Here is a 109375-nt window from a genome sequence, read left to right on the forward strand (position 1 = left end):
GCTCGGCGGCGGCTTCGAACTGGCGCTCGCGTGCGACTTCATCGTGGCATCGAGCGAGGCGAGCTTCGCATTTCCCGAGATCACCCTGAACACCATGCCCGGCTGGGGCGGCACGCAACTCGCCGTCGCCAAGATGGGGCTCGCGTGCGCGAAACGCTTCGTGATGAGCGGCAGGCGCTTTTCCGCGCGCGAATGCGAGGCGTTCGGCTTCATCCACGAAATCGCCGCGCCCGCGAAACTGTTCGACGCCGTGCGCGCGCTGGCCGACACCCTCGCCTCCTACGATCCGTTCGCGGCCGAGATGGCGAAGCGCGCGCTGAATCGCGCGAGCGACATGCCCTTGTCCGCCGGACTCGACTTCGAGGCCGCGCAATACGCGGTGAATTTTTCGAGCGAAGGCGCGCGCGCGGGCCTGCGCCACTTCGTGGAACGCAAACGCGCACGCCGCGCCGCGCGAGCCGACACCGCACCGGTCACGCCATGACGACAACCTTCAATCAACCTCACTGGCTCGGCGAAGAGCACACGATGATGCGCGAGGCCGTGCGCCGTTTCGCCGAGAAGGAAATCGCACCGCAATCGGAGACGCTCTGGGAGCAGGAAGCGTTTCCCTACGCGATCTGGCGGCAGGCCGGCGAACTCGGCTTCACGGGCTTGCCGTATCCCGACGAATTCGGCGGCGGTGGCGGTGACTGGCTGTCGTTCGTGATCGTGCTCGAAGAACTCGCGCGCGTGGACTGCGCCGTCGCCAATGCGCTCATGGCGAACTCGACCGTCGCGAGCCTGTTGAACAACTACGGCACGCCGCAGCAGAAAGCGCGTTTCTTGCGCCCCATTCTCGACGGCACGCAGATCGGCGCGATCGGATTGTCCGAGCCCGACGCCGGTTCCGATGCGGCGAATATCGGCACGCGCGCGGTCTTCGACGGCGAACGCTGGATCATCGACGGTGCGAAGACGTTCATCAGCAATTCGGGTACGGAGATTGGCGGGCCGACCGTGATCGCGGCTGTCACCGGCACGCGACCCGACGGCCGCAAGGAGATCTCCAACTTCATCGTGCCGCAAGGAACGCCCGGCTATGGCAAGGGCAGAAAGCTGCGCAAGATCGGCTGGCGCGCATCGATCACGCACGAACTGTTCTTCGAGCAATGCGCGATTCCCGCCGATCAACTGCTGGGCGAACGCGGCGCGGGCTTGCGTCAGACGCTCGCGCAGATCAGCACGGGGCGCATTCTGATCGGCGCGCTCGCGCTCGGCATCCTGCAGGGCTCGCTGGATCGCTCGGTCGCGTACATGAAGGAGCGCCGCGCGTTCGGACGCGCGATCGCCGAGTTCCAGGCGCTGCAATTCAAGATCGCCGACATGGCGGCCGATGCGCACGCCGCGCGTCTGATGCTCTACGACGCCGCCGCGTCGAAAGATGCCGGCGCGCCCTTCGATGTGCAGGCGTCGCAAGCCAAGCTGTTCGCCACCGAGCACGCGATGAAAGCCGCGCATCAGGCATTGCAGATTCACGGCGGCTACGGCGTCATGGCCGAGTTTCCCGTCGCGCGCGCATTCGGCGATGCGAAGGTGCTGGAGATCGTCGAAGGCACGTCGGAAATACAACGCATGATCATCGCGCGCACGCTGCTCGCGTGATCGCGCGCTGAAACCGAGAGGAGAATGTTCATGCTGGAAGGCATCAAGGTGCTGAGTTTCACGCATTTCCTGCAAGGCCCCGCCGCCGTGCAGATGCTCGCCGATGTCGGCGCGAATGTCATCAAGGTCGAACCGCCCGGCGGCGCGTTCGAACGTAGCTGGACCGGCGCGGATGCGTTCATCGAAGGCGTGAGCGTGTTCTTTCTGCTCGGCAACCGCAATCAGCGCAGCATCTCGCTCGATCTGCGCGACGAAGCCGCGCGCGAGATCGTGTGGCGTCTGATACGCGAAGCCGACGTGCTCGTCGAGAACTATCGTCCCGGCGTGCTCGACAAGATGGGCTTCGGCTACGCGCAGGTGCACGAAGTCAATCCGCGTCTCGTGTATTGCTCGTGTACCGGCTACGGTTCGTCCGGGCCTTATCTGAAACGTCCGGGCCAGGATCTGCTCTTGCAGGCGATGAGCGGACTGACCATGCTGTCCGGCGATGCCGAATCGCCGCCCACGCCGGTCGGTTCCGCCATCGTCGATCAGCATGCCGCCGTGCTCGCCGCATTCGGCGTGGTGGCCGCGTTGCAGGCGCGCGAGCGCACGGGCGTCGGCACGCGCATCGAGAGCAATCTGCTCAACGCCGCGCTCGATCTGCAAATCGAGCCGTTCACGTATTACATGAACAAGGGGCCGTTGTGGGCACGCACGCATCCGCCGATGGGCAGCCGTTTTCATCCCGCGCCGTATGGCGTGTACCGGACGCGTGACGGTTATATCGCGATGTCGCTCACGCCGACGCAGAAGCTCGCGAATGCGCTGTCGTGTCCCGCGCTCGCCGAATTCACGCATCCGAAGGACAACGTGCGAAGGCGCGACGAGATCAATCGCCTTGTCTATGACACGCTGAAAACGCGCACGACCGAGGACTGGATGCGCACCTTCGAGGAACACGATATCTGGTTCGCGCCCGTCAACGACTACGAGCAGGTGGAGCAGGACCCGCAAGTCGCCCACAACGAAATGATCCTGTCGTTCGATCACGAGGAAGCGGGACCGGTGCGCGTGCTCGCGCATCCTGTGCGCTACGACGGCGCGGCGCCGCCCTTGCGGCGGCATCCGCCGAAACAGGGACAACATACCCGCGAAGTGCTCGCGGAACTGGGCTACACGCCGCAGGAAATCGACGGCTATGTCGAACGCGGCATCGCATTGACATCGAGGAGAGAAGCATGAGCGCACAACCGAACAACTGGCCGGCGCTCTTGCGCTTCGACGACGTCGAGATCGGCCGTACGCAGGTGAACGTGCACACGGTCACCGAGGCCGAAGTGGACGCGTTCGGGCACCTGTCCGGCGATCTGAACCCGCTGCACATGCAGCACGCCTTCGCCGAATGCTCGCCGTTCGGACGGCGCGTCGTGCATGGCCTGTTGACGGCCGCGCTGGTGTCGGCGGCGCACACCGAACTGACAGGGCCAGGCTTCGTGTATGTCGGACAGGAGCTGCGTTTTCTGGGGCCTGTGTATATCGGCGATACGGTGACGATCGGCGTATGCGTCGTCGAAAAGAAGCCCGCGAAACACATTCTCGTGATGGACACGACCGTGCGCAATCAACAAGGGCACGTCGTGCTGAGCGGACTTTCCGCGCTGAAGGAACTGCGCTTCGATCATGCGCTGATGGCGCGCAGCGCGGCGGCGTGACATCGCCGCGCGGGCCGCATGGTGTAAATGCCAGTTAACCGGCGGGCGCGGGCACGGCTACACTCGTGCAGTCGCCCGCGCAGCGCGGGCATGCAGGCGGGCGCGAAGACACTCGCCGCCGACGGAGGAGACAGTTGGATACCGCATGTTGCTGTCACGTTCCGGTGATCCGGATCGAGGACTACGAATACGGCGCACACGTCAAGACGCCGGACTTTCATCTCGCGCCGATCGAGGCGCTCAAGTCGACGCTGGTCTATCCGCATCGGCACGACTTCTATCACATGATGTGGGTGCTCGCGGGCAGCGGCTCGCATGTGATCGATTCGGTGCGCTACGACGTGCGTCCCAACACGCTCTACTTCATGGCGCCGGGACAGATTCACGATCTGGATCTTTCGGCCGATACGCTCGGCTATTCGCTCAGCTTTTCGTCGGAGTTTTTCGCGTTCCGCGTGCAGAACCGCCATACCGAAACCGAAGTGCCCGTCTATAACTTCGAGCAGCTCGCGCCGTGCGTCAATCTGAGCGACGCGCAGGTGCGCGAACTGGCGCGCGTGATGGACGGCATTCGCCATGAGTATCAGGAGGAACAGGTCGGCTACACCGACGCGATCTGGGCCTACTTGCACGTTTTCCTGATCAAGGTCGCGCGCATGTGCGACGCCGCCGCCATGCGAGATGCCGCCGCGACGCGCAGCGTGCTGCTGTCGCGCCGCTTCAAGAGTCTGCTGGAGAAGCATTTTCGCTCGGTCAACGAGGCGGCCGATTACGCGCGCCTGCTCAACGTCACGGAGCGCGCGCTCAACGAGGCGACGCGTCAGGCGCTCGGCAGCACCGCGCCCAAGCTGATCCGCGAGCGCGTGATGCTGGAGGCCAAACGGCTGCTGCTGCACTCCGAAGTGAATGTCGCGGAGATCGCCGCGATGCTCTCGTTCGACGATCCCGCCTACTTCAGCCGATGCTTTCGCAAGCACACGGGCCGCTCGCCGATCGACTATCGGCGCAGCCTCGACAAGCTGCACATCTGAGCGTCGTCATGTGCCGCTTCGATGCGGAAATGTCCAACAGATCATGCATTTCATCCTAACGCGCTCGCGCGGGCGCTTCTTAGAATCGTCCTGCGAATGACGAACTCAAGGAGACGCCGTGTCGAACGCAATGAACCCGCTGTCACTCAGCGAGAACCAGGCAAAGCTGTTTCGCGAAACACTCGGTAAAACCGCGCAGAAGGTCGCTTCCGACGAGCTGACCTTCGGCGTCGAATTCCCGCAAGTCACCGGTCCCGATGGTCAATGGGTGCGTCTGCCCGCGTCGCTCTCTGCGGGCTACGACGGCGACGCATGGAGCCACGGCAACTGGTTCTGCGGCTTCTGGGTCGGCTTGCTGCTGAGTTCGTATCTGCACACCGGCGAGGCGCGCTTTCTCGAATGGGCGCGTGCCCGCATGCTGCTCGTGCGCCAGCGCGCGCAGGATCCGAACACGCATGACATCGGCTTTATCTTCGATAGCAGCGCGGTGCCGGGGCATCACATCACCGGCGACGCGTGGTTCGCCGATATCGCGCTCGAAGCCGCGGACAAGCTGCGCGCCCGGCTCGTGACCACGCGCGGCGGCGCCTATCTCGCGTCCTGGGGGCCGATCTCCGATCCGCGCGGCCGCAGCGCCTCCGCGATCGACACGATGGCCAATCTGTCGCTGCTCTACTGGGCCGCCAATCACGCCGACGACGGCAGCTACCGGCACGCCGCGGACGCACACGCCGAGATGACCGCGCGCGCCTTCGTGCGCGCCGACGACTCGACCTATCACGCCGTCGAATACGACGTGGAGAGCGGCGCGCGCAAACGCGGCTACACGTTCCAGGGCGCGTTCGACGAATCCGCATGGAGCCGCGGCCAGGCCTGGGCGATCTACGGATATGTGAACTCCGCGCGGGAAACCGGCAAGCGCGGCTATCTGGACCTCGCCGAGCGTCTCGCCGATTACTACCTGCGCCGCCTCGAAGGGCGTCAGGTGCCGCCGTGGGACTTCGATGCGACCGGCCGCGACGCCGAGATCAAGGACACGGCCGCCGCCGCCGTGGTGGCGTCGGCGTTGCTGGAGATGGCACGCGTGCATCCCGATGCGCACGCTGCGGGCAAATGGCAAGGCCACGGCCTCGCGATGCTCGAAGCGCTCTGCCGCGACGAATTCACACGCGACGGCCAGCACGGGCTGCTGCATAACTCGTGTTACTCGAAGCCGCACAATATCGGCGTCGACGGTGCGACCATGTTCGGCGACTTCTACTTCGTCGAGGCGCTATGCCGCGCCGTGCGTCCCGGCAAGCTGCGCCCGCTCGACGACACGCGCATTCCGCTCGCCTGAGGGTGTCACGAAGCCATCGCCGGCAACGCGGCGCGCGCAATCGATAACCCGCGCGCGCCGGATTGCCGATCTGCGTGGGCAACTGCTCCTCACATTGCAAAGCTAGCGCGCATTTTCATCGAGCACGAGAAGATTGTCGTGAGAAAACCCGAGCGCTACCGGCTGCCCGCGCTCCGGCAGGGTCCTGTTGGGATCGTTGAAGACATCGAGCGATACGACCGCGTTGCTGACCCGCGCACGAATGCGCACCACGGCGCCGAGAAAGCTGATCTGCTCGACGGTGGCCGCGAGCGAATTCCGTCCGTTCGACGGCGGCTCCAGGATGATCGCTTCGGGGCGCAGCGCCAGCAATCGTTCCTTGCCGGCATCATCCGGCGGCAGTGGGCGCGACGTCACGAGCTCCTGACCATCGACCGCGATGCGCCCGGCTCCGGGATCAATCACGCGTCCGGCGAGAATGTTCAGCGTCCCGACGAACGATGCGACGAAGCGCGTGCGCGGAAAATTGTAGATGTCGAGCGGCGAGCCGATCTGTTCCACGCGCCCGTCGTTCATCACGACGATGCGGTCGGAGATCGACAACGCCTCTTCCTGATCGTGCGTCACGAAAATCGATGTAATGCCGAGCTCGCGCTGCAGCGCCCGAATGTCCTCGCGCAATGACACGCGGATTTTCGCGTCGAGCGCGGACAGCGGTTCGTCGAGCAACAGCACCTGCGGCTTGCTCGCGAGCGCGCGCGCCAGCGCCACGCGCTGTTGCTGTCCGCCCGACAATTGCCACGGATAACGCGCGGCGAGTTGCGGCAGCTTGATGAGTTCGAGCATCTCGGCGACGCGCGCGTCGATCTCCTTCTGCGAACGCTTCGCGACCTTCAACGCGAAGCCGATGTTCTGCGCCACCGTCATGTTCGGGAAAAGCGCATAGGCCTGAAACACCATGCCGACGGCGCGGTCGCGCGTACGCATGTGCGTGACGTTGCGTCCATTCAGACGGATCGTGCCGCGCGTGGGCGTTTCGAATCCGGCGATCATGCGCAGCACCGTCGTCTTGCCGCAACCCGACGGACCGAGAAACGTGATGAATTCGCCCTGCTCGATCGTCATGTCGAACCGATGCAGCGCGACGTTCGGCCCGAACGTTTTGTGAAGATCGTCGATTTCGAGAAATGGCATAAGTCGCGGCCTCGTCGGCTCAGGTTTTATGGCCGGCCAGTGCGCGCGCCGATCCGAACACCTGGATCAGGCCCATCGATGCCCATGTGACGACGAACGCGATGATCGCCAGCGCCGAGGGCTCGTATGCGCGATTCGCGCCGATCAGTTGCAGATAAGGTCCGAACGCCGGACGGTCCAGCAGGCTCGCGATCGTGAATTCGCCGATCACGACGGCGAACGTCAGGAACGCGCCGGACAGAATGCCCGAGCGCACGTTGGGAAAGATCACGCGGAAAAGGATCGTCGTCCAGCCGGCGCCGAGACATTCGGCGGCTTCGGTCAGCGAGCGGACGTCGACGGCGCGCATGCCCGCATCGACGGCGCGGTACATGTACGGTAACGACAGCGTGACGTAGCCGAAGACGAGCAGCAGATCGGTCGCGCGCTCGTTGCTGGTGAGCGGCAGGATGGAACTGCTGTTATAGATGCGCAGATAACCGAACACGATCACGATGGCCGGTATCACGAGCGGCAGCAAAGTGATGAACTCTACGACGGGCCGCAGCTTCGGCAGACGCAATTGCACCCAGTACGCGGTCGGCACGACGAGCAGCACGCCGATCACGATGGTGAGCAGGCCCATGAGCACCGAGTAGCCGAACGAAGCCTGAAAACGCGGATCGCCGAGAACGACGCGATACGCGTCGAAGCTGTAAGCGTCGCGGCGCATCCGCAGGCTGAATTCGAAGGTGGCGGCGAGCGGAATCACAAAATACATCGTGCCGACGATCATCGCGATCCAGGCGCCCGCGCGCGATTGCGTCTTCATGCGCGTCTTCATGTGCGTCTTCATGCGCGTCTTCATGCGCGTCCCCTTTCGGCCCTCGCGCGCAACCAGATGTAGCCGCCGTTCGACAAGCCGGTGACCACGATCATGCCGAGCGCGAGCGCATAGCCGAGGTTCTGGTTATGCAGCACGTCGCCGCGAATCTGCGCATACAGCAGAATCGGCACGATGTTGAGCGAGCTGCCCGTCAGCGCATACGCCGTGGCCACTGCGCCGAACGCGTTGGCGAAGAGCAGCAGCGCCGCGCCGAGCACGCTCGGCCACAGGACCGGCAAACCGACGTATCGCCAGTAGTGCGCGGCCGTGCCGCCGAGACAGTCGCACGCTTCGCGCCACTCGCGTTTGAGACCGTCGAGCGCGGGCGTGATGATGAGGACCATCAACGGAATCTGGAAGTACAGGTAGGTAATGGTCAGCCCGACGAAGCTGAGGATGCTGAAGCCGGTGGAATACAGATTGACGCCGAGGTATTTGCGCGCCAGCACCGTGACGAGGCCCACGCGTCCCAACGTGCAGATGAATGCGAACGCGAGCGGCACGCCCGCGAAGTTGGACGCGACGCCCGAGAACGTCATGAGCGTCGGACGGATCCACGCCGGCAGGCGGCCATGCACCGCTGCCCAGGCGAGCAACGCGCCGAACAGCGTCCCGCCGGCGGCGGATGCCACGCTCACCTTCACGCTGATCCAGTAGGCATCGAGCACGGCGGGCTGAAACAGTTCGCGAAGATTCGCCAGCGTGAAGCGTCCCTGCGCATCCTGAAACGCGCCGATCATCAGAAAGGCGGTGGGCAACAACAGAAACAGCAGCGCGAACGCAAAGAATGGCGCGACGCCCGCATACGTGAGCCAGCCCGCGCCGCGGCTCGCGCGGGCGGGGCCGGACTGCGGCGCGGGCGCGGCCGGCGTCAGCAGATCCGGGCCCGAAGCGCCTGGCTGCGGAGATGCGCTCATTCCGGCGAACTCGCGGCTACTTCACGTTCGCGCCGACGACCTGATCCCAGCCTTTGGTGACGGCGTCCTTCGTGGCGTTTTGCTGTTCGAGCGTCGGGAACACGGCGTTGCTGTAAGCCGATGCCGGCGGCAGTTTGGCAAGCAGCGCCTGCGGCACTTTCTTCTGCGCGACCAGCTCGTTATAGCGCATCGGATGGCAGTATCCGGCCAGCCAGCCGAGTTGCCCTTCGTCGGAGTAAAGGAATTCCATCCACAATTTCGCGGCGTTCGGATGCGGTGCGTAGGCGCTGATCGCCTGCACATAGACGCCCGCGACGACACCCGTCTTCGGCACGATCACCTGCACTTTCGGATTGCCTTTGAGCGTGTCGCGATCGGCAAGCGCGTTGTAATCCCAGCGCACGATGATCGGCGTCGTCCCCTGCGCGAGCGACGCGGCCTTGCCGATCACCGGCACGAAGTTGCCGCTCTTGTTCAGATCGGCGAAGAACTTGAGGCCCGCCTGGTCGGCCTTCGACGCGTCACCCTTCGTCTGCGAAAGGCCCGCCGCATGGACAGCCTGAATCGCCTGATTGGCCGAACGCGGGTCGCCCGCGAGCGAGACCGCGTTGCGATAGTCGGACTTGAGCAGATCGCCCCAATCGGACGGCGGCTTGTCGATCATGTCCGCGTTGACTTCGAACGCGAGCACGCCGTAGTAGTCGCCGTACCAGTAGCCTTCCGCATCCTTCGACGCAGCCGGGATCGAATCCCACGTCGACACCTTGTAAGGCTGCAACAAGCCTTCCTTCTTCGCGGACGGACCGAACGACAGGCCGACATCGATCACATCCGGCGCTTGCGGACCCTTGTTGCCCTTGTTGGCCTTGATCGCTTCGATCTCGTCGCCCGAGCCCGCATCCGGATTCAGCTCGTTGACGTGGATGCCGTACTTCTTCTGGAACGTGTCGATCAGCGCGCCGTATCCGCACCAGTCGTGCGGCAACGCGATCGTGGTCAACTGTCCTTCCTGCTTCGCGGCGGCCACGAGCGCCTCGGATGGCGCGGCCGATGCGGCGTCGATGCCGCCCGCCGCGAGTCCCGCTGCCGTGGAGATCGAAAGGAGACGGCCCGCCCAGATACGCTTCATCGTCATCGCTGTTCCCGAAAGGAAGGTAGTGCGTTGAAGAGAACCGCCGATTGCTGATGCAGGCTAGTTTCAAATCCTCAAATTTGCAAGCTGCCAAAAAAGTACAACTTTCGCTTATGACGGATGTAAGCTGAACAACAGCGTGCCAGCGCAATTCTCATTGTTGCTTCCACCATCGAGCATTCCCTATGTGGCAGAAAGACCGTCATCAGCGCATACGCGCGCTCCTGTCGATGCTCGGCCGTGTCTCGAACGAGAGGATCATGGCGGAGCTTTCCGTGTCGCGCGAAACGGTGCGCCGCGACTTGCTCGATCTGGAGCAGGCGGGTGCGCTACGGCGCGTGCATGGCGGCGCCGTCCCGTCGAGCGACGAGGCGCCCATCGCCGAACGCGCCCGCGCGAACGTGCGCGCGAAGTCGGCCATCGCGCGGGCGGCAATCGGCATCGTTCACGCCGGGCAAACCGTATTCGTCGATGCCGGAACCACGACCGCCATCCTCGCGGACGAGCTTGCGAAGCTCGCCAATCTCACCATCGTCACGAATTCGGTCGATGTCGCGCTGCGGTTGCGCGGCACATCGGGACCGCATGAGCGCGTGCGCGCGATGAACGAAGTCATCCTGCTCGGCGGCATGCTCAGCGAGCGCGCGGCGGCCACGACGGGCGCGACGACCGTGCTCGACATCCGGCGATACCGCGCCGATCTGGCGATGCTCTCGCCTGTCGGCATCGATCAGCGGCACGGGGCGAGCAACTTCGATCGTGCAGAAGCCGAGATTGCCCGGGCGATGGTCGAGAATGCGGACCGCGTCGCGATCCTCGCCGATCACAGCAAGATCGGCCAGCGCAGCCGCATCACGTTTTGCGCGCCTCGCGACATCGACGTTCTCGTGACCGATCGCAAGTCCGGCGAGGCCGCGGATTTGCGTGCGCTCAAGAAGACAGTGGGCGACCTGGTGCTTGCGTGAGCTGCGTCATTCCTTGACGTGCAGCGTGTCGAGCGAGCGCTTGCGCAGACGCGTGTCATGCAGCGCGCCCGCCGCATCGAGCACGGGATACGCCGTCGAACAGAAGAGCGAGTTCAGCCGTTTCATATTGCCGATGAGATCCAGGTGCAGCGCGCTGGTTTCCACGCTGCGCGAGCTTTGTCCCGCCAGCCGGTCCAGATGCTTGTGCGAGTAGGCGCGCTCCAGATCGCGAAAGCGTTCCTTCTCGGCCAGCAACTGCTCGGCGCATCGCAGATCGTTGTTGAGAAACACCGACAATCCGAGCCGCAGGTTACTGATGAGCCGCGCATGCAGATCGTCGAGTTCGCCCAGGCCCTGTTCCGAGAACGCGAGCCGTTGCGAGATTTTCTTCTCTTCGATATCACTGACGATTCGCTCGATGATGTCTCCCGCATGCTCGAGATTGATCGTCAGCGAAATGATGTCCGTCCAGCGACGGCTTTCCGCCTCGTCGAGCTGCTCGCGCGAGATCAGCGTCAGATAGCTTTTCACTTCCGCGTAGAGCTGGTCGACGTCGTCGTCCATGCGCATGGTTTCGCGGGCGACGGCGAGATCATTGCGTCTCAGCAGATCGGCGACGTTATCGAGCATGACGCGCACGATGTCGCCGATGCGAAGCACTTCACGCGAAGCATTCGCCAGCGCGAGGCTCGGCGTCACGAGGCCTGCCGGATCCAGGTACAGCGGGCGCAACTCGCCGGTCGCGACCGTGCGATCCGGCAGCAAACGCCGGCTGATCGCAGCGACCCGTTCGACGAGGGAGAGACACGCGCAGCAGCGCACGGTGTTGTAGATCACATGGAAACCGACTACGGCTTCGCGCGGATTGGCGATCAGAACCGGCAATCCGCGTGCGAGCAGCGATGCGAAAGGCAGAATGATGATCGCGCCGGCCAGTTTGAATGCGAAGCTGCCAGCGGAAAGACGCCGTGCTGCCGCGTTCTGCGGCAGCGCGTTCAAGAGCGCCAGGAGCCCGCTGCCCAGATTCGCGCCGACGACGAGGCACAAGGCGACCTTCAGCGAGATGACGCCCGACGACGCCAGTGTCGCCGTCAACAGGACTGCGGCGAGGCTCGAATACGAGAGCATCGCGAAGCCCGCGCCCACGAGCGCGTCGAGCATCGTGTCGCCTGTGAGCGCGCCGAACATGACCCTGACGCCGGCGCCCTGCATCATCGGCTGAGCCGCTTCGACGATGAGATGCAGCGCCAGCAGAATCAATCCGAGTCCGATGATGGTTCGGCCCACCTGCCCCGCCCGCGTCTGCTTGCGGGTCAGGAAAAGCGGCACGCCGAACAGGATCAGGATCGGCGAAAGCCATGACAGGTCGAGCGTCAGCACTCGCGCCATCAACGCGGTGCCGACATCCGCGCCGAGCAGAACCGTTAGCCCGGCCGCGAGCGGCACCAGTCCCTGCGCGGCGAACGATGTAATGATGACGGCTGTGGCGTTGCTACTCTGCACGAGGCTCGTCACGCCGATGCCCGCCAGAAACGCGCGCGTCTTGCTGCCGGTGCTACGGCCCAGAATGGCGCGGAGATCGGCGCCGAGCACCCGGAGAATGCCGGTGCGAACGATATGTGAGCCCCAAACCAGGAGGGCGACGCCAGAGAGCAGATTGAGAAGAACCAGCACGGCGAATCGATTTCCTTTGAATGGACGTGACGCTGACGCCAGGCTGTCGAAAATTAGATTGTGACAATAGTGTTACACAGTTCCCACGGCAATTGAGTGAAGTCAATCTTCCATGCAATGCGGCGTTGCGTGCATGCCGCAGCTCGCGCATCCGCTTGGAACCAGCGTCTCGCGGGTTTCGCGTCCGCGGCTAGAATCGGCGCTGGCGCATGGAGACCTCGATGGGATACCTGATCGTATTGAGCGTGGGTTGGATGGCGGGTGTTTTGAGCGGCGTGATCGGCACCGGCTCGTCGATGCTGTTGATGCCCGTGCTCGTGCTCATCTACGGCCCGCAGCAGGCCGTTCCGATCATGGCCATCGCCGCGATCATGGGCAATCTCGGCAAGGTCCTGTCCTGGTGGCGCGAGATCGACTGGAAAGCTTCCATTGCCTATGGCGCGACAGCCGCGCCCGGCGCGATATTAGGGGTTCACACGCTGCTTGCGCTCCCGCCGCACGCGGTCGAGCTAGCGCTTGGTCTCTTCTTTATCGCGATGGTGCCCACGCGCCGATGGCTCGCCCGCCGGGCCATGCGCCTCTCGCTCTTCCAGCTCGCGCTGATTGGCGCACCGGTCGGCTTCCTGACGGGCATCGTCGTTTCGACCGGACCGATCACCGTGCCGGTTTTCATGAACTACGGCCTTGTGAAGGGCGCGTTTCTCGCGACCGAAGCTACCGGTTCGCTGATCGTCTACGGTGCGAAAGTCGCGGCCTTTCAGCAGTTCGGCGCCCTGCCCGCTCAAGTGGTCGCTCAAGGGTTGATTACCGGCGCGGCGATCATGGCAGGCACGTTTTGCGCGCGCGGGATCGTCGCGCGCATGTCCGCTAACACCTTCCGGTTCATCGTCGATGCGCTGATGGTGTCGTCGGGTGTGTCATTGCTATGGGCCGCAGTCCGCTGAAGTGAAGTGCGTCGCTGTGAACCAGCGCCTGCGCCCGATGCAAATCCCATCGCATTCCCGCAAGTCATACGTCTCTCGTGCTCTGCTCCACTGACGCACGCTTCCCTCCCGCCGCGAAGTGACGCCCCGAACAGGCGGATCCATCGATCAGACGGCGTCTGAATCACTCGCATTTACGCGCCGATTCAAAACTTGCGCGCGGCACAGCGCTTGCGCATCAGTGCCGCGCGCATCGACGCCGCAACTCTTCCTGGAGACATCATGAAACTGCTTACTACTCAAGAAGGCCTGCCGCGCCTGTCGTGGGGTTCGATCATCGCGGGCGTCATCCTTTCGATGATCGTCTATCTCATCATGAGCGTGCTCGGCACGGCGATCGGCGCATCGCTCCTGTCGCCGTTGTCGAAGCCCGATACGTTGCACGGCTTCGGTTTCGGCTCGGGCGTATGGGTAATCGTCACGACCGTGCTCGCGGTTTTCGTCGGCTCCTATTACGCCGGACGCTGCGCGCCCGTCCTCGGATGGCTCCACGGTCTGCTGTCATGGGCGGTGATGACGCTGCTCGTCGTGTTCGGCATGACCTCGCTGATTACGGGCGCGGTGAGCACGGCCGGCAGCATCGTCGCAACCACCGCGCAAGTCGGCGCACAAGCCGGCGCGACCGCCGCGAATCAGGCGGGCGGCAACAATCAGCTCATCGACTCCGCGAAGCAGCAAGTGCAGGCGGCGATGGCATCGGCGGCGTCGGCTGCATCCTCTCCGGATGCCGAACAGAACGCGCGCCAGGCCGCCGACACCGCCGCGCGTGGCGTCGCTCGCGCAAGCTGGTTCTCGTTCGCGGCGCTCGTCGTCGGCGCGATCATCGCGATCGTTTCGGGCGGCGCGGGCTTTCGTCATCAGCCGCCGGTCGAGGAAGGCGGCGGCTCCGCGCTGGATCGCAAGAACGCGGCCCCTTGCAATCGCACCGTGCAGGCAGGCGCCCGCCTTTGAGCGCGCCCGGCCGACGACCTGACCACGCTTCAACGGAGACGCCGATGAGCGCCGATGACAAGCCCACGACCCCGAACGCGACGAACGCGGACTCGTCCGGCACGTCCGACGAGCTCCGGCTTTCCGCCGTGCAGGAAGAATTGTCCGTCGACGTGAAGCGGACGGAGACCGGCGCCGTGCGCGTTCGCAAGGTGGTGCATGAAGAGATGCAGCCGGTCAGCATGCGCCTGAGCGCCGAAAAGGTGGAAGTCAGGCGCGTGGCCGTGAATCGTCCGGTCGAGGAACGTGCCGAGCCGCGTCGCGAAGGCGACACGCTCATCATTCCTGTGTACGAATACGTGCCGGTCGTTCGCATGCAGCTCACGTTGAAAGAAGAGGTGCATGTGACGACGCGAGAGACGCAACAGGACGTCGTCCACCAGGTTCTTCTGAACTCCGAAGAATTGGTGGTTGAACGCCGCGAAGGCACGAGCGGCAAGTGGAAGCCCGATCCGGATGCCGGCTAGATTCACCCGCACCCGAGGCGGGAACGGCCGTTGCGCATATGGACCGGCGCACCTCTCGATACCCGAATCACTCCCACGGAGATAATGCAATGAGCCAGACCATCATCGGTGTATTCAATACGCTTCAGGACGCGGAACTTGCTCAGACGCGCCTCGAAACGGAAGGCGTCGCCCGCACGAATATGAACGTGCATGCGAACGATATGAGCGCGTCCACGTCCGTGTCCGGCGATGCGACCGACCGTCCCGCCGGCGAGCATCACGAAGGCGCGATGGCGCGCATCGAGCACTTCTTCAAGAACCTGTTCGGCGATCACGATCAGCCCGAGGAAATCGGCCACTATCACGAAGCGGTCCGTCGCGGCGGCGCGCTGTTGACGGTGGATGTGATCGACGAATCGTCGATCGAACGCGTGCGCGACGCGCTCTATGCAGCCGGCGCCATCGACATCGACACGCGCGTCGAGCAATGGCGCAGCACGGGCTATAGCGGCTATGACCGCAATGCGCCGGCTTATACAGCCGATGAGATCGCCGCTGAACGGCAGGCCTTTCCCGTCGTGAAGGAATCCGTCGAAGTCGGCAAGCGCGAAGTGCAGACGGGCGGCGTGCGCGTCTATTCGCGGGTGACCGAAACGCCGGTGAGCGAATCGGTGAATCTGCGTGAAGAACACGCGAACATCGAGCGTCGGCCGGTGGATCGTCCGGCGACGGTGGCGGATCTGAAGGAAGGCTTCGTCGAGATCAGGGAAACGGCCGAGCAGCCCGTCGTGGCGAAGACGGCGCGCGTGGTCGAGGAAGTGGTCGTCGGCAAGGAAGAAACGAACCGCACCGAAACCATTCACGACACGGTGCGCGGTACCGAAGTGGAAGTCGAGCGGACGGCGGGCAACCGGGACGTAGCCGACGGCGCGGTTCCGCCGGCGAAAAAGACGCCGCTGTAACGCGTAGCGAGATCGGCCGCTCCCTGCGGAGCGGCTGATTGCGCACGTCTGCGTCCGCTACATTCCCGTTCGCTCAGTCGACGAAAGGCAGCTTGCGGTCGCGCGCTTCCGTCAGCATGGAAACGGTGATCTTGCGCACTTCCAGCTTGCTTTGCGTGATATGCGCGCGCAGCAGCATCGCCGCTTCGCCGCACTTGCCGCGATCGATGAAGCGCAGCATTTTCGCGTGCTCGTCGTAAGTTGCGCTAGTGCGATGCGGCTTCAAGAAATCCAGCCGCCGCACGATGCGGATGCGTTCCGTCACTTCGTTATGCACGCGCAGCATCTCGCCGTTGCCGCTTGCGCGCACGAGTCCGCGGTGAAAGTCCTCGTCCAGGCGAAACATCGCGACCGGATCGCTTTCCTGCGCATCGGGCGAAACGCACCACACCGACTTGAGCGCATCCACTTCCGGATGCGGTGGCGCGCTGCTCGCGAGTTTGTCGAGCGATGCGGTCTCCAGCACGATTCGCAAGTCATACAACTGATCGAGCGCCGCGAAGTTGATCTCCGACACCTTCCAGCCACGCCTGAAACCGACTTCGAGATAGCCTTCGCGCAGCAGGCGGAACAGCGCGTCGCGCATCGGCGTACGCGACACCCCGTAGTATTGCGCGATGTCGGTCTCCGAGAAGCGGTCGCCGGGAAACAGGCGAAAGCTGAAGATGTCCTGCTTCAACTGCTGATAAACCTGCTCGGCAAGCGGATTGGCGCTCTGAATGGCGCGCACGGCACTGCGCTCCGTGAGTTTGGGCGAGTTGATTCGATGTCTCCGTGTAATGCCTCTTCAGGGCGTTTCGATCAGGCTCACGTGCGCCGCGACGATGGTCCACCCCGCGAACGCATTCGATGCATGGCCGATGCGCGCCCACGTCTGCATCTGACGTCCGAGCAAAGGCGTGGCATCGCTCGTGAATTCGGTGCTGACCGAAGCGTAATCCGTGCCGAAAGTCGTCACCACCGTTCGATGCAAACGCCGCGAACGCGGCACCGGCGCGCACGTCTCGCGCCAGCGGCGAATTTCATCGCCGCCATGCTGCACTTCGGCGATGCCGTATCGTACCGTTTCCGGCGCGTGCCAGAAGAGCGCGTTCATGGTAGCCACATCGTTATCGACGAGCGCCTTCTCATAGGCGATGAACGCGCGCTCGACTTCAGCCACCGTTTCCGGACGATTCAGTTCCATCAATTCTCCAGCACATCGGCGAGCGTGGCCGTCCATCCGACGATGCCGCCCTGCGAGCGAATCATCTCGATGGTCGCAGTCTTGAACGACGGTATGTAGCTCGCCGTCGCGTCTTCTATCAGCACGCATTCGTAGCCGCGATCGTTCGCTTCGCGCATGCTCGTCTGCACGCATACTTCGGTCGTGACGCCTGCGAACACGAGATGCGTGATGCCGCATCGCGCAAGCTCTTCGCCGAGGCGCGTTGCGTAAAAGGCGCCTTTGCCGGGCTTGTCGATGACGATCTCGCCCGTAATGGGCGCGACCGCATCGACGATGGCGTTGCCCGGTTCGCCGCGAACGAGAATGCGGCCCATCGGTCCCATATCGCCGATGCGCGCTCGTGGCGCGCCGCGCAGCCGCTTCGCATCCGGACAATCGGAGAGATCGGGCGCGTGCGATTCGCGCGTATGCACGACGAGCCAGCCGCGATCGCGCGCATGTTCGATCAGCTGCGCGACGGTCGGCACGATCGACGTCAGCAGCGACACATCGTTGCCGAGCGCTTCGCCGAAGCCGCCCGGCTCCACGAAGTCGCGCTGCATGTCGATGACGATCAACGCCGTATGCGCTACATCGAACGTGAACGGAGACGGTCGGGCGCGGGTCAGGGTAGGCATGGCGTCAGCCCTCGTATCGGCGTTCGGGTTTCGAAAAACCGCATGACGTCCCGTCTTTCACGACGACTTCGTCCTCCCACGGCAGACGATATTCGCCACGCACCATGTCCTGCATGAACGTGTACGGACAATCCTGCGCGCCGCCCTTCACGGCGACATAGCCGCGATGTCCGAACTGATAGATGTTGTTTTCGACGCCCCAGTGAATGCGGGCTTCGCGCACGAGATCGGGGCGCATTTCACAGGTGATGATCTCATCCGGGCGATGACTGCCATCGACCAACACCGTGCCGTCGAAATCGCAGAACATGCCTTCGCCCATCGAGTCGAACGTGCCGTCGCTGCCGCACAGACACACGCTCGCGGTCTGCGCGAGATTCTGGAATGCGTTCGACTGATTGGTGATTTGCCAGGCATGGCGAATGGGCGCGGTATAGCCCGCCGTGCGCAAGATGATTTCCGCGCCCTTGTAAGCGGCTTCGCGCGCCATCTCCGGAAACATGCCGTCATGACAGATGATGAGCGAGAGCTTCGCGCCCTTCGGCCCGATGCACACCGGCACGCCGAGATTGCCCGGCTCCCACGGCTCGACCGGCACCCACGGATGCATCTTGCGATAGTAGAGTTGCACCTCGCCCCGATCGTCGATGATGATCCCGCTGTTATAGGGATTGCCGCCTGGATTGCGCTCCATGATGGAGAAGCATCCCCAGATGCGATGCTCGATGCACGCCGCCCTGAACGCGGCCACTTCGGGACCGTCGAGCGAGCACATGATGGCATCGTTCGTATCCATCGACAGGCCGTGCAGCATGTATTCGGGAAACACGACCAGATCCATCGACGGATTGTTGCGGCGCGCCTTGCCGATCAGTTCGACGATGCGCCGTGTCTGCGCGGCCAGTTGCTCCGGGGTGGCGACAGCCGGATTCTGCAACTGCACGAGACCCACGACGATGCCTTGCGGCGACTTGTTCAATCCACCGAGACCGCTCGAACTCATTCTTCCTTGCTCCTTTATGCGTGAACGGCGAGCGGCTCCGACGCAGCGCGCGTGGCGCTTTCGACATGACCCGCCATGTGTCTTCCCAACGCGACGCGATCCGCGCCGCTCGCAGCCGTTTCGTGTACCAGCCGCCCTTCCGCGATCACCGCGATGCGATCCGCCAGTTCCAGCAGTTCATCGAGGTCTTCGCTGACGAGCAGCACTGCGGCGCCTGCATCGCGTGCGGCGAGAATGCGCGCGTGGATGTCCGCGACCGATGCGAAGTCGAGTCCGAATACGGGATTCGCGACGATCAGCACATCCACCGCTTGCCCGAGCTCGCGCGCGAGCACGGCGCGCTGCACGTTGCCGCCCGACAACGTGCCGATGGCGCGCGCCGGCACCGGCGGTTTCACGTTGAACTCGGCGATGAGACGTTCGGCGCGTTCGCGCATCGCACGGCGATCGAGACGCCAGCCGTGACGCTTCATCGGCGCACGGTCGAAGTCGCGCAAGGCGAGGTTGTCCGCGATGCTCATGTTCGCGACGCACGCATTGCGCAGCGGTTCTTCGGGGAGCGCAAATACGCGTAGCCGCGTCATCTCTTCACGCGTCGCGCGGTATGGCTCGCCATGCATGTGCATTTCACCGCTTTGCACGCGGCGCTGGCCGACGAGCGCTTCGATCAGTTCCTTCTGCCCGTTGCCCGATACGCCCGCGATGCCGAGTATCTCGCCCGACTTCACGCTGAGCGAAACATCGCGCACCGCCCGATGTCCACGATCATCGACGACGTTGAGACTGGACAGCGCGAGACGCACGGGCGAAGCCGCATCGAGCGGCTTGCGTCCGGGCTGCATTCCGGCGAGTTCGGGATCGTCCTGCTTCGCGGATTCACCGCCCATCATCCACGCGGCGAGCTTGTCGCGGCTCGTATCCGCGACCGCGCTCGTCCCGACGAGCCTGCCCTTGCGCAACACGGTCACGTCGTCGGCATACGCCATCACTTCGCGGAACTTGTGCGTGATCATCAACACGGTCAGCTCGCCGCGCGTGGCGAGATCGCGCATCAGGCCGAGCACTTCGTCTGCTTCCTGCGGCGTGAGCACGGACGTGGGTTCATCGAGAATGAGGAAACGCTGCTGCAAATAAAGCTGTTTCAGAATCTCGAGCTTCTGCTTTTCTCCTGCGGCGAGACCGGCGACGGGCGCATCGAGAGGCAGACGAAAGGGCATCGAACGCATGAAGGCATCGAGCGCGGCACGTTCCTTCGGCCAGTCGATCTTCCACGGCAATCGCCCGCGCGCGAGCAGCAAATTCTCTTCGACCGACAAGCCCGCCGCCAGCGTGAAATGCTGATACACCATGCCGATGCCGAGCGCCTGAGCATCGCGCGGCGACGCGATTCTCACCTGCCGCGCATCCGCGATGATCTCGCCGTGATCGAGCACGCCATAACCGACGAGCCCTTTCACGAGCGTACTCTTGCCCGCGCCGTTTTCGCCGAGCAGCGCATGCACGGTGCCCGCGCGCACTTTGAGCGTCACGTCGTCGAGCGCGGTGAAAGCGCCGAAACGCTTCGTCGCGCCGAGCACTTCCACGCTCATCGCTTTGGTCGGTGCGTTCATGGTCAGCGTCCCAGCGTCGCGAGCAAAGCCTTCGAATCCGATACCGTGCCGAATACGCCGCCCTGCATCAGCACCATGTTGAGCGCGGCGTCGTGATTGCCCTGATCGGTCGCGCCGCAACAATCCGCGAGAATGGTGCATTCGAAGCCGCGATCGTTCGCTTCGCGCATCGTCGTGTGAACGCAGACATCGGTCGTGATGCCCGTGAGCACCAGATTCACGATGCCGCGCGTGCGCAATACCATTTCGAGGTCGGTTGCGCAGAACGAGCCTTTGCCTGGCTTGTCGATGACGATCTCGCCTTCGATCGGCTTCAGTTCATCGATGATTTCCCAGCCCGGTTCGCCGCGCACGAGTATCTTGCCGCAGGGTCCTTCATCGCCGATGCCGATGCCGTTCGTGCCCGCGCGACGGCTTCTCCATCGCTTGTTGGCGGGCAAATCCGACAGATCGGGCCGGTGCCCTTCGCGCGTATGAATGATCGTGAAGCCTTGCTCGCGCATCAGCGTGAGCACGTTCCTGATCGGTTCGATGGGCGCGCGCGTCATCGAGAGGTCATAGCCCATCTTGTCGACATAACCGCCGATGCCGCAAAAGTCGGTCTGCATGTCGATGATGACGAGCGCGGTGTTCTCCGGCCGCAGATTGCCGTCGTAGGGCCACGGATAGGGACGTGCTTCGATGAAGCGGCTCATGTGTTCGACTCCATGAAAATAGGGTTCAACGCGTGAGACTCAGTTCGCCGGGCGCACCCGCGAGCGTGCGGTCGGGACGGCAATTGACGATCATGATGACGAGGGTGAGGACGTAAGGCGCCGCATTGAAAAGGTAGTAACCGCTCGTCACGCCGATGGCCTGCAACGCGGGTCCGAGCGCGCCCGCTGCGCCGAAGATCAGCGCGGCCCACAGGCATCGCAACGGCTGCCAGCGCGCGAAGATGACGAGCGCGACGGCCATCAGGCCTTGTCCGCTCGACAAGCCTTCGTTCCAGCTTCCGGGGTACACCAGCGACAGATACGCGCCGCCTACGCCCGCGAAGAAGCCGCCGACCGTCGTCGCGAGAATGCGAACGCGCGTGATCGGATAACCCATCGCGCGGGCGCTTTCCGCGTTCTCGCCGACGAGACGCAAAGCCATGCCCCAACGCGTATGTCGCAAGCCCCATTGCAACGCGAACGCCAGCGCGACGCCGATGATGAAGAGCGGATTGACATGCAACGCGTTATGCAACTGCGGCGACGAAGCCCAAGCACCGAGATCGATCGATGACAACATCGGCGCTTGCGGCTCGATGAACGGCTTGCCGAGATAGAACGCGAGGCCGGTGCCGACCAGCATCAGCGCGATGCCGAACGCGATGTCCGACACGCGCGGCAACGAGCACACGAGACCGTGCAGGCAGCCGAGCAGCAACCCCGCGCAGCCGGCCGCGAGCACGCCGAGCCACGGCGAGCCGGACAGATACGCGGCCGCATAACCGGTCATCGCGCCGGATACGAGAATGCCTTCGAGGCCGAGATTGACGCGCCCGCCCTTCTCCGTCAGACATTCGCCGATGCTCACGAACAAATACGGCGTGCTCACGCGAATGGCGCCCGCGAACAACGACAGCAGCAGTACCGCGACGGGTGAATGTGCGTCAAACATGAGTGCCCTCCAGTCGAACCGACGAGCGCGCGACGGTCATCGCCTGCAGCCTGATGCGCCACGCCGCGAGACGACCGCCCATCGCTTCCCACGCGAGCAGGTTGGCAAAGAGCAGACCTTGCAGGACGAGCGTGGTGGCATCGGGCAGACCCAGGCGGCGTTGCAGAAGCGAACCGCTCGCTTCGATACCGCCGACGAGCACCGCGCACAGAATGATCGCCAACGGGTTCTGACGCGCCGCGAACGCCACGAGAATCCCCGCATAGCCGTAACCCGCCAGCAGCGATGCGTTCGCGCTGCCCTGCACCGCCGCGACTTCGAACATGCCCGCGAGACCGGCCGCCGCGCCGCCCATCGCGCAGGCCGCGATCGCGAGCTTGTTCACCGGCAGCCCGACGAGCTTCGCCGCATGGTTGTTGCCGCCCGCGATGCGCATCGCGAAGCCTTTGGTGCTGTGGCGCACGAAGACCCATGCCGCGACGCACGCGAGCGCGCCCCAGAACAAGCCCCAATGCACGTCGAGACCCGGCAACGAACCGATCGAGAACGCGTCGGGAACGGGCAGCGTCGAAGGCTTGTTGAGACTCGCGGGATCGCGCAACGGTCCTTCGACGAGATGCTTGAACAATGCAATCGCGATATACGACATCAACAGACTGCTGATCGTCTCGTTGACGCCGCGCAGTTGCCGCATTGCGCCGACCGCGCCGATCCACACGCCGCCCGCGATCATGCCGGCGAGCGCCATCAACGGAGCGACGACGAACCACGGCATCGCGGCAGGCACGACCGTCGCCACGACCGCCGATGCGAGTCCGCCGAGCGCGAGCGCGCCTTCGCCACCGATCACGATCAGCCCGACCTGCGCAGGCAACGCGACGCACAACGCGGTGAGCATCAGCGGCGCGGCGCGCAGCAACGTGCTCTGCCACGCGAACGACGAGCCGAATGCGCCTTGCGCGATCAGCACGAGCGCATCGTCGGCGGGCTGGCCCTGCACGAGCAGGAATAGCGAGAACAGCACCAGCGTGCCGATGAGCGCGCACAACGTCGGCAAAGCGGGCAATGCGCCCAGCGCCACGCGCGGTAACAGAGGATAGGAACGCATGCCGGCTCCGCGAAGGAATGAATCAGATCTGCCCGACGACGCCCGCGACGAGATAGTTCATGCTTTCCAGCTTGATATCCGTCTGCGCGTAAGCCGTGCCCGATGCGATGGCACTGCCGCCCTTGTTGTCCTTCATCGGGCCTTTGAAGATCACGTAATCGCCCGCGGCCATCTTCGTCTTGATGGCGTCGGCATTGGACTTCGCATCGGCCGTGACTTTCGCGCCGTAGGGCGACATCTTCACGAAGCCTTCCTTCAGGCCGCCGCGCAGAATGTTGGGCTGCGGCTTGCTGGTCTGCGCATCCGTGACGAGTTCCTTGAAAGGCGTCGCCCAGTCCCATTCCGCGCCCGTCAGATAACCCTTCGGCGCAAGCGCGGCCTGACTCGCGTGATAGCCGCAACTCATCGCGCCGCGCTTCTCCGCCGTTTCGATGACGACCTTCGGACCGTCGACGTGACAGGTCAGCACATCGCATCCCTGATCGACGAGACTGTTGGCCGCTTCGGCTTCCTTGACCGGCATCGACCAGTCGCCGGTGAAGATGACGTGCGTGGTGATAGACGGATCCACCGATTGCGCGCCGAGCGTGAACGCATTGATATTGCGCAGCACTTGTGGAATCGGCTTGGCGGCGACGAAACCGAGCTTCTTGCTCTTGCTCACGTGTCCAGCGACGACGCCGTTGAGGTACTGACATTCATCGATATAGCCGAAGTAGCTCGCGATATTCGGCGGATTGCCCTGCTTCCACAAACCGCCGCAATGCGCGAAGCGGACCTTCGGATACTTCGCGGCCATCTTCAGCACATGCGGATCGAAATAGCCGAACGAAGTCGCGAAGATGAGCGTCGCGCCGTCCTGTTCGATCATCGCTTCCATCGTCTTTTGCACGGCCACGGTCTCGGGCACGTTCTCTTCCTCGACCACCTTCACGCCCGGCATCTTCTTGATGATCGCGGCGGCCTGAGCCTGCGCCTGGTTATAGCCGTAATCGCCCTTCGCGCCGACATAGATCACGCCGACGGTGAGATTGCTTGCGCCGAAGGCGAGATCGAAGGGCAGCGCGCTGCCGAGCGCGAGCGCGCCCGCGCCTTGGATGAACTGGCGGCGATTGGTCATGATGTAGCTTCCTGTTTGAGTTGATCGCTGGATGAAGAGACGAGGCTGTGCCGATACGCGCGCCAGCCGCCGAAGGAAGTGATGTCGCGTGCGCCGCTGTCCGGCGCGACGGCGGCCGGTTCGCAGATGAAGCCTTTGACGATGCGGCCATCGGCGGTCGTGACCGTGCCGATACCGAGCGGCGCGGGAATCGCCGCGACGAATGCGCCGAAGGTCCGCATAGGCATCTCCCATATCTCGATGGCGATCGCGGCACCCTCGTTTTCGGTGCGCACGAGTCCGGGCTTCGGCGGCTGTGTATTGGCTAATGCGTAGAGCGTGTAGTGCGGCGACGTCATCGTTTCTTCGATGAACCGCGCGCCCGCCTGCTTCATCTGCCATTCGAGCGGCATGCCGCGCAGATGTGCGCCGACTATGGCGAGCTCGATGCTTGGCTCCTGGATCGGCAGCGGATCGATGCTGGCATCGGAAAGTGCCTGAATCTTCGCGCCCAATGCCGCGAGTCTCCGATCCGCGCCCGCTGGCCCGATGAGCGTGATGCCCGCGGGCAAGCCATCGGCGCGCGGCGGTCCCGGCACGGCGAGCGCGCACAGGTCGAGCAGATTGACGAAGTTCGTATAGACGCCGAGACGGCTGTTCACTTCGACCGGGTTCGCCTGCACTTGCGCGATGGTCGGATGCGTCGGCGTCGTGGGAACGATCAGGATATCGAAACGTTCGAACAACGCTTCCGCCTCACGCTTCAGCAGCGTGAGTTCGTATTGCGCGTTGAATGCGTCGGCGGCGGAGAATGCGTCGGCCTTGCCGATCACTTTCGCTACGGTCGGATCGATGTCATCGCGGTTCGTGACGAAGAAATCGCCCAGCGCCGCGCGGCGTTCCGCGACCCACGGACCGTCGTACAGCAACGCGGCCGCGCGTTGCATCGGCGCGAAGGGAAACGTCGCGGGTTCGAGTTGCAGACGATCCAGCGTCGCCGCGAAGGCGTCGGCCGCGTGCGTGTCGCCGAAGAATTCCAGCGTGTCGGGAATTGCGACGCGCGGCGCATCCGGCAGCAAGCCGAGCGCTGCGACGCGGCGCGAATAACCGTCGAGCGCATCGAAAGTGGCCATCTGCTGCAGCACGATCCAGGCATCGGCGACGTCGTGCGCGAAGATCGATAGCGTATCGAGACTCTTGCACGCGGGCACGACCCCGCGCTTGCTGACGAGCCCCAGCGACGGCTTCAATCCGACGATGCCGTTGAAACCCGCCGGCACGCGGCCCGAACCGGCGGTATCGGTGCCGAGCGAAAACGCGACGATGCCCTGCGCCACCGTCACCGCCGAACCGGAACTCGATCCGCCCGACACATATTCCGGATGACTAACTTGTTGCACGGCGCCATGCGGCGAGCGCGTGCCGACGAGCCCGGTCGCGAACTGATCGAGATTCGTCTTGCCGATGAGCATCGCGCCCGCATCGATCAAGCGCTGCACGGCGAACGCCGTTTCGCCGGGCGTATAGGCGAACGCCGGACATGCGGCGGTCGTCGGCAAGCCCGCAATGTCGATGTTGTCCTTCACTGCGAACGGCACGCCGAATAAAGGCTTGCGCTCGAAGATCGCGGGTCCGGCTTCGGCGAGCTCGCGTGCAAGCGACGCTGCCGTCGTTTGCAGATCCGCTGCCGGAACGACGAGCGTCCATGCTTCCGGGCGATCACTCGCTTCGATGCGAGCAAGCGTCGCTACGGCGATTCGCTGCGGGTCGGTATCGCCGCGCGCGTACGCATCGAGAAGTGCGCGAACGGTGAGCGGTGCGTGATCGTCGGCAGATGCGGTCGCGTTCATGAGTTCAATCTTGAATACAAGTTGAACGCACAATGCACCGTCCGTGCCAGTGACAGATTCCGCTGTTAAATCAACGATTTGGCATCAGCGTCGCGACTTGCGGCGACCGGGCGTGATCCACGCCGGTTCAGCAATGACCCAGCCGTGGTGCGATAAATCCCGCTGACGGTGCAGCGGTCCACGGCTCCGGTGCCGACAGAGTCCGCGTTACTGCGTGTCGCCGATTTCCGGCGCGATGGCCGCATGGTTGACGATCGCGACCATCGATATCCCGCCGATCATGTTCCCGAGAAGCGTCGGCAGCAGGAACACGCCGAAGTAATCGCCGATGCTCGCGGCGTGCGTCATCACGGCATACGCGGCCTCGGCCGAACTGGCGATGACGTGCGTCAGCTTGCTCACGCCGACGGTGTAAGTCACGAGCAGGATGGTGAGCAGGCGCGCGGACCGCGCGCTCGGCAAGAGCCAGACCATCAGCGCGATCAGCCAGCCGGCGAAGACGGCGCGTACCAGTGTGACGCCGAAGCCGGCGCTGAAAGGCGCACGCGCGACCTCCGCGAGCGCCGCGTTGACGTCGGGATCGAACACGTCCTTGAACTGCAGAAGCGCGGCGAATACTGCGGTGCCGACGAGATTGGATAACAACACGATAGACCATAGGCGCAGCGTTTTACCCACTGTGCGCAAGTCACGCCGCGTGAGCACGGGCAGCACCGCTGTCAGCGTGCTTTCGGTGAAAAGCTGCTGACGCCCGAGGATGACGAACACGAAGCCGATCGTATATCCCAGGCTTGCAATCAGATGCTGCGATTTGGATGCAGGCAGCTCGCTTTGCAAGATCGCCTGAACGAGAAAGGAGAAACCCATCGAAAGACCGGCCGCGAGCCCGGACCATATGAGCGCCGAGGCCGTGCGCTCCATCGCGGTTTCGCCCTCTTCGCGCACGATTTCGTGGATGACGAGCGCATGCGGCGTCGAATGATCCGCGGCTTGCTCGCGCTGATCGTGGTCGAGGTGGGGCGACTCGGCGCCTGCTTGCGATTCGGACATTGACTCTTCTCCTGAGGCCGCTGCTGCGTGCGTCGTGCACGATGCGATGCGTGCTTACAGCAGATTCGATGCCTGTCGGGCATAGGGCCTGCTGCTGCGACCTCGTTCACCCGAAACAACCGATCCAACCGATACAAGACCGACGATGAAAACCGAGACCTTTTCCCTTGGCGGCTACGACGTCGAGGTATCGACGAAACAAACGCCAACCGGCGACTGGACACCCGAGCTGCGCGTCACCCGCAACGGACGGCCGGTGGCTCTGCCTCAAGTCGAGACGGTCGAACCCAACTGGCTGACGAGCGCGGAAGCGCTGCGCGGCGGCGTCGAACAGGCGCGCCGGCTGATCGATCGATATCTCGCCGGCCACGACAATCAGCACACCGGCGGCGCAATCGGCCATCCGGCGAAGCCCGGCGTCCAGGACAAATGATCTGAATCGCGGCGGCGACGTGCCTGCTTCGAGCGCGACCCGCGATCGTCGCGCGTGTGGCCCTTCGATTGCTCGGCGAGCTTATCCGTCATCCGCAAGCAATCGGGCTTGCAGCGAACGGCCCGCAAGGACCGCAAAATGAAGATCGCACAAGTTGCACCGCTCTATGAAAGCGTTCCCCCCAAAGCCTATGGCGCGACCGAACGCGTCGTTTCCGCGCTGACGGAACAACTCGTCGCGTGGGGTCACGACGTCACATTGTTCGCTGCGGGCGACTCCAAGACCCAGGCGCGCCTTCGCGCGACACATCCGGTGGGACTCTGGCGTGACGAACGCGTGTGGGATACGACGAGCCATCATCTGCGTCAGCTCGACGCCGTCGTGCGCCGCTCCGCGCAGTTCGACCTCGTTCACTTCCACGGCGAGCCGTTTCATCTGCCATTGCAGCGGTATATGTCGTGTCCGTCGCTTACGACCGTGCACGGCCGACTGCTCGTGCCCGATCACGGTCCGCTCTACGAGGCTTATCCCGATGCGCCGCTCGTTTCCATCTCGGACAGCCAGCGCAAGGACACACCGCACGCCAACTGGATCGGCACCGTGCATCATGGCCTGCCGCTCGATGCCATGCGCTTCTCTCCGAACGGCGGCGACTATCTGCTTTTCGTGGGCCGCATGATGCCCGAGAAGGGAATCGAGCGCGCCGTCGAGATCGCGCGGCGCGCGGGGCTGCCACTCAAGATCGCCGCGGCCGTGCATCCCGGCGAACGCGCGTGGTTCAGGGAAGAGATTTATCCGATGCTGGAGGCCTCGCAATCGTTCGTCGAATATCTCGGCGAAGTGGGCGGCGAGACGCGCCTCGAACTCTTCTCCCACGCGCGTGCGTTGATGTTTCCGATCGGCTGGGAGGAGCCCTTCGGCCTCGTGCTCATCGAGGCGATGGCTTCCGGCACGCCCGCGATCGCTTTCCGGCGCGGTGCGGTGCCGGAGATCGTCGAGCATGGCGTGACGGGTTTCATCGTCGACGATGTCGAACAGGCCGTGCGTGCAGTGCAGGAACTCGGCACCATTCGTCGCAACGATTGCCGGCGCAGCTTCGAGCGGCGCTTCAGCGCCGAGCGCATGACGCGCGATTACCTCGCGATTTATCGCACGCTGCTCGCGGATCCAGCGCGCGGCGGCGAGGAATGGGCACCCGGCGACCCGATGCAGGCATGACGATTGCCGTTTCCGGTTGCATTCACTCGCATAACTGGCCATGCGCATCGCTCAGGTTTCCACTCTTTATGAGAGCGTGCCGCCGCGACGTTACGGCGGCATAGAGCGCGTCGTGTCCTGGCTCACGGAAGAACTCGCGAAGATGGGACACGACGTCACGCTCTTTGCAAGCGCCGACTCGCGCACACGCGCGAAGCTCGTCGCGAGTTCGGACTGCGCCGTGAGACTGCTCGAAAACACCGCCGATCCGCAAGCCTTCCACTTCGCGATGCTCGAGGACGTCGTGCGCGCGTCCGGCGATTTCGACATCGTGCATTTTCATACGGACTACATGAGCTTTCCGTACGCGCGCCGGCTCGATGCCGCGCACGTTACGACGCTTCACTGGCGGCTCGACGTGCCCGGCCTCGACGCGCTTTACCGGCGTTTCGCCGATGTGCCGCTCGTGTCCATCTCCGATGCGCAGCGCGAGCCGATGCCGTGGGCCGGCTGGACCGCGACCGTGCATCACGGCATGCCCGCGGCGTTGCTGCCGTTTCAGGCGCGGGCGGAACAGCATCTCGCGTTCGTCGGACGTATCGCGCCATCGAAGGGACCGGACGCGGCCATCCGCATCGCGCGGCGGGCGAACGTGCCGCTCAGGATCGCGGCGAAGATCGACGAAGCGGATCGCCCCTACTTCATTCGCGATGTCGAACCGCTCATCGAGGCGCCGCACGTCGAATTCGTCGGCGAACTCGACGATCACGGCAAGCGCGGACTGCTCGGCCATGCCCGCGCGATGCTCTTTCCGATCGCCTGGCCGGAGCCCTTCGGCATCGCGATGATCGAAGCGCTGGCGTGCGGCACGCCGGTCATCGCGTTCGGGCGCGGTTCGGTGCCGGAGATCATCGAGCATGGCGTGAGCGGGTTCATCGTGCGCGACGAGGACGAGGCGGTCGAAGCCGTCGCGCGATTGCCGGAGATCGACCGGCGCGCATGCCGCGCGCGCTTCGAGCAGTTTTTCACGGCGGAGCGCATGGCGCGTGCTTATGTCGAGGTCTACGAGCGGCTCGTGCGCGAGCGCACCGCGCGGCTCACATTGACGGAGGTTTGAATGCGCTGCATGGTGGTTGCAAGCGATTACGACGGCACGCTGGCGCAGCATGGCCGCGTCGATGAAGCGACGTGGCGCGCCGTCGACCGGCTGCGCGAATCCGGCCGCCATATGGTGCTCGTCACCGGCCGCGAACTCGACGATCTGCTGAGTCTGTGCGACGGCATCGACCGGTTTTCGTATGTGGTCGCGGAGAACGGCGGCGTGCTCTATCACCCGGCGACGCGCGAGCGCACGCTTCTCGCGCCGCCGCCGCCCGCCGCGTTCGTCGAAGCGATGCGGCAACACGGCGTGAAGCACCTGAGCGTGAGCGAGACGCTCGTCGCCACATCGCGCCCGTACGACGAACAGGCGCACGAAGCGATCCGCGAACTCGGCCTCGATCTGCACGTCGTGTTCAACGGCGACGCGGTGATGATTCTCGCGCCCGGCATCAGCAAGGCGACGGGGCTCGACGCCGCCCTCGATGCGATGGCGTTCTCGCCGCGCAATGCCGTCGGCGTCGGCGATGCGCAGAACGATCATCCGCTGCTGGACGCGTGCGAGTTCGGCGCCGCGGTCGGCAACGCGCTCGATGTGCTGAAGGCGCACGCGGATATCTGTCTCCAAGGCGTCGCCGGGGCGGGCGTCGCGGAACTCATCGACAAGATTCTGGCCGACGACCTCGCACACCTGAGCCGACGCGACGCGCGGCACAACCTGCTGATCGGGCATCGCACCGTAAGCGGCGATGGCGGCGATGAAGACACCGCCGAAACGCTCGAACAGCAAGGCACCGTCGCGCTGCTCGCCGGGCAGTCGGGCGGCGGCAAGTCGACCTTGTTGACCGGACTCATGGAGCGTCTGTGCGCGGCGGGATATCAGTTCTGCGCGCTCGATCCGGAAGGCGATTTCGACAATCTCGAAAAGACGCTCGCCATCGGCAATGCGGAGCACGCGCCCAAAGGCGACGACATCATGAAGTTGCTGCGCCAGCCGCGCCAGCCTGTCGTCGCGAATCTGATGCACGTTGCGTTCGCCGAGCGGCCTTCGTACTGCGCGGAACTGCTCGCCGAGCTGCAATCGACGCGCGCGCTCAACGGGCGGCCGCACTGGATATTGTTCGACGAGGCGCATCAGCTTTTCCCGAACGCCGCGAACGCCGCCGACGAAACCCTGCCGGAGCAACTCGGCCCGGCCATTTTCGCGACGGTGCATCCGAACGCGATCTCGCAGCGCGTGCTCGAACGCGTCAACGTGTTCATCGGCGCAGGTCCCGGCGCCTGGGAAGCGCTCGAGGAGTTCGCGCGCGCCGCGGGCATCGCGATGCCGCGCCGGCTATCGGACGCGCCCGAAGTCGGTCAGGCGCTCGTCTGGCGGCGCGAGCCGCTCAGCGGCGACGCCTGGGGCGATCCGCGCATCGTTCGCGTGGAGCCGGCCAAAACGCAGCGTCGCCGTCATGTGCGCAAATATGCGGCGGGCATGCTTATCCCCGAGCGCAGTTTCTACTTTCGCGGGCCGGAGAATCGGCTCAAGCTGCGCGCGCACAACCTCACGCTTTTCCTCGAACTGGCCGATGGCGTCGATGAAGACACATGGCTCTTTCATCTGCGGCGCGGCGACTATTCGACATGGTTCCGCGATGTAATCGGCGACGCCGAACTCGCCGACGAAACCGCCGCCGTCGAGCGCGAACATCGGGATTCCGCCGAGGAGAGCCTCGCTGCGATCACCCGTCTCGTGCAGGTGCGCTATACGCAGCCCGAGAATCCGGTGTTGCCGAACGTGCTCGCGCCCGGCGCGAAAGGCGGCGAACGAACGCCGCCATGAGAACCGGCTTGCAAGCGTCGCTCCCTTCGAGCGCGCGACCGCATCGCACGATCAGTCTTCTTCGAAGAGATGCCGGTACTGATGCGGCTGCGAGCGCAGATACTGCTTCGGCGCGCGCACCTGTGCGCCCAGCTCCGCCGCGGCGTGCCACGGCCAGCGCGGGTCGTACAGGGCCGTGCGCGCGAGCGCGATCATGTCGGCATCGCCGGTTCCGACGATGGCCTCCGCCTGTTCGATGCCCGTGATCAGCCCGACCGCGATGACCGGCATCCCGACCGCCTGCTTCACGGCGCGCGCGAGCGGCACCTGATAGCTCGGCCCGACCGGAATCTTCTGCGCCGGATGAAGCCCGCCGCTCGATACGTGAACGGCATCGCAGCCGCGCGCTTCGAGCGCTTTGGCGAATGCGACGGTCTGCTCGATGTCCCAGCCGCCTTCGACCCAATCGGTGCCGGACACGCGGATCGTCACCGGCCGCTCGGCGGGAAATGCGGCGCGCACGGCGTCGAACACTTCGAGCGGAAAACGCATGCGGTTCTCGAGCGAACCGCCGTATTCATCGTCGCGCCGGTTCGACAACGGCGACAAGAACTGATGCAGCAAGTAGCCATGCGCCGCGTGGATCTGAACGAGATCGATGCCGAGACGCGCCGCGCGCGTGGCGGCCGCCGTGAACGCATCGCGGATGCGCGCGAGTCCGGCCGCATCGAGCGCGACCGGCGGCGCTTCACCGTCCTCATAGGCGACGCTCGAAGGCGCTTCGGTCTGCCAGCCATGCGCGTGATCGGCTGAAATCTGGGCGCCGCCTTCCCACGGCACATCGGTCGATGCCTTGCGTCCCGCGTGACTCAACTGGATCGCGACCGGCATGTCCGACCATCGCCGGATGCCGTCGAGCGTGCGCTTCAGCGCCGCTTCGGTTTCGTCGTTCCAGAGGCCGACATCCGCATATGTGATGCGTCCCTCCGGCAGCACGGCCGTTGCTTCGATGGTGAGCAAGGCCGCGCCGGACAGCGCGAGCTGACCGAGATGAATCAGATGCCAGTCGTTCATGCAGCCGTCTTCGGCGGAGTACTGGCACATCGGCGCGATCACGATGCGATTGGCGAGGGTCAGATTGCGCAAGCGCGCAGGTTGGAACAGTGCAGGCTGTGACATGGACAGGTTCCTTGGCGGTTGTTACGTCGCGAGGGGCGCGACCCATGCCGTCGTCGCCAGCAATGGCTATTCCGTGCGACATTCAAGCCGGGCGCGCGGACATCACAGCAGCGTCGACAACAAAGGCAGCAGAACGGGCACGACGAACGCGGTAAACACGCCGTTCAGCCCCATGCCGAGGCCGGCGAACGCGCCCATCTCTTCGCTGACCTGAAAGGCGCGCGCCGTGCCGATGCCATGCGACGCCACGCCGAGCGCGAAGCCGCGCGCCTCGACGTCGGAAACGCGCAGCACATTGAGGATACCCCGCGCGGTGACGGCGCCGAACACGCCCGTCGTGATGACGAGCACCGCCGTCAGCGAAGGCACGCCGCCGATCTCCTTCGCCACGGCCATCGCGATGGGCGTCGTCGCGGACTTCGGCGCGAGCGATGCAATCGACTGACGCGACGCCCCGAGCAAGGCCGCCACGGACACGGCGGATACGATCGCGGTCAGCGAGCCGGCGGCGAGACTCACGAGAATCGGCCACGCGAGCCGCTTCAGATTCGCCCACTGCCGATAAAGCGGCAACGCCAGCGCGACCGTGGCCGGCCCGAGCAGAAAATGCACGAACTGCGCGCCGTCGAAATACGTTTCGTAGGCCGTGCCGCTCGTCTTGAGCACCACGACGACGATGGCCACCGAAATCAGCACCGGATTGGCGAGCGGATTGAAGCGGCACGCCGCGTAGATGCGCTGCGCGATGAGGTACGCGAGCAGCGTGATGGTAAGGCCGAGCAGCGGCGTGGCCGCCAGATAGACCCAGATCGCTCCGAAGTGCGGCACCGGGATCATGTGCGGTCTCCGTGTTCATGGGCGACGCGGCGGCGGCCGCGCAGCATCGCACGCATGACGAGCGCGGTGACGGCGATCGCGAGTGTGGTACTGACTGCAACGGAGAACACGACGGCAAGCACGTCGCCGCGCAGCGCATGCGCCGAAACCATGATGCCGACGCCCGCCGGCACGAACAGCAAAGACAGGTGCCGGAGCAGTTCGAGCGCCGTGGGTTCGAGCGTGGCCGCGGCGGCCGGACGCAATGCGCAGTATCCGGCGAGCAGAAGCATGCCGATGACCGGCCCGGGCACCGGCAGGCTGAAGAGATAGGAAAGCCCTTCTCCGAGACACTGGAAAACGAGCAATGTAGCAATTGCGGCGAGCATGGGAAAAACTCCTGGTGCGTGCGATGTTCATGCCTTCTTTCGGCAGCGGACGAAGCGTACCCGAGATGCTCGGGAAGCGCGTGACTCGCCCGCACATCGGGCACGGGCTGGTCGATCCATCTGCCCCGCTCGATGCGACTTTGTGCAAAAAAAAGGCCCGCCTGAAAACGGCGGGCTGAAGCCACGGAAGATAACGCGCCATTCAAGGCGCGCTTAAAGTATCGCGCTTTATTTTCATGTCGCAACAGTACGAAGGGCATCCTAACTATTCGTCGTCATGCCACGAACATGCGCGGCATGACGATTGCGAGTCATCGGGCAGCGCGAAGCGCGATTGCTTCGCTCATCCGTTCACATCGATCCGGGAGACACCATGGCTCAACCGACCGAACACCTGCTCGACTGGCTTCGCGACGCGCACGCGATGGAACAGCAAGCCGAGCAAATGCTGCGCGCGCAGTCCGGGCGCCTCGAGCACTATCCGCAACTGAAGGCGCGTATCGATCAGCATCTGGAAGAAACGCTGGACCAGCAGAAGATCGTCGCCGCGTGCATCGAGCGGCTCGGCGGCAGCACATCGACGGTCAAGGATCTTGCCGCCAAGATGATGGCCTTCGCGCAAGCGGCGGGCGGCATGACCATGACCGACGAAGTCGTGAAAGGCGCCATCATGAGCTATGTGTTCGAGAACATGGAGATCGCGTCCTACACCTCGCTGATTGCGGCAGCGACGCGCCGCGGCGATGCCGAAACCCGGGCCGCGTGCGAACGGATCCTGCCTCAGGAGCAGGCAATGGCGCAATGGCTGCTCGAACACATCCCTTCCATCTCGACCGAATATCTCGACCGCTCGGCATCCGGTCAGGAAGCGAAGAAATAAGCCTTGCAGAAGGCTTCGACATGTTCGTTCATCCAGTCGTCATACCTAGCCGGAACACACCATGAGCCAGTATCCCGCGACCGACAACCAGCAAGCGAAGGGCCACTCGCTTGCCCGTGGACTCGCATTCTTCAGTCTCGCATTGGGAACCGCCCAACTGCTTGCGCCCCGTACCGTCGCACGCATGTCCGGCCTGCGCGTCAGCCCTGGCCTCGTCAGGCTGTATGGGCTGAGAGAGATTGCCTGCGGCATCGGCATACTTTCGTCGCGCGATCCGTCTCCGTATCTGATGGCGCGCATCGGCGGCGACGCGCTCGATCTGATGACCGTGGCGACGGCGCCACGCGAACGCCGGCAAGGCGCGCACACGCGTGCGCTCGGCGCCTTGCTCAACGTCGCGGGCGTCACCGCGCTCGATGCGCGCGCGGTGACTTCGCTGTCCGATGACCGGACGCGGCAGCGCAGCGAACGCTCGGAGCATTACGCCCAGCTTTATCTTGACCGCACGGGCTTTCCGCGTCCGGCGGACGAGATGCGCGGCGCAGCGCGAAGCGATGGCAACGGCGCCTGAGTGCGGAGTCGGCAATGCATGCGCTCGTCACGCTGATGGAATAACGCTTGCTCGATCTCACTACCTTCAGCCAATCGAGCGATCACGATGACCCACTTCTCCATGCCTGCATCGCAGTACACAGCGCGTCTGCCGCTGCTTCAATGGTTGTCGGCTCCCGACGAGGATGCCGACGACGATCTCGACGACGTCCTCGACGAAACCGGCGAGATCACCAACCGCAGCAATGGCAAGAGCGGCACCGATACCACGGCGGAACCCGATCCCAAGCCGGACAACCATCAGGCATCGACGAGGCAATCATGACCGACGAACAGACGCCGCAGCATATCGAAGGGCAGCCGGTGCCGGAACACACCGAGAACATCCCGGCGAACCCGAAGGAGCCGGCGCCGCGCGGCCCCAACGAGGATCGCGCGCCGGACGCCGGTCCCGCTACCAAGCCGGGAACACCGCCGGGCACGCAAAGCGAAGGCGACCGCCTGAAGTCACCCGACTGACATCGGCGCTGCCGGTCGAACGCAGCGCCATTTGACTCGATAAGTCCATGAGGAGCACGCCATGAACCGAACCATCACGATCAGGGCCATGTTGATCGCCGCAGTGACGGCGTCCGTCTGCTTGACGTCGGGCTGCAACCGCAATACGAGCGGCGGAAGCACCGCGGCAAGCGACAGCGCAGGGTCATCCGCGCCGGCTGCCGCCAGCTTCCCGGCGACCGCCGCCAGCGACGCACCCGCGGGTGCGAGCCAGTAAGCGAACAGGTACGACTGGCGAGGCGGCGTCGCGCCGCGCATTGCCAGATCGGCTTCGCCCGCGCCGGGGTTGACCGGCTTCGCCGTCGGTCGGATGCGGTGCGGGTAAGTCGTCGATTGCTGCGCAATTGAATCGGCATCCGAAACATTCACATCGCGAGAACGTCGCCGCCCTCTTCCAGTCGATTACCCGATACCCTATTCTCCCGGTGCCATCGACATATCGGGCGTACCCGCCGACGTCGAGCGCGCTTTGGCATCCGTCGGTGGAGCATGGGAGTTCTCCAATCTTGTTCAAATTCAAGTAAGTTTTACGGCGTCGGCCACAAATCTAGCGACGTATCAGTCAATACGAACGCTCGCCAAACAAAGACGCACGGCTTCAAGAAAATCGTGCGAGCAAACAAAAGAATCCATGACGCCGTATCTATCCGGCCCTTAAACACGTCGACGACCGCCGCGCCAACGGTAAGTTTGACGTCGTACGAACATCTGAATAGACTTCGCCTTCGCGCCCCGCCCCGAAGTCCCATGATTGCCCATCAGGAAACCTCTGTCCCGGACAGCACTGCGCTCGATATCCCCGTTCCGCCACGCGACTTTGGCGTGACCCGGCGCATGCTGCTCGCGGTGCTTGCAGCATCAATCATCACACCATTGCTTTTTCTCGCCACGTACGGTTATTTCGGTTTTCAAACCAGAATCGCGGATTCGACTGAAGGAATCGACAGACTCTCGCGAGTTGCCGAGGAGCAGGCCGTAAAAGTCCTCGACGTGAATCAGGAGGTATCGCTTCGAATAATGGCCTTTCTCGGTGACGACGGGGATGTCGCACTTCGCGCGCGACAGCAATCTGTTCATCGCTTTCTGAGGCAAACCGCCGAGCGGGTGCCATCGGTTTTCTCGATTGCTGTCTTTGGCCGGAAAGGAAATTTGCTTGCCAGCAGCAGCACCTATCCGGTCGGCCTTCAATCGATTGGAGACCGCTCGGATATCTGGTCTGCACGCCATGCCGCTTCTGCGGCAGTTGGCATGCTGCGGCCCGAACAAATATCCGACCCGGCTCGGGACGTTTTCGATGTGACGTTCCCTCGATACGACTCGAGTGGCCAGTATCTCGGTGTCTTGGCCATATCCCTTCGACGCGATTATTTCTCGTCGTTCTACGACCGGCTGACCGCACATGACCGGGCTTTGACGGTGGGCCTTTTCCGAAGCGACGGTACTACGCTCGTTCGATTTCCCGAGCCAAAAGCGCGACGCGCACCGACAAGCAGTCAACCCTTGCTGGAAGCTATTCAGGCTAATCGGCAAAGCGGACGTCTCAAGGGTTTCTCGACGCTCGACGGCGTCGAGAAGCTCCTGGTGTATCGAGAGGTCGGCTCATACCCGCTTTACGTGACCTCCGGAATCCCGGTCTCGACGGTTACATACAGATGGTTGCGACACGACGGTCTTATCGCCATCGCGACGCTGGTTCCATGCGTAGGCATCTGGTTTCTGGTCGTGTTCAGTTTGAGCCGTCTGAAACGTGAACGAACGGCGTGGGACAGATGGAAAGCCGAGTTCGGGATGCGCGTTTCCGCGGAAGCAACAAGCCGTCAGATGAAGCGTATGGGCGCACTCGGCAATCTCGTGGCAAACGTCGCGCATGACTTCAACAATCTCCTCATGGTGGTCAAGGCGAACATGGAACTGGCCCGTCGCAAGCACTTCAACGGACTGGAGAAAGAAGTCATCGCAGTGGAACGGGCTTCCGCTTCGGCGGAGGTCCTGGCAAGGCGGCTACTCAGCGTCGCTCGCAAGCAACCGCTGCGTGAGGAGTTCGTGGATGTCAAAGATTGGCTCGAACGGGAAGCCTCTCTGATTCAGATGTCGCTCAATGAGCGCATCCGCTTTCACATCAGGTCTTCTGACGAAATCTGGCCAATCTACGTTGACCAAACCGAACTTCAATCGGCGCTGATAAACCTTGCGGTGAATGCCAGGGATGCAATGCCCGGCGGCGGCGACTTTACCATTCGCACCAGGAACATCACGCTCGATACTTCGAAAGGAAGCCTGAAGCCCGGTGACTATGTTGTCATCGCTTGTTCCGATACCGGCGTCGGCATGCCGGCATCAGTGATGCAACGCGCATTCGAGCCGCTTTTTACGACCAAAGCCGCGAACGCTGGCACGGGGCTCGGCCTTGCGCAGGTCATCGCAATGTGCGAGCAGGCGCGCGGAACAGCACGCATCGAGAGCGAGGAAGGTAAAGGAACGACCGTGTCGCTCATTCTTCCCCGTGGCTCCGGGCAGGCCGAAGCCAAAGCCAAAGCGACGACCGTGTCTCCCTCACCACCCGTCACGGTGACGGAGGCGACCAAGGGTTCCATTTTGCTGGTCGAAGACAACGAGGAAGTGGCCGCGGGACTTTCGGCCGTACTGGAGGTGTTCGGCTGGCAATCCCGACACGAACTCACCGGAGATGCAGCGCTAGGTCTGCTGGAGGACGGCGCGAAGTTCGATCTCATTCTCTCCGACATTCAAATGCCTGGGCTCAACAACGGAATCGATGTTGCGGAAAAAGTGCGGCGGAAATGGCCGAAGCAGGCTATTGCGCTGATGACCGGCTATGCCGATGAGTTCGAACGAGCAAAAAACGCCGGTGTAACGATTCTTTCCAAGCCCTTCAACATCGACGACCTTCAGGCTTTGCTGCAGAGCGTAGCACCCGCGATCAGGTGATTCGTCACTCTCGCCCATCGCCGCCAACGCGATGAACATCGTCGCTGCCGCAGCAAATGGAAGCGGAGTCATCCGCTTCGCCGACTTAAGCCGTCACCGCCGTGCGCTGACGACTGACAAGCTGATTGTCCTTGCCTTCGACGAGGCGAGTCAGCGCGATATCGAACTGAATTTCCTTGTAAGCGTCCGCCTTTAGACCGAGCGCAAAGCCGCCCTTCTTTTCGACGACATGAGGAATCAATTCCTCGCGCGTGGCATACGCGAAGTCATCCCAGATGAGCGGATCGCCCTCGATGTTGATCTGCGTGGTCAGCTTGCGGAAGTTATCGCTCGTCACGAAGAAATGAACGTGTGCAGGACGATTGCCATGCCGTGCAAGCGCGTTCAGCAATTGTTGCGTCGAACCGTGAGCCGGGCATCCATAGCCTACGGGCATGAGCGTGCGGAACTCGTACTTGCCGTCTTGTCCTGTTCTCACCGCGCCACGCAAGTTGAAGTCACTCTGTGCGCCGGTCGGATCGAAATGCGAGTAGAAGCCTTTGGAGTTTGCATGCCAGCACTCCACGACGGCATCCGCGACAGGCTTGCCGTCGGGACCGGTTACGGTGCCGCGAATGACAAGCGGCCCGGCGTCATCGTCCGGATTGAGGTCGATCTTCGCCACACCATCGCGCAACGGTGCGCCCGCCACATACAGCGGACCTTCGATGGTGCGCGGTGTGCCGCCGTGAATGTCCGCGTGACGGTCCTGCGCATCCATGCGAATGTCGAGAAACTTCTCGAGACCGAGACCCGCCGCGAGCAAGGCCGCTTCCCCGTCGCGACCGAGCCGGTTGAAGTAGTTCACGCCTGCCCAGATTTCATCGGGCGTCATATCGAGGTCGTCGATGGCCTTGAACAGGTCGCTTAGCAGCCGATGCGTGATCTGCTTCGCACGTGCATTGCCGTTATCGCTGTTGAGATTGGCGGCGGCCGAAAGCAGGCCCTGAACTTCCTTCGTATCGAATACTTTGACGCTCACGATGTTGTCTCCATAGGTATGGGGGTACGACACAGGTCTTCCGTTCCGCGGTACCACGCGCGGACTCACGCGTCGTCTCGACGACAAATTAGGCCGCACCCGCATATCCGTCAAATAGATCAAATGTGGTTGATGCCATCCGTGAAATGGATGACATCCCGGCGCGAATGTCGGCTGGCTTCAAAACTTGTGGCGGATGCCCACGCGGACCGTGCTTTGACGATCGCTCGTCGACGGCGTGAGGTTGTTGATCGCCGCAACCGCCGCTGTGCCGGTGGAATCGATGCCGGATGCCTTCTGGTACACGCCGATCAGATAGACATCGGTGCGCTTAGACAGGAAGTAATCGGCGCCGAGCGCGCCTTGGTAATACTTGGCGCCGGGATTGTTGCCGGTGGCCGAATCGACGTCACCGCCCTTCGTGTAGTCGAATGCCGCGCCGAGCAGGAGCGCCGGCGTGAGCTGATACCTGAAGTTGACTTCGACGTTATTGAAGTTCGCATTGCCGGAATAGCCGCGCGGATTGGGACCGGAGTTCGCGGTATCGCCGAGGTTCTTGAACTGCACGTTGGAATACGTTGCACCCACCGTGGCCGCGCCGAATGCATAAGCAGCGCCTGCCGCGACCACCTGATAGGTACGAGCCGATGCATAGCCGCTATAGACGGGCGAAGAGATGAAGTTCGCGCTCGCAGCGGGCGGCGTGCTTGCGCCGTTGTCGCCGAAGAAGCCGACGTTCGGATTGCGCGCGTTCAGGTAACCGACGCCCAACGTCAGCGGGCCGTTCGCATAGCCCGCACCGAGCGACCACAATTGGTTGCGCGAGACCGCACCCGCGACGCCGCCCAGACTGTAGACGCCGCCGAAGGTAACGCCGTAGTAAGCCTTACTGACGAACTTGATCGCGTTGTTCACGCGATACGCGTTGTTGAGGTTATCCAGATCGCCTGGATGCGCGCCGATATATCCCGCCCACTGGGTACCGGACTCGAACGGGCCCACATAATCCACGACCGAATCGTATTGCCGGCCGAGCAACACGGTGCCGTAAGCACTGGACAAGCCCACGTACGCCTGCCGGCCGAACGTCAGACCTTGCGTGCTGCCGCGGTTCTTCTGCGCAAGCGAGCCGTTATTCAGGTCGAAGCCGTTCTCGAGTACGAACAGCGCAGCAAGCCCGCCGCCAAGCTCTTCCCTGCCTCTCAATCCCCAGCGGCTGGCCTGCATGACGCCGCTCGACAGGTTGTAGAGATTGTGGCCGCCGGCGTTCGATGTCCAGTTGAAGCCATCGTCGACGATGCCGTACAGCGTCACCGCACTTTGTGCGTGCGCCGTGCCTGCAACTGCAAGCAGCGCCAGAGAAGTTCCCAAGGCGAGTTTCATACGTGCGTGTTCCATGCGAGTCGTTCTGTTGATTGACGCAATGAAGGCTCATTGCGGTGATGAATGCGATGCGCCACGCAGTCTGCGGCCGCTCGTTTCACGCGGCAAATAAGCCAAAAGCATGACCGGCGATAAGCGCGATCGATATGTCATGCGAGGCAAGGGCTATTCCGTACGACATGCAACGGCACATGCACCAGATTCATGTCGCGCATTTTTGTCTCGAATTTGACCGCGATTATCGAGGCTCATATCGTGGGCCCATCGCATCGCATCGATACGACTCGCACCGCTTCTTGAGCATCAGGGAAGCGGGAACCATCACCTCATGTCTTCCCCAACCATGAACCCTGAAGCTCTGAATTCCGACCTGAGCGCGCTCGCTCAAACCCGATCGGCTCGTCGCCCAAGCAACGTGCGCCGTGCAGTCACGACGGCAGTGCTCGGCCAGATCCTCGAGTGGTATGACTTCTTTCTGTACGGCACCGCCGCCGCGCTCGTCTTCGGCAAGCTGTTCTTTCCGGTCGGCACCGATCCGCTCACGGGCACCATCGCCGCATTCGGCGGCTTCACGGTCGGCTTCATCGCGCGACCCATCGGCGGCGTGCTATGCGGACATATCGGCGACCGTTACGGCCGCAAGGTCGTGATGATGCTGACCCTTCTCACGATGGGCACCGCCACGGTCCTGATGGGCGTTTTGCCGACCTATCAGCAGGTCGGCATTGCGGCGCCCGCGATGCTCGTTCTGTTGCGCATTCTTCAGGGACTGGCCGCCGGCGGCGAATGGAGCGGCAGTATCCTGCTGATCCACGAGAACGCGCCGCAATCGAAGCGCGGCGCGCTCGCGGCGTGGAGCCCGTGTGGCGCGGCACTCGGCTTCGTCCTGTCCACCGGTGCGTTCCTGCTGGTGCAGAACTTGCCGGCGGGCGAATTTCAGAGCTGGGGATGGCGCCTTCCGTTTCTCGCGAGCGCCGCACTCGTTCTTCTCGGCTTGTGGATGCGCCGCTCCGTCGGAGAAAGTGCCGCATTCGCCGAAGTCAAGGCGACGCGTTACGAAAGCCGGATGCCTGTCATCGAAGTGCTGCGCCAATGTCCGCGCGAAGTGCTGACCGTGTTCGGCCTGCGCTTCGGCGAGGGCGCGGCGTCCTACCTCTTCTTCGCATTTTCGATCGCCTACGGGCAGTTTCTGGGCATCAAGTCGAGTTGGGTTCTGAGCGGCCTGTGCATTTCGATGCTGCTGATGATCCCCGTTTCGCTCTTCTTCGGCTGGGTGACCGACAAGGTCGGACGCAAGCCGGTGTATCTCGCCGGCGCAATCGCCATCGTGCTGGTCGCGTGGCCGTACTTCGCGCTGCTCGGCTCGGGCGAGTACTGGAAGGTGGTTGCGGCGCTCGTCCTCGCGAACAGCATCACGCTCGGCATTCTCGAAGGCGCGCAGCCCGCGTTCATCAGCGAGATGTTGCCGGTGCACCTGCGTTTCTCGGGACTCGGCATTGGCCGGGAAGTCTCTTCCGTACTCGGCGGCGGCCTCTCGCCGATGATCGCCACCGCGTTGCTCGCCCACTATCACAGCGCCGTGCCGGTCGCCATTTATCTGGGCGTACTCGGCCTGATCACCGTCGTCGCCACGCTGCTCGCACGCGAGACGTATCCCAAAGCGATGCGCGCCGCTGCACGCCGTCAGCCCGAATGACATCGACACACATCGACCGAGAGGTATCACCTATGCAAGCCCTTCGAAGCGAAGCCATCATCGATTCGCAAAACGACTATCCCGAGTACGCCGGACCGCTGCACCTCGATACGCTGATCGAGGAAGTCGAGCGCCGCCGCGACGAGTTCGACGCCCTGTCCCACGTGCCGCGCGATATGGTCGGCAAGATGAAGCGCGCGGGGATTTTCCGCGCGAGCACGCCCAAACGTTTCGGCGGCGATGCGCTGCCGCCCGCGCGCTTCCTCGAGATGCTCGAACGTATCGCGATCGCGGACGGATCGGCCGCCTGGGTCGCGGCGTTCGGCTCCGCGAACACGTACCTGGCTTCACTGCCTGTGGAGACCCAGGCGCGAATCTATGCGGCCGGTCCCGATCAGGTCTTCGCGGGCGGCTTGTATCCGCTGCAAAAGGCCGAGCGCGCGCCCGGCGGATTCCTCGTGTCGGGACAGTGGCGCTTTGCGAGCGGCTGCAAGGGCGCGGACTGGATCGGCGTGGGAATCGGCGGGGCACCGGCCGGCACCGACGACAAGAACGCCGGCAAGCCTTTTACTGCGGTTTTCCCGGCGAGCGAAGTGGAGATCGTCGATAACTGGAACGTGGTCGGCATGCAGGGCACGGGCAGCCATGATCTGCGCCTGAAGGACAAATACGTCGAGGAACAATGGACCTTCGTGCGCGGCGGCACGCCGCTGATCGATGAACCGCTGTACCGGTATCCCGCCGTCGCGTATCAGGCGCAGGTGCATGCGGCAGTGAACATCGGCCTGGCGCGCGCGGCGCTCGACCTGCTGGCGGGGATGCCCGGCGTGACGAAAACCACGACCGGTGCGCCGCGTCTCGCCGATCGCGCCTACTATCGTTCCGGGCTCGCGCAGGCGGAAGCACAACTGCGCAGCGCGCGGGCGTTCTTCTTCGAGTGCGCGGAAGCATCGTGGCGCACGGTGCTCGCGGGCGACCCGGTGTTGCCTGCCGAAGCAAACTTGCTGCGTCTGTCGGCGACGCACGCCGCCCACACCTGCGCCGATATCGTGATGCAGGCGTACAAGATGGCGGGCATCGGCGCGATCTACCGCGAGAACCGGATGCAGCGTCTGGTACGCGATTCGATCGTCGTCACGCAACACGCCTTTCTCGGCGAAGGCAATTACGACGCATCGGGCGCGATCTTCGTCGGCATTCCGCCCGTTACGCCGTATCCCTGAACCCGCGAATCCTGAAAGGACATCTGCCATGACACACGATCAAGCGCGCACACAGTTTCGCAACGCGATGGCCTCGCTCGGCGCCGCCGTCAACGTCATTACCACCGACGGCCCGCACGGACGCTGCGGTATCACGGCAAGCGCCGTGTGCTCCGTGACCGATACGCCACCCACGATGCTCGTCTGCATCAATCAGTCGAGCTACGTTCACGATGTGCTGCTCGGTAACGGCCGGGCGTGCATCAACGTGCTGGGCGCGCACGCGCAGGAACTGGCGCGCGTGTTCGCGGGCATGGACGGAGGCTCGATGGACGAACGCTTTGCGCGCTGCGGTTCGCGGCCTGGCGCATTGCAACTTCCCGTGCTCGACGATGCAATCGCGAGTCTCGAAGGCCGTATCGTCGACGACAAGCAGGTCGGTTCGCATTCAGTGCTTTTCGTACAGGTAGAACACATCGGCTCGCGCGAAGACGGCGATGGGCTTGTGTACTTCGGCCGGCAGTTTCATCGGCTCGCGCGCGCGGCTGCTTCCTGCGAGGCGGCGTAAGCATGCAAATCTGCCTGTTTCTGATCGGTGCGGGCGGACAGCGCCCGCTGGTCGATATTGCGCCATTGCAGCGCATCGACGGCTTGCGCAGTCTGGTCGTGCACGAGCCGATATCGCAACACGTCGATCCGCGCATTCCGCCCGCGGCCGATGCGCCATCGTGCGTGCTTCAACTGTATTTCGATGAACTCGCCGCGCTCGAAGCTGCCGCGAGACTCGATGGCCCGATCCATCGCGCGCTTCGAGAACCTTTGATCGCCGGGCGCTTCATGCAGCAAGTCATGGCCGTGCGCGCGCTGGCCTCGCACGCGCCATCCACCCAAGCGCGCATTCAGCGCTGCACCTATCTCGTCGCGTACGAAGGGCCGGCCGAGGACTTCGACACATGGCTCGCGCATTACCTGCGGCATCACGCGCCGTTGATGTCCACCTTGCCGCGATTGCGCGAGCTGGAGATCTACACGCGCATCGATTGCACCATCGGCCTGCCTTGCACGCGCGCGAATGCGATGCAGCGCAACAAGGTCGTCTTCGACGATGCGTCCGCGCTCGCCGACGCACTCGCCTCGCCGGTGCGCGAATCGATGCGGCGCGATTTCCATACCTTGCCGCCCTATCGCGGAGCCACGCCGCATTTTGCAATGCACAGCACATACGGTAATCTCGCCACACATTGATGGCCGCATGGCGCGACCAGCGCTCGTTCGTGAGTCAACCGTGTATGACGAAGCTCAACTCCGGTATCGCCGATCTCAATCTGCTGCGCGTGTTCCTCGCCATCTGGGATTTGCGCAGCCTGACCGCCGCCGGCGAACGTCTCGAACTGACGCAGCCCGCGGTCAGTCATGCGCTACGGCGCTTGCGCACGATCTTCGGTGATCCGCTTTTCGTGCGCACGCCCGCCGGCATGGTGCCGACCGATGCCGCGCATCGGCTGTATCCGCCGCTCGCGCAGGCGTTGTCGATCATCAACGAGGCGGTCCAGCAACTCGCCAGCTTCGATCCCGCGACCGCCCGGCGCGTGTTTCGCATTTCGATGTCGGACATGTCGGAATTCTTTTTTCTGCCGCCGCTCGTCGCGCTGCTCGACCGCGAGGCGCGCGGCATTCGAATCGAAGCGGTCAATGTTCCGGTGGAATCCGTAAGCAGCGCCATGCGCGCCGGAGAAATCGATCTTGCGCTCGGCTATGTACCGGGTCTCGACGCGGGATGCGTGAGCGAGACGCTATTCGTCGACGAGCATGTATGCGTCGTGCGCGCCAATCATCCGTTACGCAAGTCGCGGCCGACACGCGACGACCTGACCGCCTTGCGCTACGTCTACGCGAGCACCAACGCGACGGGCCATCGCATGGTCGAGCAATGGCTCGACGAGCTGAATTTCAAGCGCGATGTCGCGGTCCGGCTGCCGCATTTCGTCGTGGCGCCCGAAATCGTGATGAACACGGACCTTGCCGTGCTCTTCCCCAAGAGCATCGCGCTGCGCTTCAATCGTAGTAAGGCCTTTCGCATTCTGCCATTGCCTTTTGCGCTGCCGCCCATCGAGATTCAGGTGCACTCGCACACGCAATTCACGAGCGATCCGGGCGTAGCGTGGCTGCGCAATACGATCCATTCGATGTTTCGCCAGCTGGACGCGTGACGCTCATTTGCTGGGCTGATATCACGCGTTCTTTTCGGCGAATTTGACCGGGGTGAGTGTCGCCACGACACTGTTTGTCATGCGAAGCCTCAAGAAGGCTGCAGCCCTTCTCATTCAATGCGAGCAGACATGGCAACAGTTCATACCTCGACCGCCGAAACCAGCGCAGCAATGCCGGATCGCACGCTCAGACGTATCGTCATTGCGTCGGTCGCGGGCAACGCGATGGAGTGGTACGACTTCTTCGTCTACGGAACGGCGGCCGCACTCGTGTTCGGCAGTTTGTTTTTTCCGGCCAATGCGGACCCGCTGATCGGCACGCTCGGCGCGTTCGCGGCATTCGCGATGGGCTTCGTCGCACGGCCGCTCGGCGGTATCGTGTTCGGCCATATCGGCGACCGTTATGGACGGCGCGCGTCGCTCGTCTGGACATTGCTCATCATGGGCTTCGCGACGTTCGGCATCGGCCTGTTGCCGACTTACGATCACGTCGGTCTGTGGGCGCCTGTTGCGCTCGTCGCACTTCGCCTGCTGCAAGGCATCGCGTCCGGCGGCGAATGGGGCGGCGGCGTACTGATGATCAGCGAGAACGCGCCGCCTGAAAAGCGTGGCTATTACGCGGCGTGGAGTCAGCTCGGCGTCGGCGGCGGTTTCGTTCTTTCCTCGGCGGCGTTTCTCGCGGTGCAGGCCTTGCCGCACGATCAGTTCATCTCGTGGGGATGGCGCCTGCCGTTTCTCGCGAGCATCGTGATCTTCGCGCTCGGCGTCTACATTCGTCATAGCCTGCCTGAGAGTCGCGACTTCGAGAACGCGGAAGAAGCGGGCAAGACGTCGCATATGCCGGTGCTCGAAGCGATCAAGCGTCATCCGAAGGAAATACTGATGGCGATGGGCCTGCGCGTCGCGGAGAACGGCGGCGCGTACATTTTTCTCGCGTTTTCGCTGGTGTACGGGAAGTTCATCGGCATTCCGAATTCGACGATGCTCACCGGCGTCATGCTCGCGATGGTCGTCGAAATGATCGCGATGCTGCTGTGGGGCAAGCTCTCCGATCGCATCGGACGCAAGCCCGTGTATATGATCGGCGCCGCATCGCTCGCGGCGATGGCCTTCCCGTTCTTCTGGCTGCTGGACACGCATTCGACACCGCTCATCTGGCTTGCGCTGGTGCTTGGCACGGCCGTCTGTCACGGCGCGATGATCGGCACCTTGCCTGCGCTCGTCGGCGAATTGTTCAGCACCGAAGTGCGCTACTCGGGCGTTGCGCTCGGGCATGAAGTGGCTTCGATTTTCGCTGGCGGTCTGTCGCCGCTCCTCGCGACCGCGTTGCTTTCGCACTATCACGCGTCCTGGCCCGTCGCGGTGTTTCTCATCGCGCTCAGTCTCGTGACGGTCGTCACGCTGCGCTTCACGCACGAAACGCGTCATCAGTCACATTGATGCGATACACGATTTTTAGCCTATTTTTCTTATTCGGCGTGCGGCTCTAAGATCGATGCATGGTTGTGGGAAACACATCGAAAGGAAGGCGATCATGCAAGCTCAAACCGTGAAAGTCCGAGTCGACGCGTTGCGCGAGGAAGCGCACGGCGTGCGCTCGTTCAGCGTCTCGCGAATCGACGGCGCGCCCTTCGAACCCTATGAGCCCGGCGCGCATATCGATGTGACCGGCCCCTCGGGTGTCACGCGTCAGTACTCGCTCTGCGGCGATCCGGCATGTCTCCGGACGCAGATCTTCGCGGTCAAGAAGGAAGCGCAATCGCGCGGCGGTTCACGCTCGCTTCACGAGGAAGTGACCGTGGGCTCCGAGCTTTCCGTCGGCGCGCCGCGCAGTCTGTTCCAGCTTCACGCGGCCGCAAGCGAGCACATTCTGATCGGCGCGGGCATCGGCATCACGCCCTTGCTGTCGATGGCTTATCGCCTCGTCGCGAGCAATGCGCGCTTCACGCTGCATTACTTCGCGCGCAGCGAGGCGCATGCGGCATTCATGACCTTGCTGACGCGTGCCCCGTTCAACGCGTACGTGAAGCTGCATTTCGGCGTCGAGCGGCACGAGCAGCGCGACAAGCTCGACGAATGTATCCGCGATGCCGGTCCGAACGCACACGTCTACACATGCGGGCCGAGCGCCTTCATGGATGCCGTGGTCGAGACGGCGCAAGCTCGCCTGCCCGCGGATGCGATCCATCTGGAGCGCTTCAAAGCCGAGCCGATTGCCACGGCCGAAGCCTCGTTGGACAGCTTCGAGGTGCAACTCGCAAGCAGCGGACAAACGGTTCGCGTGGACAAGAGCACGTCGATCGTCGATGCGCTCGCCTCCATCGGCATAGAAGTCGATACCTCGTGCGGCGAAGGCGTTTGCGGTACGTGCATGGTGGATGTCGTGAGCGGCGAGCCCGAGCATCGCGATCACTGTTTGAGCAAAGCGGAACGCGCAAGCAACAGCGTGATTTGCTGCTGCGTGTCGCGTTCCCGTTCGCCCGTGCTGGTGCTCGATCTCTGAGCGAAATCACATCGTCTTGAAGCTCGCGAGGGTGTCGGTCATCAGGGCGCGCATCCACGCGTTGCCTTCGTCGTCGTGAAAGTGTTCGTGCCAGTGCATCGTCACGGCCACTCTCGGCAACGGTACAGGCAGCGCGTAAATGTTGAACGCCTCGCCTCTGTTGAGGATATGCGCGAGCTTTTCCGGCAGCGTGGCGAACAGATCCGTTGCAGCCAGCACGCCGGGCACCGCCACGAAATGCGGCAACGCCAGCGCGATATTGCGTCCGACGCCTCGTCCGCGCAGCGCATCGTCGAGCGCGTCATGGCTGTGTTCGAGCGAGCGAACCTGAACGTGCGACGCGGCAAGGAACTGCGCGAGCTTCAGCTTGGTGCCTTCGGGCACATCGTCGCGCTTGCGGGTCATGCATACATACGACTCCTCGAAGAGCACGCAATGGCGCGTGCGCGGCAATAGCGACGGCAAGTTGCCGATCGCGAAATCCAGCCGGCTCGCGCGCAACGCTTCTTCGATTTCTTCGACCGGCAACGGCTCGACCACCAGCTTCGCGCGCGGCGCGGCATCGTGCAACGCGGCGCAGATCGCCGGCAGATACGCCATCTCCCCCGCATCCGAGAGCGACAGGCGAAAGGTACGCGTGCTCGTCGCCGGATCGAAACGCTCGGCGTAACGCAACGCCTGCCGCACGGTGTCGAGCGCGCGCCCGACGATCTCGGCCAATTCCAGCGCGACGGGCGTGGGCTGCATGCCCGTGCGCGTGCGGATGAATAGCGCGTCGTCGAACAAGGTGCGTAATCGCCCGAGCGAATAGCTGACCGCCGGTTGAGAGAGCGCGAGACGCTCGCCTGCGCGCGTCAGGCTGCGCTCTTCCACGATAGCCTGGAAAACGCGCAGCAGATTCAGATCGATATGGTCGATGGATGTCATGACGGGCCGTCCGAGATATAGGCCGCACTGATTGAACGACCTGTTTTTAATCGATTTGACGCATGATCCTCGAAAAGCGAGACTGATGTCAACGAGAGGATTTGCCGAGCGCCCAGCCAAGCTCGCGTCAGTCGTTCGATCAGCCACTCAACTTCTCCGAGGAATACGATGAGTACGCCGACCTATCAGACCATCGACGCCAGCGCGCTCGCCAGGCGCGCGGAGTCCGATCGCATTGCGCCTTCGCTTTACTACGATCCGGAGTTGTTCGAGGCCGAACTCGAACGCATCTTCTACAAGACGTGGGTGTGGGTTGCGCATGACAGCGAGTTGCCGAAGCCCGGCGACTTCGTGACGACGACCATCGGCCGTCAGCCGGTCATCGTCGTGCGCGACAAGACCGGAACCGTGAACGTGTTGCAGAACCGTTGCCGTCATCGGGGCGCGACCGTCTGCGAAGACCACAAGGGCAACGCCAAGGGTTTCACATGCCCGTATCACAGCTGGTCCTATGCGCTCGACGGCACGCTGCGCGCCCTGCCCTACGGCGATGGTTATGAAGGCGTGTGCGAGAAAGGCGATCTGCCGCTCAAGAAGCTGCGCGTGGGCGTTTATCAAGGGCTGATTTTCGCGAGCTTCGATGAATCGATCGAACCGCTCGAGGACTTCCTCGGCGGCGCCAAACCGTGGATCGATCTTTTCATGAAGCAGGGCGCGGGCTACCCCATCAAGGCGAATGGCGAGCACAAGTTCAGGTTCAAGGGCAACTGGAAGATCCAGCTCGAGAACACGACGGACCTGTATCACTTTCCCGTCGTCCATAAGTCATGGATGAAGTCCATCGACGATGAAACGGCCGCCGTCATCACGAGCTTCATGACGAGCGACAAGGCGTTCTGCCGATCGCTCGGCAATGGTCACAGCCTTGCCGTGCTGATGCCGGAATTCGTCGATCTCGATCAGGACGACGGCGCGCCGCTGCCCGAACGTTTCAATGAACTCGCCGCGCAACTCGCAGAGAAACACACGCCCGAAGAAGTGCGTCGCATCGTGCGTTCGCTGATGGGCGTCGGCTTCAACCTCAATCTGTTTCCGAACCTCGCGCTTTCGATGGCGTTCTTCCGCGTGCTGCGCCCGATTTCCGCGGTGGAAACGGAAATCCGCCATGTCGCGCTGGGAATGGACGGCGGCCCCGAGGAAGCCAATCGCGCGCGCTTGCGCATGCACGAGCACTTCCAGGGCCCGTTGGGCTTCGGCAGCCCTGACGACGCCGAAGCGTGGGAGCGCGTGCAGCGCGGCTCATACGCCGGCCCTGACGTACCTATCCTCGTGAACCGCGGCCTCAACCGCGAAACGACCGCACCGAACGGTGAGAAGACCGCGCATTCGACCGACGAAACCGGCATGCGCGAAGCCTACAGACAATGGCGCGCGATGATGGAGCAAGCATGATGGACGAACGCAACGCACTCTTCACGGACCAGACCTTGGCGCGCGCGATCGCATTCATCTGGCGGGAAGCGGAACTGCTCGACCGCCGGGACTATCGCGCCTGGCTGGATCTGTGGGACCCAAAAGGCCATTACGTCGTGCCCATCGATCCGCGGACGACCGACTACGCGTCCACGCTCAACTACGCATACGATGACCATCACATGCGCGAGTTGCGCGTGCAGCGTATGACGTCCGGCTTTTCGGCGTCGGCCTCCGATGCGGCGCGCACGGTACGCACGGTGTCGCGCTTCACGCTCTCTGGCGACAGCGCGGACCTCGTCGAGGTCAAGTCCTCGCAGATCGTGATTGCCTACAAGCGCGGTCTGTCCACGATCTTTGCTGCCGACCTGACGCACAAGATCGATATGTCGAGCGGCGAGCCGCGTCTGTCGGAGAAGGTGATCCGCCTGATCGACTCGACCGAGGCGCTGAGCGCCATCGGCTTTCTGCTTTGAAGTCATGCGCGCGTCGTGTCGATGTCGGTCGTCCGGCATTGCTTTCAGCGATGCGCGCGCTATCCAATTCGCTACGTTCATGCCAACACTCGAAGTCTATTTGCCTCAAGGTCACGCCGACGAACGCAAGGCATCGCTCATTCAAGGGCTCACGCAAGCGACCGTCGACGCGATCGGTGCGCCGGCCGAATCCGTGCGCATTCTGCTGTCGGAGTTGCCCGCATCCAATAGCGGCCTCGGCGGCAAAGTCAGCGCGGCGGGATTGCCCGTCATCATCGCGATCCTGATTGCTGGCCGCACGCAGACGCAGAAAGAAGCGCTGATCGCGCATCTGTCGGAGACCGGCGCTTCCGTGCTGAATGTGCCCTTGCAGTCCACGCGCGTGTTGATCAAAGACATTCCGAATACCGATTTCGGCCTGGGCGGAAAGACCGCTCGCGCCTTGGGCCGATAAGAATACGTGAAGCCATGACGGACAAAATCATCGAGAGCCTGCAGGCGCGCTTGCGCGTGCTCGAAGCGCAGAACGCGGTGCGCAAGACCATCGCCCGATACATGGCGCTCTGCGATGTGCCGGCACGCGCGCTCGAAGGTGAATCGCTGACGGCACTCTTCAGCGATGACGCCGTGTGGGAAGGCATCGGTCCACAGTATGCGGACAAGTTCGGCCGCTTGGCGGGGCCGAACGCTATCGTCGCGATGCTGCAACGCTACCTGCCGCCCACGCCGCACTTCGCGACCAACGTTCACTTCCTGACGAGCGAGCATATCGAAGTGAACGGCGATACGGCGAAGGGCCGCTGGATCATGTTGCAGGCATCCGGATATGTCGATGCACACGCCGAGCTCATCTCGGCGCGGCTCGATGTGGATTTCACTCCGTCGCCTCACGATGAAGACGTTTGGCTGATTCGCCACTTCCGCACCGAACGCCTTTTCGACGCGCCCTGGCAACTCAACCCCGCGCGAGGAGTCCGTGCATGAGCGCCTTTTTGCAGCAATTCGATCTCGCGACGCATGCCGCCGCCGATGCACCGACCATCGCGATCAAGGACAGTATCGACATAGCCGGCTATCCGACGACGGCGGCCAGCCGCGCACTCGCCGATGCGCCGCCCGCACCGCGCCACGCGCAAGTCGTGCAGCGGCTGCTCGATGCGGGCTGGCGCATTACAGGCAAGGCGAACATGCACGAACTGGCGTTCGGCATGACAGGCCTCAACGACTTCAGCGGCACGCCCGTCAATCCCCAAGATCCGGCGCGCATTCCCGGCGGATCGTCGAGCGGCTCGGCATCGGCGGTGGGGCTCGGGCTCGTCGATGCCGCCCTCGGCACCGATACCGGCGGCTCCGTGCGTTGCCCCGCGGCATGCTGCGGGGTGATCGGCCTGAAGCCGACTTTCGGGCGCGTGTCGCGTGAAGGTGTCGCGCCGCGCCAGACGTCGCTCGACTGTGTCGGCCCGTTTGCACGGGCGATGAACACGGTCATCGACGTAATGCTCGCAATCGATCCGTCATTTCAGGGCGGCCGTGCGCGCCGCGACGTGACAGCGATACGCGTCGCGTTGCCCGATGTGCAAGCCGAAGGTCGGATCCGCGACGCGGTGGCGAGCGCGGTCGCGCGCAGCGGACTCGCGTCGCGCGCCGTGCAGCTCGAATCCATTCAGGATGCGTTCACGGCCGGTCTCGCCGTCATCAACGCCGAGACTTGGCGCGCGTTCGGTCATCTCGTCGGCAGCGGAAAGCTTGGCCCGGATATCCTGGCGCGGTTGAGCGCCGCCGCGAACACGCCGGTATCCGAGCTCGATGCAGCCGAGCGCATACGTCGCGACTTCACGGACGAGGTCGATCGCGTGCTGGCGGACGCCGACGTCCTCATTCTTCCGACCATGCCATCGCTGCCGATCACGATCGAGGCCGCGCGCGCGGGCACTCCGGTGATCGCAATGTCGTCGCTTATCCGGCCTTTCAACCTGAGCGGACATCCGGCGCTTACGTTACCGGTTCCGGTTGAAGGGGCGTCGCTCAAGGCGGGATTGCAGATTGTCGGCCGCAAAGGCGATGACGAGACGGTGTGCGCGGTGGCCGCATACATCGAAGCGATGCTCGCTCCGCATGCGTAACGAGCCGACGAGCCGTGCGCCTCTCAACGCAAGTTCGAGTCGAGCGGGAGACGCACGGTGAAAGTCGCGCCCTGCCCGCGTCCGGCGCTCGCAACATCGACCGTTCCGCCGTGCAGGCTGAGGATGTTCTTGACGAGCCACAGTCCGAGCCCCAGGCCGCCGACGCGTCCGCTCGACTGCGGCGCGATCTGCTGAAAGCGGTCGAAGACGTCCGGCAGCGCATCGGGTGCAATGCCGCGCCCCGTGTCCTGAACGGTCAGCACCGCCTGCCCGTCCGATGTGCTCACGGAAATGGACACGCTGCCCGCGTCCGTGAATTTCACCGCGTTCGTGAGCAGATTCCAGACGACTTGCTCGAGGCGGCTTTCATCCGCCATGACGATGCACGGCTCGACGTGCGGCGTCTGCAATCGCAGGCCCTTGTGCTCCGCGGTCTTGCGGATGTCTTCGACGACGTTGAGCGCGAGCGCACCGATATCCACCGGCTGCAGATGAACCGAGAGCTTGCCGGTAACGACCGCGCCGCTATCGAGCAGATCGTCGACCATATGCGACAGCTGGCGGCCGTTGCGGCGGATCGCTTCGCCCGCCCGCGCGACGTGTGAAGGATCGGCGACGACCTGCAGCAGTTCCGCCCACGAGACGATCGCGTTCAAAGGCGAGCGCAACTCGTGACTGACGGCCGCGATGAAATGATCCATTGTCTTGGCGAGCGCTTCGCTGCGCTCGCGCCCCGAACGTTCCTCGCCGGCCGTCGCGGACAGCTCGAGCTCACGTTCCTTGCGCGACGTGATGTCGAGCGTGAAGCCCATCACCGACTGCATGGTGCCGTCGTCCGCGAACTGCCCTGTGCCGCGAATCAGGACCCAGCGCCGGCCACGCGCTCCATCGATGCATCGTTCGCACTCGAAGCTTCGTTTGGCTTGCAGCGCCTGCCAGTGCTCCGCAACCGGATCGGGCTGCTCGATGAACAGCTTTTGCCGATCCAGCCCGGCGATGTCCGGCAAGCCGAGATCTTCGACGCATTGTTCGCTGCAATGCACCGCGCCCGTTCCGACGTCGAGCTCCCATGCGCCCACGCCAGCGAAAGCCAACGCCCGTTCGAACCGAACGCGATGATCGTGCAGGCGCTGCTCGGCTTCTCTCGCAAGAATCTGCCGGAGCCGCGCGTGCGAGCGCAGTCGCGCTTTCTCTCGCCGTTCCGTGCGCGTCGCCAGCGTGTGCATCGTGACGTCATCGAAGCGCAGCAGGATGAGCGGCGGTTCATCGGCGGTCGCGGGAAGATGCGAGACGTGGATCTGCCAGTACCGCGACGGCTGTTCGTGCGTGGCGGCGGCGCGATCCGGCGTGTCCAGGCTGAAAGCGGGCGAGAGGCGGCGCTGACCCGGGTGCAGATTCGCCACGAGCGCGCGGATCAGATGTTCGCATTGCCCCAAAGCCGCTTCGGTCTCGCCGAACATCGCAAGCCATGCCCGGTTCGCGAACACGACTCTCAGGCCCTGATCGAGCATGAGATACGGCTCGATCAAGCGGTCGAAGATCGCCCGGTCGGCCGTGCCGACAGCGCTCGCTTCCGCCGAACGGGAAGTCGAGTCGGTCATCGGAAGAGCCGTGGTGATGTTGCCAGAGGACGCTTCGTCACGATCGATCCTCTCCTTGTCCAAATCCCTGCGTGAGTTCGGCAACGGTCTTCAGGAACTGGTCCATCGAGGCCGGTTTTCTGAGCAAGGCGTTCCAGAGAACGATGCCGCTTGGCCGAGCCACATGGGCGGACGTATGCAGCACGATGGGAATCGCCGCCCATTCCGGCCGCTCGCGAACGGCCCGGCACAATGCCTCTCCGTCCATGCCGGGCATCATCAGGTCTGTGATGAGCAGGTCGGGCACCGAGCGTTGCATCGCGGCAATGGCCTCTCGTCCATCGCGCGCGCGCTCCACCTCGTAGCCGGAATATTCGAGCGCGAAGCTCCACGCTTCGAGCAGATCAGGTTCGTCATCAACGAGAAGGACACGCGTCATGGACCGCTCACAGCCATACAAAAACGGTTGGAATCCCGGCGCGGGACTGAGTCAAATCCTCAGTATCCTGCTTGTTCGTCACTACGGCTGGCCGCGCAATCCGGCGCCGCCTCTTTCAACATGCAATGTCACCAGTTCGATCAGACGATACGGCGGATAAGGCTTTTGCAGTATTGCCGCGAACAACGCCCGATCGGCCGGATCGATCGCGTGCGGGGCGGCGCTGCACAGGACGATCGGAATCCGCCGGAAGTCATCGTCGCCGCTGAGCGCTCGCGCAAGGTCCACGCCTGAACTGACGGGCATCATGAAATCCGTCACCACGAGCGACGGTCTGATGCGCTGAATCGTCTGCAACCCGTCCGCGCCGTTCGAAGCAGCATGCACGACGTGCCCCAAGTCCTGCAGCAGGAACTTCAGGAAATCGGTAACGAGAGGTTCATCGTCCACGACGACAAGATTAGCCATGCGCGCAGCCTGGCTATCGTCCGCTCGCGTCGTCGCCCATTGCGCCTCGCGCCGTGGACATCGTTCCCGTGACGTGCAGCCCATCGCCGAGTCCGGAAATCTGCACTTCCGCGGTCGATGTATCGAAGAGGCTGTCGCGCACCTTGAGCACCGTGATGCTGCGTCGCAAAGGACCACCCGCCGCCTGATGGCGCATCTCGATCACATTGTCGATCTGCGACAGGATTTCCGGCGATGGATTGGTGCGCCACGGCCCCGACAGCTCCTTCGTTTCCCAGGTGCACACCGTCGTCACGCCGATCGCGCGCAGCTCGTTGCTCAACGCGGCGAAGAATTCGACCATGCGATGCGGATCGACGGTCGCGCGTTCGAAACCGGCGAGGCCGTCGATGAACAGACGTTCTGCGCGCGTCGTGCGAACCGCGTCGAGCAGCTCGTAGGCGAGCTTGTCGAGAAGATTTTCGGTGAGCGGGCGCCACAACATGCACAGCGCCTTCTTTTCGACGAGCGTTTGCAGATCGAGACCCAGTGCCTTCGCTTTCGCGTACAGCCGCTCCGGCGTTTCATAGAAACCGAAATGCACGGCAGGCCGCTCGACGGTCGCGCAGTTGAGATAGCCGATTCCGAAGGTCGTCTTCCCGCTGCCGGCTGGCCCCACCACGACGGACATCGAGGCGGCAGGCAAACCGCCGCCGAGCCGTTCGTCGAGCCCGCCCGTACCCGTGGCGACCTTCGTCAACCCGACGGTCTCTTGCGTGGACGGTCGAGCGAGAGCGGCTTCGAGGCGAGGGAATACGGCGATGCCGCGCTCCGAAATTTCATAGAGATGCAAGCCGCTCAGCGCACGGCTGCCGCGCGATTTCGCAACGCGAATGTGCCGTACGGTGCGCGACCCGAACAGGTTCTCCTCGAGGTGCAGCACGCCATCGACCATCGTGTGTTCGGGACTGGATTCGTCGATCCGGGCACTGGTCAGGAAGAGAACCGTGCAACCGGTGAACGCAGCATGACCTTGCAATTCCGCGACGAAGGTCTTGATGTCCAGATTGGTTTCGCTGCTTTCGCGGGCATTGAGCAATCCGTCGAGCACGAGAATGCTGGCCTGCGTGCGCGCGAGCTCGGAGCGCAGCAATGCGACCAGCGCATCGAGTCCCTTCTCGCGAAGCGTGCGAAAAAGACTGAGGTAAGTCAGATCCTTGCCGAGGCGGCTCGCATCGTAGAAACTCAGCGCCGATAGCGACTGGAACAGCCGGTCGTGCGATTCCGCGAGCAGCGTGATGTAGAGAACCTTGTGTCCCTGACGGGCTTGCGCAAAGGCAATCTGATTGGCGAGGATGGTTTTTCCCGCTCCCGGCCGTCCCTGCACGATATAAGACGAGCCCGCTATCAGTCCGCCGTCGCAGATATCGTCAAGTCCCGGAACTTCGCTGCGTAGCCGCGCGAGTTTGTCCATTGCGTCGATCCATTATGTTGGGTGGCAAGCCGGGCATCGCTACCCATTTGCCGCCGCCGTTCCGTACCTGTCGGTTCCGATCCCGCCACTTCAGGTCGGCAGTGTACTCGAAATGACAGGGCAAGACGACGCTCCGGCGTTCCCGTCTCGCAGGCTCGACGTCGAGCGCGTCAGTCTTCTGCGTCGATCATGTCGTTGATTTTCAGCACGAGTTCTTCGATCGCAAACGGCTTCGTCAGCAGGTGCGCGCCCTCTTCGACCCTGCCGTTGCCGAACACCGATTTCTCCGCATATCCCGTCATGAAAAGGACCGGCAAGGCAGGTCGCCTGAACCGCGCCCGGTCCACCATCTCCTTCCCGTTCATGCCCGGCATGCCGATGTCGCTGACCAGGATGTCGATCTCCGCGTTCGAATTGAGGATGTCGAGCCCGGACGGACCGTCGCTGGCTTCGATGACATTGAAACCCGCATCCTTCAGCACTTCGGTGCAGCCCAGGCGAATATCGGCTTCGTCATCGACGACGAGCACCGTGCGCTGCTTCCCGACAGCAGGCAGGACGATCGTCGCCGGCAAATCTTCCGCTTCCGGTGTCGAATCCGTCAGTCGCGGCAGATAGATGCTCACCGTCGTGCCCTTGCCGACCTGCGACTCGATCGACACTTTGCCCCCCGACTGACGCGAAAATCCGTACACCATGGACAAGCCCAGGCCCGTGCCCTGCCCCAAGGGCTTCGTGGTGAAGAACGGATCGAACGCCTTGTCGATGATTTCCGCTCCCATGCCGTATCCCGTGTCGGCGACCGCGATCACGACGTAATCGCCATCGCTCAAACCGTGCAGGCGCGCAAGGCGTCCCTTGAAGGAGACGTTGTTCGTGCGGATCGTCAGCGTGCCGCCCGCGGGCATGGCGTCGCGTGCGTTGATGCACAGGTTGAGCACGGCGTTCTCCAGTTGCACCGGGTCGCTCAACGTCGTGTGCAGGGTTTCTTCGAGCCGCGCATTCACTTCGACGGACGGTCCCAAGGTGCGCCTTATCAGATCGAGCATGCCGTCGATCAGGCGGTTCGGCGAGATCGCCTTGGGGTCGAGCGTTTGTCTGCGTGCGAAGGCAAGCAGCCGATGCGTCAGCGCGCCGGCTCGCTGCGTCGCATCGTGCGCGCTTTGGACGAAGCGTTCGATGTCGGCGAAACGGCCCTGGCGCATGCGCAGCTTGGTCAACTCCATGTTGGTGTTGATGACCTGCAGCAGGTTGTTGAAGTCGTGCGCGATGCCGCCCGTGAGCTGACCGATCGCCTCCATCTTTTGTGCTTGCCGAAGCGTTTCTTCGGCCGTCATCAGCTCTTCGGTGCGCTCGGCGACCCGCCGTTCCAGAAGCTGCGCGGCGTCCTTGAGCTCGTCGAGATGCCGTTTCGTCTGAAGCTGCCGTGCGCGCGCGCGAATCAGACCGCGCGCCACGCTTTGAAGCACTTCCGCGGTCAACGGGCGTGCGAGCAACGTGACATTGCCGAGCGCTTCGAAGAGACGCCAGCGTTGCACCGTGCTCGGACGATCGCCCGGCACGGTCAGAATGCAGATAGGAATGTCCGACCACGGCGGCTGTTTTTCGAGGCAGTCGGCAAAATCGCCCGACGGCGCCAGCTCGGAAAGCGACTCTTCGGTCAACAGCAGCCCCGCGATGCTCATGCCGTCGTTTTGCCGAAGCTGTTTGCAGATATCGGCCAATGTGCCGATTTCGAGCGCATCGATGCCGCCGGCGCGCAGCGTCTCGACGATGATCCGCGCATCCTGTCCGACCGGCGCGAGCACCTGCACCGTCGTCGGCGCTTCGTCACGCATCATGACGCGTCAGCCGGTTGGTCGCCCTCGCCGATCAATTCTTCGCGGGCACCTTCGTAGGTCGGAACGCCGGTGAAAATGCCGCGCAAGGTTTCGAGCGGTGGCCCGACTTCCACGCCAATCGACGAAAGCTGATATTCGTGGATCGCGTTGTCGTGCAGGCCCGTTCGCTGTTTGATGACCGAAAGCGCGCGCCGCAAACGGCCCGCGGCTTCGAAAAAGCGCAGAAGCAACACGGTGTCGCTGAGGAAACTGAGGTCGATCGGGTTCTGGACATCGCCGACCACGCCCTGTTGAGCGAGCACGATGATCGTCACGACGCCGCGCCGATTCAGATAGGTGAGCAACTCATGCAGATGCAGCACGAGCGAACGCTCTTCCGGCATCGTGCTCAGATACGAATTGATGCTATCGATGACGACCACGCGAGCGTTGCGGTCTTCGACATCGCGGCGCACGGCCCACACGAATTCGCCCGGCGAGAGACGCGACGGGTTCATCCGCCGCCATGAGAATCGCTCGCTCGCCATGGCCTCGTCCGCGCTCAGGCCCAGGCTGTGGCCGCGTCGCAGGAATGTCTCGTAGGTCTCGTCGAACGAGAAGTAGGACGCAAACTCGCCGTTGTTCGCGCTCGACAGCGCATAGCTCAAGGCGATCGACGATTTTCCCGCACCCGATGGACCGATCATCATCGTGGTCGTCCCGCGATCGAGTCCGTGGCCGAGAATGCGATCGAGGTCCGCGAAGCCGCTTTCGAGCGGCGCTCCGCCGGGAAGACTCGCATGTTCGTCGGCGATCAGGCTCGGAAACACGAGCACTTCTCCCGGCACGAGCATGTAGTCATGCCATCCGCTCTGGAAGTTCATGCCGCGCATTTTTGCGACCCGCAGCCGCCTGCGCGCGGCGCCGTAGTCGCGCTCGATCAGTTGGAGCGTGATAACGCCATGGACAAAACTATGAAGTTCTCCGTCCTCTCCGCTCAGAAGGTCGTCGAGAAGGATGGCGGTGACCTCCCTTCCCTGCATGAAGCGCTTGAGTTCGAGCATCTGCCGCCGGTAGGCGAGCTTGTTTTGCGCGAGCATGTGCAACTCCGACACGCTGTCGATGACGACCCTCTCGGCGCCTGTCTCCTCCACGCGGCGGATGATCCGTTCGATGGTCCTGTCGAACTCGACCTCCGACGGAAAGAGCACCGTTTGCTGACGCGATGCGTTGGCCTCGTCCGGTATCAGTTCGAAGATATCGATACCGGACATGTCCCAGCCATGCGTGGCTGCCGCGCTTCGAAGCTCCTGCTCCGACTCCGAAAAGGTGACATACAGGCACTTCGCAGCTTTCTCGACGCCCGCAATGAGGAAGCGCATGCCGATGGTGGTCTTTCCAGTGCCGGGCGCCCCTTCGACGAGATGCAGCCGATGCGTCGGCAGCCCGCCGCGCAGAACGACATCGAGTTCGGGGATTCCTGTCTTCGTGAGCGGCAGTGGAACGATCTCTGGCATAACCGACCTTTGAGTGGTGTTTTTTACCTCCTAGCAATTTTTCGGCCTTGAAGAGTTTTGGTCGCCAAGTCAGCTTGCTTTGCGAAAAGCACGCTGAAACGGCAATTTCGCGCGCTCAGGACTGGACTGTCCAGTCTTCGGTCGGCGCGGGCAGAGAGCGAAACGCGGGCTTCGCGAAGAAATATCCCTGCATCAGCGTGACGCCCTGCGCGAAGAAGAAGTCCCGCTCGCCACGGGTTTCGATGCCTTCGGCGATCACGCGGATGCCGAGATCGCCGCACATGGACAACACGCCCCGCACGATGCTCTGCCGCACCGAATCCGTGTCGATTCCGCGCACCAGTTCCATGTCGAGTTTGATGAAATCTGGCTGGAATTCGGCGAGCAGCGTGAGCCCGGAGTAGCCGGCGCCGAAATCGTCGATGGCGGTCTGAAAGCCGAAGCGTCTGTACGCACGAAATATCTCGACCAGATGCGAGCGGCTGATGACGCTCTCGCCCTCTACGGTCTCGAAGATGATGCGATCGGTCGCGAACTTGAATTTCTCGGCCGCCTCGAACGTGCTGCGGATACACGCTTCAGGCTGATAAACCGCGTTCGGCATGAAATTGATCGACAGGAATCCGCTCATGTCGAGCGACGCGGCCTGTTCGATCGCCACGGTGCGGCAGCGTTGATCGAAATGGTAGCGATTGGCTTCGTCGACCCGCGCGAGCACCGATCCCGCCGATTCGCCGTTCGGGCCGCGCACCAGCGCCTCATGGGCATACGCGACGCCATTGCGCGTATCGACGATAGGCTGGAACGCGAAGGCCAGATCGATGACGTCGCTATCGGGGACGCGGCAACCCGTGCACTTGTGCGACGCATCGCCGTGCGCGAGCTGGATGGCTGGCTTATCTTTCATGAATTTTTCGGATCGCGCACGCGGCGCACGTTTTGACTAGTCTTTATCGACACGAATCGACATGGGCTTTACACCCCGGACGAGAAACCGTGCGCTGCACAGTCGCGCGCCATGTCGCGGCGCGCTCCCGCTTTACTCAGTTCTTCCACCCGCCGAACTGCGCGATGTCGACCACCGGCAGCCGCTTGCGCGGCGCTTGCTCCCGTTCGGCCAACGCGTCGGACAGCACGCCTACATCGCCATGATGCGCAACCGAGATCACGGCGAGCGGCGTGTAGCGCTCCGCGATGCCGAACGCGTCCCGCAAGGCCTTCGCGTCGAAGCCGCTCATCGAATGGGCGGCGAGGCCGCGCGCATGCGCCTCGAGCAGCAGCGCCAGCGCCGCGGCGCCGGTATCGTAGCTCGCGTTCGGATTGACCTCGCCCTTGGCGTTGAGCGTATCCGCGAGCACCGCGATCAGCACTTGCGCGTTCCGGTTCCACGTATGGTTGAACGGAACCAGCGTGGCGAAGGCGTCCTCGAATGCGGCAGCGTTCCGGGTCTTCTCGAACACGAGAAAGCGCCAGGGCTGCACGTTATACGCCGATGGCGCCCAGCGCGCCGCTTCGAGCAGCGCAAGCACATCGGCGTGCGCGACGGGCTGTTCGCCATAGGCGCGCGGACTCCATCGTCCGGCGAGCAAAGGATGAATGTCGATATCGGTCGGTGCGGGTCGGTGCGTCATGGATTCTGGCGATCGAAATAAAAAAGGGCTTCCAGCATAAGCGGTGCGGCGCGAACGCGATATGACTTCCCGTGCTGATTAAATCGGCGCCGACGATAAGCCGCCTTCCCGCGCCGCGGGCATGTACACGCATATCCTTAGCTCGATTCGTGCTTTCCGCTTGGCGATCCGGGCGACTATCATGGTCAGTCTTAGCCGCCCGCTGAATAGTCGCTGCGCGCTGTTCCGCCTTATCCGGAGTTGTTATCTTGTCCCGTATCGAACCCATTCGCCGGCCGCTCGTGGTCGGCATCGGCGGCACTACGCGCCCTGCCTCGTCCACCGAACGCGCGCTGGGCTTCGCGCTCAAAGGCGCGGAAGAATCCGGCGCTCGCGTGCGCCTGTTCGGCGGCGCATTTCTGCACAGCCTGCCCCACTACGCGCCCGAAACGCGCGATCTCACCGACGCCCAGCGCGAACTGATCGAAGCCGTGCGCGACGCCGATGCGCTCGTCATCGCGACGCCCGGTTATCACGGCGGTATCTCCGGGCTCGTGAAGAACGCGCTCGACACACTCGAAGAACTGCGCAACGACGAGCGCCCTTATCTCGACGGCCGCGCGGTCGGCAGCATCGTCACCGCTTATGGCTGGCAGGCGGCGGGCACGGTGCTGACCTCGCTGCGCTCGATCGTGCATGCGCTGCGCGGCTGGCCGACGCCCTTCGGCGCCGCCGTCAACACGCTGGAAACGCGCTTCGAAAGCGCCGACCATTGTTCCGATCCGAAGGTCGTCGAGCAGTTGTTTACCGTCGGACAGCAGGCGTCGAACTTCGCACTCGCGTTCGCTTCGCACCGGCCGGATGCGTGGCATGCAGTGACTCGCGAAGTCGCGCTCGCACAGCGCTGAGGCAGGCAAGACGTCGAAAGCATACGGTCGATCCGTGCGCTTCGACGATGGACGATGCTTGGTATCCCGACGCACGTTCCGCGCGATGCCGAGCGCATCAGCCGCGCGCGAAGAAACGGTTGGCCGGCCTCGGCAAGCCGAGATGCTCACGCAGTGTCGAACCCTCGTAAGCGCGACGGAAAATGCCGCGCCGCTGCAACTCCGGCACCACCTTGGCGACGAAATCATCCAGGCCCGCGGGCAGATACGGGAACATCACGTTGAAGCCGTCGCTGCCTTCCTCGACGAGCCACTGTTCCATTTCGTCGGCGATATCCGTCGCGGTGCCGACCATCTGCAAGCCGGAATAGCCGCCGACACGCTGCGCCAGTTGCCGCACGGTGAGCCCCTCCGCGCGCGCCATGTCGATGACGCGTTCGCGCGCACTTCTGCTCGCGTTGGTTTCGGGAATCTCGGGCAACGGGCCGTCCGGATCGAACGACGAGACATCGTGGCCGAGCGCGATCGACAGCGACGCGAAACCGCTGTCGTCATGCACGAAAGTGTCGAGCAATGCGCGCTTTTCCTGCGCTTCGTCACGCGAGTCGCCCACTACGACGAACGCGCCCGGCAGTATCTTCAGATGCTCGCGCGCGCGGCCTGCGCGCTCCATCCGGCCTTTGACATCGGCATAAAAGCGCTTGCCCGCGGCGAGATTCGGCTGCGCGGTGAAGACGGCATCGGCGGTTTCGGCGGCGAGCTGCCTGCCCGCTTCGGACGATCCCGCCTGCACCACGACCGGCCAGCCCTGCACCGGCCGCGCGATGTTCAGCGGCCCGCGCACCGACAGATATTCGCCCTTGTGATCGAGCACGTGCAGCTTCGCGGGATCGAAGAAGAGGCCGCTTTGCGTGTCCTGCACGAAGGCGTCGTCGGCCCAGCTATCCCAGAGACCGGTAACGACATCGTAGAACTCGTGCGCGCGCCGATAGCGCTCGTCGTGCTCCATGTGTTCGTCGCGGCCGAAATTCAGCGCGGCATCCGGGTTCGACGTGGTGACGAGATTCCAGCCCGCGCGCCCTTCGCTCAGATGATCGAGCGATGCGAACCGCCGCGCGATGTGATACGGATCGTCGAACGTCGTCGATGCAGTAGCGATCAGGCCGATGCGCTCGGTCACCGAAGCGAGTGCGGACAGCAGTGTGAACGGCTCGAACGATGTCGCCGTGTGGCTGCGCTTGAGCGCGTTGACCGGCATGTTCAGCACGGCAAGATGATCGGCCATGAAGAACGCATCGAAGCATGCTTTCTCCAGCGTCTGAACGAACCGCTTCAGATGTCGAAAGTTGAAGTTCGCATCGGGATACGCGCCGGGATAGCGCCACGCGCCGGTGTGCAGGCTCACCGGACGCATGAATGCGCCGAGATGGAGTTGTCGGGACTGTGGCATCGCGTCGATGAATGAAGGAGTGGCGAACCGCGTCAACTTACTCCAACTCGCGCAAACACGCTCGATCGCGCTGACCATTTGCAAATCATGCGACGGGACATATCCATAGCGCCCGATATTATTTGCCGCGCACGCGCCGCGCCTCTAGCATCGGCTTCTTTCAACCAGCCTGCCTGTCCATTCGTGAAGATCAAGCATTCATTCAAGACTGTCCTGTTCCCGGTCCTGCTCGCGTGCGCCGTCGTGAGCGCGCAGCCGTCGTTCGCGGCGAACCAGACCGTGCGGGTCGGCATCATGTCCGGCGAGGACGAGGATGTCTGGCGCACCGTCGCGGCCAACGCCGCGAAGCGAGGCATCACGGTCAAGGTCACGACCTTCTCCGACTATACGCAGCCCAACGAGGCGCTCGCGCAGCACGATCTCGACGCCAACTCGTTCCAGCACAAGCCTTATCTCGATGCGCAGATCCAGGCGCGCCATTACGACATCGTGCCGGTCGGCTTCACCTATGTGCAGCCGATCGGCCTCTACTCGCGCAAGGTGAAGTCGGTGGACGCGCTGCCGCAGAACGCGTCGATCGGCGTGCCGAACGACCCGAGCAACGAAGGCCGCGCCCTGCTGCTCCTGCAGGCGAACGGCGTCATCAAGCTGCGCGAGAAGGTCGGCCTGCTGCCGACCGCTCGTGACATTGCGAGCAACCCGAAGCATGTGCAGATCAAGGAACTGGACGCGGGTATCGTCGGCCGCGCGATCGGCGATGTCGACGCCGCGGTCGTCAATACCGATTGGGCGATCAAGGCGGGCATCCAGATTCCGCAGGAGCGCATCGCGCAGGAAAAGGTGACGAACAATCCGTATCGCAACTTCATCGCGGTGAACGCGAAAGATGCGCAGGCGCCGTGGGTCAAGGCACTGGTCGAGAGCTATCAGCAGGCGAATGTCGCGTCGTCGATTCTTTCCGTGTATCACGGGGCGACGTTGCCGGCGTGGGAAGACGCGCCGCAGCATTGAACGCGACGGCGAAGCATCGCCGATCATCGGGACGCGGGGCCTGTTTTCGGAAGGAAACAGGCCCCGGCTTCATAGTGTCGCCGGATCGCGGCCCGCAAAGAACTGTTCGTCCGGCACCACATTCAACGCGATGGTCAGCCGGTTCGCATAGTTGAAGAACGCCGATATCTCCAGCACTTCGGTCACCGCCTGCTGCGTGAAGCCGATCGAGCGCAGCCATTGCAGATGCTCATCGCGAATGCTGCCCGGCTCGCGCGTGAGGCGCTCCGCGATCTCCGCGAGCGCCGCCTCCTTCACGGACAGCCGCACATGGCGAAAGCCCTGCGCGATGCGCTGCGCACGCACGGTATCGCCCGAGACGGCCGCCAGCGCCTGCGTGTGATTGAAAACGCAATAGCTGCATTCGTTCACGGCCGACGTGACCACCGCGATCAACTCGCGCTCGGCTGCCGTGAGATGGCTGCGGTGCGGATCGAATAGATGCTCGTAGAACGTGACGAGCCGGTACGCGGTATCGGGGTTGACGGAAAGCGCCGCAAGCCAGTTGGGCACGAAGCCATACTGACGGCGAAACTTCGCGTGGATCGCCGCGACGTGCGGCGGCAAGCGGGCCTCGTCGGGCAAGCCGAAACGGGAAACCGGTTCGCGTATTGCATCGGCATCCGAATTCAGCTGATCGGCGAACGGATCTGAAGGTGCAAGAGTGGACATCGTATGGAGTCTCCTGGCGCTATGTTCGGGCATCCAAATTAACGCACTCGCCGACGAGCGGTGTGACTGATTTTTCATAAGCTAATCGGTGTTTGGACACATCGCGCTCGCCGAATTGCAAATCGCAAATCGATATTGGATCGCACGAAAGATCGCTGCGCATAATGAGCCGCAGCTTCTCTTCACTCCTTCCAGGCGAGGCATGTGACATGGCAGAAGTTCTGAGCACTGAGACGCACGTCATCGGACGGCTTGATGTTCCGACGCACGATGCGCTGAGCGACGATCTCCGGCAACTGGTCGAGCAGCACGGCGGCGACAACTGGATTCGGGCGCTGTCCCTGAATGCCGATACCGCGCGCCGCTTCACGCAGTACTTCGAGAAACTTTTCAGCGCGACGGGCGGACGACTGCCGCTCGACGAGCGCGAGCTGATCGCGGTGATCGTGTCGCGCACGAACGGCTGCGGGCTGTGCGCAATCCATCACGCGCATGCGCTCGGCGAGGCGCTCGGCGACCGCGTGCAGGCCCGGCGCATTGCGCTCGACTATCACCTCGCGGATCTGTCCGCGCGGCAACTGGCGCTCGCCGAAATCGCCGAGACCATCACGACATCGCCGCGCGCGATTACCCGTAAGGACTTCGACCGCCTGCGCGCGCTCGGCCTCGACGACGCCGATATCCTCGAAGCGATCGAAACCGCGTCGTGGTTCAACCATACGAACCGCATCTTCATCGCGGCCGGCGTCGTGCCCGACGAGAAGTATTTCTCGGCGCTCGCGTAATGCCGATCCCGCATCCGCACACAGGAGAGTTTCGATGAGCGCCGTACTCGAACCCGTCATCGCGTCGCCCGCGCCGGGTGATGCCTCGCATCTGCTGTCCGACGCGCTGCTCGATGCGATCGGCCAGCGCGCCGCCGGTTATGACCGCGAGAATCGCTTCTTCTCCGACGACCTGCGCGATCTTCACGAAGCCGGTTTCCTGCGCGCCACGGTGCCGATCGAATTCGGCGGACTCGGCCTCACGCTGCCGCAACTGCTGCGCGAGCAGGTGCGGCTCGCGGCCCGCGCGCCATCGACGGCGCTTGCGCTGAACATGCATCTGTACTGGGTCGGCGCGGCGCTGCATCTGTATCGGCGCGGCGACGAGTCCGCGCAATGGATTCTCGAGGAAGCGGGCGCGGGCAAGGTGTTCGCGGCAGGCCATGGCGAGCCGGGCAACGATCTCGGTCTCGCGTGGTCGTCGGTGAAGGCGACGCCGTTGCCGGACGGCGGCTATCGCTTCGACGGCCGCAAGATCTTCACCTCGCTCGCGCCCGCATGGGACTGGCTCGGCGTGCATGGCATCGACGACTCCGATCCGCAGGCGCCGAAGATCGTGCATGCATTCATCCGGCGTGACGCGGCGGGACATCGCACGGTGCAGACCTGGGATGCGCTCGGCCTGCGCGCGACGCGCAGCGACGATACCTGGCTCGAAGGCGCCATCGCGCCGCGCGACAAGGTGATCCGCGTGCTGCCCGCGGGCATTCCCGACGATCCTTTCGTCGATGGCATTCTCGGCGCGGTGCTGCCCGGTCTCGGCGCGGTCTATTACGGCATCGCGAAGCGCGCGTTCGACATCGCGGTGGAATCGGCGAAGCGGCGTGCATCGCCGGCCATCGGCGGCAAGACTTATGCGTACAAGCCGCTGACGCAGCAGGCGGTCGCGCAGGCGGCCATCGAGCTTGCGAGCATCGAGGCGCTCGTCGAGCGCGCGGCCGAGCGCTGGTGGACGGGTTACGGCGAAAGCGAACCGTGGATCGCGCACTTGCTTGCGGCGAAACAGCATGCCGTCGATGGCGCGTTGCGCGTGGTGAACCTCGCGCTGAAGATCGCAGGCGCGGCTTCGCTGTCGCGTCATAGCGAGCTGGAACGGCTGTATCGCGATGTGCGCGCGGGCGCGTTTCATCCGCCGAACGCGGATGCGGCGCATGAAGTCATCGGTCAGGCTTGGCTCGGGGTGCTCGGTCAGGCGTGAGCGTCGCGGCGCATGGTTGACTTTTCCATGCGTTGCGCGCTTGAACTTCTGCATTCAGGCTTGCGCTTCGCGAATCATAGTGCTTACCGCGCAACCTCCACTGCAGACGCACGCGCGCCTTCCTCACCGCTTTGCGAAAGCGCCTGCGTCACCGAAGCACCGGGGGCGACGTCGTGCGTGAGCCATACGTTGCCGCCGATCACCGCGCCGCGTCCGAGCGTCACGCGTCCGAGGATCGTCGCGCCTGCATAGATGACGACATCGTCCTCGACGATCGGATGACGCGCGAGGCCCTTCTCCAGATGACCTTCCGCGTCGCGCGGAAAGCGTTTCGCTCCGAGCGTCACCGCCTGATAGACGCGCACGCGATTGCCGATGACCGCCGTCTCGCCGATCACCACGCCCGTGCCGTGATCGATGAAAAAGCCCGAGCCGATGCGCGCGCCCGGATGAATGTCGATGCCCGTTTCCCCATGCGCGAGTTCCGCGACGATGCGCGCGAGCAGCGGCAACCCGAGCCGGTAGAGCTCGTGCGCGACGCGATGGTGAATCATCACGAGAATGCCGGGATAGCAGAGCAGCACTTCATCGACGCTGCCCGCCGCCGGGTCGCCCTGATAGGCTGCGAGGATGTCGCTGTCGAGCAGACTGCGAATGCGCGGCAGGGTTTTCGCGAACGCGCGTATCGCATCGCTCGCGCGCGTTTCGACGGCGTGATCGTCGCGCGGCAGATGACGCGCCTTGTATTGCAGTTCGAGCTTCGCCTGCACGAGCAGCCCTTGCAGCGCGAAGTCGAGCGCGTGGCCGACGTAGAAGTTTTCGCTTTCCTGTCGCAGGTCGGGCGGTCCGAGCCGCATCGGAAAGAGCGCGCCTTTCAGTGCGCCGATGATGTCGCCAAGCGCCTCGCGTGCGGGAAGCTCGCGCCCGCCCGGTTCGAGCGAGCGCTTCTGGGCTTCGCGCCACTGCTGGCGGACTGTCTGAAGCGATTGGACGATGTCGTCGATGTCGAATACAGCCACAGTGCAGTCCTTTCTATGTAATGGGTCAGCTCGCGTGGGCGCGCGATGCGCGAGCGGTAAATTCGTCGCGCGCGCTCATCGATGGGAGCGAGCGGTCGACGCGCCGCCTGCATCGCAGCGAAACAGCGGCGGTTCGACCGGCGGCTGAAACATGTCGACCGCATTGCCCATGTTGAAGTAGCCCGCCTGCGCGAATAACGCGATGTGTTCGAGCCGCTCCGCGCGGCTCGCCTCTCCGTCGCCGCGCGTAGAAGTGCGCGGCGGTTCGCACCCGCACGCATTCATCGCGCGTCTGGCTTCACGCAGAAAGCGGCGCTCGCGCGACCGTTCGAAACGGTTGGACAGCATGTGCCAGCAAGACGTCAGGATATGCGCCATGACTCGCTACCTTCGAATGACGATGACATCAATCTAGGCCCGCGCGACGCGTTTCACAAACGAGCTTTTCTGCGTTGCATTGCAGGCATCGTGCGGACCCGGCTGCGCTCTGCGGAGCGGCGCGAGAGCAGTGCGTGCGCGAGCGCTTGCAGCGCACCGCATAGCATCAGATAGACGAAGCCGACGAACAGGAAGATCTGCGCCGGATAGACCATCAACCGGTTGTTGAGCTGATTGGCGAGGAACGTGAATTCCGGCACGCCGACGATATAGGCAAGCGACGTATCCTTGATGAGCGAGACCCATTGATTGACGAACGACGGCATCATCACGCGCACGGCCTGCGGCAGCACGACTTCGCGCAGCGCCTGCCAGCGCGTGAGTCCGAGCGACATCGCCGCCTGCCACTGCCCGTTGCCGATCGACACGATGCCCGCATGGACCGAATGCGACAGATACGCGCCGCCGATCAGCGCGAGCGCGCATACGACGGTCGCGAGGCCCGGCACATTGACGTGCAGCAGAATCGGCATCAGAAAGAAGGTCCAGAAAATCAGCATCAGCACGGGAATCGCGCGAAAGAACGCAACGAGCGCGGTCAGCAGGATCTGCGCGACGCCGCGTGTCATCGAAAGCGCGATGCCGCCCGCGAGCCCGATGATCGCCGCAAGAATCGCGGAGGAAATGGAAAGCGCGAGCGTCAGCGCAACGCCGCCGAGCGGTCCGGAAGGAAACGCGCCCAGCAGGAGATAGCGCAGCGACGCGAACCAGTCGACCTCGTTCATGCGTGGACTCGCCGCAACGCGCGCACGCCGGTGCGCTGCCACACGACCAGCGCCGCTTCGATGACCGCGATGGTCAGCACATAGAACACCGTGGCCGTGCCGAATGCCTGAAATGTCCTGAAGGACTCGGTATCGACCTGACGCGACATGTACGAAAGCTCCGCGACGCCTACCGCCATCGTCAGCGACGAGTTCTTCACCACGTTCATGTATTGCCCGGCGAGCGGCGGCGTCGCGATGCGCAGCGCCTGCGGCAGGATCACGTAGCGCAGCGCGGCATAGCGGCTCATGCCGAGCGCGGCCGCCGCCTGCTCTTGCGCCGCACTCACGCCACGCATACCCGCACGAAACTCCTCGCCGATGAACGCCGTCGTGTAGCAGGTCAATCCGATCCAGCCCGCGAACAGCTCGAAACTCGGCCAACGCAAAACGAACGGCCCGAACGTCGCGGCATGCGGCGTGTTGAGCCACGTCATCCATTCGGACGGCAGCAACGCGGCCGCCCCGAAATACCAGAACAGCAACTGGACGAGCAGCGGCGAATTGCGAAAGACGAAGACATACGATGCCGCGACGCGTGCGAGCGCCGCATTGCCCGACGTGCGCGCGACGGCCAGCGCGAAGCCGAGCAGCGTCGCGCAGATCGCCGCGCAGGCGGACAACATCAGCGTGACGGCGAATCCCTGCTCCAGCCACGCGAGATATTTCGGATCGAGCCAGCTATGCATGATCGACGGCGATCAACCGTTCTTCTGCGGATCGCCGATCTTGAAGAGGCGCGGCAGCGGCGCGGCGCTCTTCGGGCCGAACCACTTGTCGTAGATGCGCGTCGCTTCGCCGTCCGTTTCGAGTTTGGTGAGCGTGCCGTTCACGGCGTCGAGCAGGCGCGTCTCGCCCTTCGGCACGCCGACGCCTTCGTAATCGTTGGAGATCGTGAAGGCCGGAATTTCGTAGCTGGCCTTGTCCGGCACGCGCGCGAGCAACGCAACCAGCTTCGGTCCGTCCTGCGTGATCGCCTGCACGTTGCCCGTGCGCAGCGCGGCGAAAGCGAACGGCGTGTCGTCATAGGCGACGATGGTCGCGTTCGGGAATTTCGCCCGCACCTGCTGTTCGTTCGTCGTTCCCTTGTCCGCGCCGATGCGCAGGCTGTTGATCTGATCGGGCGATTTCAGCACGCCCTTCTTCGCGATGAACTGCGTGCCCGATGCGAAGTACGGCGTGCTGAAATCGACTTCCTTTTTGCGCTCGTCGGTGATCGTGAAGTTGGCGAAGACGAGATCGACCTTGCCCGACTTCAGAAACGCGATGCGGTTGGCCGGATTGGTCGGCTGCACTTCCAGCTTGACGCCCAGGCTCTTCGCCACCGCGCGCGCATAGTCGACATCGAGACCGACGATCTGATTGTCCTTCGGATCGACGAAGCCGAACGGCGGATTGCTGTCGAACGCCGCGACGCGCAGCACGCCGGCTTTCTTGATGTCGTCGAGCCTGTCCGCATGCGCGGCATTCGAAGCCACTGCCAGCAGTGCAGCGAGCACCGCGCCCCAGGTCCTGATTTTCATTGGCGAGTTCCTTGTTCGTTGCGCCGGTGTGCGTCGCCGGGCGGCGGCACGATGGCGAGGCTGGCACTCTATCGGTGCCGCCGCTTCGACGGAACGAAGTTTTTGTCACGAAGAAAGCAGGCGTGGAGATTTGGCGCGACGCCCGCATTGCCGTCGCGTGCACATGCTTATGACTTCCGTTGCCATAGCGATATGTGCATCGCTACGTTGGTCCGAATGGGCGCTCGTCTTAGCATCGGAAGCTTTCGCCAACCAGAGCTTCCGCCATGTCGAAAACAAAAACCACCGATCGCCGCGCTTTTCTCTCCCTGACCGCGCGGGCCGCGACGGGCGCCGCCGCGCTCGCGGTCACGCCGGCATCGTTCGCCCAGCAAGCCGCGCAAGCGCAGCCGCGCGTGTTGCGCATCGGCAATCAGAAAGGCTATCTGAACCTGCTCAAGGGACGTGCAACGCTGGAGAAGCGTCTGGCTCCGCTCAACGTATCCGTGAGCTGGACGGAGTTCTCCGCGGGTCCGGTGCAGCTCGAAGCGCTCAATGTCGGCTCGATCGATTTCGGCGACGTGGGCGAAGCGCCGCCGATCTTCGCGCAGGCGGCCGGCGCGCCGCTCGCCTACGTCGCCGCCACGCCGACGCGGCCGCATTCCGAAGCCGTGCTGGTGCCGGCGCAATCGTCCGTCAAAACGGTGGCGGATTTGAAAGGCAAGCACATCGCGTTGAACAAGGGCAGCAATGTCCATTACTTCCTCGTGAAGCTGCTGCGCCAACATGGCCTTCAGTATCGCGACGTCGAACTCGCCTATCTCGCGCCCGCCGACGCGCGCGCCGCCTTCGAGCGCGGCTCGATCGATGCGTGGGTCATCTGGGACCCGTACTTCGCCGCCGCGCAGCAGTCGCTGAATGCGCGCGTCGTGGCGGACGCGAGCGGCGTCGTGGGCAACCGCGCCTACTATTTTTCGTCGCAAGGCTATGTGGCGAAGAATGCCGACGTGATCCGGATCGTCATCGAGGAGATCAAGGCCGTCGATCAATGGGGCAAGCAGCATCCGGACGAACTCGCGAGCGAACTCGCGCGGCTTTGGGGCCTGCCCAAACCTGTCGTCGATCTCGCGGTGAGCCGGCAGGTCTTCGGTACGGAAGCCATCACGCGGGCGATCATCGCGGAGCAGCAGCAGATCGCCGACACCTTCGTCGAGCTCGGGCTGGTGCCGAAACATGTCGACGTGCTGAGGGCCGCGCCGCCCGGTCTTGCTTGACGGCCGTCGATGCCTCGCGCGCCGCGCCTGAAAGGCGCGGCATCGTGTAGCGATCCGCGCAAGACGTCAGAACACGCGCCCTTCGGTCAGATGCGTCGTCACGCCGTTGAGCGCGTAATCGCCGATCACGCGCGCCTTATGCATCAGCGGATTGTGGCTGAAGATCGTGCGCAGATTGCGCCAGTGGCGATCGAAGTTATGCGCGCGCGCCGTCGCCGATGCGCCGCCCGCTTCGAACATGCGCTCCGCCGCGCTCAACGCGAGCTTGCTGACGACGATCTGCGTGCGCGCCGTCGCGAGCGCGCCTTCCAGCACGAGCGCGTCGGCGCCGGCATCGCCGTTGCGAATTGCTTGCGACGATCGTTCGAGCACGCGCGCGTTGTCGCGCACGAGCGCATCGATCGCGTGACTGTTCGCGCTCAATTCGCCCACGACCTGCTGAATGAACGCATCCTCGCGCGCCGACGGCGCCGCGCTATGCAGCACGGGGCGTCCGTGTTTCAGCACATAGCGCTCCGCATCCGCGACGACGTTGCGTACGATGCCCGCCGCCACCGCCACCAGATGCAACTGACGCAGCGCGCCACCGTGACGGCCCGTGAGCGTCGTCTGCACGCGCGGCGTGACTTCGTCCGCGTACACGATCAGATCGTCGAACTCGAGACTGCCGCTCGCGGTCATGCGCTGCCCCATGCCGTCCCAGTCGTCGAGCACGCGCAGCCCCTCGCGTTGAACCGGCACGATGGCTATGGCGGCCTCGCCGTGTTCGTCCTGCACGTTCAGGCGCGCGTAGTCGGAGAACGCGGTGCCCGTCGCGTAGTACTTGCGGCCGCTCAGACGAAAGTGATCGCCTTCGCGCCGAAGTTGCGTCGTGATTTCGCCGGGGCGCGACGTGCCCGCTTCGGTCGATGCGCCGCCGAAGATCGCGCCTTCCGCCACGCGCTTGATCTGCAATGCATTGAACGGCGTGCGCGGCGCAAGCAGCAGCGCTTCGGTCTGGTCGAAGTGAATGCGCAACGCGTGCGCGACGTTGCTTTCGTGCGCGGCAAGCGTTGCGATCACGTCGAAGACGTCTTCGAGCGAGCCGCCGAGTCCGCCCCATTCGAGCGGAAAGCGCAACGTCCCGAGGCCCGATCGACGAAACAGCGCAAAGGCATCGAACGGCAGTTCGCGGCGCGCCTCGCGCGCGGCCGCATCTTCGCCGATGGCCTGTGCCAGTTCAGGCAGCGCGGCGAGCGCGGCTTCGAGTTTCTGATTTTTATTCGACATATGACGTGACGTTCCTATGGTATTGATGCGTGCTCTACGCGGCCTGCGCGTCGAATCGTTTGCCGGGAATCGCTTCGAGCAGCGTGCGCGTGTACGCATGCTTCGGCGCGCGCCATATCTCGCGATGATCGCCGCTTTCGACGATGCGCCCGCCATGCATCACATGGACGCGGTCGGCGATATAGCGCACCACCGAGAGATCGTGCGAGATGAAGAGATAAGCGAGCCCGAGGTCGTGTTTCAGCTCGACGAGCAGATTGAGTATCTGCGCCTGAATGGACACATCGAGCGCGGAGACGGGTTCGTCGCAGATCAGCAGCGCGGGCTCGAGCACGAGCGCGCGCGCAATGCCGATGCGCTGCCGCTGACCGCCCGAAAACTCGTGCGGATAGCGATCAAGCGCGGCGCTCGGCAAACCGACGCGATCGAGCATCGCGCTTGCGCGTCGGCGGCGTTCGCGGGCATCCGCGATGCCGTTCACGATCATCACCGTATCGAGGATGTCGCCGACGCTGCGGCGTGGATTCAGCGACGCATACGGGTCTTGAAACACCATCTGCACCTGCGCCCGCAGCGGGCGCAACGCGCGTTCGCTCAGGGGCGCGAGATCGACGCCGCGCAGGCGGATCGCGCCACCCGACGCCGGCACGAGACGCAGGATCGCTTTCGAAAGGGTCGACTTGCCGCAGCCGGATTCGCCGACGAGACCCACGGTTTCGCCGCGCGCGATATCGAAGGACACGTCGTCGACGGCGCGCAACGCGCCCCTGCCATGCCGATGCACATAATCGACCGTCAGATGTTGCACCGAGAGCAGCGGCGCGTCGTTGTCGAATCGCGTTTCCGGCGCGCTGACGGGCGCAAGCGGCGTCACGTTGAACGCGGGCTTGTCATCGGCGCCTTGCACGTGACGAATCTCCGGCAGCTTCCAGTCGCGGTAATGCAACTCCGTCGCCACGTTCAGCGATGCGCCCAGCAGCCCGCGCGTGTACGCATGCCGCGGCCGCTCGAAGAGTTGACGCACCGGCGCTTCCTCGACCTTTTCGCCCGCGAGCATCACGGCGACGCGATCCGCATGTTCGGCGACGACGCCGAGATCGTGCGTGATGAGCAGCAGCGACATCGACAGATCGCGCCGCAATTCGGCAAGCAGTTCGAGAATGCGCGCCTGAATCGTGACGTCGAGCGCGGTGGTCGGTTCATCCGCGATCAGCAGACGCGGACGGCATGCGACGGCCATCGCGATCATCACGCGCTGGCGCTGCCCGCCCGACAGCTCGTGCGGATAGTCGAAGACGCGTCGATGCGGCTCCGGAATACGCACGAGATCGAGCAGTTCGACGGCGCGCTTCATCGCCGCTGGCTTCGACAGCGCTTCGTGCCGTCGCAAGGTCTCGACGATCTGCGCGCCGACCGTGAGCACCGGATTGAGCGATGTCATCGGCTCCTGAAAGATCATCGAGATGTCGCGGCCGCGCACATCGCGCATTTCACGCGGGCTCAGCGCGAGCACGTCGCGTCCGTCGAAGCGGACGCTGCCCGTCACGCGGCCCGGCTCCGGCACGAGCCGCATGAGCGACAGCGCGGTCGCCGATTTGCCGCAGCCGGACTCGCCGACGAGCGCGAGCGTCTCGCCTTCGGCTATGTCCAGATCGATGCCGCGCACCGCGCGATGCGCGCCGAAACTCACGCGCAGATCGCGCACTTCAAGAAGATTCGCCACGGACAGGTCTCGGGTCAGGAACGTTCGCGCATGCGCGGGTTGAGTGCGTCGTTGAGGCCGTCGCCGAGCAGATTGAGCGCGAGCACCGCGAGCACGATCGCCGCGCCCGGCACGGCGGTCAGATACCACGCGGTGCGCAAGGAATCGCGCCCCGCGCCGATCATGCCGCCCCATGTGACGACGTTCGGGTCGCCCATGCCCAGAAACGACAGCGAAGACTCGATCAGGATCGCGCTCGCGACCATCACCGATGCGGTCACGATCACCGGCGGCAGTGCGTTCGGCAAGATCTCGCCGAAGATGATGCGCGCGTCGGAAAAGCCCTGACTGCGCGCGGCGAGCACGAAGTCCGACGAACGCAGCGTGCGGAACTCGGCGCGCACGATACGCGCGACCGTCGGCCACGAAGCGATGCCGATGGCCAGCGCGATCACCGTCACGTTCGGCCGCCCTATCGCGACGATCACGATCACGAGCAGAAACGACGGCACGGTTTGAAACAGCTCGGTGACGCGCACGAGAAGATCGTCGATGACGCCGCCGAAGAAGCCGCCGATCGCGCCGACGAGCGTGCCGATGACGAGCCCGATCGCCGCCGCCGATGCGCCGATCACCAGCGACACGCGTGTGCCGTGCGCGATGCCGGCGGCGACATCGCGGCCGAGCGAATCGGTGCCGAGGCGATACAGCGGGTCGCTGCCCGGCCATTCGAAGGGCGCGGCGACCATATCGAGCGGATCGCCGGGAAAAAGATACGGCGCACTCAGCGCAAGCGCGATGAACGCAGTCAGCAGCACGATGCCCGCGAGCGCGGACGGATTGCGCAGCAGCGCGCGCCACACGCCGCGCGAGGCGCGAGCGTAAGGCGCACGTTGAGCGCGCCGCGCGCCGAATAGCGCACCGGCGAGCTGGCGCCGCCACGCCGAGCCGTGGCCGGATGAAGCGAGTTCGGTGGAATCGGAAGCCATGCGTTTTCAGGTTCGATGAGTCAGACGATGCGTGGATCGAGCCACGCCTGCAGCAGATCGACCGTCACGTTGGCGACGATCACGAGCAGCGACGAAAGCAGCAACACGCCGAGCAGCACGCTGAAATCGCGCGCCATGACGGCATCGAGCGCAAGACGCCCGAGGCCCGGCCAACTGAACACGGTTTCCGTGACGGCCGCGCCGCCGAGCAGCGTGCCGAAGTGAATGCCGACCATCGTCGTGAGCGGCATCAGCGCGTTGCGCAGCACATGACGCACGGTGACGCGCAGCGGATGCAGCCCCTTCGCGTGCGCGGTACGCACGAAGTCCTGGCGCTTCACTTCGAGCATCGCGGCGCGCGTGAGACGCGCGTAGATGGCGACGAAGAAAGTCGCGAGCGTCACGGCCGGCAGCAGCACATGTTTCGCGACATCGGCGGCATACGCGAAGCCGTGCAAGGACGCGCCGACGGTGATATCGCCGCCGCTCGGCAGCCAGCCGAGATGCACCGAGAACAGCACGATGGCGAGCAGGCCGATCCAGAAGCCGGGCGTCGAATACAGCACGAGCGCGAGCACGGACAGCACGCGATCCGGCCACTTGCCCGCCCAATGCGCCATGACCGCGCCGAGCACGATGCCCGCGACGATCGCGAGGGCGAGCGCCGTGCCCATCAGCAGCAAGGTGTTCGGCAGCCGCGACAGAATCAGCTGCATGACGGGCGCGTCGTAACGCGGCGAATAGCCGAGACTGCCGTGCGCGAGATGCGACAGATACGCGCCGAGCTGATGCAGCACCGGCTGATCGAGGCCGAACTTCGCGCGCAATGCCTGCAGCGTTTCGGCGGTCGCGGAGCCCGCTTCGCCCGCGAGCACATCGGCGGCGTCGCCGGGCATCAGCTTCAGCAGGAAGAAGTTCAGGACCACGATGGCGAGCATCGTCGGCAGGGCCTGCCATGCGGTGCGCCGCGCGATGGCGGCGAAGCGCGTGCGTCGGTTCATCGGCGTCCGTCCTCAGGCGCTCAGCCACACATCGGCGAGATTGCCTTCCAGCCCCTGCGCCGACACCGTGTGATTGCGCACGCGCCGGTTCGCGAGCGTGACCAAGCGCGGCGCAACGAGATTCAGGATCGGCAGGTCGCGATACACGATTTGCTGAAACTGCTGATAGAGCGCCACGCGCTTCTTCTCATCCGTTTCGATCGATGCCGATTCGAGCAGCGTATCGACTTCCGCATTGCTGTAGTGCGGCGCGTTCGAGAACGGCACGCCGGGCCGGATGTTCTTCGACCAGTAGAGACGCTGCACGCCCACGCTCGGATCGAACAACGTATTCACGCCGATGCTCGTGAAGTCGAACTGACGGTCCGCATACACGCGCTTGAGGAACGAAGGCAGATCCTGCGAACGCACGGTCACGTCGATGCCCACACGCGCGAGCGCCGACTTCACGTAATCGGCCTGACGCCGGTACATGTCGCCATAAGGCAGGAAATCGTGCGTCAACTGGAAGCGCGGGCCGCCGTTCTTGCGCGGATAACCCGCGGCATCGAGCAGCTTTTCCGCGTTCGCGATATCGAATGCGTAAGGCGCGAGCTTCCCGTCGTGATACGGCGAGGCGGGCGTGATCGGCGTCGGAGAAATGTCGGCGTAACCGTAGGCGATCGTCTTCTGCACGATCTGCGGATTGATCGCATGGGCGATCGCCTGACGCACGCGCACGTCCTTCAGGATCGGATGCGCGAGATTGAAATCGATCTCCGAGAGCGGTTCCAGAAAGCGATAACCGCGCGTTTCCACGGCGAGCTGCGGCAATTGCGTGAGACGCGGCAGATCCGAAAGCGGCACCGGATTCTCGCCGCCGAGATCGAGCGCGCCGGTTTCGAACGCGGCGGAGCGCGCGGCGGCATCGGGAATCACTTTGAACACGAGCGAATCGATATACGGCTTGCCCGCGTCCCAGTAATCCGGATTGCGCTCGTAGACGATGCTCGCGCCCCGCGTCCACGACTTGAAGCGGAACGGCCCGGTGCCGATGGGCGCGTTGTTATGCGGGTTCGTCAGCGGATCGCCGTTCGCGTAGAGATGCTTCGGCACGATCGGCGATTCGCCCGCCGACAGCGCCTTCAGCAGATACGGCGCGGGCTTCGACAATTCGATGATCGCGGTGCGCGCATCGGGCGTCGATACGCGCGTCACGTTGGCGAAGGTGCTGCGCCCGCGCGGATGGATCGACTTCAACAAGTCGATGGAAAACGCCACATCCGCCGATGTGAAAGGCTCGCCGTCGTGCCACTTCACGTTCTGGCGCAGCGTGAACGTGTACTTGAGACCGTCCGGGCTCACGTTCCACGCGGTCGCGAGCTGCGCCTTCGGCTTCAGATCGAAGTCATAGGCGAGCAGGCCTTCGAGCACCTTCGAACTCGCGACGAGCGCGGGGCCCGTCGTCTGGAAGATCGATACGAGCACGGGCGGCTCGGGATTGATCAACATGTTGAGCGTGCCGCCACGCCTGGGTGCCGCTTCCTGCGCGAAGGCGAGCGAAGACAGGCCGGCGGACGCGAGCGCCGCGCCTGATGAGACCAGAAAATCGCGTCGGTTGAAGCCTGCCATGTGATGCCATTCCTCTCTGTTCGTTGTTCGACGGCCGAATATGACGCGCCGCGGCGATCACGATAAAACGGCAGCGCGCGCGCGTGAACGAACGGTTATGCATATGGAAAGCATGGCGACGCGAAAAGCATGTGACGTCGGGTGCAATGCCGAGAGGCGTGTTCACACTATCGAAGTGTTTCCACGATGAGGGCGAAGTTGATAAAGCCGATGAACATCAGAATGACTTTGTCGAAGCACGAGAAAATCCGACGAAAGCCCTTCAACCGACGGAACAGCCGCGCCACTTCGTTGCGACGTTCGTACATTATCCGGTCGTACTACCAAGGCTCGACGCGCGTGCTTAACGGAGCAATACGTTGAAGTTTGTAGATTCGAAGATTTTTTTACCAGCATCCCGTTGAACTTTTCCAACGAGTTCGTATGCTGACGTCACTACTTCAACCGAGTGGCGTCTTTCCAAAAGCCTGAAAACATATGCCAAAAAGCAAGAATAACCAAACAGGTAGCAGGGCCCAATCATGATGCGCCGGTTTGCTGTGGTCGGCGATAAGCTAAGTAACAACGGTGAGATTTGCGATTACAAAGGGCCCTTTTTCACGTTGAGCGGCCATCAAGCCGCGCTTATCAACGGTGCCGCATATTGTCCCGTCTGCAAGACAACCGGCTATATCGCGAAGGAAGGCGGTCCGCGCCGCATGACGTTAGGTGCAAGCGAGATAGCGCTAGAAAATGATGTCGTCATATGCGACTGTCCGGACCATCCGCGCATCTTCGCAAGACTCGCGGGGGAAGCTTGGTACGAAGATCTTGTCGAGAGTCTCGGGGCCATCCGTCATTGCGCGACTGGAAGTGACAACATCGCTGCCGCGCCTTTGGCGTCCGTGTTCGATGAAGCGTACGTTCTTCGCAGCAAGATGAACGGCAAGCCACTCTCTAACGTGGCGTATCGCCTGATTGGCGAAAGCGGAACGCTCATCGAGGGCGTGACCGACGCAGCCGGCAGGACGCAACGCATCAGGACCAATGCGGCCGAGCGTGTGACGGTCGCGGTGGAGGATGTGAAGTAATGGCAAAGGAGTTCTTCGAAGTTCATTCGTCGATGACTAACACGGTCGAGGGTTCGTCCGTGGATGTGTATGTCAACACGGAGCGCATTTGCCCGAATATGACGAATGCGGAATTCAGAAAGATGTTCGCTGCGGCGCAGGACGAAGCAGTTCAGAAGATTGAAATGCGCCTGGCTGCGTTAGATGTCTGGAGCGCCAGCGAAAAGGCTCGTGTATGGCGATGGTTCGGCCGCAACGACGAGGCCACTCATAGGCGGCTTCGAGATGGACTCACGAAAGTCCTTGAGGTAGTGCGCGGCTTCGGGCCCGAAAACGTAGTGCGAAGTGGGAGCGAAGCAGACCATGCAACAGGCTGCCTTCCGAACTCACGCACGGATGGCGTTGCGGCGCACGTATGCGCCCCGGATACCGCCACGCACACAATGGCAATCGATCTGAACTTTTGCACGATGCGGCCGTGGAGCGGCACAGGTGACTCGCAGGCATCAACTATCATTCATGAGGCGACTCATTTTCTCGACACGATGGCAACGGGCGACCCTCAGTACACGATAACTTTCAGGCTAAAGGAATGGGGGCAGGCGCATCCGGATCTTGCAATAGTGAATGCTGACAGCGTGGCGGGGTACTGTGTCTTTTCTGAAAATTAAGCTCCTGATTCCGGCGCTCTTGCTCGCGTGGTTCGGTTCAGCACTGGCCTGTGATGGCCCACAGAATCAACGTGGAGAAAATATCGATGTTCTCTTCGCGCGAAATTCTGCGTCGCTCAGTGTCAAGGAATTGGCACGGCTCTCGGCATGGTCCGCAGAAATGCGAAAGTTTGAATACGCGGACGTTATTCAAGTGGTCGGCCTCGCGGAATCAATCGAGGTTATGCCGAGGAAGCTGGCAGAACAGCGTGCCCAAAAGGTGTGGAGCGCCATGCAGCAGTTCGGCTTACAAAGTTCGCATTTGTGGGTAACTGGGCGCGTTTATACCGTGCGTGAGCCACGAAGGTTTTCCGAGCCGGGTGGGCAGCGGGTGGAAATCACGTTCGGTCCCGGATGCCCGAACAACTGTTGCACGCGCTAGAGGCGATCGCTACGCCACGCGCACCGCTCCCCCACCACCCGCCTAATGCATGTCGAGCACCGCGCCCTCGGGCACCGACAACCCCAGATGGCTGCGCAAGGTCTTGCCCTCATACGCGCGACGGAAAATGCCGCGCCGCTGAAGTATCGGCACGACGCCTTCCGTGAAGGCTTCGAGACCATCGGGCAGCACGTCGGGCATCAGATTGAAGCCGTCGGCGGCGCCGTTCCTGAACCAGTGCTCGATGTCATCCGCGACTTGCTCGGGCGTGCCGACGATCACGCGATGTCCGCCGCCGCCCGCCAGCGCACGGATGAGCTCGCGCACCGTGTAGCCATGCGTGCGCGCCTGCGCGAGCGTCGCGTTGAAGAACGTGTGATTGCCGTTGCCGCCATTGGGCAGCGGCAAGTCGTCGGGCAAACGCCTGTCGAGCGAAAGCGAATCGACGGGCACGCCGAGCGTGCCAGCGATGCGGTTCAGGCTGTACTGCACCGGAATCAGATCGACGAGTTCGTCACGGCGTCGCAGCGCCTCGCTTTCCGTCGAACCGATGATCGTCGTCAGTCCCGCGAGCACTTTCACCGCGTTCGCGCCGCGTCCGTAACGCGCCGCGCGCGCGTTGAGATCTTCGCGATATGCACGCGATTCATCGAACGATTGCGAGGCCGAAAACACCGCTTCCGCGTGACGCGCGGCAAGCTCGCGTCCGTCGCCCGATGCGCCCGCCTGCACCAGAACCGGATGACCCTGTGCCGAGCGCGGCAGATTCAGCGCGCCGCGCACGCTGAAGAATCGCCCACGATGATCGGCCGGATGCACCTTGTCGAGATCGACGAAGCGCCCGCTCGATTTGTCCGCGATGAATGCGTCGTCATCCCAGCTATTCCACAGCGTCTTGACGAGCGCCGCGAACTCGTCCGCGCGTGCATAGCGCGTTGCATGGGCGGGGACCGTGTCGTGACCGAAGTTGCGCGCAGACGGCAGGTCCGCGGTCGTCACGATGTTCCAGCCCGCGCGCCCGCCGCTGATCAGATCGAGCGTCGCGAATCGGCGTGCGATGTTATACGGCTCGTTGTAACTCGTCGATGCCGTCGCGATCAGCCCAAGATGCGTGGTCGCGGCTGCAATGCTCGTGAGGAGCATTGTCGGTTCGAGCGCCGTGATGGGGCGCATGTCGAGCTGATCGGAGATCGCGGCGCTATCGGCGAGAAAGATTGCATCGAGACACGCGCGTTCCGCCAGCTGCGCCAGGCGCACATAGTGGCTCACGTCGAGGAATACGTTCGGATCCGAATCCGGCAGACGCCATGCCGACGGCACGAATCCGGAATGAAGCGCGTTGATGTTCAGATGCAGTTGGCGCGGGGCATCGCCGCTCATGGAAAGCTCCACAGAAAGGGATAACTCTCCATCTTGTACGGGCGACGCGAACGACGCCACGAACGAATTCGACGAAGCATATGAAAAGCGGCGCTAAACGGATAAGGCTTGCGTAGCGCGCGCGTCGATCCTTACCTGATCTGCAACACCGCCTGGCGCACATCGATGCGGCGCGGAATCACCTTCGTATCGAAAGCCAGATTCGCCGAGTCCTGCTGCGCGCTAAGGACGTCGTCGGGAATCGGATAGCTCGCGCCCCACTCCAGGCGGGAGATCGCCCGGTTCCATACGGCGAGCGGCACGCCCGTATTGGCGGACAGAAAGCGCGCCGTATCCTGCGGATGCGCGAGGCTGTCGTTCGTCTGACGTGCAAGCTGATCGAACAGCAGACGCAGCGCGGCGGGATACTTTTGCGCGAAGTCGCGCGTCGCGATATAGAAGCCGTATTGCGGCACCGACAGATCCCCGATGGTGAGAATGGTCCGCGCGCCGGTGGTCAGTTCGGTGTCCGCGTAACGCGGATCGGGCACGGCCCACGCATCGATGAAGCCGCGCTCGAACGCCGAGCGCGCATCGCCATAGGACAGGTACGTGAACTGCGCGGCGTTCGGGTCCATGTGGGCATCCTGCATCGCCTTCAGCACGAACAGGTGCCCTTGCGAGCCCTTGGCGAAGGCGATCTTTCTGCCCTTCAGATCGCGCAGGTCCTTCACGGGCGAATCCTTCGGCACGACGATCGCATAGCTTTTGACGAGTCTCGGCGCATACGCCACATACACGACCGATGGCGCCGCGCCCGCCTGCGCCATGATCGGCGGCGTCGAGCCGACCGTGCCTACATCGACGTCGCCCGCATTGATGGCTTCGACGAGCGGCGCGCCATACACGAACTCGTGCCACGAAACCTTGACGTGATGCGAAGCGAAAGCCTGCTCCAGCTTGCCCGATGCCCGCAGCGCGACGAGACCGTCGCCCTTCTGGATTCCGATGTTGATCTGCGCGGGATAGCCCTCGTCAGCGTGCGCGGCAAACGCGGCGGCGAAGCAACCGGCGGCGATGATGGATTTCAGGAATCGGATCGGCATCAAGACTTGAAATAAGGATTGGCGGGACGTGCGAGACCGTAGTGACCGCGCAGCGTGGCGGCTTCGTACTCGCGCCGGAACAGGCCGCGCCTTTGCAGAATCGGCACGACATGCTCGGTGAAGTGCTCGAGCTGCGCGGGCAGTACGGGCGGCATCACGTTGAAGCCATCGGCGGCACGGCTTTCGGTCCAGTCGGCAATGACATCTGCAATCTGTTCGGGCGTGCCGGACAGCGTGAAATGCCCGCGCGCCGCCGCGAGCTTCCTCAACAGGCTGCGCAAGGTCGGACGCTCGCGCGCCACCAGTTGCGTGATGACGGCCGCGCGGCTTTGCGCGGCCTGCACCGTCGACGGGTCCGGAAAGTCATCGACGGACAGCGGCTGATCGAGCGGCAGCGTCGAGAAATCGTAGCCGCCGAAGCGGTTCGACAGGCGGCCGAGTCCCACGCTGACATCGGTGATCGAGTCGAGTTCGTCGAGCAGAGCGCTGGCTTCCGCTTCGGTCGAACCGATCGCCGCGCTGATGCCCGGCAGGATCACGATGTCCTGCTCCGAGCGGCCCGCGGCCCTCGCGCCCGCCTTGAGCTCGGCATAAAAGTCGATCGCGGATTGCTTCGTCAGATGCGCGGTGAAGACGGCTTCCGCATGGCGCGCGGCGAACGCCTTGCCCGTCGCCGACGAGCCCGCCTGCACCAGCACCGGATGCCCCTGTGGCGGGCGCGGCAGATTCAGCGGCCCCGCCACGCGATGAAACTTCCCGCGATAGCCGATCTTGCGCACGCGCGCCGGATCGAGAAAGCGTCCGCTCGACGCGTCATCGATGATGGCGTCATCAGCCCAGCTATCCCACAGTTGCGTGACGACTTCGAGAAACTCGTGCGCGCGTGCGTAGCGCTCAGCATGCTCGATCTGCTGCTCGTAGCCGAAGTTCGGCCCCGCGCCGCCGACCCACGAGGTCACGATGTTCCAGCCGATGCGCCCGCGCGAAATGTGATCCAGCGAAGCGAACTGACGCGCGAGATTGAACGGCTCGGTGTACGTGGTCGATGCCGTCGCGATCAGCCCGATGCGCGAAGTCGCCTGCGAAAGCGCCGCGAGCGTGGTGATCGGTTCGAGCGCGCCGGACGCGACGAATTGCGCGCCATCGCCGAGCGCGAGGGCATCGGCGAAAAACACGGAATCGAACAGGCTTTGCTCCGCCCTGACGGCGAGATCGCGAAAATAGTCGATATCGGTCAGCGCCTGGCGCGTCGCGCCGGAATGACGCCAGCCTGCTTCATGATGGCCGCGTCCGTGAACGAAGAGATTCAGATGTATAGGTCGGGGCATGAGCGAATAGTCTCGTTTGCCGGATCAGTCATGCACTTTGGGAAAACCGTGGCGCTCGGCGAGCAACGCGAGAATGCGGCGCGTATCGGTGACGAAGCGTTTCTCGCCGACGGTTTGCGCGTCGGACGGCGCGGGGTACGCATCGCCCAGCACCAGCACCGGCAGACTTTGATGCGCCTCGCTCAGTGCTTCGACCGCGGCCTTGCGGGGACGCTCGAAGGGCACGCGGCGGATATCGAGGCGCGCGTTGCGCGCCGGATCGCTTGCGAGCAGACCTTCGATCGGCGCACCGTCCGGGCAGATGAACACTTCGCCCGGGCGCTTCGGATCGGTGAAGCCCGGTTCCAGCAGAATGAGTAGATCGCGTTGGGTCATGGTCGGCGTCATGCGTGGTTGAGAGCCGTCACAGCGTAACCATCCCGCGCGGAGATTGGAACGAATTGGATCTGCTAACCAAATCTGCGGCGCGCATGACGAAAGACGGATCGCGGGCGCCTTCCGGACCGACAGCTCATGCGGCTATCCGATGCTTCGTCGACGTTATCCGCGCTTCTTGCGCGCGCTGCGCTGATCGATCCACAGCCGCGCCCAGCGTGCCGCATAGGCGATCGCATGATCGCGCTCGAAGAAGTAATCGAGCGCATCGAAAGTGAAGCTTGCACCGTGCGCGTACCGGCGATGTTCGATCGTCAGGTTGGCCGCATACAAGCCGCTCGGCATGGCCTGAGCGGAGGGTGCAACCTCATAACCTTTGTATTGCATGGAGCGAGTCCTCGCGGCAAATTCAGGCAACATTGCCCGAACCGCTTCATGCTAGGGGCCGACGAACGCATGGCCAACCAATCCTTTTACGTTTGCAAATCACCGGCCGCATCGATTCGTCATTACGTCATGCTACGCAGCTCAAAGGCGTCCCGGTCGCGGGTCCGGAACGAATCCATCGCGATTCGGCATGCGGATGGCGGCAAGCGAATGCGCATCGAGGCGGGCGTCGTCGGGAACGATGCCGTTCTGATTCAGGATCCACGCGCTCACGGCATACACCTCGTCCGCGCTCAGCGATTGCGGCGCGTTATAGGGCATCGCGCGGCGAATGTAATCGAACAGTGTCGTCGCGTATGGCCAGTAGCTTCCGACCGTGCGCACCGGCTTCTCGCTCGCGAGCGTGCCACGCCCGCCGATCAGCCGGTCGCCCAGCACGCCCTCGCCTTTCGCGCCGTGACACGAGGCGCACTTGGCCGCGAAGATCCGCGCACCGGTCACCACGTCGCCGCTGCCCGCGGGCAGGCCGCGACCGTCAGGCGCGACATCGATGTTCCACGCGGCGATGTCCGCCGCGCTCACGGGCGTGCCGATCGTGCCGATCGTGCCGATCGTGCCGACAGCCGCGCGATGCGTTGCATCGTCCAACCCGGCCTGCGACGCGCGCCCGTCTAGCCACGGCCCCGAGCAGGCGGTAAGACACAGCGCCGTCAGACCCACGATCAGCGGGCGCACGGCGCGAAGTTGTCGAGTTGATTCCCTATGCATTTTTCACGCTGCCATCGGCGTCGACGCGCCATTGCTGAATGCCGTTGTAGTGGTAGTTCGAGTTCAGCCCGCGCGCGGCGACGAGCGCCTCGCGCGTCGGCTGGATGTATCCGGTCGAATCCGTTGCCCGCGAGAGGATCGTGGCCGGTTCACCGTTCCACACCCATCCCGCATGAAAGCGCGTGAGCGCGCGATCGCCGGGCGTGCCATCGAGCCGCGCCGCTTGCCATGAGCGGCCACCATCGACGGATACTTCGACCTGACGGATCGCACCGCGTCCCGACCAGGCGAGCCCCACGATCGGGTAGTAACCGTGAGTCGTCAACTTGTGCCCGGGCGATGGCCGCGTGATGACCGATTTCGCATCCATCTCGAACACGAACTGGCGCGCGCGACCATCGGCCAGCAAGTTCGTGTATTTCGACGTTTCCTCTCGCGTTTCGAGCGGCGCGTCGACGAACTTCAGCCTGCGCAGCCACTTCACGTTGGTGTTGCCTTCGAAGCCGGGGACCAGAAGCCGCAGCGGATAGCCGTTCTCCGGCCGCAGCCGCTCGCCGTTCTGCGCATACACGACGAACGCGCGATCCAGCACGCGATCGAGCGGCAGGCTGCGCGTCATCGCAGCTGCATCGGCGCCCTCCGCGAGAATCCAGCGCGGCGCGTGGCCGTCGTTCGCAGCGAGCCCGCCGGCCGCCTCGATCAACGTCGAAAGCCGCACGCCGGTCCACTCGCAGCACGACAGAAGCCCGTGCGTGAGCTGAACGGGCAGCCCGCTCGGCCCTTTCCATTCGCTCGCGGTGTTGCCCGAACATTCGAGAAAGTGCACGCGCGACTCGGAAGGCAGCCGCAGCAAATCGTCCATCGTGAAGAGCTTCGGCTCGCGCACGAGGCCATGAATCACGAGCCGGTGCTGGTCCGGGTCGATATCCGGCACGCCGGCGTGATGGCGTTCGTAGACAAGCCCGTTCGGTGTGATCGCGCCGTGCAGATCGGCGAGCGGCGTCAGCGACGAAGCCGCTCCCGGCACCGGCCACGCACGCGCCGCGCGACGCACGACCTCGGATTCGCGCGGGGATGGCAGGCCATAGGGATGATCGAGAATCGGCGCGCCAGGCATGCGCGTCCACGGCTCGACGCTGAGCGGCTGCAAGCGTCCGGACGCCGCATTCGCGTGAGGCGCCACGACTGCCGACAGCGCGAGGCCGCCCAGCATCCGGCGTCGCGGCGACGCGGGAGCGTGTTGCTCCGGCTTCGCGGGATCGCCGGGCCGTGTGGCGGAAAACGATGAGAAACGCGGGATTTTCGGCATGCTCGATGAGTCGGGCAGAGAAGACAGGCAGTCGGGCGCCCGATTATAGGTCGCGGTTTCGGGATGCCCAATCGCGATTGCGACTATGCAAATGACAAGGGTTGCTTAAGCGCCATCGTCTAACGCGTTCCTGCGAATGCGATGACATCATGAGTCGCTCACGCCGACGACGGCGCGCAGGATCACCGGCTGCCCGCCGCGCAACGACACGGCGCCGAACACCGAGCGCGCGTGCACGCCGGCATCGCCCAGAACCTCGACCAGCAGATCCGATGCGCCGTCGAGCACCTTCGCGTGGTCTTCGAAGGCGGCGTCGGCGTTCACGAAGCCCTGCACGTCGAGCACCTGCTTCACGCGTTCGAGCGAGCCGAGTTCATCGCGCAGCACGAGCAGCAGTTCCAGTGCCGCCTCGCGTGCGAACGAAACGCCGTCTTCGAGCGTGAGCGTGTCACCCAGCCTGCCTTTGGACGGCTTACCGTCGATGGCGGCGCCCGCCGACTTGCCCGACACGAACACGAGATCGCCCCAGCGGGTGGCATTGCGATAGTTCGCCTTCGGGTTGCTCGAAGTGCGTTCGGGGTCGATCAGACGGTCGAGTCTTTCGTCGGCGCTCATGGTGCTCCTGTCGGTATGAATGCGTGACATCACGCGCAGCCGCTTATGTTATGCAGCAACGGCCCGCGCGCTAACCAACGAAGCCTCATATCGATATGACCGGCCTCGCGCGGCGCGAAGTGTTCGTTGCGCGCCTGCTCGCGATTTCTGCATCGCTTCTCCGATGTAATCCGGAATCCAAATCAGACGCTCCGACCATTACAAACGAAAAATCCTTTGTTGGACTTCGGTAAGCACGACCGTAGTATCCGGCTTCCTCGAACTCATGGTTAATACCTAAGGAAGCGAATGAAACGAGTCGCACTCGCCGGCGCCGCTGGCTTACTGGCCGCCCTTCCGGGCATCGTTCAGGCACAGAGTTCCGTCACCTTGTACGGGATCATCGACGCCGGCCTCGCCTATACGAACAATCAGCGTGGCGCATCCAACGTGCAGGCGACGAGCGGCAAGCTCAACGGCAGCCGCTGGGGCCTCAAAGGCATCGAAGATCTGGGCGGCGGCTACAAGGCGCTGTTTACGCTCGAGAGCGGCTATCGCGTCAACGACGGCACACTCGCTCAAGGCGGACGCGAATTCGGGCGGCAAGCTTATGTGGGCGTGGCGAAGACGGGCATCGGCACGCTGACGCTCGGGCGTCAGTACGATCCGAACACGGATCTCGTCGCGCTCTTCGCGGGGCCGGGATTCTGGTCGCCCGCCACGCACGTCGGCGATAACGACAATCTGAATCAGACCTTCCGCATCAACAATGCCGTGAAGTTCAAGAGCGATACCTTCGCGGGCGTGACTGTCGATGCGCTCTACGGGTTCAGCAATCAGGCGAGCAACGGCGCGGGCGCGGGCTTCGGCAACAACCGCGCTTGGGGCGTATCGGCGAGCTACGCCAGCGGGCCGTTGCAACTCGGCGCGGGCTATTTGCTGCTCGATCATCCGAATGTCGCGTCGAACACGAGCGGCGCGGTCGGCGGTGCATCGACCACGTCCGGCGACGACTACAGCGGCGCCTTCTTCTATGGCCTGAACGGCGGCGTCGCGCGGCAGCAAGTGGCGGTCGCGGGCGGCAACTATGCGATCGGATCGGTCGCGACAGTCGGCTTCGCATGGAGCCACACGCAGCTCGACTACAACGATGGCTCGTCGCGCAAGTTCAACAACTACGATGTGAACGGCCGCTACAACATTACGCCGGCGACGACGCTGATCGGCGTGTACACCTTCACCGATGGCCGCGCCAACAGTCTGCCCGGCACCGGCGGCGCGACACTCAAGCCGCGCTGGCATCAGTTCACGCTCGGCGTCGACTATGTATTGTCGAAGCGCACCGACCTCTATGTCTCCGGCGTCTATCAGCTCGCGGCGGGCGATGCCTCGACGCGCGTCGGCAACGGCTATCAGAAGATCGCGGCTATCGCCGACGCGGGCACGCCGTCGTCGACGAACCGGCAAGTGGCGGCGTTCGGCGGCGTGCGCGTGCGCTTCTGAGCTGCGAAGAACCGCATCGAACCGGTGAAAATCCCGCGGCGAAAGCGCGGAACGACACCCTCGATACGCTGCGCTCACACCGTTTCCCTACGCGCTTACACGAATCGGGCGCATCCGGAAGACACGCTCGAAGCCTCGTGCTTCGAGCGTCGCCGAGCGCATTCGCGCGACGCGCAATCGCGGTTCTTTCAAATCTCTGAAGGCGACAAGCAAAGCAGAAATCGATCTTTGGCGGCCTTGAGCCGGTTGCTAAGATCGCCGCTCGCTTTCAACGGACCGCCATAACGACAATGACCTTGCACCGCTCGATCGCTACCCGCCGCGCCGCCGTTGCGCTCGCCGTCGCCAGCCTCTTCGCGCTGGCATCGTGCGGCTCTTCCAGCGACAGCTCGCCGACGACCGCGCCGGTCGCCGCCGCCAAACGGCCGAACATCCTGTACATCATGGCCGACGATCTCGGCTACTCGGATATCCACGCGTTCGGCGGCGAAATCAACACGCCGAATCTCGATGCGCTCGTCGCATCGGGCCGCATCCTCACGAACCATCACACCGGCACGGTCTGCGCGATCACGCGCGCCATGCTGATCTCAGGCACCGACCACCATCTCGTCGGCGAAGGCACGATGGGCACGCCAACCGACGAACGCAAAGGCCTGCCGGGATACGAAGGCTATCTGAACGACCGGGCGCTCTCGGTCGCGCAGTTGCTGAAGGATGGCGGTTATCACACGTACATGGCGGGCAAGTGGCACATCGGCTCGGGAATCGTAGGCAGCACCACAGGCGGCGGGCAAACGCCGGATCAGTGGGGCTTCGAGCATAGCTATGCGCTGCTCGGCGGCGCCGCGACGAATCACTTCGCGCACGAACCCGCAGGCTCGAAAAACTACACGGAAGACGGTCAATACGTTCAGCCGGGACAGCCCGGCCAGCCAGGCGGCGCAGGCGGCAGTCCGAGCGTCTTCTATTCGACCGACTTCTATACGCAGCGCTTGATCTCCTACATCGATTCGAACAAGGGCGACGGCAAGCCCTTCTTCGCCTACGCAGCCTACACGTCGCCGCACTGGCCTTTGCAGGTGCCCGAGCCTTACTTGCACAACTATGCGGGCAAGTACGACGCAGGTTACGACGTCATCCGCAATGCGCGGATTGCCCGGCAGAAGGCGCTCGGCATCATTCCCGCCGATTTCAATCCGTATCAGGGCGCGCCGGAAACGCTGACCTCGTCGCCCGCCACGGCGAACAATGGCACCGCGAACGCGAAATACATCAGCGCCGTGCACAACGCCGCGCAAGGCTACAGCGACTATGGTCCCGGCACGGTCAACAAGTCGTGGAACAGCCTGTCCGCCGCCGAGAAGAAGGCGCAAGCGCGCTACATGGAAATCTATGCCGGCATGGTCGAGAATCTCGATCACAACATCGGCCTGCTGATCCAGCATCTGAAAGACATCGGCGAATACGACAACACGTTCATCCTGTTTCAGTCCGATAACGGCGCGGAAGGCTGGCCGATCGACTCGGGCGCGGATCCGACCGCGACCGATACCGCGAACGCATCCGATGCGGTCTATTCGACGCTCGGCACCGACAACGGTCAGCAGAACGCGCGGCGTCTGCAATACGGCCTGCGCTGGGCCGAAGTCAGCGCGACGCCGTTCCGCTTCACCAAGGGCTACGCGGGCGAAGGCGGCGTATCGACACCGCTCATCGCACATTTGCCCGGACAGACGGCGCAGTTGCCCAGCTTGCGCGCCTTCACGCACGTCACCGACAACACCGCGACCTTCCTCGCCGTCGCACAGATCACGCCGCCGACGCAGCCCGCGCCGGCTTCGATCAATACGCTTACGGGCGTCGATTCGAACAAGGGCAAGGTGGTCTATAACAACCGCTACGTCTATCCGGTCACCGGACAGTCGCTGCTCCCGATTCTCAAGGGCGACGGCACCGCGGAAGTGCACACCGCCGCGTTCGGTGACGAAGCCTATGGACGCGGCTATCTGCGCAGCTCCGATGGCCGCTGGAAGGCGCTTTGGACCGAGCCGCCGACCGGTCCCGCCGACGGTCACTGGCAGCTCTTCGACCTGCAGGCCGATCGCGGCGAGAACAACGACGTATCGGCGCAGAATCCGTCCGTCATCGACAGTCTCGTGCAGCAGTGGAACAGCTACATGAGCACGGTGGGCGGCGTCGAACCGCTGCGGCCGCGCGGCTACTACTGAGCGCGCGATGAGTCGTCGATGGACATCCGTTGCAGGCGCCGGCGCCGTGACGCTCGCGTTGTTCGGCGCGGGCTTCGGCGGGGCGCTCGCCGTGAACGCGGAGCACGGCTTCGATCCGCGCAATCTCGCGCGCACGCTGGCGCCGCTCGGCTCCGAGCAGCAATGCGAACGCTATTCGGGCATTCCCGCCAAGTGGCGCGACGATCCGCGCGCGGGCATGGTGCACCTGCGCGGCGGCGAATTCGTCTTCGGCAGCACACTGGGTTATGACGACGAGCGCCCGGTGGGCGATGGCAAGACGAAGGTCGGAGCCTTCTGGATCGACCAGACCGATGTAACCAACGCGCAGTTCGCCGCTTTCGTCGACGCGACGGGCTATGTGACCGAAGCCGAGCGTCAGGGCGGCGCTGTCGTGTTCCATGTCCCGACGCGCGAAGAAATGAACGCACGCGATCTCGCGTGGTGGTCGTGGGTGAAAGGTGCGTCGTGGAAGCATCCCACGGGATCGTCGAGCACATGGAAAGGGCACGAAAATCGTCCGGTGACGATGGTGACGCTCGCCGACGCCCTCGCCTACGCGCACTGGCTCGGCCGCGATCTGCCGAGCGAGGCCGAGTGGGAATACGCGGGCAAGGCCGGGCGGGAAGGCGCGCAGCTCGACGCCGCTCCGCGCGATGCGCGCGGCAAGCCATCGGCGAATTACTGGCAAGGCGTGTTTCCCGTGCTCGACTCCGCCGAAGACGGCCATGCGGGTTTGGCGCCGGTCGGTTGCTATGCGGCGAACGATTTCAGGCTGTACGACATGATCGGCAACGCATGGGAATGGACGAAGGATCCTTACACCGGTCCGCGTCAGCCGCATTCGAACGGCGACACGGCGGCGGTGATCCCAGCGCGCAAGCACGACACGGCCATGGTCATCAAGGGCGGCTCGTTCCTGTGCGCGCAGGATTATTGCGTGCGCTACCGGGCGTCGTCGCGCGAGCAGCAGGAAGCGGATTTGCCCGCGTCGCATATCGGCTTTCGCACCGTGCTGAGGGACGGCTGATGCGCGCGCGATTCGTTTTCGCGGGGGCGGTTCTGGCAGCCTCCTTCGTGACGACGGCGCATGCCGCGGAGCAGACGGTTCGCATCGGCGTGATGCCGGGCGAGGAAGCGACGATCGTCGCGCATGTGCGTGAAGTCGCCGCGAAGCAGGGCTTGCCGCTCGCCGTCGTGACTTTCGACGATGCCGCGCGCATCGACGCCGCGCTCGCAAACGGTACCATCGATGCCGCCAGTTTCGAGGACGAAGCCAGCCTCGCCGCCCGCAGCGCGCGCAACGGCTACGCGATCGAAAGCGTCGCCGCGACCGTGACCTTGCCGATGGCGCTCTACTCGCGCAAGCTCGCATCGATCGCCTACTTGCCGCGCGGCGCGACCGTCGCCGTTCCGGCCGATGCCGCCGGCACCGCGCGCGCATTGATCCTCCTGCAGAACTATGCGCTCATCACGCTGAAGGACGGCGCGGGCCTTCATCCGACGCTCGGGGATATCGCCGGCAATCGCTTCGGTCTGAAGATCCGCCGGGTGGAACGTGCGAAGCTCTACGAAGCGCTCGACACGGCGAGCTTCGTCGCGATGAACGCCGACGACGCCGCGCGCAACAAGCTGAAGCCGGGCCGCGACAGCATCGGCATCGAAGATGCGCGCTCGCCTTATCAGCATGTTCTCGCCGTGCGTACGCGCGACGCGAAGGCCGCCTGGGTCGGGCGACTCGTTCGTGTCTTTCATTCCGACGACGTCGCGCATTTCATCCTCACGCAGTATCAGGATTCCGTGCGCCGGCCTTGGTGAATAGCTACACGTTCGACTGCACCGCGTGCGGCAAATGCTGCAACAGTCCGCCGGCGATGTCGCTACGCGAACTGTTCGAACACCGCGACGTATTCGTCGGCTGCATCGCGCTCGGACGCATGCCGCGAGGCGCAGACACGCCACTGCACGCGTTTCCCGTCGATGAGGCCAGTGCCATCACCATCACGACGCTTGCGCTCGATTACCCGTCGCTCGGCCGCTGTCCCGCGCTTGCGCATGACGGGTTGTGCGGCCTTCATGCAAAGGGCAAGCCGGATCAGTGCATCGCGGTGCCGCTCGACCCGCTCGTGCCCGATCACCTGCAACATGCGGTGCTTGCGCAGCGCTCGCATGGCGCGGGATGGATCGGCGCGCAATGCATCCGCCCGGGCGAGCATCCGGGTGCGTTGCTCCTCAAGGCTGGCGAGATCGTGGATGAAGAGGCCAAGGCGGCCGTGCAACGCAGACGGCACGCGCTAGGCATCGAGCGCGAGCTATGGGCCGCGCCGTTGTTCGATGTCCTGAGACGCGATTTCGCCGATCCGCGCCGCGCGCTCGCGATGCTTCCTTCCGACGGTTATCGCACCATTGCGAGCGTGCCGGCGCTCATGGGTATCGGCACGTTATCGACGGCGCTCGCGCGCGCGTGCATCGCCTATATCGATGCGCAGACGGCGCTGATACACCGGAACGTCGCGCAGGCCGTGCAACGCCGCCGCCTCGACGACCGGCCGACGACGCAGACACTGCGCGGTTTCTCCGATGCACTTCAGCATGCACGCGCGCATCTCCGCGCGCTGCCCGAACGCACCGCAGCCTCGCCGCTCGCGAAAGACGCCGAGGCGTGGTTTCTCTTCTGAGGCTCGGCGAATGCGCCGTTCGTGCCGACGGGCAGCATACGAATCCGCCTTTTTGCTACGCAGCAATCGGACCGTCCAACGTGCGTCTAAAGAAATTGAGTCAATGCTCTATTTCAACGTATCTCATGCCGATCGCCCCCAGCCCGCAGCCGATTTCCGGATTTCATCCTGTCGTAAGGTTTACCCCGATTTAAACGCAAACCAACAAAATGGACATTCTGGCTGCTGCATGTAATCGAAGCGCAACCCAATTGACGTCATTCTGAAGCGCCAGCTCTGCGGCTGGCGTCGTGCATGCCGAGAGGAGAGCGATTTGGTCCTTGAACTGGAGCGGGTCAGTGTCGTTTCTGGCGGGCAGCCGTATCTGTACGGCGTGGATTTGCGCCTTGTCCCAGGCGCCATCAACGTGCTTCTCGGACCCACGCAGGCCGGCAAAACCACGCTGATGCGCGTGATGGCGGGTCTCGACAGGCCGAACGACGGCCGGGTGCTCGTCGACGGCCAGAACGTGACAGGCGTCAGCGTGCGCCAGCGCAATCTCGCGATGGTCTATCAGCAGTTCATCAACTACCCCGCGATGACGGTGTTCGAGAACATCGCCTCGCCTTTGCGTCTGCAAAAAACCGACCCTGCCGAAATCCGCCGGCGCGTGCACGAAGTCGCGGCCCGACTGCATATCGACCATTTGCTGGAGCGGCGGCCAGGCGAACTGTCGGGCGGACAGCAGCAGCGCTGCGCGCTCGCGCGTGCACTCGTGAAGCGCACGTCGCTGGTGCTGCTCGACGAACCGCTCGTCAATCTCGATTACAAGCTGCGCGAGGAATTGCGCCTCGAACTGGCCACGCTTTTCGCCGACGGCAAGACGACGGTCGTCTACGCGACCACCGAACCGCTCGAAGCGCTGCTGCTGGGCGGCCATACGGCAATCGTCGATAAAGGCCGGGTTCTGCAGTTCGGTCCCACGCTCGATGTCTATAACGCACCGGTCAACGTCGCGGCCGCAGCCGTCTTCAACGACCCGCCGATGAACATGCTGACGAGCGACTGCGGCAACGGCCGCGCGCGTCTGCCGATCGGCGTCGAGGTTCCGGTCCGGCACGGTCTCGCCGCGAACGGCGCATGCCGCATCGGCATCCGGCCGGGGCACGTGCGTCTCGAGGCGAAGGCCGCTCATGCGATCGCCGTTGCGTGCCGGCTCGAACTCGCTGAACTGAGCGGCTCGGAAACATATCTGCACTTGCGCACGCTGACCGGCGCGGTCGACCTGGTTGCGCAATTGCAGGGCGTGCATCAGATCGAGCTCGGCACGCAGCTCGATGTGTTCATCGACCCTGACGAACTGTTCGTGTTCGGCGCGGATACCCAACTGGTGTCCAGCCCGGAGGCAGCTCATGGCGTGCATTGAGTTCCAGAATCTCGGGCACGCGTACGGACCGGCCCCCGCGACGCTCGACGACTACGCGCTTCAACCCATGAGCATGGTCTGGGATGACGGCGGCGCTTACGCGTTGCTCGGGCCATCGGGTTGCGGCAAGACCACGCTGCTGAATATCGTGTCGGGGCTCGTCAAGCCGTCGGAGGGAAAGGTGCTGTTCGACGGACGCGACGTGACTGCGCTCGGCGCACGCGAGCGCAACATCGCGCAAGTGTTCCAGTTCCCCGTGGTCTACGACACGATGACCGTGTTCGACAACCTCGCGTTTCCGCTGCGCAATCGGATGATGTCGACCGCCGAGGTCACGAAGCGCGTGCACGAAGTCGCGGAAATCCTCGATATGACGCGCGACCTGCCGCTCAAGGCGAGCAATCTGGCCGCCGACGCCAAGCAGAAAATATCGCTCGGGCGCGGCCTCGTGCGCAAGGACGTGGCGGCGATTCTCTTCGACGAACCGCTCACCGTGATCGATCCCGCGATGAAGTGGATGCTGCGCCGGCAGTTGAAGAAGATCCATCAGCAACTCAAGCTCACGCTTATCTATGTGACGCACGATCAGGTAGAAGCGCTGACTTTCGCGGATGAAGTCGTGGTCATGACGAATGGCCGCGTCGTTCAGAAAGGCGGAGCCGATGCGCTTTTTCTGCGGCCGGATCACGCTTTTGTCGGCTATTTCATCGGCAGTCCGGGCATGAATCTCTGTCCGATCGAGCTCGACGCAGACGGCGCAAAAATCGGCTCGCAGCGCCTGCCGCTCGACGCGGGCACGCTCGCGACGCTACGGGCCGCGCATCAGCAGACAAACGGCGCGCTCAAGCTGGGGATTCGCCCGGAATTCGTACGGCTTTCGCATGAAGGCGGAGCGGGTGCGCTCAACGCGCGGGTGCTTCGCGCACAGCAACTCGGCAACTATCAACTGGTGTCCGCGCAATGCGACGGCCATGTGTTCAATGCGAGGCTCGAACCGCATGTACGGATTGTCGACGGACCTGCCTGGCTGCATCTGGTTGCGCCTGAGACCGTATTCTTCTGCAACGACGAACGAATCGAAACACGCATCTCCGAAGAGGCCGCGCGATGAAGCCCGTCAATCAGAAAGCGTGGTTGCTGGTCGTTCCGGTGTTCATCTGCGTCGCGTTCTCCGCGATCCTGCCGCTGATGACCGTGGTCAACTATTCGGTGCAGGACATCATCGGCCCGACGCAGCATGTGTTCGTCGGTACGGAGTGGTTTCGCAACACCATGACCGATCCGGATTTGCGCCAGGCACTCGGCAGACAGGTCATTTTCTCTGCGTGCGTTTTGCTGTTCGAGATTCCATTGGGCGTGGGCCTCGCACTGTCGATGCCGGCTTCGGGATGGCGCGCATCGGCGACGCTCGTCGTGCTCGCCATGCCGTTGCTGATTCCATGGAACGTGGTGGGCACGATCTGGCAAATCTTCGGGCGCCCCGATATCGGACTGCTCGGCTACTGGCTCAATAGTCTCGGCTTCGACTACAACTACACGGCGAGTCCCACCGCCGCATGGCTCACGGTGCTGGTGATGGACATCTGGCACTGGACGCCGCTCGTCGCGCTGCTGTGCTATGCGGGCTTGCGCGCGATTCCGGACGCCTTCTATCAGGCCGCGGAGATAGATGGCGCGAGCCGCTTTGCGGTATTCCGCTACATCGAGTTGCCGAAGATGCGCGGCGTGCTGATGATCGCCGTGCTGCTGCGCTTCATGGACAGCTTCATGATCTACACCGAGCCGTTCGTGCTGACAGGCGGCGGACCCGGCGATTCCACGACCTTCCTCAGTCAGTACCTGACGCAAAAAGCGGTCGGCCAGTTCGACCTCGGCCCGGCCGCGGCTTTTTCGCTGATCTATTTCCTGATCATTCTGCTGTTGTGCTTCATTCTCTATAACTGGATGAATCGCGTCGGCAGAGGCGGCCCCGCTGCGCAAGGAGACGACCATGCAGGATAAGCGCCGCTGGATGCGGACGTTGGTGCTCGTCGTCTATATGCTGTTCGCGCTGATTCCGCTTTACTGGATGTTGTCGATCTCCCTGCGCACGAACGAGGAGACCATGTCGACGTTCGCCACGCTGCCGCAGCACGTCACGTTCGACAACTACAAGGTGATCTTCACCGATCCCTCGTGGTACTGGGGCTACATCAATTCGATCATCTACGTGCTGATGAACACGGTGATGTCCGTGCTGGTCGCGCTGCCTGCCGCGTATGCGTTCTCGCGTTATCGCTTTCTCGGCGACAAGCACATGTTCTTCTGGCTGCTCACCAACCGCATGACGCCGCCCGCCGTGTTCCTGCTGCCGTTTTTCCAGCTCTATTCGAGCATCGGCCTGACCGACACGTACATTGCCGTCGCACTCGCGCACATGCTCTTCAACGTGCCGCTTGCCGTATGGATTCTCGAAGGCTTCATGTCGGGCGTCTCGCGCGAGATCGACGAAACCGCGTATATCGACGGCTATACGTTTCCCGCCTTCTTCGTGAAGATCTTTCTGCCGCTCATCAAGTCGGGCGTCGGTGTCACGGCTTTCTTCTGCTTCATGTTCAGCTGGGTCGAACTGCTGCTCGCGCGCACGCTGACTTCGGTCAACGCGAAACCTATCGCTGCCGTGATGACGCGCACCGTGTCGGCGGCCGGCATGGATTGGGGCGTGCTGTCGGCTGCGGGCGTGCTGACGATCGTTCCCGGCGCGCTCGTGATCTACTTCGTGCGCAACTACATCGCGAAGGGCTTCGCGATGGGGAGAGTGTGATGTTCACGTGGATGTACTGGACGCCCGAGGTGGCGATTTTTTTCGGCTGCATCGTCGTGATGCTGGGCGGCATGACGGTATGGGAACTGTGCTCGCCGACTCATGAACGCAAGGGTTTTCTGCCTATCGCGACGACTCGCGGCGATCGCCTTTTCATCGGCCTGTTGACTGCCGCTTATGTGAATCTCGCGTGGCTTGCGATCAGCGCGGAGGGCTCGAGTTCGTGGCCGGGCTTCATAGCCTCGGTGCTGGTGCTGCTCGCGATCATGTGGAAAGGCTAGCAAGCCGACGCATGCAGCGATGACTGACAACTGCCGGTTCCGCTGATGCCCCCAGCGGGCGCCGACAAGATCGAAGGGGCACGGAAGACACAGGAGAAGACCATGCATCAGAGGAGACGGATCGTCGCGCTGGCAGTGGCAAGTATCGTGTCGGGTGCCTTCGCGAACCAGGCTCTGGCGGGAACGCCCGAGGCGCAGAAATGGGTGGACAGCGAGTTTCAACCCAGCACGCTGTCGAAACAGCAGCAGATGGACGAGATGAAATGGTTCATCGATACCGCGGCGAAACTCAAGTCGCAGGGCGTCAAAGAGATTCATGTCGTGTCGGAAACCATCGACACGCACACCTACGAATCGAAAACGCTAGCGAAAGCGTTCAGCGAAATCACCGGCATTCAGGTGAAGCACGACATCATTCAGGAAGGGGACGTCGTCGAGAAATTGCAGACCTCGATGCAATCCGGCCAAAGCATTTACGACGGCTGGATTTCGGACTCGGACCTGATCGGCACGCACTATCGCTATGGCGTGATCGTTCCGCTATCCGATTACATGGCGGGCGAAGGTAAGGAATACACGAACCCTGGTCTTGACCTGAAAGACTTCATCGGCACGAGCTTCACGACCGCGCCGGACAAGAAGCTCTATCAGCTTCCCGACCAGCAGTTCGCGAACCTTTACTGGTTCCGCGCGGACTGGTTCGCACGCAAGGACTTGCAGGACAAGTTCAAGGCGAAATATGGCTACGAACTCGGCGTGCCGGTCAACTGGTCCGCGTATGAAGACATCGCCGAGTTCTTTACGAACGACGTGAAAACCATCGACGGAGAAAAGGTCTACGGCCATATGGATTACGGCAAGAAAGACCCGTCGCTCGGCTGGCGCTTCACGGACGCGTGGCTTTCCATGGCGGGCGAAGCCGACAAGGGCATTCCGAACGGCATGCCCGTCGACGAATGGGGCATCCGCGTGACGCCTGATGGCTGTCATCCGGTAGGCGCGTCGGTATCGCGCGGCGGCGGCACTAATAGCCCGGCAGCGGTCTACGCGACGACCAAATACATCGACTGGCTCAAGAAATATGCGCCACCGGAAGCGTCGGGCATGACCTTCAGCGAAGCGGGCCCGGTGCCCGCGCAGGGACGCATCGCGCAACAGGTGTTCTGGTACACCGCGTTCACGGCGTCGATGCTCAAGCCGGGCAACGTCACGAATGCGGATGGCACGCCGAAGTGGCGCATGGCGCCCTCCCCGCACGGCGCCTACTGGAAGGAGGGCATGCAAAACGGGTATCAGGACGTCGGCTCATGGACCTTCTTCAAGTCGACGCCGCCGAATCAGCGCGCTGCCGCGTGGCTATACGCGCAGTTCGTGACGTCGAAGAGCGTGTCGCTCAAGAAGTCGATTGTCGGCCTCACGTTCATTCGCGACTCCGACATTCATAGCGACTACTTCACGAAGAACGCGGATAAATACGGCGGCTTGATCGAGTTCTATCGCAGCCCGGCGCGCGTCGCGTGGACGCCGACCGGCAACAACGTGCCCGACTATCCGAAGATGGCGCAACTCTGGTGGAAGAACGTCGGCACTGCTGTCGCCGGTGAGAAGACGCCGCAGGCTGCGATGGATAACCTGGCGAAGGAAATGGACCAGGTGTTGTCCCGTTTGCAGCGGGCGGGGATGAAGGTTTGCGCGCCGGAGCTGAATGCGCAGAGCGATCCGTCGAAGTGGCTGTCCGACCAGCACGCGCCGTGGAAGGCGCTTGCCAATGAGAAGCCGAAGGGGGAAACGGTGAAGTATGAGCAACTGCTGTCGGCGTGGAAGGCGGGTAAGGTGCGGTAGGGGTTTTGGTTTTTGGATTGGCGGCACTTGGTTGTGCCGCCTTTTTTGTGGGTTGCTGGACGGGCGCGGTGGGGCTGGAAGCGGCAGCGACGATTCGATGCGGATGCAATCTCTGACGGCCCTTGATGACCATCAGCCGAAATTCGCGGAATACCGCCTCGTTGTTCTGCTACGACCGTGGTCCGAAGGGCTGAAGCCAACCCGAACCAGCCGTTCCTGACGACGCCGCTTCAATGGCGGCTTGAGAGGGGCTAAGCGGTCATCCGACCAACTGCCATTCGCGTCCCCTGAGTTCATATCTGCGTCAGTGTCCTAAGGACCGCGTCACTCCTTTTGCCAGCCATGAAACGACTTCGTCGACCATCGGATGGTGACGTTCGGTATTCCATACCAAAGCTGCGGTTACGACCATGACCTTCTCTTTAAGAGGCCTCACCACGACATTCTCTGGTGCCAGCTTTCGCATGGTCGCTGGTACCAGCGCTACGCCCTGCCCGCACCCGACATATGCGATCTGCGAGGTGACCGAGCGCACCTCACGAGTGACGTGTGGGGTCAATCCATGTGAACGGCAGACCGACGTCAGCAGGTCGAAGTAGACCGGGCTGACTTGTCGGGAGGACATCACAAGTTGTTCATTCGCCAGCGACTGCAATCGCACCCTGGACAAGGCGGCCAGCGGATGATCCCTCGGAAGCGCTACAGCCAGCCTGTCCTCAGCTAGCGGCAGGGTGGCGATTCCGTTTCCCACCTCGCCATCGACACGGACAAATGCCAAGTCGATCTCGCCCGCTTCCAGTGCGGGGATGGCATCGACGCTATCGATTTCGCGAACGAAGACGGTCAGATGCGGGTGAGCGCGCTTGAGCGCTTCCAGCACGGGTGGCACCGTTTCCAGCATGGCGGAAGTGATAGCACCGACGTGCAGCACGCCGGACTGGCCGGCAGCTACTTCACGGACTACGCGTTCCAGTCGTTCCACCTGCTCCGCGAATTGCCGGACGGCGGGCAATATCGCCGCGCCCGCGGGGCTCAACTGCGTGCCTTGACGCGATCGATAAAAAAGCTGCAGTTTAAGCGACTGCTCAAGAACCTTGATCTGCTCCGTCAGCGGCGGCTGCGACATGTTTAGCCGTTTTGCCGCCCGCCCATAATGCTGCTCCTCCGCGACGGCGAGAAACATCCATAACTGCCTGATCAGCCTGAAATCGATCGTATTGCTCATGCTAGTTCGTTGTCTAAGGGAAGCGAAGTGAATCTCCCATTGTGCCTGTTCTGCAAACAGTATCACTGAGATACGAAATACGAAATTTACATATCAACTTTACAGCGCGAGGATTGCCACACTTCCCTAAGGAACCACCTCGATGAACCCGAAATCCATTCTTGATCGCCTCGCGGCGCTGGACACCAACACGGTTTCCGACGCACTGGACTTTCTCGGTCTGCCCGGTGCGACGTACGGACTGCGTCCGTTGTGGAATTGCCCTAAGATCGTCGGTCGGGCGAGCACCATCCAGCTCGGACCGAAAGCCGATGCCAAGCCGACCGTGCATCTGATTTCGCCGGTCATCGACGCCGTGATCACGGACGACCGCGTACTGGTAATCGCCGGCGGAGCTGAGGGCGTCTCCTGCTGGGGCGACATCCTGGCCAATGCCGCCACCGCAAAGCAGGTCCGCGGATCTGTCATCGACGGCCTGAGCCGCGACATCGACGGCAGTGAGTCGATCGGCTATCCCGTTTTCGGTCGCGGCGTGACGATGATCAGCGCGCGCAACCGCGTGATCCAGATTGATTCGGGTAAGCCTGTCCAGATGGCGGGCGTCACCGTAAGCGAAGATGACTACGTGCTCGCCGACCGCTGCGGCACCGTATTCGTTGCGGCTGCTCGCATCGAGGAAGTGCTGGATCTTGGCGAGCGTATCGCAAGCCGCCAGGATGGCATGGTGGCGGCCGTGCGCGCTGGCCGCCCGGTTGCCGAAGTCATGCACAACAAGGAATTCGAAGCCATCGCTGTGCGGTGATCAGACATCGTTTTTGTGGAATTTCTGAAATGACGAACCCGAAGAAGGCGGGCGCAGAAGATCAGGAACTGGTCGCGCTTTTCGCTGGACTGGATACTCCAGGCGTTTCCGATGCCATGGACAAGCTCGGTCTGCATGGTCAGGCGCTCGGCATCATGCCGCTGGCGAACTATGCGAAGGCCGTGGTGGGGCCTGCATACACTGTCAAATACGTACCCGCAAGCAATCCGCCCGGCACGGTCGGCGACTTCATCGACGACGTGGCGGAAGGCGATGTCATCGTGCTCGACAACGACGGCCGCACGGACTGCACGGTCTGGGGCGACATCATGACCCAGTACGCGGGGCTGCGCGGCATCGCGGGCACGGTAATCGCGGGCGTCTGCCGCGATGTCAACAAGGCGCTCGGCGACAACTATCCGCTGTTCACGGCAGGCCGCTTCATGCGCACCGGCAAGGACCGCGTGCAGGTCGAGTCGGTGAACTTGCCGATCGGGATTGGCACAGCTCGCGTCGCGTCGCGTGACATTGTAGTGGCTGACGCGAATGGCGTTGTCATCGTACCGCGCGGCCGCGCACGCGAAGTCGCGCAGATCGCCCGCGAGATAGAGGAAGTCGAATCGCACATCCGCAAACAGATAGCCCATGGCAAGTCGTTGGGCGATGCGCGTGCCGCACTCGGCTATCACACGCTGCAAACCAAAGGCTAACCATGACCATCGTTCAATCCTACGATCAGCCTCTGCTGGAGCAAGCCCGCAGACTGGGTACGTCCACGCTATTCGAAGCATCAGGTCTTTCCACAAGTGCAGTCGATCCGGCCATCCGCACGGCGTGGCCTGGCGCGTCGGTCGCGGGTGCGGCGTATCCGCTCGAATGCTCGCCCGGCGACAACCTCTCGATCCATATCGCAATGGAGAGAGTACCGCGCGGCAGCGTGCTTGTCATATCGACCGGGGGCTTTGTTGCCGGCTACTGGGGCGAGGTGCTGACGGTCGCGGCGGAAGCAGCCGGCGTCGTCGGTCTGGTTATCGATGGCGGTGTTCGTGACGTCGCGGCTCTGACCGCGCGACGCTTCCCGGTGTTCACTCGCGGCGTCTGCATGCGCGGCACGGTCAAGGCGAGTTCGCCATCGGTCGGGCAGCCGATCAACATCGCGGGAACACCCGTGGCGGCTGGCGATCTGGTTGTCGCGGACGATGACGGCGTGCTCGTGATCCCCGCTGCACACGTTGGAGAGACTCTGTCGCAGGGGCAAGCTCGTGCAGACAAGGAAGCGAAGATGATGGACGCGCTACGTGAAGGCCGCAGCACGCTGGAATTGATGGGACTCACGAACTGGAGGGAGCAGCAATGACCGCGCCGACTGAAGGTCTGAATCGTTTCCTTGCCGCTGCACGCCCGTCGGCGACCTACAAAGTCATGGATCGCGTCGCAGCACGGCGGGCGAGCGGCGCTACTGTGATCTCTTTGAGCGCCGGCGAGCCAGACTTCAACACGCCCGAGCATGTTTGCGACGCGGGCGTCGCAGCAATCCGCGCGGGCCATACGCGTTACACGCAGGTGGCTGGACTGCGCGCGCTGCGCGAAGCGATTGCCACTAAGTTCCAGCGCGAAAACGGTCTCGACGTCGACTGGCGCCATACGCTCGTCTGCAGCGGCGGCAAGCAGGTAATCTTCAATGCGCTGGCCGCGACGCTTAACGAAGGCGATGAAGTCATCGTACCGGCGCCGTACTGGGTGAGCTACCCGGAAATCGTGCAACTGTGCGGCGCGCAGTCCGTGCTCGTTTCGTGCGAGGCCGACAGCGGCTTCAAACTCACGGCCGATGCATTGCAGGCCGCGATCACGCCGCGCACGCGCTGGCTGATCCTGAACTCGCCGTCGAATCCGACCGGCGCGGTCTACAGCCGCGCCGAACTGCAGGCGCTGGCCGAAGTGCTGCTCGCGCATCCGCAGGTGCTGGTACTGTCCGACGACATCTATGAGCATCTGATTTTTGACAACCTCGAATTCTTCACTATTGCCCAGGTCGAGCCCCGGTTGCACGAGCGTGTCCTGACGATGAACGGTGTGTCGAAGGCGTACGCGATGACGGGCTGGCGCATCGGCTTTGGCACCGGCCCCGGATGGCTTATCGAAGCGATGGAGAAGTTGCAGGGCCAGCAGACGTCCGGAGCGTCGACGATTTCGCAATACGCGGCGTTAGCCGCACTGACAGGGCCGCAGAACTCCATCGAGCATTCGCGCGTGGCATTCCAGCGCCGGCGCGATCTGGTAGTCGACCAGATCAACCGCGCTCCTGGCTTGCACTGCGCAGTGCCGCAAGGCGCGTTCTACGTGTTCGCATCCTGCAAAGGCCTGATCGGCAAGACCACGCCGTCGGGAGTCCGTCTGGATAGCGACGAAGCCGTGGTCAACGCGCTGCTCGACGAGATGGGCGTTGCGACCGTGCATGGGAGTGCATTCGGTCACGGACCTTACTTCCGCATTGCGTATGCGCTCGATGACGAGTCGCTCTTGCGCGCGTGTACAGCCATTCGGGACTTCTGCCGGACACTGACAAACTGTAAGCGGTAATTCCTCCGCATCTGGCGAACCCACCTGAGGAGGGTCAAGCTTGTGTCCGCAACTACAACTTGCGGACGCAAACATGACCCCAGACGATCTTGATTTCCTTCCTCTCAAAGTCACGCATATCGATGAAGGCGGCCGGCGCTGCTTTGATCCAGAGGACAAGCGCCGGCTGATCGAGGCGTGCCGAAGACCAGGCGCGTCTGTGTCCGGGCTGGCCCTCAAGGCTGGCGTGAACGCCAACCAGTTGCGCAAATGGGTCCAGCGCGAGCGCGGACCAGAGTGCCGCCGCACGGAGAAGCCTCTTGACGTCCGCGTGCCGGCGTTCGTACCGGTCGTAGAGCTCGCGCCTTCCGGGGCGGCGACGTCCGAAGCCTTGCCAGCCTCAACGCGACGCGAAGCAATGCGGCCCTCGCACCGCACGCCGTTGCCCTCACGCCTGGTGGCGCAGTTGCCCAACGGGGTGAGTCTTGAACTTGAATGTGGCCAACAGGATACGGCGCTGCTCACAGCAATGATCGACGCGTTGAGGAGTCGCTGATGCTGCGCTTCGCCGATGACCTGAGGGTCTACCTCTACCGCGAGCCGATCGACTTCCGTTGTGGCATCAATACCCTTGCCGCCCTGGTTGAGGACTCGATGCAGATGGACCCGCTCGCCCACGCCGTGTATGCGTTCCACAACCGCAAATGCGATCGCATCAAGCTCCTGCTGTACGATCGCACCGGATTCTGGCTGCTGCTGCGTCGGCTTGAGGAAGACCGTTTCGTGTGGCCGCGACGACATCAGGAGGTGATCGAACTGACGACCCAGCAGCTTCACTGGCTGCTCGATGGTATCGACATCGACGCGCTTTGCCGTCATCCTGTGCGCCATTACCAGCACGCCAGCTAGCCCGGTGCGTTGCACGTAAACAACGGGAGGTGCGCCTTTTACGAATTTAGGTAAACCTACGACGCGCCGCGCTTCGCTACCCTGGAGCGCATGAAGAATGCACCCGACCTCAAGCACGTACCTACGGGCGTTCAGGGCTATATCCACGCCCTCGAGGCGCGTGTAGCCGACGACGCGAAACACATCGACGAACTGAACCAGCGCGTAGAGCAACTTGAGGAACAGGTCCGCCTGCTGCAGGCCGAGCGTTACGCACCGAAAAGCGAAAAACGCAAGGATCGCGTGTTTGATGAAGCCGAGCAGATGGCACGGACCGAACCCTGCGACGAGGACGATGAGGGAGCCCAGCCCGCGCTGCCCGTCACCGGATTGCCCCCGGCCAGCCAGCCTGAACGACGCAAGGCCGGACGCAAGCCATTGCCCGCCTACCTGACGCGTGAACCAATCGAATACGATCTGCCGGAAGACCAGCGCGGCTGTCCCTGTTGCGGCAATCTGATGCATCGCATCGGCGAGGACGTCAGCGAACAGCTGCACGTCGAGGTCAAATGGACGGTCCGTAAAAACATACGTTCCAAATGGGCCTGTCGGCATTGCGAGCGGCACGCCGAACATACTCCGGTCGTGCTTGCGCCGATGCCGGTTCAGCCAATCCCGGGCAGCCATGCGGACGCATCGGTGATCGCGACGGTCGCGACCGCGAAGTACGTCGACGGCATGCCGTTGTACCGGATGCAGGAGGCGCTCGCACGCTGGCAGATTCCGGTGAGTCGCGGCACGCTCGCCCATTGGGTCATTCGCCCCAGCGAACTGCACTACGGCCGCCTGTACGACGCGCTGCAAAAAACGTTGCTGTCGCAACCGCTGATCCACGGTGATGAAACAACCGTGCAGGTACTCAAAGAGCCCGGCAAGTCCGCGTCGAGCAAGAGTTACATGTGGTGCTACCGCAGCGCGCAGGACTGCGCTGAGCCCGTGGTGTTGTTCGAGTATCAGCCGGGACGCGGTCAGGAGCATCCGAAGAAGTTTCTGGGCGACTACAGCGGCATGCTGATGAGCGACGGCTACAGTGCCTGGCGCACGCTCAAAAAGGCAACGCACTTCGGATGCATGGCGCACGCGCGCAGGCTGTTCGTCAAGGCGGACAAAGCGGCTACGAAAAAGACGGACTCTGGCAAGCAGAAGATGCCGAACGCTCGCGTGGCGAAGGCGCTTGAGTACTTCCAGGCCCTATACCGCGTTGAGGCACTGGCCAAAGGCGATCTGCCCGCCGGCCA

At 63.4% G+C, this 109375-nt stretch carries 110 protein-coding genes and 1 pseudogene (1 of these 111 only partly in view); 58 read left to right on the forward strand and 53 right to left on the reverse strand.

Features of this window, described 5'->3' with window-relative positions; all coding sequences use genetic code 11:
- The 6 genes from NCT05_RS31160 to NCT05_RS31185 all read left to right on the forward strand — a co-directional run.
- Positions 1–484, forward strand: partial view of an enoyl-CoA hydratase/isomerase family protein gene (locus NCT05_RS31160; RefSeq protein ID WP_008346647.1) — the 3' portion only. Its footprint begins 329 nt before the window's first position; 484 of the gene's 813 nt are visible here — the last part of the coding sequence; the start codon falls outside the window, past its left edge; its stop codon occupies positions 482–484.
- Positions 481–1644 (forward strand): acyl-CoA dehydrogenase family protein, encoded by a 1164-nt coding sequence (locus NCT05_RS31165; RefSeq protein ID WP_175981674.1) that lies wholly within the window; start codon positions 481–483, stop codon positions 1642–1644. The genes NCT05_RS31160 and NCT05_RS31165 overlap by 4 nt, the downstream gene beginning before the upstream one ends.
- Before the next feature lie 30 nt (positions 1645–1674).
- The gene (locus NCT05_RS31170; RefSeq protein WP_033535816.1) at positions 1675–2868 is read left to right on the forward strand and encodes a CaiB/BaiF CoA transferase family protein; all 1194 of its coding nucleotides are present in this window, start codon (positions 1675–1677) and stop codon (positions 2866–2868) included.
- Entirely contained in the window at positions 2865–3338 is a 474-nt protein-coding gene (locus NCT05_RS31175; RefSeq protein ID WP_175981670.1) for a MaoC family dehydratase, read from the forward strand. Before NCT05_RS31170 ends, NCT05_RS31175 begins: the two co-directional genes overlap by 4 nt.
- A gap of 134 nt (positions 3339–3472) precedes the next feature.
- Positions 3473–4369 (forward strand): helix-turn-helix domain-containing protein, encoded by an 897-nt coding sequence (locus tag NCT05_RS31180; protein WP_175981668.1) that lies wholly within the window; start codon positions 3473–3475, stop codon positions 4367–4369.
- A gap of 118 nt (positions 4370–4487) precedes the next feature.
- Positions 4488–5708 (forward strand): glycoside hydrolase family 88 protein, encoded by a 1221-nt coding sequence (locus NCT05_RS31185; RefSeq protein WP_250503957.1) that lies wholly within the window; start codon positions 4488–4490, stop codon positions 5706–5708.
- Positions 5709–5810: 102 nt separating this feature from the next.
- Here the strand turns inward: NCT05_RS31185 and NCT05_RS31190 are convergent, their stop codons facing one another.
- The 4 genes from NCT05_RS31190 to NCT05_RS31205 are packed head-to-tail and all read right to left on the reverse strand — an operon-like array spanning position 5811 to position 9798.
- The gene (locus tag NCT05_RS31190) at positions 5811–6881 is read right to left on the reverse strand and encodes an ABC transporter ATP-binding protein (RefSeq protein WP_250503958.1); all 1071 of its coding nucleotides are present in this window, start codon (positions 6879–6881) and stop codon (positions 5811–5813) included.
- A gap of 19 nt (positions 6882–6900) precedes the next feature.
- Positions 6901–7692, reverse strand: coding sequence for an ABC transporter permease (locus NCT05_RS31195; RefSeq protein ID WP_008346658.1), 792 nt, complete (start codon positions 7690–7692; stop codon positions 6901–6903).
- Between the two features lie 32 nt (positions 7693–7724).
- Positions 7725–8663 carry an ABC transporter permease gene (locus NCT05_RS31200; RefSeq protein ID WP_250503959.1) on the reverse strand — a complete coding sequence of 313 codons (939 nt, stop codon included), beginning with the start codon at positions 8661–8663 and terminating at the stop codon, positions 7725–7727.
- Between the two features lie 16 nt (positions 8664–8679).
- Complete coding sequence (locus tag NCT05_RS31205; RefSeq protein ID WP_175981664.1) at positions 8680–9798, reverse strand: ABC transporter substrate-binding protein; 1119 nt, start codon at positions 9796–9798, stop codon at positions 8680–8682.
- Positions 9799–9980: 182 nt separating this feature from the next.
- Here NCT05_RS31205 and NCT05_RS31210 point away from each other — a divergent pair, with 182 nt between their 5' ends.
- Positions 9981–10760 carry a DeoR/GlpR family DNA-binding transcription regulator gene (locus NCT05_RS31210; protein ID WP_008346661.1) on the forward strand — a complete coding sequence of 260 codons (780 nt, stop codon included), beginning with the start codon at positions 9981–9983 and terminating at the stop codon, positions 10758–10760.
- A gap of 6 nt (positions 10761–10766) precedes the next feature.
- Here NCT05_RS31210 and NCT05_RS31215 read toward each other — a convergent pair whose 3' ends face one another.
- Positions 10767–12434: a Na/Pi cotransporter family protein gene (locus tag NCT05_RS31215; RefSeq protein WP_250503960.1), complete on the reverse strand. Its 1668-nt coding sequence runs from the start codon at positions 12432–12434 to the stop codon at positions 10767–10769.
- 221 nt (positions 12435–12655) lie between these two features.
- On the opposite strand from NCT05_RS31215, the gene NCT05_RS31220 reads away from it, so the two are divergent.
- The 4 genes from NCT05_RS31220 to NCT05_RS31235 all read left to right on the forward strand — a co-directional run bounded on the left by NCT05_RS31220 (position 12656) and on the right by NCT05_RS31235 (position 15818).
- Positions 12656–13378 (forward strand): sulfite exporter TauE/SafE family protein, encoded by a 723-nt coding sequence (locus NCT05_RS31220; RefSeq protein ID WP_008346663.1) that lies wholly within the window; start codon positions 12656–12658, stop codon positions 13376–13378.
- 261 nt (positions 13379–13639) lie between these two features.
- Positions 13640–14368: a YrzE family protein gene (locus tag NCT05_RS31225; RefSeq protein WP_250503961.1), complete on the forward strand. Its 729-nt coding sequence runs from the start codon at positions 13640–13642 to the stop codon at positions 14366–14368.
- A gap of 44 nt (positions 14369–14412) precedes the next feature.
- Complete coding sequence (locus tag NCT05_RS31230; protein WP_175981660.1) at positions 14413–14874, forward strand: YsnF/AvaK domain-containing protein; 462 nt, start codon at positions 14413–14415, stop codon at positions 14872–14874.
- Between the two features lie 89 nt (positions 14875–14963).
- On the forward strand, positions 14964–15818 hold the full coding sequence (locus NCT05_RS31235) for a YsnF/AvaK domain-containing protein (protein WP_008346666.1): 855 nt from the start codon (positions 14964–14966) through the stop codon (positions 15816–15818).
- A gap of 73 nt (positions 15819–15891) precedes the next feature.
- Here the strand turns inward: NCT05_RS31235 and NCT05_RS31240 are convergent, their stop codons facing one another.
- The 11 genes from NCT05_RS31240 to NCT05_RS31290 all read right to left on the reverse strand — a co-directional run bounded on the left by NCT05_RS31240 (position 15892) and on the right by NCT05_RS31290 (position 27069).
- Positions 15892–16587 carry a GntR family transcriptional regulator gene (locus NCT05_RS31240; protein WP_250503962.1) on the reverse strand — a complete coding sequence of 232 codons (696 nt, stop codon included), beginning with the start codon at positions 16585–16587 and terminating at the stop codon, positions 15892–15894.
- A 57-nt stretch (positions 16588–16644) separates the two neighbouring features.
- The gene (hpxZ, locus tag NCT05_RS31245) at positions 16645–17043 is read right to left on the reverse strand and encodes an oxalurate catabolism protein HpxZ (RefSeq protein ID WP_250441454.1); all 399 of its coding nucleotides are present in this window, start codon (positions 17041–17043) and stop codon (positions 16645–16647) included.
- Complete coding sequence (locus NCT05_RS31250) at positions 17043–17702, reverse strand: cysteine hydrolase family protein (protein ID WP_033535797.1); 660 nt, start codon at positions 17700–17702, stop codon at positions 17043–17045. The genes hpxZ and NCT05_RS31250 overlap by 1 nt, the downstream gene beginning before the upstream one ends.
- Positions 17703–17706: 4 nt before the next feature.
- On the reverse strand, positions 17707–18705 hold the full coding sequence (locus tag NCT05_RS31255; protein ID WP_250503963.1) for a formamidase: 999 nt from the start codon (positions 18703–18705) through the stop codon (positions 17707–17709).
- 14 nt (positions 18706–18719) lie between these two features.
- On the reverse strand, positions 18720–20315 hold the full coding sequence (locus NCT05_RS31260) for an ABC transporter ATP-binding protein (RefSeq protein ID WP_250503964.1): 1596 nt from the start codon (positions 20313–20315) through the stop codon (positions 18720–18722).
- A 2-nt stretch (positions 20316–20317) separates the two neighbouring features.
- A complete protein-coding gene (gene biuH, locus NCT05_RS31265) occupies positions 20318–21010 on the reverse strand; it encodes a biuret amidohydrolase (protein ID WP_008346673.1) in 693 nt (230 codons plus the stop codon).
- Positions 21011–21035: 25 nt separating this feature from the next.
- The gene (locus NCT05_RS31270) at positions 21036–21962 is read right to left on the reverse strand and encodes an ABC transporter permease (RefSeq protein WP_008346674.1); all 927 of its coding nucleotides are present in this window, start codon (positions 21960–21962) and stop codon (positions 21036–21038) included.
- Positions 21955–23070, reverse strand: coding sequence for an ABC transporter permease (locus tag NCT05_RS31275; protein WP_250503965.1), 1116 nt, complete (start codon positions 23068–23070; stop codon positions 21955–21957). Before NCT05_RS31275 ends, NCT05_RS31270 begins: the two co-directional genes overlap by 8 nt.
- 22 nt (positions 23071–23092) lie before the next feature.
- Positions 23093–24190 carry a BMP family ABC transporter substrate-binding protein gene (locus NCT05_RS31280; RefSeq protein ID WP_008346678.1) on the reverse strand — a complete coding sequence of 366 codons (1098 nt, stop codon included), beginning with the start codon at positions 24188–24190 and terminating at the stop codon, positions 23093–23095.
- Positions 24187–26019 carry an allophanate hydrolase gene (atzF, locus tag NCT05_RS31285; protein WP_250503966.1) on the reverse strand — a complete coding sequence of 611 codons (1833 nt, stop codon included), beginning with the start codon at positions 26017–26019 and terminating at the stop codon, positions 24187–24189. The genes NCT05_RS31280 and atzF overlap by 4 nt, the downstream gene beginning before the upstream one ends.
- A gap of 207 nt (positions 26020–26226) precedes the next feature.
- Positions 26227–27069 (reverse strand): formate/nitrite transporter family protein, encoded by an 843-nt coding sequence (locus tag NCT05_RS31290; RefSeq protein WP_008346682.1) that lies wholly within the window; start codon positions 27067–27069, stop codon positions 26227–26229.
- 145 nt (positions 27070–27214) lie between these two features.
- Between NCT05_RS31290 and NCT05_RS31295 the strand changes: the two genes are divergently transcribed.
- The 4 genes from NCT05_RS31295 (at position 27215) to NCT05_RS31310 (ending at position 31625) form a co-directional block, all read left to right on the forward strand.
- Positions 27215–27502, forward strand: a complete 288-nt coding sequence (locus NCT05_RS31295; protein ID WP_175981646.1) for a DUF6566 family protein — start codon at positions 27215–27217, stop codon at positions 27500–27502.
- A 138-nt stretch (positions 27503–27640) separates the two neighbouring features.
- Positions 27641–28720, forward strand: a complete 1080-nt coding sequence (locus NCT05_RS31300) for a glycosyltransferase family 4 protein (protein ID WP_250503967.1) — start codon at positions 27641–27643, stop codon at positions 28718–28720.
- A 40-nt stretch (positions 28721–28760) separates the two neighbouring features.
- A complete protein-coding gene (locus NCT05_RS31305; protein ID WP_250503968.1) occupies positions 28761–29816 on the forward strand; it encodes a glycosyltransferase family 4 protein in 1056 nt (351 codons plus the stop codon).
- The gene (locus NCT05_RS31310) at positions 29817–31625 is read left to right on the forward strand and encodes an HAD-IIB family hydrolase (protein WP_250503969.1); all 1809 of its coding nucleotides are present in this window, start codon (positions 29817–29819) and stop codon (positions 31623–31625) included.
- Between the two features lie 51 nt (positions 31626–31676).
- On the opposite strand, the gene NCT05_RS31315 is transcribed toward NCT05_RS31310, so the two are convergent.
- From NCT05_RS31315 to NCT05_RS31325, 3 genes are all read right to left on the reverse strand, one after another.
- Positions 31677–32783 (reverse strand): NADH:flavin oxidoreductase/NADH oxidase, encoded by a 1107-nt coding sequence (locus tag NCT05_RS31315; protein WP_250503970.1) that lies wholly within the window; start codon positions 32781–32783, stop codon positions 31677–31679.
- A gap of 102 nt (positions 32784–32885) precedes the next feature.
- Positions 32886–33620, reverse strand: coding sequence for an LrgB family protein (locus NCT05_RS31320; RefSeq protein ID WP_250503971.1), 735 nt, complete (start codon positions 33618–33620; stop codon positions 32886–32888).
- Positions 33617–33988 (reverse strand): CidA/LrgA family protein, encoded by a 372-nt coding sequence (locus NCT05_RS31325; RefSeq protein WP_008346694.1) that lies wholly within the window; start codon positions 33986–33988, stop codon positions 33617–33619. Before NCT05_RS31325 ends, NCT05_RS31320 begins: the two co-directional genes overlap by 4 nt.
- 373 nt (positions 33989–34361) lie before the next feature.
- On the opposite strand from NCT05_RS31325, the gene NCT05_RS31330 reads away from it, so the two are divergent.
- The 4 genes from NCT05_RS31330 to NCT05_RS31345 all read left to right on the forward strand — a co-directional run bounded on the left by NCT05_RS31330 (position 34362) and on the right by NCT05_RS31345 (position 35939).
- A complete protein-coding gene (locus NCT05_RS31330) occupies positions 34362–34868 on the forward strand; it encodes a ferritin-like domain-containing protein (RefSeq protein ID WP_250503972.1) in 507 nt (168 codons plus the stop codon).
- 61 nt (positions 34869–34929) lie between these two features.
- Positions 34930–35439 carry a hypothetical protein gene (locus tag NCT05_RS31335; RefSeq protein WP_250503973.1) on the forward strand — a complete coding sequence of 170 codons (510 nt, stop codon included), beginning with the start codon at positions 34930–34932 and terminating at the stop codon, positions 35437–35439.
- Between the two features lie 87 nt (positions 35440–35526).
- On the forward strand, positions 35527–35745 hold the full coding sequence (locus NCT05_RS31340) for a hypothetical protein (RefSeq protein ID WP_175981273.1): 219 nt from the start codon (positions 35527–35529) through the stop codon (positions 35743–35745).
- Positions 35742–35939, forward strand: a complete 198-nt coding sequence (locus tag NCT05_RS31345) for an MARCKS-like protein (protein WP_250503974.1) — start codon at positions 35742–35744, stop codon at positions 35937–35939. The genes NCT05_RS31340 and NCT05_RS31345 overlap by 4 nt, the downstream gene beginning before the upstream one ends.
- On the opposite strand, the gene NCT05_RS31350 is transcribed toward NCT05_RS31345, so the two are convergent.
- Positions 35928–36347 (reverse strand): hypothetical protein, encoded by a 420-nt coding sequence (locus NCT05_RS31350; RefSeq protein ID WP_250503975.1) that lies wholly within the window; start codon positions 36345–36347, stop codon positions 35928–35930. The genes NCT05_RS31345 and NCT05_RS31350 overlap by 12 nt on opposite strands.
- A 378-nt stretch (positions 36348–36725) precedes the next feature.
- Here NCT05_RS31350 and NCT05_RS31355 point away from each other — a divergent pair, with 378 nt between their 5' ends.
- Complete coding sequence (locus NCT05_RS31355; protein ID WP_250503976.1) at positions 36726–38924, forward strand: hybrid sensor histidine kinase/response regulator; 2199 nt, start codon at positions 36726–36728, stop codon at positions 38922–38924.
- Positions 38925–39009: 85 nt separating this feature from the next.
- Here the strand turns inward: NCT05_RS31355 and catA are convergent, their stop codons facing one another.
- Together catA and NCT05_RS31365 are read right to left on the reverse strand one after the other, a co-directional pair.
- The gene (gene catA, locus NCT05_RS31360) at positions 39010–39945 is read right to left on the reverse strand and encodes a catechol 1,2-dioxygenase (protein ID WP_250503977.1); all 936 of its coding nucleotides are present in this window, start codon (positions 39943–39945) and stop codon (positions 39010–39012) included.
- A gap of 180 nt (positions 39946–40125) precedes the next feature.
- A complete protein-coding gene (locus NCT05_RS31365) occupies positions 40126–41328 on the reverse strand; it encodes a porin (protein WP_250503978.1) in 1203 nt (400 codons plus the stop codon).
- 343 nt (positions 41329–41671) lie between these two features.
- On the opposite strand from NCT05_RS31365, the gene NCT05_RS31370 reads away from it, so the two are divergent.
- From NCT05_RS31370 to NCT05_RS31400, 7 genes are all read left to right on the forward strand, one after another.
- Positions 41672–43024, forward strand: a complete 1353-nt coding sequence (locus tag NCT05_RS31370; RefSeq protein ID WP_250504013.1) for an MFS transporter — start codon at positions 41672–41674, stop codon at positions 43022–43024.
- A gap of 32 nt (positions 43025–43056) precedes the next feature.
- Positions 43057–44247 (forward strand): acyl-CoA dehydrogenase family protein, encoded by a 1191-nt coding sequence (locus tag NCT05_RS31375; RefSeq protein WP_250503979.1) that lies wholly within the window; start codon positions 43057–43059, stop codon positions 44245–44247.
- Between the two features lie 28 nt (positions 44248–44275).
- A complete protein-coding gene (locus tag NCT05_RS31380; RefSeq protein WP_250503980.1) occupies positions 44276–44794 on the forward strand; it encodes a flavin reductase in 519 nt (172 codons plus the stop codon).
- A gap of 2 nt (positions 44795–44796) precedes the next feature.
- Positions 44797–45471 (forward strand): ethyl tert-butyl ether degradation protein EthD, encoded by a 675-nt coding sequence (locus tag NCT05_RS31385; RefSeq protein WP_250503981.1) that lies wholly within the window; start codon positions 44797–44799, stop codon positions 45469–45471.
- Between the two features lie 44 nt (positions 45472–45515).
- Positions 45516–46436, forward strand: a complete 921-nt coding sequence (locus NCT05_RS31390; protein WP_250503982.1) for a LysR family transcriptional regulator — start codon at positions 45516–45518, stop codon at positions 46434–46436.
- 129 nt (positions 46437–46565) lie between these two features.
- A complete protein-coding gene (locus tag NCT05_RS31395; RefSeq protein ID WP_033535799.1) occupies positions 46566–47876 on the forward strand; it encodes an MFS transporter in 1311 nt (436 codons plus the stop codon).
- Between the two features lie 94 nt (positions 47877–47970).
- Positions 47971–48939, forward strand: a complete 969-nt coding sequence (locus tag NCT05_RS31400) for a PDR/VanB family oxidoreductase (protein WP_008346721.1) — start codon at positions 47971–47973, stop codon at positions 48937–48939.
- A 6-nt stretch (positions 48940–48945) separates the two neighbouring features.
- On the opposite strand, the gene NCT05_RS31405 is transcribed toward NCT05_RS31400, so the two are convergent.
- On the reverse strand, positions 48946–49866 hold the full coding sequence (locus tag NCT05_RS31405; protein ID WP_250503983.1) for a LysR family transcriptional regulator: 921 nt from the start codon (positions 49864–49866) through the stop codon (positions 48946–48948).
- A gap of 168 nt (positions 49867–50034) precedes the next feature.
- Between NCT05_RS31405 and NCT05_RS31410 the strand changes: the two genes are divergently transcribed.
- From NCT05_RS31410 to NCT05_RS31430, 5 genes are all read left to right on the forward strand, one after another.
- Positions 50035–51318: an aromatic ring-hydroxylating oxygenase subunit alpha gene (locus tag NCT05_RS31410; RefSeq protein ID WP_250503984.1), complete on the forward strand. Its 1284-nt coding sequence runs from the start codon at positions 50035–50037 to the stop codon at positions 51316–51318.
- The gene (locus tag NCT05_RS31415; RefSeq protein WP_175981619.1) at positions 51315–51815 is read left to right on the forward strand and encodes an aromatic-ring-hydroxylating dioxygenase subunit beta; all 501 of its coding nucleotides are present in this window, start codon (positions 51315–51317) and stop codon (positions 51813–51815) included. The genes NCT05_RS31410 and NCT05_RS31415 overlap by 4 nt, the downstream gene beginning before the upstream one ends.
- A 79-nt stretch (positions 51816–51894) precedes the next feature.
- The gene (locus NCT05_RS31420) at positions 51895–52269 is read left to right on the forward strand and encodes a tautomerase family protein (RefSeq protein ID WP_250437286.1); all 375 of its coding nucleotides are present in this window, start codon (positions 51895–51897) and stop codon (positions 52267–52269) included.
- A gap of 14 nt (positions 52270–52283) precedes the next feature.
- Positions 52284–52799, forward strand: coding sequence for a nuclear transport factor 2 family protein (locus NCT05_RS31425; protein ID WP_008346729.1), 516 nt, complete (start codon positions 52284–52286; stop codon positions 52797–52799).
- On the forward strand, positions 52796–53938 hold the full coding sequence (locus tag NCT05_RS31430) for an amidase (protein ID WP_250441469.1): 1143 nt from the start codon (positions 52796–52798) through the stop codon (positions 53936–53938). Before NCT05_RS31425 ends, NCT05_RS31430 begins: the two co-directional genes overlap by 4 nt.
- Positions 53939–53961: 23 nt before the next feature.
- Here NCT05_RS31430 and NCT05_RS31435 read toward each other — a convergent pair whose 3' ends face one another.
- The 8 genes from NCT05_RS31435 to NCT05_RS31470 form a co-directional block, all read right to left on the reverse strand.
- Positions 53962–55539 carry a sensor histidine kinase gene (locus tag NCT05_RS31435; protein ID WP_250503985.1) on the reverse strand — a complete coding sequence of 526 codons (1578 nt, stop codon included), beginning with the start codon at positions 55537–55539 and terminating at the stop codon, positions 53962–53964.
- A gap of 37 nt (positions 55540–55576) precedes the next feature.
- The gene (locus NCT05_RS31440) at positions 55577–55957 is read right to left on the reverse strand and encodes a response regulator (protein WP_008346733.1); all 381 of its coding nucleotides are present in this window, start codon (positions 55955–55957) and stop codon (positions 55577–55579) included.
- An 81-nt stretch (positions 55958–56038) separates the two neighbouring features.
- Positions 56039–56425, reverse strand: coding sequence for a response regulator (locus tag NCT05_RS31445; protein WP_008346734.1), 387 nt, complete (start codon positions 56423–56425; stop codon positions 56039–56041).
- Between the two features lie 13 nt (positions 56426–56438).
- Positions 56439–57878 carry an ATPase domain-containing protein gene (locus tag NCT05_RS31450; RefSeq protein ID WP_008346736.1) on the reverse strand — a complete coding sequence of 480 codons (1440 nt, stop codon included), beginning with the start codon at positions 57876–57878 and terminating at the stop codon, positions 56439–56441.
- Between the two features lie 170 nt (positions 57879–58048).
- Positions 58049–59719, reverse strand: coding sequence for an ATP-binding protein (locus NCT05_RS31455; RefSeq protein WP_250503986.1), 1671 nt, complete (start codon positions 59717–59719; stop codon positions 58049–58051).
- On the reverse strand, positions 59716–61215 hold the full coding sequence (locus NCT05_RS31460) for an ATPase domain-containing protein (RefSeq protein ID WP_008346739.1): 1500 nt from the start codon (positions 61213–61215) through the stop codon (positions 59716–59718). Before NCT05_RS31460 ends, NCT05_RS31455 begins: the two co-directional genes overlap by 4 nt.
- 115 nt (positions 61216–61330) lie before the next feature.
- The gene (locus NCT05_RS31465; protein ID WP_250441472.1) at positions 61331–62122 is read right to left on the reverse strand and encodes an EAL domain-containing protein; all 792 of its coding nucleotides are present in this window, start codon (positions 62120–62122) and stop codon (positions 61331–61333) included.
- Between the two features lie 136 nt (positions 62123–62258).
- Positions 62259–62846, reverse strand: coding sequence for a nitroreductase family protein (locus tag NCT05_RS31470; protein ID WP_250503987.1), 588 nt, complete (start codon positions 62844–62846; stop codon positions 62259–62261).
- A gap of 248 nt (positions 62847–63094) precedes the next feature.
- On the opposite strand from NCT05_RS31470, the gene NCT05_RS31475 reads away from it, so the two are divergent.
- Complete coding sequence (locus tag NCT05_RS31475) at positions 63095–63733, forward strand: NADPH-dependent FMN reductase (RefSeq protein ID WP_033535800.1); 639 nt, start codon at positions 63095–63097, stop codon at positions 63731–63733.
- Positions 63734–63830: 97 nt separating this feature from the next.
- Here the strand turns inward: NCT05_RS31475 and NCT05_RS31480 are convergent, their stop codons facing one another.
- Entirely contained in the window at positions 63831–65162 is a 1332-nt protein-coding gene (locus NCT05_RS31480) for an LLM class flavin-dependent oxidoreductase (RefSeq protein WP_250503988.1), read from the reverse strand.
- A 183-nt stretch (positions 65163–65345) separates the two neighbouring features.
- On the opposite strand from NCT05_RS31480, the gene NCT05_RS31485 reads away from it, so the two are divergent.
- Positions 65346–66173 carry a MetQ/NlpA family lipoprotein gene (locus NCT05_RS31485; RefSeq protein WP_250503989.1) on the forward strand — a complete coding sequence of 276 codons (828 nt, stop codon included), beginning with the start codon at positions 65346–65348 and terminating at the stop codon, positions 66171–66173.
- 69 nt (positions 66174–66242) lie between these two features.
- Here the strand turns inward: NCT05_RS31485 and NCT05_RS31490 are convergent, their stop codons facing one another.
- A complete protein-coding gene (locus NCT05_RS31490; RefSeq protein WP_175981605.1) occupies positions 66243–66884 on the reverse strand; it encodes a peroxidase-related enzyme in 642 nt (213 codons plus the stop codon).
- A gap of 209 nt (positions 66885–67093) precedes the next feature.
- On the opposite strand from NCT05_RS31490, the gene NCT05_RS31495 reads away from it, so the two are divergent.
- Complete coding sequence (locus NCT05_RS31495) at positions 67094–67669, forward strand: peroxidase-related enzyme (protein WP_250437294.1); 576 nt, start codon at positions 67094–67096, stop codon at positions 67667–67669.
- Positions 67670–67703: 34 nt separating this feature from the next.
- Positions 67704–68906, forward strand: a complete 1203-nt coding sequence (locus NCT05_RS31500) for an acyl-CoA dehydrogenase family protein (RefSeq protein WP_250503990.1) — start codon at positions 67704–67706, stop codon at positions 68904–68906.
- An 83-nt stretch (positions 68907–68989) separates the two neighbouring features.
- On the opposite strand, the gene epsC is transcribed toward NCT05_RS31500, so the two are convergent.
- From epsC to NCT05_RS31525, 5 genes are all read right to left on the reverse strand, one after another.
- The gene (gene epsC / locus NCT05_RS31505) at positions 68990–69925 is read right to left on the reverse strand and encodes a serine O-acetyltransferase EpsC (RefSeq protein ID WP_008346756.1); all 936 of its coding nucleotides are present in this window, start codon (positions 69923–69925) and stop codon (positions 68990–68992) included.
- A 75-nt stretch (positions 69926–70000) separates the two neighbouring features.
- Complete coding sequence (locus NCT05_RS31510) at positions 70001–70303, reverse strand: hypothetical protein (RefSeq protein ID WP_250497450.1); 303 nt, start codon at positions 70301–70303, stop codon at positions 70001–70003.
- A gap of 53 nt (positions 70304–70356) precedes the next feature.
- A complete protein-coding gene (locus tag NCT05_RS31515) occupies positions 70357–71088 on the reverse strand; it encodes an amino acid ABC transporter permease (RefSeq protein ID WP_008346760.1) in 732 nt (243 codons plus the stop codon).
- Positions 71085–71816 carry an amino acid ABC transporter permease gene (locus NCT05_RS31520; RefSeq protein ID WP_008346762.1) on the reverse strand — a complete coding sequence of 244 codons (732 nt, stop codon included), beginning with the start codon at positions 71814–71816 and terminating at the stop codon, positions 71085–71087. Before NCT05_RS31520 ends, NCT05_RS31515 begins: the two co-directional genes overlap by 4 nt.
- A 12-nt stretch (positions 71817–71828) precedes the next feature.
- On the reverse strand, positions 71829–72650 hold the full coding sequence (locus tag NCT05_RS31525; RefSeq protein ID WP_250456958.1) for an ABC transporter substrate-binding protein: 822 nt from the start codon (positions 72648–72650) through the stop codon (positions 71829–71831).
- 266 nt (positions 72651–72916) lie between these two features.
- Here NCT05_RS31525 and NCT05_RS31530 point away from each other — a divergent pair, with 266 nt between their 5' ends.
- A complete protein-coding gene (locus tag NCT05_RS31530; protein WP_250482023.1) occupies positions 72917–73903 on the forward strand; it encodes a sulfonate ABC transporter substrate-binding protein in 987 nt (328 codons plus the stop codon).
- Between the two features lie 66 nt (positions 73904–73969).
- Here the strand turns inward: NCT05_RS31530 and NCT05_RS31535 are convergent, their stop codons facing one another.
- The 6 genes and pseudogenes from NCT05_RS31535 to NCT05_RS31560 form a co-directional block, all read right to left on the reverse strand.
- Positions 73970–75172: an acyl-CoA dehydrogenase family protein gene (locus NCT05_RS31535; protein ID WP_250503991.1), complete on the reverse strand. Its 1203-nt coding sequence runs from the start codon at positions 75170–75172 to the stop codon at positions 73970–73972.
- Between the two features lie 34 nt (positions 75173–75206).
- Positions 75207–76895 (reverse strand): ABC transporter ATP-binding protein, encoded by a 1689-nt coding sequence (locus tag NCT05_RS31540; protein WP_250503992.1) that lies wholly within the window; start codon positions 76893–76895, stop codon positions 75207–75209.
- A gap of 14 nt (positions 76896–76909) precedes the next feature.
- On the reverse strand, positions 76910–77863 hold the full coding sequence (locus NCT05_RS31545) for an ABC transporter permease (protein ID WP_250503993.1): 954 nt from the start codon (positions 77861–77863) through the stop codon (positions 76910–76912).
- Positions 77864–77883: 20 nt separating this feature from the next.
- Positions 77884–78864: an ABC transporter permease gene (locus NCT05_RS31550; protein WP_250437299.1), complete on the reverse strand. Its 981-nt coding sequence runs from the start codon at positions 78862–78864 to the stop codon at positions 77884–77886.
- A 12-nt stretch (positions 78865–78876) separates the two neighbouring features.
- Positions 78877–80475, reverse strand: a complete 1599-nt coding sequence (locus tag NCT05_RS31555) for an ABC transporter substrate-binding protein (RefSeq protein WP_250503994.1) — start codon at positions 80473–80475, stop codon at positions 78877–78879.
- A gap of 167 nt (positions 80476–80642) precedes the next feature.
- Positions 80643–80831: pseudogene (locus NCT05_RS31560) on the reverse strand (IS5-like element ISCARN85 family transposase); the annotation flags it as partial.
- A gap of 165 nt (positions 80832–80996) precedes the next feature.
- Here NCT05_RS31560 and NCT05_RS31565 point away from each other — a divergent pair.
- The 3 genes from NCT05_RS31565 to NCT05_RS31575 are packed head-to-tail and all read left to right on the forward strand — an operon-like array spanning position 80997 to position 82616.
- Positions 80997–81545, forward strand: a complete 549-nt coding sequence (locus NCT05_RS31565) for a PAAR domain-containing protein (RefSeq protein WP_175981591.1) — start codon at positions 80997–80999, stop codon at positions 81543–81545.
- Entirely contained in the window at positions 81545–82195 is a 651-nt protein-coding gene (locus tag NCT05_RS31570) for a M35 family metalloendopeptidase (protein WP_175981589.1), read from the forward strand. The genes NCT05_RS31565 and NCT05_RS31570 overlap by 1 nt, the downstream gene beginning before the upstream one ends.
- On the forward strand, positions 82176–82616 hold the full coding sequence (locus NCT05_RS31575) for an OmpA family protein (protein ID WP_160172872.1): 441 nt from the start codon (positions 82176–82178) through the stop codon (positions 82614–82616). The genes NCT05_RS31570 and NCT05_RS31575 overlap by 20 nt, the downstream gene beginning before the upstream one ends.
- A gap of 42 nt (positions 82617–82658) precedes the next feature.
- On the opposite strand, the gene NCT05_RS31580 is transcribed toward NCT05_RS31575, so the two are convergent.
- The 8 genes from NCT05_RS31580 to NCT05_RS31615 all read right to left on the reverse strand — a co-directional run bounded on the left by NCT05_RS31580 (position 82659) and on the right by NCT05_RS31615 (position 89863).
- On the reverse strand, positions 82659–83996 hold the full coding sequence (locus NCT05_RS31580; RefSeq protein ID WP_250503995.1) for an LLM class flavin-dependent oxidoreductase: 1338 nt from the start codon (positions 83994–83996) through the stop codon (positions 82659–82661).
- Between the two features lie 131 nt (positions 83997–84127).
- Positions 84128–85081 carry an aliphatic sulfonate ABC transporter substrate-binding protein gene (locus NCT05_RS31585; RefSeq protein ID WP_250437304.1) on the reverse strand — a complete coding sequence of 318 codons (954 nt, stop codon included), beginning with the start codon at positions 85079–85081 and terminating at the stop codon, positions 84128–84130.
- Positions 85081–86409, reverse strand: a complete 1329-nt coding sequence (locus NCT05_RS31590; RefSeq protein ID WP_008346780.1) for an LLM class flavin-dependent oxidoreductase — start codon at positions 86407–86409, stop codon at positions 85081–85083. Before NCT05_RS31590 ends, NCT05_RS31585 begins: the two co-directional genes overlap by 1 nt.
- A gap of 24 nt (positions 86410–86433) precedes the next feature.
- The gene (locus tag NCT05_RS31595; protein ID WP_033535827.1) at positions 86434–86784 is read right to left on the reverse strand and encodes a DUF3088 domain-containing protein; all 351 of its coding nucleotides are present in this window, start codon (positions 86782–86784) and stop codon (positions 86434–86436) included.
- A 165-nt stretch (positions 86785–86949) separates the two neighbouring features.
- Entirely contained in the window at positions 86950–87171 is a 222-nt protein-coding gene (locus NCT05_RS31600; RefSeq protein ID WP_033535802.1) for a DUF6566 family protein, read from the reverse strand.
- 141 nt (positions 87172–87312) lie between these two features.
- A complete protein-coding gene (locus NCT05_RS31605; protein ID WP_250479216.1) occupies positions 87313–87906 on the reverse strand; it encodes a c-type cytochrome in 594 nt (197 codons plus the stop codon).
- 25 nt (positions 87907–87931) lie between these two features.
- A complete protein-coding gene (gene soxC, locus NCT05_RS31610) occupies positions 87932–89152 on the reverse strand; it encodes a sulfite dehydrogenase (protein ID WP_250504014.1) in 1221 nt (406 codons plus the stop codon).
- Positions 89153–89395: 243 nt separating this feature from the next.
- Positions 89396–89863 (reverse strand): RidA family protein, encoded by a 468-nt coding sequence (locus tag NCT05_RS31615; protein ID WP_008346786.1) that lies wholly within the window; start codon positions 89861–89863, stop codon positions 89396–89398.
- A gap of 288 nt (positions 89864–90151) precedes the next feature.
- Between NCT05_RS31615 and NCT05_RS31620 the strand changes: the two genes are divergently transcribed.
- The 11 genes from NCT05_RS31620 to NCT05_RS31670 all read left to right on the forward strand — a co-directional run bounded on the left by NCT05_RS31620 (position 90152) and on the right by NCT05_RS31670 (position 102603).
- The gene (locus tag NCT05_RS31620) at positions 90152–91345 is read left to right on the forward strand and encodes a porin (RefSeq protein ID WP_250503996.1); all 1194 of its coding nucleotides are present in this window, start codon (positions 90152–90154) and stop codon (positions 91343–91345) included.
- 290 nt (positions 91346–91635) lie between these two features.
- The gene (locus NCT05_RS31625; protein ID WP_250503997.1) at positions 91636–93576 is read left to right on the forward strand and encodes an arylsulfatase; all 1941 of its coding nucleotides are present in this window, start codon (positions 91636–91638) and stop codon (positions 93574–93576) included.
- Between the two features lie 7 nt (positions 93577–93583).
- Positions 93584–94624 (forward strand): formylglycine-generating enzyme family protein, encoded by a 1041-nt coding sequence (locus NCT05_RS31630; RefSeq protein WP_250503998.1) that lies wholly within the window; start codon positions 93584–93586, stop codon positions 94622–94624.
- On the forward strand, positions 94624–95412 hold the full coding sequence (locus tag NCT05_RS31635; protein ID WP_250437318.1) for a MetQ/NlpA family ABC transporter substrate-binding protein: 789 nt from the start codon (positions 94624–94626) through the stop codon (positions 95410–95412). The genes NCT05_RS31630 and NCT05_RS31635 overlap by 1 nt, the downstream gene beginning before the upstream one ends.
- Positions 95409–96272 carry a YkgJ family cysteine cluster protein gene (locus tag NCT05_RS31640; RefSeq protein ID WP_250503999.1) on the forward strand — a complete coding sequence of 288 codons (864 nt, stop codon included), beginning with the start codon at positions 95409–95411 and terminating at the stop codon, positions 96270–96272. Before NCT05_RS31635 ends, NCT05_RS31640 begins: the two co-directional genes overlap by 4 nt.
- A 313-nt stretch (positions 96273–96585) precedes the next feature.
- Positions 96586–97677 carry an ABC transporter ATP-binding protein gene (locus NCT05_RS31645; RefSeq protein WP_250437321.1) on the forward strand — a complete coding sequence of 364 codons (1092 nt, stop codon included), beginning with the start codon at positions 96586–96588 and terminating at the stop codon, positions 97675–97677.
- Complete coding sequence (locus tag NCT05_RS31650) at positions 97664–98788, forward strand: ABC transporter ATP-binding protein (RefSeq protein WP_250441488.1); 1125 nt, start codon at positions 97664–97666, stop codon at positions 98786–98788. Before NCT05_RS31645 ends, NCT05_RS31650 begins: the two co-directional genes overlap by 14 nt.
- Positions 98785–99678 (forward strand): carbohydrate ABC transporter permease, encoded by an 894-nt coding sequence (locus NCT05_RS31655; RefSeq protein ID WP_008346800.1) that lies wholly within the window; start codon positions 98785–98787, stop codon positions 99676–99678. The genes NCT05_RS31650 and NCT05_RS31655 overlap by 4 nt, the downstream gene beginning before the upstream one ends.
- A complete protein-coding gene (locus tag NCT05_RS31660; RefSeq protein WP_008346802.1) occupies positions 99668–100480 on the forward strand; it encodes a carbohydrate ABC transporter permease in 813 nt (270 codons plus the stop codon). Before NCT05_RS31655 ends, NCT05_RS31660 begins: the two co-directional genes overlap by 11 nt.
- Entirely contained in the window at positions 100480–100761 is a 282-nt protein-coding gene (locus NCT05_RS31665) for a DUF2160 domain-containing protein (protein ID WP_008346804.1), read from the forward strand. Before NCT05_RS31660 ends, NCT05_RS31665 begins: the two co-directional genes overlap by 1 nt.
- Positions 100762–100863: 102 nt before the next feature.
- Positions 100864–102603 (forward strand): ABC transporter substrate-binding protein, encoded by a 1740-nt coding sequence (locus NCT05_RS31670; RefSeq protein ID WP_008346806.1) that lies wholly within the window; start codon positions 100864–100866, stop codon positions 102601–102603.
- A 304-nt stretch (positions 102604–102907) separates the two neighbouring features.
- Here NCT05_RS31670 and NCT05_RS31675 read toward each other — a convergent pair whose 3' ends face one another.
- Complete coding sequence (locus NCT05_RS31675; RefSeq protein ID WP_250504000.1) at positions 102908–103828, reverse strand: LysR substrate-binding domain-containing protein; 921 nt, start codon at positions 103826–103828, stop codon at positions 102908–102910.
- Between the two features lie 142 nt (positions 103829–103970).
- Between NCT05_RS31675 and NCT05_RS31680 the strand changes: the two genes are divergently transcribed.
- The 7 genes from NCT05_RS31680 to tnpC all read left to right on the forward strand — a co-directional run.
- Positions 103971–104630, forward strand: a complete 660-nt coding sequence (locus tag NCT05_RS31680) for an RraA family protein (protein ID WP_250504001.1) — start codon at positions 103971–103973, stop codon at positions 104628–104630.
- Positions 104631–104659: 29 nt separating this feature from the next.
- Entirely contained in the window at positions 104660–105340 is a 681-nt protein-coding gene (locus NCT05_RS31685) for an RraA family protein (protein ID WP_250504002.1), read from the forward strand.
- 2 nt (positions 105341–105342) lie between these two features.
- A complete protein-coding gene (locus NCT05_RS31690; RefSeq protein ID WP_239295379.1) occupies positions 105343–105987 on the forward strand; it encodes an RraA family protein in 645 nt (214 codons plus the stop codon).
- Positions 105984–107210, forward strand: a complete 1227-nt coding sequence (locus NCT05_RS31695) for a pyridoxal phosphate-dependent aminotransferase (RefSeq protein WP_250504003.1) — start codon at positions 105984–105986, stop codon at positions 107208–107210. Before NCT05_RS31690 ends, NCT05_RS31695 begins: the two co-directional genes overlap by 4 nt.
- Positions 107211–107283: 73 nt before the next feature.
- Positions 107284–107745 (forward strand): IS66-like element accessory protein TnpA, encoded by a 462-nt coding sequence (gene tnpA / locus NCT05_RS31700; protein WP_250504004.1) that lies wholly within the window; start codon positions 107284–107286, stop codon positions 107743–107745.
- The gene (tnpB, locus tag NCT05_RS31705; RefSeq protein WP_008344499.1) at positions 107745–108098 is read left to right on the forward strand and encodes an IS66 family insertion sequence element accessory protein TnpB; all 354 of its coding nucleotides are present in this window, start codon (positions 107745–107747) and stop codon (positions 108096–108098) included. Before tnpA ends, tnpB begins: the two co-directional genes overlap by 1 nt.
- A gap of 90 nt (positions 108099–108188) precedes the next feature.
- Positions 108189–109375, forward strand: a 1187-nt coding sequence (gene tnpC, locus NCT05_RS31710; RefSeq protein WP_250504005.1) for an IS66 family transposase, incomplete at its 3' end; no start/stop codon positions are given.

Source organism: Caballeronia sp. AZ7_KS35, from assembly GCF_023631045.1.
GTDB classification, from domain to species: Bacteria; Pseudomonadota; Gammaproteobacteria; order Burkholderiales; family Burkholderiaceae; genus Caballeronia; species Caballeronia zhejiangensis.

What these genes read in the sequence shown, in the direction of transcription:
- NCT05_RS31165 (WP_175981674.1), top strand. Translation starts at nt 481, where the DNA reads ATGACGACAACCTTCAATCAACCTCACTGGCTCGGCGAAGAGCACACG.
- NCT05_RS31170 (WP_033535816.1), top strand. Translation starts at nt 1,675, where the DNA reads ATGCTGGAAGGCATCAAGGTGCTGAGTTTCACGCATTTCCTGCAAGGC.
- NCT05_RS31175 (WP_175981670.1), top strand. Translation starts at nt 2,865, where the DNA reads ATGAGCGCACAACCGAACAACTGGCCGGCGCTCTTGCGCTTCGACGAC.
- NCT05_RS31190 (WP_250503958.1), bottom strand. Translation starts at nt 6,881, where the DNA reads ATGCCATTTCTCGAAATCGACGATCTTCACAAAACGTTCGGGCCGAAC.
- NCT05_RS31195 (WP_008346658.1), bottom strand. Translation starts at nt 7,692, where the DNA reads ATGAAGACGCAATCGCGCGCGGGCGCCTGGATCGCGATGATCGTCGGC.
- NCT05_RS31200 (WP_250503959.1), bottom strand. Translation starts at nt 8,663, where the DNA reads ATGAGCGCATCTCCGCAGCCAGGCGCTTCGGGCCCGGATCTGCTGACG.
- NCT05_RS31205 (WP_175981664.1), bottom strand. Translation starts at nt 9,798, where the DNA reads ATGACGATGAAGCGTATCTGGGCGGGCCGTCTCCTTTCGATCTCCACG.
- NCT05_RS31210 (WP_008346661.1), top strand. Translation starts at nt 9,981, where the DNA reads ATGTGGCAGAAAGACCGTCATCAGCGCATACGCGCGCTCCTGTCGATG.
- NCT05_RS31220 (WP_008346663.1), top strand. Translation starts at nt 12,656, where the DNA reads ATGGGATACCTGATCGTATTGAGCGTGGGTTGGATGGCGGGTGTTTTG.
- NCT05_RS31225 (WP_250503961.1), top strand. Translation starts at nt 13,640, where the DNA reads ATGAAACTGCTTACTACTCAAGAAGGCCTGCCGCGCCTGTCGTGGGGT.
- NCT05_RS31230 (WP_175981660.1), top strand. Translation starts at nt 14,413, where the DNA reads ATGAGCGCCGATGACAAGCCCACGACCCCGAACGCGACGAACGCGGAC.
- NCT05_RS31235 (WP_008346666.1), top strand. Translation starts at nt 14,964, where the DNA reads ATGAGCCAGACCATCATCGGTGTATTCAATACGCTTCAGGACGCGGAA.
- hpxZ (WP_250441454.1), bottom strand. Translation starts at nt 17,043, where the DNA reads ATGGAACTGAATCGTCCGGAAACGGTGGCTGAAGTCGAGCGCGCGTTC.
- NCT05_RS31250 (WP_033535797.1), bottom strand. Translation starts at nt 17,702, where the DNA reads ATGCCTACCCTGACCCGCGCCCGACCGTCTCCGTTCACGTTCGATGTA.
- NCT05_RS31255 (WP_250503963.1), bottom strand. Translation starts at nt 18,705, where the DNA reads ATGAGTTCGAGCGGTCTCGGTGGATTGAACAAGTCGCCGCAAGGCATC.
- NCT05_RS31260 (WP_250503964.1), bottom strand. Translation starts at nt 20,315, where the DNA reads ATGAACGCACCGACCAAAGCGATGAGCGTGGAAGTGCTCGGCGCGACG.
- biuH (WP_008346673.1), bottom strand. Translation starts at nt 21,010, where the DNA reads ATGAGCCGCTTCATCGAAGCACGTCCCTATCCGTGGCCCTACGACGGC.
- NCT05_RS31270 (WP_008346674.1), bottom strand. Translation starts at nt 21,962, where the DNA reads ATGTTTGACGCACATTCACCCGTCGCGGTACTGCTGCTGTCGTTGTTC.
- NCT05_RS31275 (WP_250503965.1), bottom strand. Translation starts at nt 23,070, where the DNA reads ATGCGTTCCTATCCTCTGTTACCGCGCGTGGCGCTGGGCGCATTGCCC.
- NCT05_RS31280 (WP_008346678.1), bottom strand. Translation starts at nt 24,190, where the DNA reads ATGACCAATCGCCGCCAGTTCATCCAAGGCGCGGGCGCGCTCGCGCTC.
- atzF (WP_250503966.1), bottom strand. Translation starts at nt 26,019, where the DNA reads ATGAACGCGACCGCATCTGCCGACGATCACGCACCGCTCACCGTTCGC.
- NCT05_RS31290 (WP_008346682.1), bottom strand. Translation starts at nt 27,069, where the DNA reads ATGTCCGAATCGCAAGCAGGCGCCGAGTCGCCCCACCTCGACCACGAT.
- NCT05_RS31295 (WP_175981646.1), top strand. Translation starts at nt 27,215, where the DNA reads ATGAAAACCGAGACCTTTTCCCTTGGCGGCTACGACGTCGAGGTATCG.
- NCT05_RS31300 (WP_250503967.1), top strand. Translation starts at nt 27,641, where the DNA reads ATGAAGATCGCACAAGTTGCACCGCTCTATGAAAGCGTTCCCCCCAAA.
- NCT05_RS31305 (WP_250503968.1), top strand. Translation starts at nt 28,761, where the DNA reads ATGCGCATCGCTCAGGTTTCCACTCTTTATGAGAGCGTGCCGCCGCGA.
- NCT05_RS31310 (WP_250503969.1), top strand. Translation starts at nt 29,817, where the DNA reads ATGCGCTGCATGGTGGTTGCAAGCGATTACGACGGCACGCTGGCGCAG.
- NCT05_RS31315 (WP_250503970.1), bottom strand. Translation starts at nt 32,783, where the DNA reads ATGTCACAGCCTGCACTGTTCCAACCTGCGCGCTTGCGCAATCTGACC.
- NCT05_RS31320 (WP_250503971.1), bottom strand. Translation starts at nt 33,620, where the DNA reads ATGATCCCGGTGCCGCACTTCGGAGCGATCTGGGTCTATCTGGCGGCC.
- NCT05_RS31325 (WP_008346694.1), bottom strand. Translation starts at nt 33,988, where the DNA reads ATGCTCGCCGCAATTGCTACATTGCTCGTTTTCCAGTGTCTCGGAGAA.
- NCT05_RS31330 (WP_250503972.1), top strand. Translation starts at nt 34,362, where the DNA reads ATGGCTCAACCGACCGAACACCTGCTCGACTGGCTTCGCGACGCGCAC.
- NCT05_RS31335 (WP_250503973.1), top strand. Translation starts at nt 34,930, where the DNA reads ATGAGCCAGTATCCCGCGACCGACAACCAGCAAGCGAAGGGCCACTCG.
- NCT05_RS31340 (WP_175981273.1), top strand. Translation starts at nt 35,527, where the DNA reads ATGACCCACTTCTCCATGCCTGCATCGCAGTACACAGCGCGTCTGCCG.
- NCT05_RS31345 (WP_250503974.1), top strand. Translation starts at nt 35,742, where the DNA reads ATGACCGACGAACAGACGCCGCAGCATATCGAAGGGCAGCCGGTGCCG.
- NCT05_RS31355 (WP_250503976.1), top strand. Translation starts at nt 36,726, where the DNA reads ATGATTGCCCATCAGGAAACCTCTGTCCCGGACAGCACTGCGCTCGAT.
- NCT05_RS31365 (WP_250503978.1), bottom strand. Translation starts at nt 41,328, where the DNA reads ATGAAACTCGCCTTGGGAACTTCTCTGGCGCTGCTTGCAGTTGCAGGC.
- NCT05_RS31370 (WP_250504013.1), top strand. Translation starts at nt 41,672, where the DNA reads ATGAACCCTGAAGCTCTGAATTCCGACCTGAGCGCGCTCGCTCAAACC.
- NCT05_RS31375 (WP_250503979.1), top strand. Translation starts at nt 43,057, where the DNA reads ATGCAAGCCCTTCGAAGCGAAGCCATCATCGATTCGCAAAACGACTAT.
- NCT05_RS31380 (WP_250503980.1), top strand. Translation starts at nt 44,276, where the DNA reads ATGACACACGATCAAGCGCGCACACAGTTTCGCAACGCGATGGCCTCG.
- NCT05_RS31385 (WP_250503981.1), top strand. Translation starts at nt 44,797, where the DNA reads ATGCAAATCTGCCTGTTTCTGATCGGTGCGGGCGGACAGCGCCCGCTG.
- NCT05_RS31390 (WP_250503982.1), top strand. Translation starts at nt 45,516, where the DNA reads ATGACGAAGCTCAACTCCGGTATCGCCGATCTCAATCTGCTGCGCGTG.
- NCT05_RS31395 (WP_033535799.1), top strand. Translation starts at nt 46,566, where the DNA reads ATGGCAACAGTTCATACCTCGACCGCCGAAACCAGCGCAGCAATGCCG.
- NCT05_RS31400 (WP_008346721.1), top strand. Translation starts at nt 47,971, where the DNA reads ATGCAAGCTCAAACCGTGAAAGTCCGAGTCGACGCGTTGCGCGAGGAA.
- NCT05_RS31405 (WP_250503983.1), bottom strand. Translation starts at nt 49,866, where the DNA reads ATGACATCCATCGACCATATCGATCTGAATCTGCTGCGCGTTTTCCAG.
- NCT05_RS31410 (WP_250503984.1), top strand. Translation starts at nt 50,035, where the DNA reads ATGAGTACGCCGACCTATCAGACCATCGACGCCAGCGCGCTCGCCAGG.
- NCT05_RS31415 (WP_175981619.1), top strand. Translation starts at nt 51,315, where the DNA reads ATGATGGACGAACGCAACGCACTCTTCACGGACCAGACCTTGGCGCGC.
- NCT05_RS31420 (WP_250437286.1), top strand. Translation starts at nt 51,895, where the DNA reads ATGCCAACACTCGAAGTCTATTTGCCTCAAGGTCACGCCGACGAACGC.
- NCT05_RS31425 (WP_008346729.1), top strand. Translation starts at nt 52,284, where the DNA reads ATGACGGACAAAATCATCGAGAGCCTGCAGGCGCGCTTGCGCGTGCTC.
- NCT05_RS31430 (WP_250441469.1), top strand. Translation starts at nt 52,796, where the DNA reads ATGAGCGCCTTTTTGCAGCAATTCGATCTCGCGACGCATGCCGCCGCC.
- NCT05_RS31435 (WP_250503985.1), bottom strand. Translation starts at nt 55,539, where the DNA reads ATGACCGACTCGACTTCCCGTTCGGCGGAAGCGAGCGCTGTCGGCACG.
- NCT05_RS31440 (WP_008346733.1), bottom strand. Translation starts at nt 55,957, where the DNA reads ATGACGCGTGTCCTTCTCGTTGATGACGAACCTGATCTGCTCGAAGCG.
- NCT05_RS31445 (WP_008346734.1), bottom strand. Translation starts at nt 56,425, where the DNA reads ATGGCTAATCTTGTCGTCGTGGACGATGAACCTCTCGTTACCGATTTC.
- NCT05_RS31450 (WP_008346736.1), bottom strand. Translation starts at nt 57,878, where the DNA reads ATGGACAAACTCGCGCGGCTACGCAGCGAAGTTCCGGGACTTGACGAT.
- NCT05_RS31455 (WP_250503986.1), bottom strand. Translation starts at nt 59,719, where the DNA reads ATGATGCGTGACGAAGCGCCGACGACGGTGCAGGTGCTCGCGCCGGTC.
- NCT05_RS31460 (WP_008346739.1), bottom strand. Translation starts at nt 61,215, where the DNA reads ATGCCAGAGATCGTTCCACTGCCGCTCACGAAGACAGGAATCCCCGAA.
- NCT05_RS31465 (WP_250441472.1), bottom strand. Translation starts at nt 62,122, where the DNA reads ATGAAAGATAAGCCAGCCATCCAGCTCGCGCACGGCGATGCGTCGCAC.
- NCT05_RS31470 (WP_250503987.1), bottom strand. Translation starts at nt 62,846, where the DNA reads ATGACGCACCGACCCGCACCGACCGATATCGACATTCATCCTTTGCTC.
- NCT05_RS31480 (WP_250503988.1), bottom strand. Translation starts at nt 65,162, where the DNA reads ATGCCACAGTCCCGACAACTCCATCTCGGCGCATTCATGCGTCCGGTG.
- NCT05_RS31490 (WP_175981605.1), bottom strand. Translation starts at nt 66,884, where the DNA reads ATGTCCACTCTTGCACCTTCAGATCCGTTCGCCGATCAGCTGAATTCG.
- NCT05_RS31495 (WP_250437294.1), top strand. Translation starts at nt 67,094, where the DNA reads ATGGCAGAAGTTCTGAGCACTGAGACGCACGTCATCGGACGGCTTGAT.
- NCT05_RS31500 (WP_250503990.1), top strand. Translation starts at nt 67,704, where the DNA reads ATGAGCGCCGTACTCGAACCCGTCATCGCGTCGCCCGCGCCGGGTGAT.
- NCT05_RS31510 (WP_250497450.1), bottom strand. Translation starts at nt 70,303, where the DNA reads ATGGCGCATATCCTGACGTCTTGCTGGCACATGCTGTCCAACCGTTTC.
- NCT05_RS31515 (WP_008346760.1), bottom strand. Translation starts at nt 71,088, where the DNA reads ATGAACGAGGTCGACTGGTTCGCGTCGCTGCGCTATCTCCTGCTGGGC.
- NCT05_RS31520 (WP_008346762.1), bottom strand. Translation starts at nt 71,816, where the DNA reads ATGCATAGCTGGCTCGATCCGAAATATCTCGCGTGGCTGGAGCAGGGA.
- NCT05_RS31525 (WP_250456958.1), bottom strand. Translation starts at nt 72,650, where the DNA reads ATGAAAATCAGGACCTGGGGCGCGGTGCTCGCTGCACTGCTGGCAGTG.
- NCT05_RS31530 (WP_250482023.1), top strand. Translation starts at nt 72,917, where the DNA reads ATGTCGAAAACAAAAACCACCGATCGCCGCGCTTTTCTCTCCCTGACC.
- NCT05_RS31535 (WP_250503991.1), bottom strand. Translation starts at nt 75,172, where the DNA reads ATGTCGAATAAAAATCAGAAACTCGAAGCCGCGCTCGCCGCGCTGCCT.
- NCT05_RS31545 (WP_250503993.1), bottom strand. Translation starts at nt 77,863, where the DNA reads ATGGCTTCCGATTCCACCGAACTCGCTTCATCCGGCCACGGCTCGGCG.
- NCT05_RS31550 (WP_250437299.1), bottom strand. Translation starts at nt 78,864, where the DNA reads ATGAACCGACGCACGCGCTTCGCCGCCATCGCGCGGCGCACCGCATGG.
- NCT05_RS31555 (WP_250503994.1), bottom strand. Translation starts at nt 80,475, where the DNA reads ATGGCAGGCTTCAACCGACGCGATTTTCTGGTCTCATCAGGCGCGGCG.
- NCT05_RS31565 (WP_175981591.1), top strand. Translation starts at nt 80,997, where the DNA reads ATGATGCGCCGGTTTGCTGTGGTCGGCGATAAGCTAAGTAACAACGGT.
- NCT05_RS31570 (WP_175981589.1), top strand. Translation starts at nt 81,545, where the DNA reads ATGGCAAAGGAGTTCTTCGAAGTTCATTCGTCGATGACTAACACGGTC.
- NCT05_RS31580 (WP_250503995.1), bottom strand. Translation starts at nt 83,996, where the DNA reads ATGAGCGGCGATGCCCCGCGCCAACTGCATCTGAACATCAACGCGCTT.
- NCT05_RS31585 (WP_250437304.1), bottom strand. Translation starts at nt 85,081, where the DNA reads ATGCCGATCCGATTCCTGAAATCCATCATCGCCGCCGGTTGCTTCGCC.
- NCT05_RS31590 (WP_008346780.1), bottom strand. Translation starts at nt 86,409, where the DNA reads ATGCCCCGACCTATACATCTGAATCTCTTCGTTCACGGACGCGGCCAT.
- NCT05_RS31595 (WP_033535827.1), bottom strand. Translation starts at nt 86,784, where the DNA reads ATGACCCAACGCGATCTACTCATTCTGCTGGAACCGGGCTTCACCGAT.
- NCT05_RS31600 (WP_033535802.1), bottom strand. Translation starts at nt 87,171, where the DNA reads ATGCAATACAAAGGTTATGAGGTTGCACCCTCCGCTCAGGCCATGCCG.
- soxC (WP_250504014.1), bottom strand. Translation starts at nt 89,152, where the DNA reads ATGCTGGGCGGCCTCGCGCTGTCGGCAGTCGTGGCGCCTCACGCGAAT.
- NCT05_RS31615 (WP_008346786.1), bottom strand. Translation starts at nt 89,863, where the DNA reads ATGAGCGCCGACGAAAGACTCGACCGTCTGATCGACCCCGAACGCACT.
- NCT05_RS31620 (WP_250503996.1), top strand. Translation starts at nt 90,152, where the DNA reads ATGAAACGAGTCGCACTCGCCGGCGCCGCTGGCTTACTGGCCGCCCTT.
- NCT05_RS31625 (WP_250503997.1), top strand. Translation starts at nt 91,636, where the DNA reads ATGACCTTGCACCGCTCGATCGCTACCCGCCGCGCCGCCGTTGCGCTC.
- NCT05_RS31630 (WP_250503998.1), top strand. Translation starts at nt 93,584, where the DNA reads ATGAGTCGTCGATGGACATCCGTTGCAGGCGCCGGCGCCGTGACGCTC.
- NCT05_RS31635 (WP_250437318.1), top strand. Translation starts at nt 94,624, where the DNA reads ATGCGCGCGCGATTCGTTTTCGCGGGGGCGGTTCTGGCAGCCTCCTTC.
- NCT05_RS31650 (WP_250441488.1), top strand. Translation starts at nt 97,664, where the DNA reads ATGGCGTGCATTGAGTTCCAGAATCTCGGGCACGCGTACGGACCGGCC.
- NCT05_RS31655 (WP_008346800.1), top strand. Translation starts at nt 98,785, where the DNA reads ATGAAGCCCGTCAATCAGAAAGCGTGGTTGCTGGTCGTTCCGGTGTTC.
- NCT05_RS31660 (WP_008346802.1), top strand. Translation starts at nt 99,668, where the DNA reads ATGCAGGATAAGCGCCGCTGGATGCGGACGTTGGTGCTCGTCGTCTAT.
- NCT05_RS31665 (WP_008346804.1), top strand. Translation starts at nt 100,480, where the DNA reads ATGTTCACGTGGATGTACTGGACGCCCGAGGTGGCGATTTTTTTCGGC.
- NCT05_RS31670 (WP_008346806.1), top strand. Translation starts at nt 100,864, where the DNA reads ATGCATCAGAGGAGACGGATCGTCGCGCTGGCAGTGGCAAGTATCGTG.
- NCT05_RS31675 (WP_250504000.1), bottom strand. Translation starts at nt 103,828, where the DNA reads ATGAGCAATACGATCGATTTCAGGCTGATCAGGCAGTTATGGATGTTT.
- NCT05_RS31680 (WP_250504001.1), top strand. Translation starts at nt 103,971, where the DNA reads ATGAACCCGAAATCCATTCTTGATCGCCTCGCGGCGCTGGACACCAAC.
- NCT05_RS31685 (WP_250504002.1), top strand. Translation starts at nt 104,660, where the DNA reads ATGACGAACCCGAAGAAGGCGGGCGCAGAAGATCAGGAACTGGTCGCG.
- NCT05_RS31690 (WP_239295379.1), top strand. Translation starts at nt 105,343, where the DNA reads ATGACCATCGTTCAATCCTACGATCAGCCTCTGCTGGAGCAAGCCCGC.
- NCT05_RS31695 (WP_250504003.1), top strand. Translation starts at nt 105,984, where the DNA reads ATGACCGCGCCGACTGAAGGTCTGAATCGTTTCCTTGCCGCTGCACGC.
- tnpA (WP_250504004.1), top strand. Translation starts at nt 107,284, where the DNA reads ATGACCCCAGACGATCTTGATTTCCTTCCTCTCAAAGTCACGCATATC.
- tnpB (WP_008344499.1), top strand. Translation starts at nt 107,745, where the DNA reads ATGCTGCGCTTCGCCGATGACCTGAGGGTCTACCTCTACCGCGAGCCG.